Below are 112591 nucleotides of genomic sequence, written 5' to 3' on the forward strand. Positions count from 1 at the left end.
CCCGGGTCGGCGGCCGCGTCGTCGTCGAGGAACGCGATGATGTCGCCGGCCGCCGCGGTGACGCCGGTGTTGCGGGCGCCGGAGAGCCCGCGCGGCCCGACGTTGTCGAGGATGCGGAAGCCGGTCAGTTCGGCTCGGGCGAGCCGGGCCAGCTCCGCGTTGTGGTCGACGACCAGGAGCACCTCCAGCGGAGCCGGAGTCTGCGCCGCCGCGGAAGCGAGCGCGGCGCGCAGCGCGGGCCAGCGTGCGGTGGTGTATGCGCAGACGACTACAGAGGCGGTCGGCTCGGCTGAGGGCATCAGGCAAGCTCCTGTGCGGCGAGGTCGCCGGTGCCGGGCAGTCCTGATCGCCTTCGCGTTCGGTAGCGGTGGTACTCCGAGAAGATCGTGCGCAGGACCCGGGCTCCGTCGGAAAAGGTGCGCAGGTTCGTCTCGCCGAAAACACGCCGGCGCTCGAAACTCGGCACCTCGGCCACCTTCAGGCCGGCGCCGACGACGCGGCAGCTCAGTACGGTCTCGATCTCGAATCCGTCGCCCCAGAGTCTTCTGCCGGCGTGGGCGTTCGCGGCAGGCAGCCCCAACTGCGGCACGATGTCGCGCCAGAAGGCGTTGTAGCCGTAGCAAAGGTCGCTGAAGGCGGTGTCGTAAAGCAGGTTGGCCAGCCGGTTCAGCGCGGAGTTGCCCAGCCGGCGCAGGATGGTGATGTCGTCGCTGCCGCCCGGCTCGCGGTAGCGGGTGCCTTTGGCGAAGTCGGCCCCGCGGACCAGCGTCTCCACGAAAGCGGGGATCTCGGCGGGATCGGCGGACCCGTCGGCGTCGAACATCACGACGACGTCGCCGGTGGCCGCCTCGAATCCGCACGCGAGCGCATTCCCCTTTCCGGTGCGGGTCTGGGTGACGACGACGGCGGAGGGCAGCAAACGCTTCGTGATCTCCACCGTGTCGTCGACTGAATGTCCGTCGACCAGAATGATCTCGGCGGCACCGGGAAGTTCCGGAAGGATCATTTCGAGATTCCGCGCTTCGTTGCGTGCGGGAATGACGATGCTGACCTTCGGATCCGCGCCTCGTCCCATTGGATGCTCCCTCTCCCCGGCGACCGCCGACCGCCCCCACGGTTTTTCCGCCGTCCATCAGCATGCAACCCGATATCTAGGTGTCGTACGCCGAATGGCCGCCGTTACGCGCGAATTGATCCGAACACCGCGGCAAGATTGTTTGCTGGGGTGCGGGTGCTACCTCGTCAATCAGTAACATTGCCTGGTGTGGAAGGCGAAACCAGTCGCACGGGTGCAACTGGGACGGAGTTCGCCGCCCGGCGGCGGGGCCAAGACCGAAAACGTGCTCGACTGAGCGCGGTAAGCGTCTGGAAAACCCGGATTTTGCCGGACGATTACACACGGATGTCCGTGAAGGGCCCCTTGAGGGACTCAGATTCCCTGAAGGGGCCCTTCATGGACGAGTCCGCCCGCCCTGCCAACTGCACGAAAAGAGACACTCTCAGCTGCGGGCGTTGACGCGAATCCCGTACGGAGGCAGCGGATCGGTTTGCCCCGGCGGAGTCTGGCCGGTCGCGGTGAGATTCACCGTGAGCACCTCGCGGGTCCCGATGATCTCCAGCACCGCGCCTGAGGCCGAATAGCTGAACGCGGTGTTCGCGTCCACATTGGCGGCGAGCCACTGCCACGGGACGGCGAGCGGCAGCAGCGCCGCATTGCGGCCCCCGGTCGGCGTGGTCCACAACGCCGCGCTGGGTACATCAGAGGACTCCTGCGGTTGCCATAGCAGCAGGCGGGACGCGCCGCCGCGCAGTGCCTGGGCCACCGCGTCGACGGCCAGCGCGGCCAGCTGAGGGCTGTCGGCGGGCCAAGCCGCGCCGGCGGGCTGCGTCGGGTAGAACTCCGACCACCAGACCGGCAGGCCGGTGCGGGCCCGGAGCCAGCTGGTGACCGTGTAGAACATTTCGGTCGCCCGGAACGGGTCGGTGGTCAGCCCGGCGTCCCGGGTTCCGCTCGATCCGTCGAGCGCGAGAAAGTCCGCGCCGTGCTTGTGCGCGTTCCAGTAGTCGATGACGTCGAGCGCGCGCTGGTCGACGACCCCCCACGGGCCGGACAGGTCGGAGGGAGCCGGGCTTCCCGCCGCGGACCAGGTGTCGAGGACCACGTACGGTCCGCCGATGCGCGCGTTCGGCCGCACCTTTTTCACCGCGTCGTAGACGGCGTTGTAGAGGTCGGTGTAGTCCTGGTAGTCCCAGCGGTTCGCGGTGTCGTCGTAGAGCCCTTTCAGCTCGCTCCAGACCTGGAAATCGCGGACCTGCGGGTACCTCGCGGCGGCAGCGGCCGCGAGCGCGGCGAAATCGCGGTAGTGCGCCCGGGTCGGCGCGGAGTCCAGCTTGGTCCAGTCGGTGGTGCCGGGGCTGCCGCCTTTCATCCAGTCCGGCGCGCCGGCCAGAGTCAGCACTGGCACGCCGTGCGTCGTGTCGATCAGCTGCATCCGCTGATCCAGCGAGGACCAGTCGAACACTCCCGGCGACGGCTCGGGATTGCCCACGCCCCAGCCCATCAGGTACTGGTTCTGCGCCATCGGACGGGCGCCGAGCGCCGCCGTCGCGTCGGCCGTCTGCTCGGGCGGGTAGTCGTCGAGGCTGCCTTGGGTGTGGGTCACGCCGACCACCGGTTCGGCCAGTTCGGCCCCGGCGATGCGGTCGCAGCCGGCCAGCGTCGCGCTGAGCAGCAGCGCGACGACGGTGATCAGGAACCGTTTCACCGCAAGAACCACGGGGTGGTCCACGGGGTGCCGGCGGCGAGCGCGGCGGAGAGCGACCGGCCGCGGAGGCCGCGCTCGTCGAGCCCGGTCAGGATGCGGGCGACCAGGTCGCCCCGGTCGAAACGCGGCCGCGGTCCGTCGTCCGCACCGTCCTCTGGCCCGGCGTGGCCGTCGTGCGCCAGCAGGACCGCACCGCGGTTGAGTCCGCGCGCCGCTTGGCCGGCCAGGGTTTCCACCGGCCGGTCCAGCCAGTCCCAGGCGCACGGTCCCCACACCACGGGAGTCAGGCCCTGCCGGCGAACCGCGCGCCACACTGCGGGGGTCTGCGCGCCGTAGGGCGGGCGGAACCAGCGGACCGGGATGCCGAGCAGGTCCTCCAGTTCGCGCTTCCCGGCGGCCAGCAGCGTCCGCACGGTCGCGGGCGCGAGCTTGGACAGCCGCCGGTGGTCCATTCCGTGCAGTCCGACTTCGTGGCCGGCCGCGAGCACCTCCCGCACCAGCGCGGGATGCCTGCGCACCCGGTCGACCAGTACGAAGAAGGTCGCGCTCGCCCGGCGCCCGGCGAGTGCCTCCAGCACCCGGTCGGTGCCGCCGGGCTCGGGTCCGTCGTCGAAGGTGAGCACGACCTCCGGCGCTCGCGTGCGCACGGCGGTGAGCGAGCCGATCGGGCGCGTCACCGGGCCGGCGAGGTTCAGGAGCGTGCGGCGCACCGCGACGCCCGCGCCGCCGGCTTCGGGCAAGCCGGCCGTTGCTTCACCCGCGCCAGGCATCGCTGATCGGCTCCCGGTCGGCGGCGTTGCCCAGCGCGGGCAGGCCGTACATGGCTTCCAGGGTGCGCAGGAGCCGGTAGTGGTCGACCGGCTCGGCGTAGCTGCCCGGGCGCACCATCGGCCCGGTCAGACTGAGCGGGATCCCGTTGGTGGCGGAGGCGTCTTCGGCCTCGTCGAAGGTGACGACGAGGAGGCTGTTGTGCGTCGCGGCCCACGCCGCGTACCCGGACAAGTGCGCGCGCAGCCAGGCGTCGGCGACCGCGGTGCCGCAGTTGTGCATGTTGTGGCACATGTTCGGGATCACGAAGGAAATCGTAGGCAGCTTGGCGAAATCGGGACCGAACTCGGAGAAAGGCCGGTTCACCGACGGCGGCACCGTGGTGAAGTCCGTCCACGGCGCGTGCCAGCGCACGTAGTCGCCGGCCTGGCAGCCGGAGTAACCCGCTTTCGGGAGATCTTCGGCGTAGGCGCCGAAGCTGTGCCCGGCGTCGAGGAGCTGCCGGGCCAGATTGGGCGCGGTGAAGGTGTGCGGGCAGGAATCGTCGGTGATGCCCTGGACGTTCCCGGAGAAGAGCGCGAGGTAGTTCGGCTGGCTCGGATGCGCGACGCCGGTGGCGTTCGTGAACCGGGCGCCCTCGGCGGCGAGCTGATTCAGGTAGCCGGCCTTGGGATTCCCGGCGACCTGGTCTGATCCGTGGTTCTCCAGCACCACCACGACGACATGGTCCGGGCGGGGCACAGCGCCGGAGGCCGGCGAAGGCGTGCCGGGAGCGGTGGAACTGCGGGGCGGCGAGGCGGCCGGCGGTGGTGCGGCTGTCGGTGGTGCGGCCGGCGGCGGGCTGGCGCAGGCGGCGGCTGACAGTGCGATCGCCAGGAATGCCGTTGCTGCCCGGGGAAAAAACTTCACGCGGGTCCTCCTTCCGCATTGGCCGTGCGGACCCATCGCCACAGCGCGGCCACCGCCGCGGTCGCCACGAGACATTGCACGACGACGAAACCTAAGCCGGTCAGCGCGAGATGCGTGACCGGGACCATCGCGACGACGCCGAGCACGCCGAGCGCGCTGCTTCCTTCCAACAATGCCACGAGCCGGCCCCGTCCGTGCGCGATGCCGGCCGCGACCACCAGCGTGACGACCAGCCTCGGGAGGCACCCGATCAGGACGAGACGCAGCAGCCAGGCCCCTTGCTCGGCATAGTCGCGGCCGAAGATCGACAGGAGCGGATGCGCGAGCAGCACGCCGAGCAGCAGCACCGGAACGAACGCCGCGGCGAGCCGTCGGCTGCCCAGCGCGAACAATTCGCGGGTGCGGTGCGGTTCGTGGGAGATCCGCACGATCACCGACTGGGCGAAGCTGATCGCGGCGTAGTCGACGGTGTTCCCGGCCATCCACACGAGGAAGAACACCGCGCCGGGCACCGGCCCGAACCGGCCGATCACCAGCAGCGGCACCAGATCGGTCAGCAGGCCGGCGGCGACCTTCGCCGGGTAGGTCGGCACCAGCAGGCGCACCACTTCCCGCCGGTCGGGCAGCACCGGTTCGGCGAGGTCGGGCGGGCGTTCGCGAGCCAGCAGGCGGTACACCAGCACGGATACCACCGCGACCCCGGCCAGCGCGGGCGCGACCCAGGACAGCAGGATTCCGGCCGCGCCGAACGCGGGCCCGGCAAGCGCCAGCACGCCGACCCGGGCGACGCCGATGCTGGCGTTCTCGTAGGGCATCCAGCGCGCGCGGCCGAGCGAGACGAGCACCGCGTCCTGGAACTGGAACATCGCCCAAGCGACCGCGGCGACCAGGAATGCGGCAGCGCTGAACCGGGGAAGGCTTTCGGTGATCTCGTCACCGGTCGGCAGCAGGAGCACGACGACGGCGGCGGCCAGGGAACCGAACAGCACCAGCAGGTAGCAGCGGGCGAGGAGCACAGTGCGCAGCCGGCCCGCTCGCGGCACCCACCGCAACAGCGCCGCGCCCAGCCCGAGATCGCCGAGTCCCGCGACCAGCAGGAACCCGGAGACGAACGCGGACGCCTGGCCGACCTGCTGCTGGGGAAGCATGCGGGCGGCGACGATCCACGCGGCGACGCCGACCGCCGAAGTCAGCACCGCACCGGCGACCAGGGAGACGCCGTCGCGGACCATCGTCTGCGCCGAAGTGCGCTGAGCGCGCCGGCCGGCCGCGGCGCCTTCGGAGGTCACGGCGGTGCCTCGCCGAACTCTCTGACCACAGCGATGACGTTGCGGCGCAACCAGATCGGGTTCGCGGCGTAGCGCGTCGATTTGGCCAGATTGGCGGCGACCAGGTGCAGCCAGCCGAGCAGCACGAGCGTGCGGACCGGGACCTGGTCTCCGTCGCGCACGCTCCGGTCGCAGAGCGCGGCCGGGTCCGGCGGGCCGGTCGTGAGCCAGTCGAGCACCACCGCGCCGAGCTCCCGCCGGGCAGCCGTGACTTCCGTGGACAACGCGAGGCTCAGCACGTCGATCGCGACCAGTCCGTGGTCGCTCGCCTGCCCCCAGTCGACGATGCCGCGGACCCGACCGTCTGGTCCGACCAGGACGTTGTCCGGGCCGTAGTCGCCGTGGACCCAGCCCGCGGGGAGGCGCCGCTCCCGCAGTCCGGCGGTCAGTTCGGCGCGGACCCGGTCGACCGCGGACCGCAGCCGGCCGGGTAGGGCGGCGCGCACCAGCCCGGCCGGGTCCGTGACGTGCCGGCGGAGCAACTGCTCGTCCACCTGGACGAGCTCGGCGGTGCGATCGTGGAGTCCGGCGAGAGTCTCGAGCGCGGTGCCGGCGAACTGCCGCGCCCGGCCCGGGGACCCGCCGACGAAGGGGCGAGCGTCGCAGCCGGGCATCAGGTTCTGCAGGCTGAAAGCCGCGCCGCAAGACACCCCGTAATCCAGCGGTTCCGGTACGAGGGCATTCCACCCGGACAAGCGCGGGTCTTCCTTCAGCCGCGACAGGATCTGTGCTTCGTGCCGGAGCTGGGCCTGCCCGCACTCGGTGTCGGCCGCTTTCAGCAGCGCCACGGAACGGCCGTCCGGGCCGACCGGCGCGACGGCCGAATCGGACCGGCCGCGCAGCCTGCCCTGGATCCGCCACGAGCGCGGACCGAGCGCGGCCGGCGAGACCCGCCGGAGCAGCGCCCGGGCGCGGACGTTGGCGAGCGGGCCGGAGACCGGCCGCGGCATTCGTCCGCTGCGGGCGATCCGCACCCCGGACGCGACCACGGTCTGCCCGGCGAGCAAAGCGAGGCCGACGCCGTTGATCCCGAAGACCGGCATGAAGACCAGTGCCAGCGTCAGCACGAGGACTGACAGCGTGGCCAGCAAGCCTGCGACGACGCCGACCCGCCGCTGCACTCGCGCCTCGCTGACCGCGGCCGCGACGACGACATTGGGCAGCGCGGAGAGGGCCATCAGGACGAGCGCCCAGCGGCCGGCGTCGGCGTAGCCGGCGCCCAGCAGACGCAGCGCCCACGGGCCCGCGACCACCAGCACAGCGACCACCGGAGTCAGCAACAGCAAGGATCTCCGCTCGATGCCCCGGCGCTCGGCGGTCGGTTGGCCGGCTTCGCCCGCCGTGTGCGCGACCATGGACTGGCCCATCGCCGCGGGCACCAGGTACAGCGCGTAGGCGATAGTCCACGCGATGGAGAACGCCGCAGTCGGGCGCGCGCCGAGCACGCCGAGCACGAGCACGGGAAGCAGTTGAGTGCAGGCGAGCCAGCAGGTCGCTCCGACGAAGTCTCCGCCGAGATACCCGGCGAGCACGCGGACCGAGATCCGCTCGCGGGGCAAATCGGCGCGCTGGTGCGCGGGAATCGCGCGAAGGAACAGATAAGCCGTCGTGGCGAGCACCGCCGCCGCGGTGGCCGCCATCCAGGAGACGGTGATTCCGCCCGCGGGCAACGCGGTCGCGAGTCCCGCCAGCAATCCCAGCTTCAGCACGGAGAACGCCAGGTTCTCCACCGGTACCACCCGCGCGCGGCCGACCGCGGTCAGCACACCGTCCTGCATGACGAAAACGGCCCAGACCGCGCAGGCCGCCGCGATGCCCGCGATCCTCGCCGGGCCGTTGAGCATTCCGCTCAGCTCGGGCGCCCACCACCGGATCCCGAGCGCGAACACCAGGCCGACGAGCCCGGCGAGCCCGCCGCCGACGAGGTAGGCGAGTGCCACCAGCCGGCCCGCCCGCGCACCGGCGACCGGCACGAACCGGATGAGCACGTTGAGCAGATTCAGCTGCGCCACCCCGGCCAGGAACATGACCGCGGCGATCAGCGCGGAGTTGCGGCCGAGCACCGCCTGGTCGTACCCGCGCGCCGCGACGATCCAGAACAGCAGGCCGATCGCGGACGTCAGCGCCGAACTGAGCACCAGCGCGTAGCCGTGGCCGTACAGCACTCGCCGCGCTCCCGGCGGGCGGGCGGTGTGTTCGGGCTGCCCTTCGATCGCGGTGGTCATCGGCGCAGTCCTGCCGCGCGGAGACACCTCGCGATCGCCATCGGCAGTCCGCGGGCGCCGCCGTTGGAGGCGTCGAGAATAGTCAGCAGAGTGCGGGTACGGCGGCTGCGCGCCGGTGGGCGGCAGGCATCGCACGCGCCCGGCCGATGGCCCACCAGCCGTTCGACCGCCTGGGACACCGCCAGTGCGTAACCGCGGCGGAGCACCGGAAATCCGGACGCGCGCACTGCCTGGTCAGCGTTCGCCGGGGCGTACCCAACTGTTGCCAGGCTCAACATCGGCAGGTCGCTCGCGGTGTCGCCGATAGCCAATGCCACCGGTGCGCCGAGCTTTTCCGCCACCAGCTGCAGCGCCGTGCCCTTGTCCACGCCGGCTGCGACGAAATCGGTCTGGCCGTTGCCTTCGATCACGCGCACCTGCGACGCGACGTCCGCCAGCGTTTGGTCCACCACGTCGCGGGGGAGCGCCCCGCCGCGACGGCGGCGAGCGCGGACAACGTGCTCGAAATCCTCGTCCACCACGACCTCCGCGCGGTTGGCGAGGGCTGTCCGGACGGCGTGCAGCGCGTGCTTTCCGGCGGTGGGCACGAGGTCGTGCACGGTGCCGTCCAAGAAGACGACCGAGCCGTATTCGGCGACTCCGCCCGCCAAGCCGTACGTGGTGCAGCGCTCGGCCACCTCGCCGGCACTGCGGCCGGTGACCAGCACTGTGCGGTATCCGTGCACGTGCAGCGCACGGAGCGCGACCACGGCGGTCGGCGTGGCCATCGCGAAGCCGAGCGCGTCGGACTCCAGCACTCCGTCCAGGTCGAGAGCGACGAGCCGGCCGTCCTGCGCGGGCGGGACCGCGGGGAGCAGCACCTCCGCGAGGTAGCGCTGCACCGCCCGGGCACCGGCCCGGGGCGCGGCCTGGCCTGCTCGTTCGCGGTCCCAGAGATGCACCAGTTCGTAGAGCAGGAACCGTTCCGGGTCGCAGGGGTGCTCGCGGCGCAGTGCGGCCGCGAACTCCGGGTCCGCGCTGCCCGGGTCGATGCCGGCGAGGTCGTAGACCGGGTCGTAGCAGGCGAGGTCGGTATTGGCGAAATCCCGCACGTCGGCGTCCGCTTTGGACAATCCGGCCGGACCGCGGAACCAGTGTGCCAAGCCGGTCGCGCCGTCGACTACGGAGGGACTGCGCACAGCGCACAGCCGGCGCACCGCGCGGTCGAGCAGGATCGGCCGCAACGCGACACCGGCCCGCCCGTAGTTGCGCTGCAGGACGCGGCTGGCCGCTTCCCAGACCGGCTGCCGTCCCGCGAGCTCCCGGGCACGGTCGGACACGGCTGGCATCGCAGCCGCCCGCGCGCGCACGTAGCCGGCCATTTCCCGCGCGTCGTCGGGCTGGGGGACCGTGATTCGCTGGTGCTCCGGCAGCCAGTCGCGGAACACGATCCCGTCCTGGACGCCGTAAATGCGGGGCAGCCGGCCGGGCAGCGCGCCCGCCACCGCGAGCGCGTGCCGGCCGAAGAACCCCAGTCCCGCTCCGGAGGCCGCGATCCGCCTCGTCTCGCCGTCCGGGAACTCGACGTCGAACACCGCGCGGGCGTGCTCGCGGCCCTGCGAAAGGCCGGCGCCGGCGACCCGGTCGACGGCCCGGACCGGGCGGCCGATCAAGGACGACAGCGACCGCACCACGGACTCGGTCTCAAGCCTGGCGTGCACGGCCCAGTCGCGGTAGGGCAGGGCGACGGTGTCGTACCGGGTCAATCTGCCCGGTGCGATGTCCCCGAACAGCGGAAGCAGCAAGGTGATCATTTCCGCGGGGACGCCTGCCCGGTGCACCGCATCCGCGACCTCGGCGATCGACTGCCCGGTTTCGGGCGGATCGTCGATCACCGCGACTCGGCCGCCGCGTTGTGCGACCCCTCTGAGCAGCGCGCGCAGCGACGGCCGCATCCGGTAGCCCGGCCGGACGGTGTCGGCGTGCACGTCGCGGTAGCCAGCGGCGCGCAACGCACCACTGGCCAGCGGTGCGAGGTAACTGCCCGAGGTACGGACTCCGAGAACGACGACCGGCCGCTCGCGGTCGGGATACCGCAGCCGAAACCCGGCGGCGAGAGCGACCAGATCGGCCGGTTCCTGATCGAAACTTCGGAAACAGGACGGCATTCGCAGCACCGCTGAGGTGAGATCCCGGTCGAGCGACCGCAACGATCCGCGGAGCCGGGTGGCGGCCGTGAGCCGTGTCTCGGCGGAGCCGACGGCATCCGCCGACACGACGTCGAGGGCTGCGGCGTCCCGCAACGCCGCCGCGGCCGTTCTCCACTGGAACGCGCGCCGCGCGCCCGGCCGCAAAGACGTCACAGTGTCGACCGCGGTGGCGGCCGTGCCCAGGACTTCGGGCACCCCGCCGGCGGCGTGCTCGCGGAAGTATCCGGCCGCGCGACGCAGCGCGAAGACATCCCGCTGCAGATGGTCCTCCACGATCTGCACCGCGGCGGCCGCGAGCAGGAAAGTGTCGAGCGCGTCCTCGGCGACCGCCTGCCCGGCGAGCAGCTGGCTGATTTCCGACAAATCGCAAAGAAGATCGGAAACGACGATACGGCCACCCTCTGAGATCAGTTTGTCGCCGTATGAATACCCCATTGAAGATCCGTTCCTCCCAGCCGCACCCGTTCGTATTAAGAGAACTCGCCGATGCTCTGCCCGCTGTTACACATGCGGCCGGGTGCGCAGTTTTTCGGCAGTGCTGTAACTCTCGTGCCGGGCCAGGCGAATTACCCGGTAAGCGACCGGCGGTGATCGCGCCGCGGGGGAGAGGAGCGAACGGACCGCATCATGCTTTGGTCCCACGCAACGAGCCTGCGAACGGCAACGGCCGGCGCACCCGCGACACCGCGGGTCGCGAAAATGATCAGCCCCGCCCCCCGGGCGGAATGGAAAGCTATCCTGCGCGCTGATCCGTACGCCTTCGAGAGTCAGTCGCCGGAGTGGGCGGACGCCATGTGCGATGCGCACGGGATGCGCGACGTCAGCAGAATGTACGAAACGGACTCCGGGCGAAAAATGGTGCTGCCGATGCTGCGCGGAGCGCATGGCGTGTTCCCGGCCGAGCAGTCCAACCCGTCGACCTGCGGGCTTGGCGGAGTGATCGCGCCAGGCGGGGCGCGCACCGACGACGTCGCCCTGGTGCTGGCGGATCTGGCGGCCCGCCGGGTCGTCGTCCAGTCGGTGTCCCCCGGGCCGCTCGGGGCGGACGCCTGGCAGGACGCCTGGCAGGACTCCTGGCCGCCGCACGCATTCGTCCGCCCGCACCGGGTCCATCTGCTCGACCTGCGGCCCGGCTGGGACGAGATCCTGGAACACCGGTTCACCAAGAACACCCGGCGCGGGATGCGCATCGCCACGCGCAGGGGCGTCACAGTGGAGGTCGGCCTCGGCGGCGAGCTGCTCCCGGAGTTCTACGCGCTCATGGAACGCGCGGTCCTGCGGTGGTCGCGGATGCAGCACGAGCCCGCGTGGCTGGCCCGGGCCCGGCTGCATCGGCGCGATCCCCGCGAAAAATTCGAAGCGATCGCCCACCGGCTCGGCGACCGCTTCCAAGTCTGGCTGGCGCGCTACGAAGGCCGCGTCGCGGCTGTTTCCCTCGTCGCGCGAGGTGCCAACGCACACGACTTCCGGGCGGCCATGGACGAGGAGCTCAAGCATTGCCGGGCCACGGACCTGTTGCAGGCGCTCGCGATCCAGAACGCTTGCCTGGCCGGGTGCCGGTACTACTACCTCGGCGAGTCGGGGACCGGCAGTCTCGGGCAGTTCAAGGAACGGTTCGGCGCCCGCCCGTACGTCTACCCCGAGTTCCGCTTCGAACGGTTGCCGGTGAGCCGTGCGGAAGAGGGCGCGAAGACGGTGGTGAAAAGGTTGATCGGTTTCCGGGACTGAGCCGCCGGAGCCGGTCCGCGAGGAGAGGACGACCGGCATGCACATCCTGACTGTCGCCTACGGACGGCCCCGCGACCCCGAGGAGTTCGACCGGCACTATGCCCGCATTCATCGCCCGCTGGCGGAAAAATTGCCCGGGCTGGAGGAGTTCGTCACCCGGCATTGCTCCGCGATCGACGGTTCGCAGCCGCCGTACTACCTGATCGCCGAGCTGTCGTTCCCGTCGAAAGCCAGCCTCGACACTGCGCTCTCCTTGCTGGAGGGGCAGGCGGCGGCCGCCGACCTGGAGAACTTCGCGGCCGGCGGGGTGACGATGTTCGCCCAGTACGACTGACCTCGGCCGCTGTGGTCAAGGCCGTCCCGGCTCGGTGCGGCGCTCGATGCCGGCCAGGATCCGGAGCATCGTCGGATGGCTGCGTAAGTCCTCGCGCAGCCGGTCGTGGTCGGCGGCGGGGAGCCAGTCTTGCCGGAGCCCGGTGCCGAACAGGCGCAGGTGGGCGACGCGTCGGACGGTGTCGCGGGAGCAGGTGCGGACCAGAATGTCGTGATCTGCCTTGGCTTCTTCCGGCCTGCGGTCGTCGGCGGCTTCGAGGGCGAGCATCTGGAGCCGCAGCGCGAACAGGAATGCCGGGGTTTCGCAGACCAGGGCGGCGAGCTGGTTGGCCATCCGGCGGGCGCGCGAGAAATCGCCTGTGCGACGGCCTTCGACCAGGGCTGCGCGCAGCTCCGCACCGTGCCGGTTGCCGAACACCTGCGGCAGCGGTACCGGATCGTCGGTCACGGCTCCTCCTGCGGCGAGAATCAGCTCCCTGCTCGGCCGTTGCCTCCGGGCACCCGGGCACGGCCTGTCCGGCAACGCGCGTCATCCACGAGCCGGACCCGGTGCGGGCGCTGTTACGACCGCAAGACCTTCCGCTCGACAGGCCGGGACTCGTTGCGGCGCAACCGGTGTCGTGCTTCTGGGCCAGCTTGCGAGGTCCGTCCGTCGTGCGAGGTTTCTGCATTGTCCTTCGCCGGACCCGACGATCACTGGCCGGCCGAGCTGTCCGGGAGCGGGCCGCGGCGTTCGCGGGAGCGCTGGCAATGCCGCTTTCTGCGGGTCAGTTCTTTCTGTGCACCAGGGAAGTGGAGGCTGCGGTGGCCTGGGATGTCCTGCTCGACTTTCTGCACGACCGGATCGAAGAAGACGAGGAGGCGGCGCGCGCCGCTTGTGATCCTCGCGGCGCCCGACGGGGCGAACACTGGCACTGGGTGCATGCGTGGCCGGACGATCCGCTCGCCGAAACGCCGGTGACCCTCGACGACGACGAGCGATTCGTCGGCGGGCACTTCGCGCATGCCGATCTGCGCTCGGTCGAGGCTTACCCCGCCGGTGTCCTCCCGGACGACTCGGCGCACGTCGTCCTGCAGGGCGCGGTGGAAGTCGAGGCCGGGGTCGCGCGGCACATCGTCCGGCACGATCCTTCCCGGGTCCTGTCCGAAGCGGATGCCAAGCGGCGGATCATCGCTGTGGTCGCGGAAGGACGGGATCTCGACGCGCGGGTGCTGCGGATTCTCGCGCTTCCCTACGCGCTCCACCCAGACTACCGGCCCGAGTGGCGGCCGTAGTGTTTGCTGCGAGAACCGTTGCGCCGCAACGAGTACCGCCCGTGCACGCCGGTATGCTGCGACCTTGCCTCGCGAGCTGGCATCTGCCTATTCTCGTTCGTCTTGTCGCCCTGGTCCCCGGCGAAACGACTCTGCTTCAGCCGTCTCTCCGCAGAACCTCCGCTGCTGCCTGCTGCCCCGGACGGGGGAAACGGACCGGGTGGTGCTCGATGGCCGGAAGAGCCGCGGGCGGCGTTGCGGCACGGGCAAGGAGGTGAATCGGATGGCGGTCGCGCGGCGTTCCGCCTTGCAGGAGCTGCGGGGCGCAATCGCCTGCTGGGAGCAGCTCTCCGACGTCCAGCGCAGCTTCTGGACCGGGGTGTACTCCCGGCAGATCGGGAAAATGGGGCAGCTGACCGGCCGCTTCCGGGGATGGGGACAGGGACTGCGGCTGGCGGGGCTGATCGCCGGCGCGGTGGTGGCCCCGCTCACCGGGTTCTCCGCGGAGGCCGGACCACGCATCGCCGCGGCCGTGTTCGCGGTGCTCGCGGTCTCTCTGGGCACCGCCGCCACCGTTGTCCGGGCCGACCAGCGCGTCGCGGTGAACCGGCTGTACAAGGCCCGGCTCCTCGCGGAAGGCTGGTCCTGGGCAACCGGAGGCGGCGACTACCCCGACGGCCCCGCCACGCCGGACAGCTTCGCGCTGTTCATCCGGCGGGTGGAGGACCTGCTGTTGCAGTACACCGCCCGCTATAACGATCTGGTCGACACCGGCGACGCCCCCGCGGGTCCGGCCGGTCCGGGGGAGCAGCGGTAGCGCCCCGGTCAGCCCGGAACGAACGGCGCGGACGCCCCGCGAGCGCTGATCCGGCTGACTGACGGCCGACGCCCGGCGGAAGCTTCCTGCCGCGCAGTCATGCCCCGTCGGCCTCGGGACGGCGTCCCCGAAGCACCACCAGCCGCCCGGCGAGACCGACCGCGAACACCGCAACACCGGCGACGATCGAGGGCCACGGCAGCGTCGTCACCAGGACGATGCATCCGGTCAGGCCGAGGACCTGCAGCCATCGCGGCCAGCGGCGTTCAGGTGGCTGCTGCGTGAGCGCCGAGAGGTTGGCGATGGCGTAGTAGACGAGCACACCGAAGGAGGAGAACCCGATGACTCCGCGGAGGTCGACGGTCAGCACAAGCAGGGAAACCACGACAGCCAGGGCGAATTCGGCGTGATGCGGAACCCGGAAGCGCGGGTGCACGGCGGAGAGCCAGGACGGCAGATCGCGGTTGCGGGCCATCGCGAGGCTGGTGCGCCCGATCCCGGCGATGAGCGCCAGCAGCGCGCCGAGGCTGGCGACCGCGCCGCCGATGCGCACCACCGGGGCGAGCGCGCCCGCCCCGGCGTCGGTGACGGCGGTAGTCAACGGTGCGGCGGACTCGGCGAGCCGCTCGGGGCCGGAGGCGAGCAGCGCGGCGGTGCCGATCACGAGATAGACGAGCACGGCGATGCCCAGCGCGAGCGGGATGGCACGGGGGATGGAGCGTTTCGGGTCGCGGACTTCCTCGCCCATAGTGGCGATGCGGGCGTAGCCGGCGAAGGCGAAGAACAGCAGGCCGGCAGCCTGGAGGATGCCGTAGAGCCCGCCTGAGGTCCACGCACTGCTGCCGCCGAGGCGGCCCGGGGATGCTTCGCCGCCGAGGGCGATGCCCAGCACCACGGCGGCGAGCGCGAGCAGGGTGACCGTGACCAGGATCCGGGTCAGCTGAGCGGTGCGGGTGACGCCGCGGCTGTTGAGGACGGCGAGCGCGAGCACTCCGGCGACGGCGACGAGGCGCTGCAGCCACCATGGCCCGGGGATCGCGTAGGTGGCGAAGGTCAGCGCCATCGCCGCGCAGGAGGCGGTCTTGCCGATCACGAATCCCCAGCCCGCGGCGAAGCCCCACCATTCGCCGAGCCGTTCGCGCCCGTAGGCGTAGGTGCCGCCGGACGTCGGGTACTGTGCGGCCAGTTGTGCGGACGCGGTGGCGTTGCAGTACGCGACGATCGCGGCGAGCACGAGCCCGATGAGCAAGCCGGTGCCGGCCGCTTTGGCGGCGGGACCGAACGCCGCGTACACGCCGGCTCCGATCATTGATCCGAGGCCGATGACGACGGCGTCTCCGGTTCCCAGCCGTCGGGCGAGCGCGGGCGTGTTCACAGCGGCGGATTCTCCTTGCCGGTCGGGCGGTCAGGTGCGGGGCTGGAACAGCTCGATCGGGTTGCCGGCCGGGTCGTCGAGCACGATCTGGCGGCCGCCGGGCCCGTCGATGACGTCGCTGCGGAACGCGACGCCTTCCGCGCGCAGGCGAGCGACCTCGGCGTCGATGTCTTCGACGATCAGGTGAATGCGGTTCCAGCCGCCGGGGACCGGACGGCTGCCGTCGGGCAGGGTCCGCCCGGCGGAGCTGGCCGGCCCGCTCAGCAGCAGCCGCAGGTTTCCCCGGGTGACGTCGGCGAACGCGGGCGAGTAATGCGTGCGCACGACGAACCCGAAGTGCCGGGTGTAGAAGGCGATGGCGGCGTCGACGTCGTCGACCAGGTACCGCACGCTCACCAGGTCCAGTTCGGCGGTCATGACAGGTTCTCCTCAGCATCGGTGGCGAGGGCGAAGGGCAGGAACCGGATCCGGGCGTCCAGTTCCTTGGCGGTGCGCCGGAACGCGGGCAAGGCGTCTCCGGTCACGTCGAGTTCGCGGGCCGGGTCGGGCAGGCTCCAGTGGATCGTGGCCGGCTTCCCGGGAAAGTCCGGACGTACTTCCCGGACTTTGTCGCACAGGCTGATGACCCAGTCGAACCGCTTGCGCCGCATCGAATCCAGGTGGGTCGGTTCGTGCACGAGGGTGATCCCGTACTCCGCAGCGGCGCGCACGGCGGCCGGGTGGAGCGGCTTGGGATGGCTGCCCGCGCTAACCACCTCGACCGAGCCCCTCGCGCGGTGCCGCAGCAGGGCCTCCGCCAACGGGGAGCGCCCGCTGTTTCCGGTGCACAGGAACAACACCCGGACCCGTCGAGCCGGTCGCGGTGCGCTGCGGTGCGGCATCCCAGGTCCGGGATGCAGCGCGGCACCGGCTTCCGCCCACGCTTCGGCGCAGCGGGCGAGGTCGAGGTGGTAATAGCTGTCCCGGCCGTCGAAACTGCTGCGCCGTGCGGTGACGACACCGGCCGCCCGCAGCTGCCGCAGGTGGTAGGAGACGAGATTCTGCGGCTGGCCGACCGCCGCCACCAGCTCCCGGACGCGCTGATCGCCGGCGGCCAGCTCGCGTGCCAGCCGCCACCGCAGCGGATCGGCCATCAGCCGGACGAAGAGCGGAGGTTCCTCGGACACCGCCCGAAGATACATCAAACTGGGTTGATGTATCCAGGGCTATTTCGGGAACGCCGACATGCGCGCCGGCCGGTACGGATCGGGCCGGCAAAGACCTTGGCCCAGGTGGATGCCCCGGCCTGTCCGTGAAGGGCCCCTTGAAGGAATCCAAGTCCCGCGAGGGGCCCTTCACGGACGGACTGCCAAACTGGCCCCGTGCTGCCCGGGCAGCACGACAGCACCAGGCGAGAGCTGTGCCCAGGCATCATTGCGATCAGAGCGGGAATCCGCTTATCCTCAATGGACCTACCGCCCCAGACCCAGGCGAATCGGCTGTCTGTTTGATTGCTTGGCGCGGAGGGATTGTGCACGAATAGCCGCATTGCGGATTCCAGTCTTGCTGCCCGAGCCGTGCACGGGCGACCGCTTGGTGCGCAGGGGCCGCCGGGAGACCGGCGCCGATGCTGCGTTCCTTGGGGCAACGCGGTTTTCCCGCGGCGGCAGCAAGGGCGGGGGCCGGCCGGTGTCGGGGCCGACCCGGCCCCCGCGCAGCATCCGGAGCGCGGATGCGCCCGCGGCGGGGCGACGACGTGTGGTCCGCGGTCGCCGCCGGTGAACTCGATCGGGCCGGGCCGGGAAGACATCCGGCCGTTATCGGACGGCCGCACGCCGATGAGGGCCGAAAGTCCTCCAGTTCCGGGGAACTCGGCATCTGACTCGCTCCGGGCGCACGGCCAGCATGGACGGCATGGTGACACTGGACCGTTTCCTGCGCCGGTTGCGCCCGGCCGGCACGCCCGGTGCCGCGGCGCCCGCCGGGGTACCGCTCGACCGGACGGCGAGGCTCGCCGCGGAACTCGGTCCGGTGCTGGCTCTGCTGGACGAGGTCGAGCAGGAGGCCTCTCGGATCCGGGTGGACGGGCGTGCGGCCGCCCGCGCTCGCCGGGTCGCGGGGGAGGCCGCTGCCCGGTCGGTGGTCGCGAAGGCGACCGCGGCGGAGGCGGCCGTTCGCGCGAACGCGGCGGCCGCAGAGCTGGCATCCGCGGACAACGAGGTCGAGGAAGAGCTCGCCGCTGCCCGGCAAGCCGCTGCCGAAATCCGCGGTCGCGCCGAGGAACGGATGCCCGATCTGGCGGACCGGGCGGTCGAGGGCCTGCTGGAGACGCTGGCGGGGCTGGGGCGATGAAAGCCGCTTGGACGGCCGGGGGCGTCCGTGCGACCGGGTTGGTCAATCGGCGGATCGGGCGCGCGGGCGCGGCCGAGATGGCAGCGAGCGGGTCGCTGGAGGCTGCTCTCGCCTACCTGGCGGAAACGCCGTACCGTCCCTTCGTCTCCGGCGGGCAGACTCTGGCGGAGGCGGAGCACGGGTTGTGCGCCGCGGTGTTGTGGCAGTTGCGCGTGCTCGCCGGCTGGCTCCCGCGCTCCGGCGCGGAAGTGCTGCGGATCCTCGCGGGCTGGTTCGAGATTTCGAATCTGCTCGATCGCTTTGCCGCGCTGCGCGGTGCGGGATCGCAGCGGCCGTACGCGCTCGGGGCTCTCGCCACGGCCTGGCCGAGGCTTGCCGCCGCGTCGTCGCGGGACGAGTTGCGGGCGGTGCTGGCTACGTCTGCGTGGGGCGACCCCGGCAATGCCGCCGACGCGGATCTCGCGGCCGCACTGCACTTGTCGTGGGCCGGCCGGGTCGCGGCCGGATCTTCCCTCGCCCGGCCCTGGGCGGCGGGCGGAGCGGCGTTGCTGGTCGCGCGCAGTCGTTTTCTGCTCGGCCGGTCCGTGCCCGGAGCGGCGGAGCGGACGGTCTCCGGGCTGCTCGGGCCCGCGCAGCAGCAAGCTGATTCATTCGTCGCGTTCGAGCGGAGCCTGCCTGGCGCGGCTCGCTGGGTCCTGCACGGCATCGAGGGCCCGGCGGAACTCTGGCGCGCGGAGGAACACTGGTGGAGCCGGGTGGAACCGGACGCGGCGGCCGCGCGGCGGCGGCCCGGGTTCGGACCCGAGCACGCAGTGGGCTGCGCGGCGTTGCTCGCGCTCGACGCCCGGCGCGGCCGTGCCGCCCTGGCGCTCGCCGCCCGCGGCCGCCCGCGGGAGGTCCTCGATGCCCTGGCTTGAATCCTTGCAGCCGGTTCGCATGCAGCGGGTCGCCGTCGTCGTCGCGGCTGCGCGGTTGACGGAAACCGTGCGCGAGGTCGGTGCCGCGGGGGTCGTCGATTTCGACGACCTTCTTTCGGCAAAACGGAGTGCGGGCAACAGCACCGGCGAGGAAGCGGACCGGATGGCCGGGGAGGCGGTGCACCGCGGCTCGGCGGCGGCGCTCGCGGGCTGGTGTCCCGACCGGCTCGTCCCCGCGCTGTCGGCGCGTCTGGCCGGACTGGGCGCGTCGGTCGTCCGGCTGCCGGTGCCGCTCGGCTTGGACCCGCCGACGCTGCTGCCGCAGCGTGGCAGCGCGTCGGCCTCGTTCCGGCCGCTGGTCTCCACGTACGGCACGGTGCCGTATCCGAACGTCGACCCGACGCTGCTCGCGGGACTCGCCTACGCGGTGATGTTCGGCATGATGTTCGGCGACGCCGGCCACGGACTGCTGCTCGCGCTGGGCGCGCTGGTGTTGCGGACCGGGCGGCCGCGCCTTCTCGCGCGCTGGCGTTCGATGTGGGTCTTCGTAGGCGCGGCTGGGCTGGCGAGCGCCGGTTTCGGCCTGCTGTACGGGGAATTCTTCGGACCGACCGGCCTGGTGCCGGTCTGGTGGCTCGCCCCGTTGCAGGAGCCGGTCACCTTGCTGGCAGCCGGTATCGGCGTCGGTGCCGTGCTGTTGGCGGCGGCGTATGCGGCGGCGATCGTCAACCGGTGGCGCGAAGGAGGTGCGCAGCTGGCGGTGTACGCGTCCTCCGGGATCGCCGGCGCCACGGTGTTCCTCGGCATCGGCGGGCTCGCCGGCGGTCTCTATTTGCGTGCGGCGGCGATCGCCTGGGCCGGCGCGGCGGTGATCGCGGTAGGCCTGCTGCTGGCCGGGGCCGGGTTCAAGGTCGCGGCGGGACCCGGGGCGGCGGGGTACGCCCAAGCCGCGATCCAGGTGGTCGACGTGCTGGTCCGGATCGCGACGAACCTCATTTCCTTCGCTCGCCTGGCGGCGTTCGGGCTGGTGCACGCCGCGCTGGGCGAGCTCGTCTGGAAGGGGACGACCGGGCTCGCCGGGCTCGGCGGGTTGCTCGCGACGGTCGGCGCGGCGGTGCTGTTCCTGGCGGGCAACGCGCTGTCGTTCGCGGTCGAGTCGGTCATCGCGGCCATTCAGGCGTTGCGGCTCACGTTCTACGAGCTGTTCTCCCGGATCTTCGAGACCCAGGGCCGCCCGTACCGGCCTTGGCAGCTTCCCGGCGCACCGCTCGTGGAACCGGCATCGCCGCTCCCCGCCGGACCCGCTCCGCGCGCCGCCGACATCCGCCGCCCGCGTCCCCGGACCGGCCGACACCGCACGGAGAAGTGATGACTTCCTGGATCGCCGGTCTGCCGGTGCTGTTCGTTCTCGTTCTGGGCGCGGTCGTGCTCGTGCGTCGCAAGGGGCGAGCGGTGTTGCGCTGGTTCCTCGCGCTGGACGCGCTGCTGTTCGTCGGCGCGCTGGTCGTGCTGTTCCTCGCCGTGGCCGCCCATCCCGCAGGTGCCGCGTCGCTCGCCGCGGCGCAGTCCGGATCGACCCCGGCGAACGGGGCCGCTCTGCTCGGCGCGGCGATTTCGGTCGCGGGGTCGTCGATCGGAGCCGCGATAGCGGTGGCCTACACCGGCGCGGCCGCGCTCGCCGCGATCAGCGAGCGTCCGGAACTGTTCGGCCGCGCGATGGTGATCGTCGGGCTGGCCGAAGGAATCGCGATCTACGGCTTGATCGTCGCCGTGCTGCTGCTGGGGAAGGCGTGAGGGAGATGGGCCGGGTCGTGGTTCTCGGCGCCGCCGCGGCACTGCGCGGCTGGCCGCTCGCCGGCGTGGCGACGGTGGAAGCGGCGGACGCGGATGCGGTGCGGCGGGAGTGGGACCGGCTCGGCAGCGACACTGTGCTGGCGGTGCTGACGCCCGAAGCCGCCCGGGCGCTCGGACCGGCTTTGTCCGCGCGGCCGGTTGTGGTGCTGCCCGAATGAGGGCGCTGGACCTGGCTGCGGCCAAGGCGGAGCTTCGCACGGTCGGCTCGGCGCTGCTGGTCGACGCGAAAGACGAAGCGGCCGAGTGGCTCGAAGCGGCTGGCCGCGATGCGGAGGCGGCGTTAACCGAAGCGCGGAAACAGGCGAATGAGATCCGCGAGGCTGCTGCCGCGGCGGGCCGCGCTGATGCGCGTCGACGGGAGCGGATCCGTCGAGGCGAGGCGAGGCGCGCGGCCCGGCGGATCCGGTTGTCGGCTCAGCAAGAGGTTTGCGAGGAATTCGGCACCCGGGTGCGGGCGGAGCTGGAACGGCGCTGGCGCACCGGTGAGCTGACCGGCCTGCTGGACGAATGTGCGCGGCGGCTGCTCGGCGAGGGCGCTGAAATCGGCGAGGCGCCCGGAGGCGGCATGACCGGCCGCGCGGGCGGAAAACACGTCGATCTGAGCCTCGACGCTCTTGCCGCGCGCGCGGTCGAACGAGTCGAAGGGAGCGTGCCGCACCTGTGGACACCGTGAAAGCCGGGCGCGTCACCCGCGTGGCCGGCCCGCTCGTCGAAGTCACCGGCATGGGGCCGGTCGCGATGAACGACCTGATCCGCGTCGGCGATGCCGGGATCCCGGCAGAGGTGATGGCGATCCACGCGGACCGGATCAGCCTGCAGGCCTACGAGTACACCGGAGGACTCGGTCCGGGCGCGCCGGCGGTGGCGTCCGGGCGGCCGCTTTCGGTCCGCCTGGGACCAGGGCTGCTCGGCCGGGTGCACGACGGGCTTTTGCGCTCGCTGTCCGACGCGCCCCCGTTTCTCACCGCCGGCGCGGCGGCGGCGCCCGAGACCAGGCGGTGGCGGTTCGCGCCGCGAGTCTGTGCCGGGGAAGAGGTCGCTGCCGGCAGTCTGCTGGGCGTCGTGGACAACGCCGGGCTGCTCGAACACCGTGTCCTGGTCCCGCCGGATGCCGGGGGCACGGTCGAGTCCGTGGCCGCGGGCGACTGCGGCGCCGACGATCCGGTCGCCGTCGTCAGCGGCACTCGCATCGGCCTGTTCACCGAATGGCCGGTGCGCCGACGCAGGCCCTACCGTGCTCGTCGGCCGGACGTCGAGCCGTTGCAGACCGGGCAGCGCGTTCTCGACCTGCTCTACCCGCTGGCCCGCGGCAGCACCGCCGGAGTGCCCGGCGGCTTCGGCACCGGCAAGACCATGCTCCTGCAGCAGCTGGCGAAGTGGTGCACCGCGGACGTGATCGTCTACACCGGATGCGGCGAGCGGGGCAATGAGCTCGCCGAAGTGGTCGCGGACCTGTTCGAGCTGACCGATCCGCGCACCGGCGGCCGCCTCGCCGACCGCACCGTGGTCATCGCCAACACGTCGAACATGCCGATGATGGCGAGGGAAGCGAGCGTGCACACGGCCGCGGCGGTGGCCGAGTACTACCGCGACATGGGCTACCACGCGGTCGTGATAGCCGACTCGACTTCGCGCTGGGCCGAGGCGTTGCGGGAGTTCGCGTCGCGGACCGGGGCGTTGCCCGCGGAGGAGGGCTACCCGGCGGACCTCGCTTCCGCGCTGGCGGCTTTCTACGAGCGGGCGGGGACGGTGGAGACTCTCGGCGGACAGACCGGGTCGGTGACCGTCGTCGGGGCGGTTTCCCCGCCCGGCGGCGATCTGACCGAGCCGGTCACTACCGCCACCGAACGGTTCGTGCGCTGCCGCTGGACGCTGGATCCCGATCTCGCCTACGCGCGGCATTACCCGGCCGTGTCGTGGTCGGGTTCGTTCTCCCGGGACGCCGCCGCGATCGGGCAGCGCTCCGCGGATCTGGGCTGGTCCGCTCGCCGCGCCCGGATCGCCGCGCTTCTCGCCGGTGCCGACCGGCTCACCGCGCTCGCCGACCTGGTCGGCGCGACCGCGCTGTCCGCGGCGGAACGGGTGGCGCTGCTGGCTGGGCGGCTCGTGCGGGAATCGGTGCTGCAGCAGAACGCGTTGTCCGCCGCCGATGCCGCCAGCTCGCCGGAGAAGACCGCCGCGCTGGTGGATGCGGTACTGGCGGTCGTCGACCGGTGTGCGGAACTGGTGGACGCGGGCGCACCCGCCGAAACGGTCGAGAAGTTCGACTTCTCGACCCTCGTCCGCCTGCGTAACGAAGCCGGGCCGGGCGAGATCGGCGTCATCGCTGAGCGCCGCGATCATCTCCTCGCCGAGCTGGGCCGGGTGGGATCGTGAACGGCTGGGTCGAATTCACCGGCGTCCGCGAGCTGAGCGGGCCGCTGGTCGTCGTCGGCGGCGTCAGCGGGATCGGCTGGGACGAGTTCGCGACCGTGCGGATGCCCGGCGGCGAACTCCGGCACGGCCTGGTGCTCGACGCCGACCGCGACCTCGCCGTGGTGGAAGTCCTGCAAGGGACGGCGGGGATGGACGCGGCGGCCACCCGGGTCGGGTTCAGCGGCGCGCCGTTGCGGGTCCCGGTCGGACCGGCCTGGCTCGGGCGGGTCTGCAACGGCCGAGGCGAACCGCTCGACGGGGGCCCGCCGGTCTTCGGGGACAAGCTGGCTCCGGTGGCCGGCGCGCCGATGAACCCGATGTGGCGGCAGCCGCCTGCCGAACCGGTGGTGACCGGCGTGTCGGCGATCGACGCGCTGGCGACCTTGGTGCGCGGGCAGAAACTCCCGGTGTTCGCCTTGCCCGGTTCGCCTCAGCTGGAACTGGCCACGCAGATCGCCGCGCAGTCCAGTGCCGGGGGTGAACCGTTTTCGGTCGTGTTCGCCGGGATGGGGCTGACCCACGCCGACGCCGCGTTCGTCACCGGCGCGCTGGACGAGCGCTCCGCGGCAGGGGAGCTGGTGCTGGTGCTCAACACCGCCGAGGATCCGGTCATCGAACGGATCCTGACCCCGCGGCTGGCCCTGACCGTCGCCGAAGACCTGGCCTTCGCCCGTGGCAGGCACGTGCTCGTCGTGCTGACCGACATGACCAGCTACGCCGAGGCGGTGCGGGAGGTTTCCGCGGCCCGGCGGGAAATCCCTGCCCGCCGGTTCTATCCCGGGTACCTCTACAGCGATCTGGCGACCCTGTACGAACGCTGCGGCCGGATGAAGGGCCGCGGCGGCTCGGTGACCGTGCTGCCGCTGCTGACCATGCCCGGCGGCGACATCACCCATCCCGTCCCGGACCTCACCGGGTACATCACCGAGGGGCAGCTGGTGTTCTCTGAGGAACTGCTCGGGCAAGGCAGCTACCCGCCGATCGACCCGCTGCAATCGTTGTCGCGGCTCATGCGCAACGGTGCGGGGGAGGGGCGTACCCGCGGCGACCACCTCGAAGTGGCCGCGCAGGTGCTGGCCTCGCTCGCCCACGCGCGTCAGGTACGCGAGCTGTCCGACCTCGTCGGCGTGAGCGTGCTGAGCGAAACCGATCGGGCCTATCTCGACTTCGCCACGGCGGTGCGCGCTGAACTGCTCGACCAGCGCCCGGACGAATCCCGCACGCTGGAGGACACCTTGGAACGAGCGTGGCGAGCGCTGCTCAAGCTGCCGCGCCGCGAACTCGTGATGCTGCCGGCCGCGCTGCTGAAGGGCCGATGAGCAGGCTGCGCGTGCCGCCGGGCCGGGCCGGCCGGCAGTGGCTGCGCCGCCGCCTCGGCATAGCCGAGCACGGCGCCGAGGTGCTGGACCGGAAGCTGCGGGTGCTGGGCGCCGAACGGACCCGCCTCGCCGCGCTCGCGGCGGAGACGGAGCGGACCTGGGCGGCGCGGACGGTCCAGGCCCGGGAGTGGCTGCAACGCGAGGAACTCTGTGGCGGACAACGGGAACTCCGGCGGGCGGAGCCGGCTGCCGCCGCTGAGGTCGAGTTCGGCTGGGCAACGATCATGGGTATCCGCTGTCCGACGGAGGCCACGACGCTCGCGCCGCCGATGTCGGACTCCGGGAGAGTCTTCGGCAGCGCCGCCGCCGTCCACACCGCGGAGGCGTTCGCGGAAGCGCTGGAGGCGGCCGCGCGCCACGCGGCCGCCAGCACCGCGCTGCGGCTCGTGGAGGAGGAGGCAGCCGTGACCAGAAACCGGATTCGCGCACTGCGGCGGCACTGGATCCCGCGCCTGCGCTCGGAACTGTCCAGAATCGAGCTGGAGCTGGAAGAGCGCGAACAGGCGGATGCGATCTGGCATCGCCGGGCCGCTTCCGCGGAGTGAGGGAGCCCGCTGGCGGGCACCGGAGATTCCACAGTGGACTTTCTGGTCCGGGAAAGGCCCCTTGCCGGAATCAGATTCCCGGAAGGGGCCCTTCACGGACAGTCGGCCGTGCGCCTAGCCCTGGCAGCCGAGCGTCTGCAGCGAGGACTGCAGGCGCTGCGTCAGGAAATCGGCCAAGTTGGCCCCCGCGCCGGGGGCCGGCGCCTGCGCGAAGAACTGCCGGTCGGCAGCGAGGCGGGTGGCACCGGTTTTGGCCAGGTTGGCGCAGTACGCCTCGGGCGTGTCGGTGCCGGTGTTCACCATCGGCTGGTCGACACCCGCCCGGTACAGGTTGGCCTTCGCGACGCTCTGCTGCCCGTCGATCTGGGTCATCGGGTCGCTGAGCGGCACGAGCGCCACCGGCACGCTCTGGTGCGCAGCCGCTTGGAGCTCGTCGAGCGCCAGCGACGTTCCCGGTGCGCCGCCGCGGGTGAGATCGGGCGCGGTGAACGGCTTGCAGCCGAGCGCCGGGTCGATGAAGTTGTCCAGCAACCCGTTGTCGCTGCCGTTGGTCAGCGGCGTTCCGCCGGCCAGGTGTCCGGCCTGCGCAGTGCGGCCGCTCGCGGTCGCGACGTAGGCGGTGGTGACATTGTCGCTCTGGTCTTGGTCGACCACACCGAAATCGCGCACGGTCGGGCAGGCCAGTCCGTCATTGCCGATGCCGAGCGCGGGCACGGAGAGCTGCCCTTTCACGATGGCGTTGTTCGCGGCGGTGAAGAACGACCGCGCGTTGCAGTAGCCGAACTGCCCGAAGGGCGAACCGTCGGTCCCGTTGACGCAGGCGCCGGTGTTGAGCGAATCGCCCTCGCCGCGCAGCCTCAGCGTGTCGCCGTTGAAGCCGAACCAGATGCCCACGACGGCTCCGGCTGGCAGGGCCGGTGCGACCGGTGCGACGGCCGGTTTGTCCCCGCGGTCGACGACGAGCGGCCGGTAGATCGACAGCGCGCCGGTCGCGGGATCGACGATCGTCGCTTCGACGAACGCGGACTGGTCGTTGTTCGCCTCGTGGCAGTCCCCGCCCGGTTCTGTTCCGCTGAGCACGTAGGGCGCCGCAAGGCCCTGCGCGGTAAGCGGGTTCGCCGGCACGGTCAGGGTGCAGTTGGGGTTGTTCGCGGGGGCGGCGGGCGGTTGTTCCGGTTTCCGTGTCTTGCGGCGCTGGGGCGGCGCAGCGGCAGTCGTGCCGGGTGCCGCTGACGGGCCGGCGGTCGGGTTCGCCGCTGACGGGCTGGTCGTTCCGGTCGCCGATCCGGCCGCGGGCGAACTGGTCGCCGTGGCGGAGATCACGACAGGCCTTGCGGATCGGGTGTTCGCGGCAGCCGAAACGGCAGTGCCGCGCGGTGCCGCGGACCCGGCGTCGTTCCCGAGCAGCGCCGTGGCCAGCGCGGTGGCGGCCAGCGCGGTGCCCAGCAGGTAACGTCGAGCGCCTTGTGGCGCGCGATGGCGCGCAGGTCGTTTGGACAAGATTTTTTCTCCTCATTGGGGCAGATCTCGACGGGCATTTTCCCGTCCCCCCAAACCGAACGAGGGCGGACGCTAGCACGGATCACGCACAGATAACAAATGTATAAACCAGTCCGTTGTTTGAGCTGGCGGTTATCGTGCGTATGTCGCGGATTGTCCGATCCCAGAACAAGATCATGCCCGCACGGTCGGTAGTTTGTGGTTCCAGCGGGGCACGTGTAGGTTGCTTTCCATTGTCATATCGAGATGCTTTCGTGATCTGTTAGGTAATCGTGTTGATTGTCGAGAAGGCGCTCGTGGGCGCCCTTGAATCCCCGCATGACGCCGGGGTGCATGCGGTTGCCGCGTTGTCGGCGCGAACCGCCTTCGTGTTCTTGTGCCTCGGCCTGGCCTGGGGCGTCTTCACGAGCACCGGGTGGCTGCACCGGCTCACCGGACGGCAGGCCACCCGGAGCAGTCACCTGGTGTTCGTCACGCTCGCTTTGGCCTTCACGTTGTTGCATGCCATGGCTTTCCTGCTGATGGAGAACGGTCCGCTCGGCGCGCTCGAGCTGGCCGTGCCACTGCTCGCCGGCGACCTCTCCGAGTCGCTCGGCGTCGTTTCGGCCGAACTGATGCTCGCGGTCGTCGCCGCCACGCTGATCCGCAGGCTGCTCAGCCACTACCGGTGGCTGTGGCTGCACCGGCTCGGATACCCGGCGGTCGCGTTCGGCGTGCTGCACTCGTTCGCGGGCGCGTTCGTCGACGGCCATCTGGCGGCGCTCTGGGTGTTCGGCCTGGCGCTGGCGGTGCCCACCGCGCTGGTGGCCGGCCTGCGGTTCCTGCCGGTCCGGGCGCTGGCCGGCGCCGGACTGGTGGAGGCGGACCAATGAGCGAGGGCACCCTCGTGGTGACCGTCGACAACCACCGCTGTCACCGGTACGGCACCTGCGAAGCCGAGGCGCCGGGAGTGTTCCGGCTCATCACGGACGGGCGGCTGGACTACCGGCGCCGGCCCCCGGCCGACAGCCGGGACGCCGCGCTCGCCGCCGCGCGTTGCTGCCCCATGCAGGCGATCCACGTGGAGGAACGATGAACCGCCGGCGCGAACGCATCGTCATCGCCGGTGCCGGGCTGGCCGGGCTGCGCACGGCCGAACGCTTGCGAGAACTGGGATTCTCCGGCGAGCTCGTCATCGCGGGCGCCGAACTTCACCAGCCCTACCACCGCCCGGCGCTGTCCAAGCAATTCCTGGCCGGCCAGCTCGGCCGCCGCGAGCTGACGCTGCACAGCCACGTCGATCTCGACGCCGACTGGCGTCTCGGCAGGTCCGTCCGGCGGCTCGACGCGCAGCGGCGGCTGGTGCAGATCGGCCGTGCCAAGCCGATCCGCTACGACGGCCTGGTAATCGCGACCGGCGTGCGGGCCCGCACGCCGCACGGGGTGCCCCGCCACCCGCGGGTGCGCGTGCTGCGCACCATCGACGACGCGGAGGCGATGCAACGGCTGCTGCTCGCCGACGATCTTCCCTGCGTCGTCATCGGCGGCGGCTTCACCGCGACCGAGCTCGCGTCGACGCTCGCCGAACAACGCCGGGACGTAGTCCTCGTGTCGCGGTCCGGCGCGCTGCTCGGCGGGCTGGGCCCGGAGATCGGCGACGGCGTGACCGAGTTGCACCGCCGGCACGGCGTCGACGTGCAGCTGGACACTCAGGTCAAGCACTGGGTCCCCGGCGAGCACGGGGTCGGGCTCTACCTGACCGGCGGGCGGTTCCTCTTCGCCGGCTTGGTCGTGCTGGCCGTCGGCGGCGAACCGGAGACGGACTGGCTGGCGGGGTCCGGCGCCGACATCGAGGACGGCGTGCTCTGCGGTCCGACCTGCCATGTCGCCGGCCTGCCGGATGTGGTCGCCGCGGGCGATGCCGCACGGTGGCCGGTCCGCCGCGGACAGTCGCCGCGACGAATCGAACACTGGCTCAACGCGGTGGAGATGGGTCGCGCCGCGGCCGGCAACCTGCTGTCCGGCCGCTCCGCGGCCACCCCGTTCGAGCCGCTGCCGAGGTTCTGGTCCGAACAGTACGGGCAACGTTTCCAGGCGGCAGGCGACGTCGGGCCCGGTTACCGCCGTACCTCGCTTGAAGGCGACCCGGCACGCGGACCGGGAGTGCTCGGCTACCTCGAACGCGGAGAGCTGGTCGGCGTCGTGAGCCGGGAACGCCCGCGCGCGATGGTCCGGTGGACGGCTGAACTGTCCGACCGGGCCACCGGCAGCCGGCACCGGCTGCGCGAGCCGCTCACGGCGTGAACGTCGCGGGCCCGGTGCTGGTGCCGCGACGGCTTTCCCGAACGTCGTCGCCGGCCCGATTCCGTCAGCCACAGCTTTCGTGCAGGGCGTGCGCGGCGTCGTGCACCACGGTCGCGAAACCGGTCAGGTCGGCGAAAAGAGCCGGGTCGGCGGTGAGGCCCAGACGGACGCGGCGGCGGTAGCGAGTGGTCGCCATAGACAAGCCGCCGCCGGGCGGCAGCGGTGCGAGCGGGTAGCAGGCCCGCACCGGCGCACCGTCGAGGGACAGCGGCGTGTCGGGAAACGGTATCGTGGTGACCATGGTGTCCAGCAGCAGTGGTGCTGCGGGCGCGAGCAGCGGCGTGGCCAGCCGATGCACGGGTGCCGGAAGGTGCTCGGCGAGCAGGGCGAGGGCACCGGCCCCACGGGAGGCGCCGGATGCCCGGTGGGCGCGCATCATCGATTGCACGGCGTGCGCGTGGTCGGCCGGATCGGCCAGGTGGGTGGGCAGTTCGCACAGATACCCGGAGAAGTGATTGCCGTCGTCGTCGGCGGCGGCACGGCGACGCGCGCGGACGCTGACCGGCACCAGCACCCGCGCCGTCCGATCCCGCTCACTGCCCCCGGATTCCTGGTGAAACCGCGTGCGCAAAGCGCCGGTCAGGATGGCCAGCACGACGTCGTTGAGGGTGCCGCCGACTCGTTTGCGGACGCGGCAGATGTCCTCGACATCGAGATCGACGAACGCGACCTCACGGCGTGGGCTGGCGGCCAGCGCTCCGCGGAGCGCCGCTCCCAGCTTGCCCGGGCGCACCGCGCCCACCGCCGCCGCCGCGACGGCGCCGACCTCCCCGGCCTGCCGCCACACCTGCTGCGGCAGCGCGGCAAGATCGCGTGGCACCCCGGCCGCCCGGGCAAATGCCTGAGTCAACGGCCGCACCCCGGCAGCACTTGCCGCGGTGGCGGTCTTCGCCGGCGCATCGGCGACGGGCTCGGGCGGCGGGTCGAACAATGCCCGCCCGATCGCGAGAGCCGCCACCGCATCGGCCAGAGCGTGGTGCAGCATCACCAGCACGGCGAATCCGCCGCCGGGCACCCCGGTGGCGATATGCACCCGCCACGGCGGGCGGGTCGGGTCGAGCGGGACCTCCAGCCTGGCTGCGGCCCAGGCGCGCATCGCCGCGTCGTCCGGCGTCCGCTGATGCGACAGACGTTCCCAGCGGATGTGGGCACCGGGAAGGAAATCCGGGGTGTCGCTCCAGCGCGCGCCCGGCTGCCACCACGGGCGGGGGAGGCCGCGCCGCAACCGGTCCACGCGACTCGCGCGTTCGGCCAGCAGCGCTGCGATCCGCGCGGGGCGAACCGGCTCTGGAGTATCGAACAGCAGCATCGCGGCGATGGTCATCGGGCGGCGCTGGTTGTGCAGCGCCAACATCGACGCGTCGAGCCCGGACAGCCGGGTCATGGTCACCGCCATCCCGAAGCCACGTCACCCCCGACCCGCGGTGGCAGCACTCCCACCCCCCGGCACCACCAGCACTCGACCTCGACGAGCGCAGTCCGGGCCCGATCAGCGGCGGCGGCCGGAGGCACCGCCGGCTCCCTGCCCGTGCCGCCACACGCGGGACACCACGCCAGCACGGACGGATCCAACGGCACCGCGTCACCGGCGATCGACTCCGCGCAGCTTGGCTCGGCGGCGTGCTGGACGTGGTCGGATCCGGGCTGCGGCATGCGATCTCCTTGTTGGTTCGGGAGGGTCATCCGGGCGGAAGCGGACGGGAACCGGCCGACTCCGCGCCGACCGGTGCCCACCCTGGCTGCCGCGGACAGGGCCGCGTTCCCCCGACGAAACGCGGCACCGCACGCGGCCCGTCTGGCATTCATTGATCTTCGATCGGCGCAAGGCGACGTTCCCGCACGGGCGCTCAACGCGCCACGACTGCTTCGACCGACCAGCTGTCGGGGGAATCGACCTTCTGCCGCTTTCAACCGATGAAACCCAAATCGCCGGGGTCCGGGGCGGCAGGCCGCACGAGAATAAGCAGAACGCCGCGGCTACCGCAACAGGACCGTTCGGGTGAGCGGCAATGCCCTGCGGATCCTGGGTTTTCGCCGTCGGGAAAACGATGACCGGCGGTGCGGGAATCCGGGAGGATGTGCACTCTCGCGCGGGGAAGAATGACCGGATGCGGCTTGCGGAGCGGAGACCCGGCTGCCTACTCGGAAGTCGGTACGGGACCTCCTCGCCGATGGGTATGCATTGCGGTGCAAGGTTTTCCGCCGCTGCGCCCGCTTGAAGCCCGCCGCTGCGCCCGCTTGAAGTCCGTCGCTGCGCCCGCTTGAAGTCCGTGAAGGGCCCCTTGAGGGAATCTGGTTCCCTCAAGGGGCCCTTCACGGCCTGAATCACCGCGTGCCGGGCTCAGCGGTGAGGGGAGAGAATCCGCGCGCCGCCGCCGCATCCCGCCTTGCGCCGCCGCATCCCGCATCCCGCGCCGCGCATCCCGCGCCGCGCGTTCCGCGTCCGGGCCACCGCCGCGCGATATCGGCCGTTGTTGCCGGCGACTGCCGATGCCCGCGCTGGTTCATCGGTCATGGTGGGAGACGGCGAGGAAGGTGAGCCAGCCGGCGGCGGTGGGCAGCAGCCAGCTGGCGCAGCGGTAGAGCAGGACTGCGATGGCGGCGGTGGGCGCGGCCAGTCCGCCCGCGGTGAGCGTGGCCAGCAGCGCGGTTTCGGCGGGCCCCGCCCCGTTCGGGGTGAGCTGGATCCCGATGCTCGCCTGGACAGCGAGGAAGCCGACAATGAGGGCGGGCCACGGAACGGATTCCGCCGCCGCGAGGCCGCAGCACGCGAGCGTCCACAGATCCAGCACCCAGCTGACGGCGGCGACCGCGGCGAACCAGGCCCACTCGCGTGACCGCGGCCGCAGACGGGCGATGCGGGCGAATATCCGGCCGGTTGCCTGCGAACCGGCGGCGGCCCAGCGCCGGAGCCGACCGATGGGCAGGTGCCGCGCGATCGCGACGGTTTGACGGGAAACCCAGGCCAGCGACGCGGGGCGGTCGATCAGCCATCCGGCCGCACCGGTCAGCAGCGTGATGGCGCACGCCAGCCCGGTGGCCGGCCACCAGCCGAGCAGTCCGTCGAATGCCAGCGCGAAGGGTGCTGCGGCCAGCAGGAGCGACGCGGAAAGGATCGCCGCGACGGTGGTCGCCCACAGCGAGAGCCCGGTGTCCACGCCTCGGCGGCGCAGCGCCGCGACGGTGTAGGCGACACCGGCGGTGGCACCGGCGGAGGGCACGGACTGGGCGATCGCGTTGCCGACGAAGTTCACCGCCTGCACTGTCGTGGACCGCAGCCGGTTGCCGCCCGAGACCAGCAGGAGACGTTGCAGCTCGCCGTATGCGGCCAGCGACGCCATGCCGCTGGCGACGCCCATGCCGAGCCAGCCCCACCGCAGCGAGGCCAGCCGCGCACCGAGGTCGTCCGTGGTCGCCAAGGTCGGCGTCAACTGCCAGACGGCGACCCCGAGCCCGGCGGCTGCCAGCACCCAGTCGGCCACCAGCCGCCAGCGCGACCGCCGCGCCGACTTCAGAGCCGTCCACAGCGCCATGGGGTCAGGCTCTCCGCCGCCTCGGCAGGTCGGCAAGGGCACTCGGGGCCCGCACGGAGATGTCGAAAGACCCTGGTGTGGCGCCGTCGAGGCGGGGAAGCGCTCGCTGGCCCTGCCTCGACCTGTCGCGTCGTGCTGGGTGTCGCGCGGCCTTCACGACGACATCGGGCAGCCGGATCCGCCTGTCCTTTCCGGCCGCGTCGTTCGTTTCCGAGGCCCGCTCTGCCCGGCAAGGCGCCATCGGACGCTCCGCTCAGGGCTGGTCGGTGCGGATGGTGACGTGCAGGTAGTGCGCGATCCCCAGCCGTCGCCAGACCCGGGCATGCGCGGCCGGCACCTGGGGCCAGGCGGTGGCCGCGTCGATGATCTGCGGTGCGGTCACCTCGTAGGTCTCACCGCGGGCCTGGACGGTGGCCCGGCCGGCGGCCAGGACGTTGCGCAGCCAATCGACCCCGGTTCCGTAGGGCAGCGGGATGACGAAACCGTTCCCGGCACGGTCCGCGACCACCGGAGTGGCGTACGCCTTTCCCGACCGGCGCCCGGTGTGCCGGATCACCGCCGCGTACCAGTGTCGGCTTCCGGCGACTCGCATCATGAGCGGGTTGACGATGTGCTTGACGAATGCCCGCAGCGGGTCCTTCGCGGGCCGCTCCGTTCCCGACGTGCGGTCTCGATCCATTGTGGACATACGGCCCTCCCGAAGTCGCCTCCGTGCTCGGGTCCAGATTCGCCGCACCGCACGCGGGGGTCAGGAGGACAAAGCCACGCCTGAGGAGGACCTTCGGTCAGCCCGCGGGGCGTGCCCGGCGGAGCAGCCAGCGGCGGACTTCGTCGGCACCCCAGACGACGACCGGGAAGGGGGCGGTGAACGCGAGCATTCCCGGGGTGAGCGCTGCGGTGCCGAGGACCGCGTGCAAGGGCGGGAAGTAGATGATGGCGGCGGCGAGGACGAGTTCGAACGCGATGCCCCAGAGCAGGAGCGGGTTGGAGAAGACGCCGATCGAACGCAGCGAGGCGTGTTCGGTGCGGGCGGCGAAGGCGGTGCCGATCTGGCCCGCGACCATGCCGAAGAAGGTCATCGTGGTGGCCTGCTGATAGGCATGGTGCAGGGGAGTGCCAGGGCCGACCGGGTCGCCGGGATGCCAGCCGGCGCCGAGCAGGACGTAGAAGAATCCGGCCATTTCCAGTGCGGCGCAGAGGACGCCGAGGAACAACCAGGCGCGCAGCAGCATGGGGCCGCGGATGACGGGTTCGCCGCGCGTGCGGGGCGGGCGGCGCATGAGGCCGGGTTCGGCGGGCTCGCGGCCGAGCGCCAGCGCGGGCAGGGTTTCCGTGCCGACGTCGAAGGCCAGCAGTTGCAGCACCGTCAACGGAAGCGGGATGGCCCCGCCGGAGAGTGCGAACACGACGAACGGCGCCACTTCGGGAGTGGCGTGCGCGAAGATGTAGAAGATGAATTTGCGGATGTTGTCGTAGACGCGCCGTCCGGCTTGGACGGCGGCGGAGATGGTGGCGAAGTTGTCGTCGGTGAGCACGACGGTGGACGCTTCCCGTGCGACGTCGGTGCCGGATCGGCCCATGGCGACGCCGATGTCGGCGCGGCGGAGAGCGGGGGCGTCGTTGACGCCGTCGCCGGTCATGGCGACGACGTGCCCGGTGGCGCGCAGCGCGTCGGCGATGCGCAGCTTGGCCTCGGGCGAGGAACGGGCGAAGATCAGCTCCGATCGCCCGGACAACAGGGTGTCGAGGTCGGCTTCGCTCATCCGGTCGAGTTCTTCGCCGGTGATCACGGTCGGATTCCCCTGGGTGATGCCGACTTGTTCGGCGATGGCCGCGGCGGTGAGGCCGTGGTCGCCGGTGATGACGATGATGCCGATGCCCGCGGCGTGGCAGTCGGCTACCGCGCCGGCGACTTCGGGACGGGGCGGGTCGACCATGGCGACCAGGCCGAGCAGGGTCAGGTCTCGCTCGGCCTGGTCCCGGTTCGCGGGCGGAGCGGCACCGGGTCGGAGTGGCCGTTCGGCGACGGCGAGGACGCGAAGTCCTTGGCGTGCTTGGGCATCGACGAGGCCGGCGAGTTCGCGACGGCGGTCCGCGGTGAGCGGTCCCGGCCGGCCTTCGGAGTCGAGTTCGCTCGTGCACAAGGGCAGCACCGTTTCCGGGGCGCCTTTGGTGTGCACCCAGATCCGGCCGTCGGCCGCCGCGTCGAGCGTGGACATTCGTTTGCGGCTCGGATCGAAGTGGAACTGCCGCTGCCGCCTGCGCTGCCGCTCCTCCGGGTCGAGCCGCACGCCCAGCAGGGCGCCCGCGTCGAGCATGGCGACCTCGGTGGGGTCGCCGATCGGATGGTCCGGGGTGTCGACGCGGGCGTTGCTGCAGGCGGCCATCGCGGCCGCGACCCGGGCCAGCGGCACGTCGGCGGGCGGGGGCTGCCCGGTGTCGAAGGGGTGGGCGCCGGTCGCGGTGCGGATCACGGTGACGCGCATCCGGTTCTCGGTGAGCGTGCCGGTCTTGTCGGTGCAGATGACGTCGGTGGAGCCGAGGGTTTCGACCGCGCTGAGCCGTTTGACGACCGCGCCGCGCCGGGCCAGTCCGCGCACCCCGATCGCCAGCGCGAGCGTGATGACCGGCAGCAGCCCCTCGGGGACGTTGCCCACCAGCAGCCCGACCGCGAAGACCACCGCGTTGAGCAACGACAGCCCGGCGCCGAGCGTCGCGACCGGGATGAACGCCACGCCCAGCAGCACCGAGATCAGCGCGATCAGCCAGGCCACCCGGCGCACCTGGTGCTCCAGCGGGCTTTCGTCGCGTTCCACTCGCTCGGACAGTGCGGCGATCCGGCCCAGCTCGGTGCGCATGCCGGTGGCGAACACCACCGCGCGGGCGTCGCCTTCGGTGCAGGTGGTGCCGCTGAACACCAGGTCCCGCGCTTGCAGCAGCGGCTCCTGGCCGTCGAGGAGATCCGCGGAACGGAAGGCCGGCAGCGCTTCTCCGGTCAGCGCGGACAGGTCCACCTCGAGGCCGCCGTCGAGAAGCCGGGCGTCGGCCGAGATCCGGTCGCCCTCCTCGATGACCAGCACATCTCCGGGCACCAGCTGGGCGGCTTCGATCTCGGTGACGTGCCCGTCGCGCAGCACCTTGGCCCGCATCGGCAGGTAGGCGGCCAGCGCTTCCACCGCCTTTTCGGCGTGTTGTTCCTGCGCGAACGCGAACGCCGCGTTCACGACGATCACCACCACGATCGCGATGGCCACCGGTTCGATGCCCACCAGCCACGCCAGCCCGGCCGCGGCCCACAGCAGCAGCGCCAGCGGATGGGTGAACTGCCGCGCCAGCTCCCGCGGCCACCGCCGGCCGCCTCGCCGGCGCAGTTCGTTCGGTCCACTGTGGACCAGACGCCGCTGGGCCTCCCGGGTGCTGAGCCCGGAGCGGGAACTGCGCAGATCCCGCAACAGGCGATCCACCTGTTCGGTCGGGTCCAACCGGACGTCCAGCTCCGCATCGGTCTCGGTCATCAGCACCCCACGAGTCGCCGCGTTCGGCCACAGTGTCGCCCGGCGGGACCGGAGCGGACGACGGCCGGTTGCCCTCACCTCGGTGACCAACGACCCCTCCGGCCAGCCTCGCCGCGCGGACGGCTGGCGCGGACACGGCGGGCTACCCGCGCGGCGCTGTCCGGTTCCGCTGCCAGCCGCGGATCCGGTCGATGAGGTCGGTCGGACGTTCCTCGACCAAGTCCAAGGCGCCGGCGTAGATGCTGCCGTCGCCGCCGTCGACGGTGATCGGATCTCCTTCGCGGAGTTCGAGGTCGCCGAAGCGCACCGTGCGGGCTTTGGCGTCGATAACGAGGTCGGCGCAGTTGACCAGGCAGACGAGGCCGAGCTGGCGGGCGACCACGGCCGCGTGCGAAGTTCGTGCGCCGCGGGCGGTGAGCAGGCCGCCGCACGCTGCCAGCGCCGCGATGTCGTCGGTGGATGCCTCGGGCCGCACGAGGACCGCCCGCGCACCGTGCCGCAGATGATCGGCGGCGGCGGTCGCGTCCAGTGCGATCGGGCCGGTGGCGACGCCGGTGCTGGCGGGCACGGCGCGCCCGAGCGTCCGCTGCCCCGGCCCCGGCACGAGCCGGTGGCGGGTGATGCGGTCCAGGTCGTAGCCGCGGAGCCGATCGACGGCGGTGTCGCGGTCGATGAGGCCCTCGTCGACCAGATCGCAGGCGATGCGCAGCGCCGCCCATGGGGTGCGTTTGGCGGCGCGGGTCTGCAGCAGCCAGAGGGTGCCCTCTTCGACGGTGAACTCGAAATCCTGGGCGTCGGCGAACACCGTTTCCAGGGTGCTGCCGACTTTGCTCAGCTGCCGGGCGAGAGCCGGGCTCAGATCGGTTTCCCCGCTGCCGTCGCCGATGCGGTTGCGGCCGGCGACGACATCCTCGCCTTGGGCGTCGAGGAGAAAATCGGCATACAAGCGGTGCTCGCCGGTGGCGGGATCGCGGGTGAAGGCTACGCCGGAGCCCGAGTCCAGTCCTCGGTTGCCGAACACCATGGCCTGCACGGTCACGGCGGTGCCGGGAAGGTCGGTCAGCCGCTCGATCCGCCGGTACGCGGCCGCCCGGTCGCTGTTCCACGATCGGAACACTCCCTCGATCGCACCGGTCAGCTGAGCCGCCGGATCTTGGGGAAACGGCCGGCCCACGACCGACCGGTAGGTTTCGAGCATCCGGCCGGTCAGTTCGCGCAGTCCGGCGACGTCGAGCTCGTTCACCGCGGGTACCCCGTGCCGCCGGGTCGCTTCGTCGGCCAGTTCGGCGAACGGCGCGGGCGAGCTGCCGTCGACGACCTCGGCGTAACACTGGATCAATCGCCGGAACGAGTCCCAGACGAATACCGGATCGCCGGTCGCCAGCAGCAGTCCCGGCAGCGTGCGCTCGCAGAGCCCGACGTCCAGAACGGTGTCGAGCATGCCGGGCATGGATACCGGCGCGCCCGAGCGCACTGACACCAGCAGAGGTCTGCGGTCGGCGCCGAACCGCCGGCCAGTGCGGAGTTCGAGATGACGAATTCCGCGCGCGATCAGCTCGCGGACCGGTGCGTCGAGCTGTCCGCCGCGTTCGTGGTAGTCCGCGCAGAGCGGGGTGCCGAGGACGAACGCGGGCGGGATGGGCAGCGCCGCGTCGGCCATGCGCATCAAGCCGGCGGCCTTCGCGCCGACGATCTCGGTGTCGGGCGAGGGGGAGCCGCTGGCGCTCAGGAGGAACAGGCTCATCGGCTGGCCACCAGACCGAGAATGTGGTCGCGCAGCCCCAGCGCCGAGCGCAGCAGCGCATCCGTGGCGTCCTCCACGGTCCGCGACACTCCGTCGGCGACGTAAAGGCTGCGGAACTCGGGAGCCTGGGTGACCAGTGCGGCACGGGCAGTGCGGTCGGCCGAGTCGGCGTCGTGTTCCAGAATGCCGACCCGCTCGATGGCGAGCAGGAAATCCTCCAGGTCCTCGGACTGGGCTCCGTCGACCACATGCCGGGCGAGCTCGACGACCTTGAGGTGCTCGCGAGCCGCCCGCACGGCCACCGCGGCGACCGGTTCGAGCAGCGGCGGTATCGCGCCGGTCGCGTCCGGTGCCAGGAGAGTCAGCTGGAACACCGCCTCCTCGAGGGAGTCGACAGCGTCGTCGGCGGTGACCGTCAGCCGGGCGACGGTGCCGCCGCCGTCGACCCGCCGGGCGTCCCGGCGCTGTGCGATCACGAACTCGTCGGCCCGGTGCTCCCAGCCGGCTGCCCGGACCGCCGCGCGCTGCAGGTAGTCCGCGCCGCCCGGCGCGCCGAGCCGCAGCAAGGCCCCGTGCAGCGCCTGCGCGCACTCGACGATCAGACTGGCGTGCTCGGCGCTGGTGTCCAGCAGTCTCTGGTGCGATGCCTGGACGTGTCGACGGACTTCGACGCGCAGCTCGTCGTGGATCAGCCGCGCGGACTTGCCGGCCAGCCGGCCGAGCGCCGCGGCGCGGAGCGCGAATTTCGTGACCGCTACGGTGGAATCCCGGCCGAGCACGTCGACCAGCGGTTCCCCGTAGCGGGCCCGCACGGTGACCGCGGCCTCGACCGCGTCGTAGATCAGCCGTTCGCCGCCGAGAGAAAGCCAGGCCAGGTGCCCGACATTCTCCTCGGCCGCCCAGCTCAGCACGGCGATCGCGGCATCGCGGCCCAGCAACGGCGTCAGCCGCTTGCGGGCCCGGTTCCAGTCCAGGACGAATACCAGCCGCGATCCGACCCGCCGCAGGTACGACGCGAGCCCGGCGGTGTCCGCCGCCACGAACCGGGCGACCGCCACGTGGTGCTCGCCGAGCACCGCGCCGCCGTGCCGGCGCTGAGCGTCGGACCAGTCGACGTCGTAGCCGGCCAGCATCGACTCGAAGAACCGCAGCCGCCGCGGGTGCACATCGGTGTAGGTCAGCGTGGCCGCCAGCCCCTCGACCGCCAGCAGGACCACATGGGCGTCCGTGGTGCCGAGATCGTTCTGGATCACCAGCCGGTCGCCGTCCCGGGTCGCCGTCGTGGCCAGGCCAGGGTGGTCGAACTTCATGGCCTCGGTCTCGTGGACGCCGGCCATGAACGCGGCCACCAGCTCGCGATCGCCCTCGCCGAGCCGGTAGCAGGCCGCGCCGTCGACCGATTCGGTGGCGAGCCGGCCCTGCAGCTGGTTCAGGGCACGGTGGGCGTCCATCACCAGCAAATGCGGCGAGTCGCCGTCGCGGCGATTGGTCGAAGCGATGGCATCCAGGTAATCGCCGTCCACCAGGTCACCGGTGATCTCGCGCGCGGCGGCCGACAGCGCGGCCAGGCGTGCCGCGTCCGGCGCGGCAACGCCGGCCGCTGTCAGCGGTGCCAGCATCTGCCCGATCGCGGTGTGCAGTTCCCGCTGAATCCGGGCCGCTCCGGCGATGAGATACCGGCCGTCGTCGGCCCGCTGGGCGGTGGCGACCACCTCGTCGTAGCCGGGGTCGCGGACTCCGGCAGCGAGTCGTTCGGCGCGCAACACAGCGACCGGCCCGGCCGGATGGTCGGCGCGGTTTCTGGCTGCCTGCACCAGACTCAGCAAGTATTTGGCCCGCTCGTTGGCCGCCAGCCCGCGAGTGACCAGGAACGGCAGCAGCAGAGTCGGTTCGCCGAGTTCCTCGACGATCTCGGTCTTGGCCGCAGGAACGGTCATCGTCGGGACCTCCGCCTATGACCGACGCGACCGATCAGCAGCGGGCCGCCGGTTCCCGATTTCTTCCCGGGTCGAGGATCGTCCAGTGCCAGGGCAGCCGGGCAGGGTCGTTGGACCCGGGCCGACGGGCCGTCGGTCGCTACCCGAGCGGAGGGACCATCGTCAGCTGCCGGGCGGGCCGTTCGACCGCAGAAGTCCGTCGCCAACGCCGGTAGCGTCTCGCAGATGCGGGAAGAGGAGCTGAAATTCTCGGCAAGCGACGATTTCGTCCTGCCAGGGCTGGCCTCGCTCGCGGCCGACGGCGGTGAGGTCTTGCGGGCGGGCACCCGCCGGTTGGCGGCGACCTACTACGACTCGGCCGATCTGCGGCTGGCCCGCTCTGGTGTGACGTTGCGCCGCCGCACCGGCGAGGACGGCCCGCCCTGGCACTTGAAGCTGCCGACCGGGACCGTGAACGTGCGAGAAGAGCTGGCCGCGGCCGGCCCGGAGGGCGAACCGCCACCGGAACTGGCTCGGCTCGTCACCGGGTGGCTGCGCACCGCCGCGCTCGCTCCGGTGGTGTCCCTGGAAACGATCCGCGACGCGTGGGAGGTCCGCGACCAGACCGGCCAGGCGCTGGTCGAACTGGTCGACGACAGTGTCACTGTTCGCCGCGACGGCGAGACTGTCGCGCGGTTCCGGGAGCTGGAGGTCGAACGCAAGGCACACGGGGACCTCGCCGCATCGGCAATGCGGGGGACCGCGACGCTGCTCGCCGAGGCTGGGGCGACCGGGGGCGAGTTCGTGCCCAAAGCGATCCGGGCACTGGGCGCCCAGGCGCTCGAACCGCCCGATCTCACCCCGCCCGGCCCGCTTCCGCATCGACCGGCCGGGGGCGAAGTCGTCACGGACGCGTTGCGCCGGACCGTGGCCCGCTTGATCGACCACGACGTGCGGGTGCGCCGCCTCGAGCCGGACGCCGTGCACCAGATGCGAGTGTGCTGCCGTCGGCTGCGCAGCGACTTGCGGATCTTCGCGCCCCTGGTCGACCCGGAATTCGCCGCACCGGTCATCGAGCACGTCCGCTGGCTGGGCGGCGTGCTCGGCGAACCCCGCGATGCCGAGGTGCTGCATGCCCGGCTGCACCACACGGCCGGCGCCGATCCGCTGGCGCCGCTCGACGAGCGGGCGATCGCCGTCTTGGACGGCGACTTGGCCGAGCGGGAGCGGTGCGCACTGCAAGCGCTCGCCGAGGCGATGGACGCCCGTCGTTACGCCGAGGTCCTCGACGCCCTCGTCGAGGCCGCCCTGCATCCGCGACTCACCGCTCAGGCGCGGCGTCCCGCCAGCCGCACCCTGCCACGCCGGGTCGCCAAAGCGTGGCGGAATCTCGAGACCGCTGCGAAGCTGAAGCCCCTCGACCCCGACGAGTCCTGGCACGCAGCCCGCATCCAGGCCAAACGCGCCCGCTACGCAGCCGAAGCCGTCGCACCCGCGATCGGCCGGGACGCTGCTCGGCTGGCCGACGCCATCGCCGAAATCCAGGACGTCCTCGGCGACCATCACGACGCGGTCATCGCCGCCCAGGAATGGGCCGAGCTCGCCAGGCGGCATCCCGACGACCCGGCGGTGATCCTCGCCTGCGGCCGGCTCGTCGAACGCGAACGCGCCGCCGCCCGCGCCGACCGGGCCCGGTTCGACCGCGCCTGGAAGCGGGCGGCCAGACCTCGGCTCACTCGGTGGCTCGCCGGGTCGAAGCGCTGACACCGGGTCGCCCCGGATCTCGCGGGAGCTCGAAGAGGCCGGCCGTGGTCGATCGTCAGGTCTGCCCTTGCACTGCGGTCAATCCGATCGAGCGCAGCCGCTTCTCGAAGAATGCCGCCGCGGTGATCGACCGGTATCTGTCCGGATCGGCGTTCCACCGGGCGTCCGGCCTCAAATCGACGTCGGCGCGCGGGTAGAGGAACAGCGGGCTGGAATAGCGGCTGTCGCCGGTCGGGCCGGCCGGAGCGTCGACCCGATGGACGGCGGAGCACAGGTATCCGCCGGTCAGATACTGCAGCATGTCGCCGACCTGCACGATCGTGTGGTCCGGTGGCGCGGTGCCCTCGATCCAGCCGCCGCCGCGGAGTTTGACGCGGAGTCCCTTTCCCGTCGACGGCGGGAGGACCGAAATGAGGTTGCCGTCGGTGTGCCGGCAGCCCCAGACGACCGTGCCGGCCTGCTGCGCGCTGATCGGCGGGTAGCACAGGGGCCGCAACGCGGTGCTCGCGTCGCGGGTCATTTCGGCGAAAAAGCCTTCTGGGTAGCCGAGTCTCGGTTCGAGCGCGCGCAGGACCGCTTGGCCGATGCGGTCGAGGGCGGTGAACAGCGAGAGCGCGGCCGTGCGGAACACCGGTGCCCCTTCGGGCCAGACGTTGCTGGCGTAGAACGCTGGGAAACGCGCTTTCAGCGTGGGGTCGGTCAACGATTCGGGGCCGACCAGCCAGCACGTGCGGTGGTCCGGCTGGGACGCGCCGTCCACCCCGGACCGCCGGCAGGCGGCCGCGGTTTCGACACCGAGCGGGGTATAGCCGCGCAGGTGATGGATCTCCGGCCGGCGGTAGCGGTCCAGTTCCTCCGGAGGCCGTTCGAACACCGAGCGGAACGCGGCATACGCGGCGGGCAGCATCCGGGCGACCTCCGGCGTTCGCACGAAGACGAAGCCGACTTCGCGGAGCCCGCGCTCCATCGTCTCGGCAAAAGCGCGCCGGCGAGGCTCGGATGCTGTCGCGTCGGCGAAGTCGGCCCGAAGGATTTCCCGCACCATGCCGGCAAAATACGACTGTCCGGGCGGCAGGGCAATGGGCTGTGTTTCACCGAGGCGAAGGGCCGCGGGGGCGGGGTTTTCGGCGCGGAGGCGCTCCGTCGAGATCAAGAGTGCGCCGGTTGCCACGACGCTGGTGCTTGGAGGATGCTCGGGTGCGTCCGGTGGCGCCGCCGGGGCGCTGCCCAGATCAGGCAGGGGGTGGGCCGTGTACGCGCGTTCCACGACGATCCAGGCGAATGTCTCTGCGATCGAGGACGGGGTCGGGCAGGTTCGCGATGTGGTGCTGCCGGAGTTGCAGGCCGCCGGCGGCTTCGTGGGTTTGTCGATGCTGGCCGACCGGGGTTCGGGCCGGTGCATAGCGACCAGCTCGTGGGAGTCCCTCGACGCGATGCGGGCCAGCGAATACACCGTCCGGCCGCTGCGGCATCAGGTTTCGCAGCTGCTCGGCGGCACCCCGCACGTAGAGGAGTGGGAGATCGCTTTCCTGCACCGCGACCACCGGTCGCGGCCGGGCGCTTGTGTCCGGGCCACGTGGTTGCAGACCGACGCGGCGCGGCTCGACCGCGCCATCGACGCCTACAAGATGGGTGCCTTGCCCGCGATCGAGAGCCTCGAAGGCTTCTGCAGCGCCAGCCTGCTGGTCGACCGAGGCAGCGGCCGTGCGGTGTCCTCGGTCGCCTACGACAACGTCGATGCGATGCGGCGCAGCGACGAGCGGGCGGCCCGGGTCCGGACGTCGGCGACCGAGGACACCGGTGCGCACGTCATGGAAGTGTGCGAATTCGAGCTGGTTCTGGCGCATCTGCGGGTACCTGAACTCGCCTGACCGGGTTTCTCCCCGGGAACGCGGCCCGGGCGGACGCGTTCCCGATCCGGTCCGGCGCGAAGGTCGGAGAATTGCGCGCCGTCGCGACGTGGAGTCGCCCGCAGTGTCCACAAAGGAGAAACCGGCCGGTCCGTCTAGAGCGGGTCTCGGCCGGCTGGGGTGCCGAGATCGCACACGGACGTCCGTGAAGGGCCCTTTCCGGGACTCAGATTCCCACAAGGGGCCCTTCACGGACGAGTCCGCCCGCCCGGAACAACCGGCTGGACCGGTGATTCCCGTGGCGCGTCGACGGCGGCCGCCATCGTGGGAACCCGGAAAAGCCCGGCGCACAACGGAATCGACCGCCTCGCAGGGAAAGCGAGGGCCCGGCCCGGCCGGATTTTGGCGGGCGAACGGACTGGCGCGGCTCAGTCCGGAGAGGATCCCCGGGAGATCCGGGCCGCGACGATCCCTCCTGCGACGAGCAGGACTGCCGCGGCGGCGACCCACGCCCATCCGGGCAGGTCGTTGCCGGTGTCGCTGGGCGCGGCTGCCGGTGCGGCGAGCGCCGGCTGAGCAACAGCGGAGGCGGGCGCGGCGACGGCGGCGCCGGGTTTGGTGAGCGTGAAGGCGTAGGAACCCGACACCGGATGTCCGTCGGCGGACACCACCCGGTAGTCCACTGTGTACTTTCCGGCCGGGCCGAGCGGCTTGACTGGCGCGGTCAGGGTCGGCCCCTCGGTCGTCGGGGCCGCGGACTCCCAGTGCGTCGCCCCGTCCGGTCCGCGCACCGTCAATTCGGTGAATCCGCTGTCCAGCGGCTCGTTGAAGGTGAGAACGATTTTCGCGGGTGCGGAGTCGACGGCGGAATCTTTCGCCGGAGTACTTGCTTCCAGGAAGCTGTGCGCTTCGGCCGGAAAGGTCGGCAGGACCGTCGCCAAGAGGAGGAAGAACGTCGTCGTGAGTGCGCGCGTGATGCGTTTCCGGCGGCGGTCCGAGGGGCAGACGCTGGGGAATTCCGGCATGAACCCTGCTTCCTGGAGGAATTGATGGTGGGCGGAGATGGTGTCGGAGCCCTGTTGTCGCCGGTGCGGCGATAGTGAAACGGCAGGGTTAAATAGTTCTCACCGTCCGCTGGGGCGATTGGTTCACTGCTTGGCGTTCGGTATTCGGAGATCAATTTTACGTTCCCGTCATGGTCGGGTCGTCTGCTGAAACGTGCGGTCTGGTGAGGTGCTCGCATTCGTCTAGATCCATTCCGAGTCGACGACTTCGGAATCGCGTTCCCGGTCGGAAGGAAATGCTTGTGGTGGCTTCAGCAGGGCTTCGACGGGACCAGGTGGTCGCGGCCTGTCTCGCGGGCGCCGTCGTCGTAGTGGTCGGATACGCCTCGGGCATCGGGCTTAAGACGACGGTTGCGACCGGCCCGGCGGCCTCGGATCAGGCTCCGGCGCAGGCGGTGCCCGCGCCGCAGCAGCCGCCGCCGAACGGCGAACTGCCTCCGATGGCTTCCGTGCCGCCGATGCCGCCGATGCCGGACGGCGGGCCGCCGCCGGGCGACCTGCCGGCCGCTCCGGTAGCCGACGCGCCGACGAGCGACGTGGCGGTGCCGACCATGGAAAACCCGCAGCCGTCCGGAGATCCGGTCCCGCCGGGAACGCCCCCGCAGACCCCGCCTTCCACGACGGCGCCGACCTGCCAGCCGGGAGCGGTCCAACCCGTCCTCGACACAGCCGGCGGGCTGCCGCTGGTCGGCGGGCTCACCGCCGGGGCCGGGGTGACCGGCCCCAACGGGCTCCTCGCGACGCTCATCGGTTTCTGCCCGACCGCACCAGGAACTCCGGCCCAGCTCCCGGGCGCAGTGCCGTTGCCGCCCGCCGCGACGGCGTCCGCGGCGATTCCCGCGAGCGGGGGCTGAGCCGATGGAACCCGGCTCGGCCAAGTTCTGGTATGTCCTCGCCCGATCCGCGGACTACGCCGGCCTCGCGGTGTTCGTCGGCGGGCTGTTCTTCCTTGCGCTGTTGTGGCCTTCCGGGGCGGACCGCCGCCGGGCGCGCCGCGTGCTGGTGACCGGCTGGGTGCTCGGATTCGCCGGGACGGTGGCCGGACTCGGGTTGCAGGGCGCGTGGGTGGCGCAGCGGTCGCCGGCGGACCTGTTCGATCCGGATCTGCTCGGCCAAGTCCTCGGCGGGCAGTTCGGCCGGATCTGGTTCGCCAAAGCGCTGCTGTGGGTGCTCGGCGGCGTCGTGCTCGCCGACGTGCTGCAACGCGGCCGGCGGGCCGCGGTGTCGACGGGATGGCGGGTCGGCGCGGGCGTGGTCGCGGCCGGGCTGCTGCGCACCACCGGGTTGACCGGGCACTCGGCGGAAAGCTCGCATCCGCTGGTGAGCCAGCTGGCGGATTTCGGGCACCTGGCGGGGATCTGCGCGTGGATCGGCGGGCTCGCGATGCTGCTGTTCGGCGTGCTGTCCCGGCGCGACCCCGACGAACTCGCCGACGTCGTTCCGCGCTATTCGAAACTCGCGCTCGCCTCGGTCCTGGTCGTGATCGTCGCGGGGGTTGCGCTGGCGGCCGAAACGCTGGGCGGCTTCGGGCGCGTGTTCACCTCCGGCTACGGCCGGATTCTGCTCACGAAACTCGCGGTGCTCGCGGTGGTCCTGCTGTTCGCGCAAGCGAGCAAGAGCTGGGTCGCGCGGCGTCTCGACTTCGCGGTGGTGCTGCGCGGCGACGCCGGCGCGGTCCGTCCGTTCGTCTATTCCGTCGCCGCCGAAGCCACGCTCGTCGTCGTGGTGCTTTTCGCGGCGAGCCTCCTCGTCACCGCCAGTCCCGGCCGGTGAACGTCTCCACCCTGGAAAGGAATCTCCTTGATGGACAACCCGGAACCCACCTCTGCCGCCGCCGGAACGCGGCCGGAAGCCCCGCCCGCGGCGGCTCGCCGGCGCCGGTGGCCGATCGCGGTCGCGGTCGTCGCACTGGCGTCGGCCCTGGTCAGTCTCACCGCCCTGCGCCCGGGACAGCCGGCCTCTCCGGTCGCCGCGCCGAACACGGCGCAGGTCGACCTCGCGGCGCTGGCGAAGCAGAGCCCGCTCGCCGTCCCGCTCTACCAGGGGCTGGCGCAGCAACAAGGCGGCGCCGCACCGGCGGCCGCGACCGCCTCGGCCAAACAGATCGAGATGCGCGGGTACAAGTTCTCCCCGGCCAGCCTGACCATCGCCGCCGGCGACACGGTGACCTGGACCAACCACGACACCGCGCCGCACAACGTCGTCGTGACCGACGGGCCGGAGAAGTTCTCGTCGCCGACCCTGCAGACCGGCGGGACGTTCTCGCACACCTTCACCAAGGCAGGCACCTACTCCTACTACTGTTCGATCCACCCCGACATGAAGGCGACCGTCACCGTCGACGGCGCGGCCCCGCCGCCGTCGTCGCCGAGCGCCCCGCCGTCGTCCGCGACGCCTACCGCGCCGTCCAGCCCGACGCACTCGATGCCGATGCCCACCGACGCCCCACCGGGCACGTGCGTGCCCAAGGCTGTGCTGCAGCCGATCCTCGATCACGTCAAGGCCGCGCACCTGGAAGAGTCCCCGGGGCAGCAGGCGACCGATCTGCTGAACCTGGACCAGTACATCAAGACGCACACTGTCTGGCTGGAAAGCGTGCTCAAGCCCGCGTTCGACGGGTCGGCGGACAAGGTCGTCACCGACACGCTCGCACCGATCATCGCGCACATCAAGGCCGCGCACCTCGAAGAGTCCCCGGGCCAGCAGGTCACCGATCTGCTGAACCTGGACCAGTACATCAAGACGCACACCGTCTGGCTCGAAAGCGTCCTGACGCCGCTGCTGAACCAGGCGTCCTGCTGACCGTGCCGACCGTTGGTCCGGGGCGGGCCGTCGCGCCCGCCCCGGACCGCCTCGACCCCCGGAGGACTTCGTGCCCACCGACACCCGGTTCCTGCCCGCCGCCGGCTCCCTCGACCCGGACCCCGGCGTCCACCGGATCCGGCCCGATCGCTGCGTGCTGGAGCTGACGCTGCGGCTGCTCGGGCTCCCCGTGCTGCGCGGACGGCTGACCGTGCGCCGTGCCACGTTCACCCGCGACCCGCAAGGCAGCGTGGTCACCGCCGAGATCGACGGCTCGTCCTTCCGGTCCGGCGTCCCGTTCGTGTCCGCGATGGTCACCCGGGAGCTGGGCACGGTGCTCTTCACCGGCGAGGAGATCGCCGAACGGCCCGGGGCCGAGTTCGCCGGGCGCCTGGACTTCGGCGATTCCGCCCGCGATCTGGTGCTCGGCGGCGAAGTCCGCGAGGCGGGGGAGGGGCAGGTCGTCCTCTGGCTGAGCGGAACATTGCCGCCGCCCCGCCGTCCTCTTCGGACAGTCAGTCGGCTCTTGCGGCAGCTCGCCCGCCGGCCGGTTCGCATCGAGTTCGCCGGGGAGTTCGTGCTGTGAAACGCTTCTTCGCGCTACTGGCCGCCGCCGTCCTGCTCGGCCTTTTCGCCGCACCGGCATCCCCAGCCGCTGCGGCTGCGCAGACCGTCATGATGCAGGACTACGCCTACTCGCCCGCGTCTTTGACCGTGCACGTCGGCGACAGCGTCACCTGGATCCAGCACGACACCGCCCCGCACGACGTCGTCACCACCAGCGCCCCGGTCGCTTTCCGCAGCCCGCAACTGTCCCAGGGGCAAAGCTGGAGCTACACCTTTCAGACCGCGGGCACCTACGCCTACTACTGCTCCGTCCATCCCGATATGCGAGCCCAGGTCATAGTTCAGCCAGCTGCCACCACTCAGCCGCCCGCTCCGCGAACCACCCCTTCCGTGTCCGCTTCCCGCACTCCCAGCAGGACCGCCGCGGCAGCGCCTCCGGTGAGTGCCGCGCCAACGGCCTCCTCGTCCGCGACCGCGGCCGCCGCGCCGAGCCAACCCGTCCCGGCGGCGGCCCCACCGGCCGCGACCGCGCCGGTCGCCCAGGCGACGACCAGCCTCGACCCGAAGCTGCTCGTCGCCGGACTCGTGACGGCGGTCGCGATCGGCTGCCTGCTCCTGCTGACGTCACGGAAAGCCTGACGACTGGCCAGGACGAAACCCGCCCCAGGTCGCGCACACCGTCAGATGCCCCTGCTGCCGCACGGCCCGCTGGCTCCCCACTGGGAGGTCAGCGAGCAGCCGCCTTCCGCTCGCGTTGCGGCTGGACGACGTACTTCGGGTCCCGAGCCGATGCGACCCCCGCCTGGTAGACCCCGAACCGCGTGCACAGTCCGGCTGCCAGATACCCGGCCCCGCTGGCGATCGCCGCGAACTTGCTGCGCCGGGCAGCGAGCGAGAGCCCGGCAGCCGCGACGGTGAGCCCACGAGCGGCCTTCAGCAGCTTGCCCGCCCGCCCCGTGCGGTACGGCTCGGACACCAGGCCGAGCTTGTGTTCCAGCCGATGCGCCGCGGTCAGTTCGGCCGCGGCGCCAGCCAGCGCGGCGCGCACCACCGGCGTGGTCTCCGACGACGGGGCGGCCAGCAACGCCACCCCGGCGCCGCTGGTCATCGCACTGCCGGCGAACAGCACCGGCAATTCCCGGCGGCCTTCATGCCATGACGGAGTGCTGGTATCAGCGATCAGGACCGCGGTGTAGGTGCACATCGCCGGGCCCAGCAGCCCGGCGGCGGCACCGGCGAGACGCCCCGCCGAAGGCAGCCAGCCGGTCACCGCGGAACCGGCGGAAACCGCTGCCAGCCCGGAGAACGGCGCGAGGATCCAGGACCCGACCGACAACGGCGACGTCGGCTTCAGTACTCGCAGCATGTGCAGGAACCGGGCCGGCCGGCCCAAGTCGTGGACCAGCGCCAGAACGCTCGCGGCCGCACCGCTGGCCGCGGCGAGCCGTCCGACGGCGGCGAGGCCCGGCCGTCCGGTGCGCTCCGCGAGCGCGGCGATCGAAGCCGACGAACCGGCCATCCCGCCGAGGAACAAGTACAGCGGCACGTCGGGCTGCTTCCACGCCGGTTCTTTCAGAATCGGCCGGCCGTAATAGGAATCGGACCGGGTGCTCATCGGCGACCGCCCAGAAACGATGCGGCGAGCGCCCCGGCGACGCCGACCGCCGCGGCTGCCGCGTGCTTCCACATCTGCGCCAGGTGTCTCGTCGGCACCACCGGGTCCGGCGGCAGGCCGTAGACCTCGGGCTCGTCCAGCAGCAGGAAGAACGCGCCGTCGCCGCCGACCCCGTCGTCCGGGTCGTTTCCGTAGAGCCGGGCCTGCGACACGCCCGCGTCCTGCAGCTGCCGCACCCGCCCGGCCGCCCGTTCGCGTAGCTCGTCCAGTTCGCCGAACTGGATGGAATCGGTCGGGCAAGCCTTGGCGCACGCCGGTTCGAGTCCCTCGCCCAGCCGGTCGTAGCAGAGGGTGCACTTGAACGCGCGACCGTCGCTTTCCCGTTTTTCGATCACGCCGTAGGGACAGGCGGGCACGCAGTAGCCGCAGCCGTTGCAGATGTCTTCCTGCACCACGACGGTGTCGAATTCGGTCCGGAACAGCGCGCCGGTCGGGCACACGTCCAGGCAGCCCGCGTGCGTGCAGTGCTTGCAGACGTCGCTGGACATCAGCCAGCGCATCCCGCTGTCCTCGTCCTGCTGCGGCGCACCGACGCCGGGCATCCCGAGGTCGGTCGCGGGCTGCTCCACGAACGCGACGTGCCGCCACGAATTCGCGCCGAGGTCGCCGGTGTTGTCGTAGGACATGCCGAGCAGGTCGAGGCCGGTGCCGGGGACGTCGTTCCACTCCTTGCACGCGACCTCGCACGCCTTGCACCCGATGCAGACCGACGTGTCGGTGAAAAAGCCCATCCGGGGCTGCGTGCCGTACTCAGCCATCCGCTCTCCTCCGGTAGTCCTCGACCAGCTCCAGCAGCGCCGGCCCGCGCGGACGGCGGCCCGGCACGATGTCGCAGGTGGCCGCCTTCGCCTCCTGGATGTGCACGTTCGGGTCCAGCACCACCGAAAGCAGGTCGTTGGCCGGGTCGCCGCGGGACAGGCCGCCCGGGCCCCAGTGGTAGGGCAGCCCGACCTGGTGGATCGTGCGCCCGCGCACCCGCAGCGGCGGAATCCGTTCGGTCACCAGCACTCGCGCCTCGATCGCCGTGCGCGCCGACACGATCGTCGCCCATCCGCCGTGCTCCAGACCCCGTTCCGCGGCGAGGTCGGGGGAGACCTCGCAGAAGAACTCGGGCTGCAGCTCGGCCAGATACGGCAGGGTCCGGCTCATCCCGCCCGCGGTGTGGTGCTCGGTGAGCCGGTAAGTGGTGAACACGTAGGGGAACACCGTGCTGCGGACCGGGTTGTACGGGTTCGCCGCGCTTTCCAGGGTCTGCCTGGCCGGATTGTCCTGTTGCCGGTAGAGCGCGTTGTCCACCGGGGACTCGAACGGTTCGTAGTGCGTCGGCAGCGGCCCGTCGGCGAGACCGGCGGGCACGTAAAGCCAGGCCCGGCCGTCGGTCTGCATGATGAACGGGTCGGCCCCGCCGAGCGCGTCCTGTGCCTGCGCGCCTTCCGGCGGCTGGTAGTCGGGCGGTTTGGTCGCCTCGAAGTCCGGTACGTCCGGGCCGGTCCACTTTTTCCGCTCCGCGTCCCAGTAGACGTACTTCTTGCGGTCGCTCCACGGTTTCCCGTCCGGATCCGCGGAAGCGCGGTTGTAGAGGATGCGCCGGTTCGCCGGCCACGCCCATCCCCATTCCGGGGCCACCCAGCTCTGTTCGGATCCGGGTTTGCGGTCCGCGGCGCGGTTGTGCCCGTCCGCGCGGACGCCGCAGTAGATCCAGCAACCGCACGAGGTCGAACCGTCCTCGGCGAGCTGGGTGTAGGACGAGAGCGGACCGTCCGGGCCGTGGCCGTTGATTTCCGCGAGCACCGAATCGGCCGACGGCTCGGCGACCGGCCCTTCGGTCGGATAGCTCCAGGTCAGCTCCTGCACCGGCAGATCGCGCGGATCGGTGCTGTCCTGCAGCTTTTCCCGGATCAGGCGGCCGAGGTGGTAGTAGAACCACAGTTCGCTGCGCGCCTCCCCGGGCGGGTCGACGGCCTTGTGGTGCCACTGCAGCAGCCGCTGGGTGTTGGTGAAACTGCCGTCCTTCTCGGTGTGCGCGGCGGCGGGCAGGAAGAACACCTCGGTGCCGATTTCGGCGCTGGCCAGCTCGCCGGTCTCGATCTCCGGGCCGTCCTTCCAGAACGTGGCGGTCTCGATCATCTGCAGGTCGCGCACCACGAGCCAGTCGAGGTTCGCGAGCCCGAGGCGCTGCAGTTTGCCGTTGGCGGAACCGACGGCAGGGTTCTCCCCGACCACGAAATAGCCCTTGCAGGTGCCTTCGAGCTGGTTCTTGACCGTCGAGTAAGTGCCGTGGTCACCGGTCAGCCGCGGCAGGTGGTCGAACCGGAAATCGTTGTGCGGCTGGGCGTGCTCTCCCCAGTACGCCTTGAGCAGGCTCACCGCGTAGGACCGCATGTTGCCCCAGAACCCGGTCGAGCCGGCGTCGGTCGCGACGTAGTCGTCGAGGCCGAAGTGCTGGTGTGCGTGCGGCATCGGGAGATAGCCGGGCAGCAGGTTGAACAGCGTCGGGATGTCGGTCGAGCCCTGGATGCTGGCGTGCCCGCGCAGCGCCATGATTCCGCCGCCGGGCCGGCCGATGTTGCCGAGCAGGGTCTGCAGGATCGACGCGGTGCGGATGTACTGGACGCCCACCGTGTGCTGGGTCCAGCCCACCGAGTACACCCACGCGGTGGTGCGCTCGCGGCCCGAGTTCGCGGTGATCGCGTCGGCGATCTCGCGGAACTTCGCCGCCGGGATGCCGCAGATGTCGGAGACCGCCTCCGGCGTGTAGCGGGCGAAGTGCCGCTTGAGCACCTGATAGACGCACCGCGGGTGCTGCAAGGTCGGGTCCTCGCGCGGTTTGCCCGGGATCGCCGCGCCGCCGCTGCCGTAGGACTCCGCGCGCGCCGAACTCTGATGTCCTTCGCCGCCGTGGTGGGTCTCCCCGCGCGGCCCCATCTCGCGATGGCCCGCCGCGGGCACCGCTTCGGTGCCTTCGTAGGCCCAGCTGGTCGCGTCGTACTGGCGGCGCTGGGGGTCGTAGCCGGAGAACAGCCCGTCGAGGTCCTCGGTGTCGCGGAAGTCCTCGCGCAGGATCGCGGCGGCGTTGGTGTAGGCCAGCACGTACTCGCGGAAGTCCAGCTCGTTGCTCAGCACATGGTTGACCAGGCCGCCGAGGAACGCGATGTCCGAACCGGCGCGCACGGTGGCGTGCGTATGCGCCATCGCGCTGGTGCGGGTGAACCGCGGGTCGACGTGGATGATCTTCGCGCCGCGCGCCTTGGCCTCCATCACCCACTGGAATCCCACCGGGTGGGCCTCGGCCATGTTCGAGCCCTGGATCACGATGCAGTCGGCGTTCGCCAGATCCTGCTGGAACGTCGTGGCCCCGCCACGACCGAAGGAGGTCCCCAGACCGGGAACCGTGGCGGAGTGTCAAATACGCGCCTGGTTCTCGATCTGGATCGCGCCCAGCGCGGTGTAGAGCTTCTTCATCAAGTAGTTCTCTTCGTTGTCCAGCGTCGCGCCGCCGAGGCTGGCGAACCCGAGCGTGCGCCGCAGCCGCACGCCGTTCTCGTCGGTCTCCTGCCAGGTTTCGGCACGGGTGCGCAGGACCCGCTCGGCGATCATGTCCATCGCCTGGTCGAGCGGAAGGTGCTCCCATTCGGTGCCGTACGGGCGGCGGTAGAGCACCTCGGTGACCCGAGACGGGCTGGTCACCAGCTGTTTGCTGGCCGAGCCCTTAGGGCAGAGCCGGCCCCGGGAGATGGGCGAATCGGGGTCGCCCTCGATCTGGGTGACGCGCCCGTCGCGCACGAACACCTGCTGCCCACAGCCGACCGCGCAGTAAGGGCACACCGACCGCACCACCCGGTCGGCGTCTTTCGTGCGCGCGTGCCACTGCTCGGAGCCGCGCGATTTCGCCGCGGCCCCGCGGGCCAGCCGATCCGGTCCGGCGGCTTGCCGGTACACCGGCCAGCTCTGGATCCACTGCCGGACACCCATGCTTGCCAAGGTAATCCTGTTCGCCAGCTCGCGCAGGCTCAGCGGGCGCGACGGGTTCCGTCTGCCAGGGGCACCGTCCGGCCGGCCGCGTCCAGCCGTTCCAGCAACGGCACCGCCACCCGGCGGGTCGACTGCAACGCCCGCTTCGCCGCCGACACCGTGAACGGCTGCTCGATCTGCCGCAGCACTTCCGCCGCGCGGCGCAGCGCGTCCGGGCCGAGCACCACCCCGGCCGCGATCTCGGTCAGCCGGCCGTGCCGCACTGCCGCCGCGAGTTCTCGTTTGCCCAGGCCGAGTTCGCTCAGCTCGGCGGCTTCCGGAGCGCGGAAGGGCTGCTCGGCGAACCGGCGGTCGAGCGCGTCCAGCGCGGCCTCGAGCCACGGGGCCAGCCCGCTGCCCGGCAGCCGTACGCGGCCGCCCTCCTGGTGCAGGCCGTCCAGCAACGGCGCGAGCAGTTCGGCGGCGGGAAGCCCGAGCCGCTGGCGCAACGCTTCGGCGGGCATCCCGGCGTCGACCGGGTGGGCCCGGCTCCACGCCGCGACGACCGACCGGGTTTCTTCCTTCAGCCGGGCGAACCGCTGCGGGTCAGCCAGCCAGGAACCGATCCGCAGCCCGGCGGGGGCGAGGCCGATCGCGCGGAATTCCGCGGCCGGGACGAATCCTCGGCGACGCAGGTGTTCGGCAGCGAGGTCCGGAACTGCCAGTTCCGCCGCCCGCGCCCGCGCGGCGCCGCGCCGGCCGAGCGGCGGCGGGCAGACGTCCAGCACGTCCACTCCAGCCGGAATGGCGTGCTCGCCGGGGTCGCGCAGCAGTCCCCGGTCGCCGATCCGCAGCGGCAGCGGGCGGCGCAGCGCGAGCCGGGCCGTATCGGTCCCGAGCGGACGGACGTGCGCTGGCACCGCGGCGGTGCCTACGTGGAGAACCAGTTCGCGGTGCAGGCTTTCCGACGCAGCGCCGCGCACCCGGACGTCGAGCGTCTCGGTCGTGCGCCACGCGTGCGGAGCGAGCAGAACGTCGCCGCGCCGGACCTCGTCTCGGGAGACTCCCCGCAGGTTCACCGCCACCCGAGCTGCGCCGTGCACCCGCGGGCGGTCTTCGCCGAGGGCTTGCAGGCCCCGGACACTCACTGTCTTGCCGTTCAAGACCAGTTCGTCGCCGACGGCGATGGTGCCCGCGGCGAGGGTCCCGGTCACGACGGTGCCCGCGCCCGCCACCGTGAACGCCCGGTCGAGCCACAGCCGCAGGTCGGCGCCCGGATCGGGCTGGGGCAGGCTGGCCATGAGCGCGGCCAGTGCGTCGCGCAAGCGGTCGATTCCTTCGCCAGTCGTGCTGCTCACCGCGACCGCGGGCAGTTCGCCCAGCGCCGTGGCGGACAGTTCGCGCGAGGCCGCCGCGGCCGCCGGGCCGGGATCGGCGCGATCGGCCTTCGTGACCGCGAGCAGACCCCGGCGGACGCCGAACGCGTCGAGCGCCGCCAGGTGCTCGGCCGACTGCGGCATCCAGCCCTCGTCCGCGGCCACGACGAAGAGCACCGCCGGCGCCGGGCCGGCTCCGGCGAGCATGTTCGGCACGAACCGTTCGTGCCCGGGGACGTCGACGAAGGCGACCGGCTCGCCGCCGATCGCGGTCCAGGCGAACCCGAGGTCGATGGTGAGCCCGCGCCGCCGCTCCTCGGCCCAGCGGTCCGGTTCCATTCCGGTCAGCCGCCGCACGAGGGCCGATTTGCCGTGGTCCACGTGCCCGGCGGTGGCGATCACCCGCATCGGCGCACCGCGGCGGCCAGGCGGACGTCTTCGGCCGGCGGCACCGTCCGCAAGTCCAGCAGGCATTTTCCGTGCACGAGCCGGCCGACCACCGGCGGCTTGCCCTGGCGCAACGCGGCGGCGTAGCGCTCCGGCAGCGCGACGGCCGCACTCGGCAGTTCCACTCCCGGAGCGCCGCCGCCGCCGACCGTCGCGACCGAGGGCACCACCTCGGCGGGCACCCCGGTCAGCTCCGCGCAGAGCGCTGCGGCGCGTTCGCGCAGACTGGCCGCGTCCGCCTCCAGCGCCTCCCGCACCGGGCTGCGCGGACCGCGCAAGGTCGCTTCCAGCGCGGCGAGGGTCAGTTTGTCGACCCGCAACGCCCGTGCCGCCGGATGCCGCCGCAATCGTGCGACGAGTTCCGCGTCGCCGAGCAGCAATCCGGCTTGCGGTCCGCCGAGCAGTTTGTCGCCGCTGGCGGTGACCAGGTCGGCGCCGGCGCGCAGGGCGGTCGCCGCGTCCGGTTCGCCGGGCAACCGGGGGTGCGGGGCAAGCAGGCCAGAGCCGATGTCCACGACCAGCGGCGCGCCGAGTCCGGCCAGTTCGGCCACCGTCGCCTCCGACGTGAACCCGCTGACCCGGTAGTTCGACGGATGCACCTTGAGCACGAATCCGGTCTCGGGACCGATCGCGGACTCGTAGTCCGAGACCCGGGTGCGGTTGGTCGTGCCGACCTCGCGCAGCCGCGCGCCGGTCGAGGCGAGCAGATCCGGGATCCGGAACCCGTCGCCGATTTCCACGAGTTCGCCGCGGCTCACCACGATCTCGCGGCCGGGCGCGAGCGTCAGCGCGCACAGCAGCAGCGCGGCCGCGTTGTTGTTCACTACATGCACCGCGCCCGCGTCGGGCGCGGCTTCGCGCAACGCTGCCAGCGCTCCTCGCCCGCGCCGCGCCCGGTTGCCGGCCGCGAGGTCGAACTCGACGTCCGTCGTCCCGGCCGCGGCTACGACCGCCTCCAGCGCGGCGGCCGAAAGCGGGGCGCGCCCCAGGTTCGTGTGGACGATCACGCCGGTGGCGTTGAGCACCGGCTGCAGCGAGGAAACTTGTCCGGGCAGGTGGGCCAGCACGTCCTCGACCACCGCTGCTGGCGTGATCTCGCCGTCTCGCGCCCGCTGCTGAGAAGCGGCGACGACGGCTTTCACCCGTCGCCGCCCGAGGTGTCGCGCCGCGTCCGCGATGCTCGGTTCGGCGAGCAGCACGTCGGTACGCGGAATCGCCCGGCGCGGATCGGTCACCGCCGGGCTCCCTGGCGGAGGCGGACGGGAATCGAACCCGCCAGCGGCAGCACCTGCCGCTCAACGGTTTTGAAGACCGCGCCGGCCACCAGGCCGGAGACGCCTCCTTGGGGCATGCCTGCCATCCTGCCAAGGTCGCGCCCAGCCCGCAGGGCGAGCACGATAGGCACGATGACGACGACAACCCGGCTGACGCACTATGCGCACGGCGGTGGCTGCGCGTGCAAGATCCCGCCCGGCGAACTGGAGGACATGGTCCGCGGACTCGCCGTCGCCCCGCCCGCGGGCGCGGCCGGCGAACTGCTGGTGGGCCTCGGCGCCGGCGACGACGCGGCGGCGGTACGCATTTCCGGCGGCACCGCGCTGATCGCGACCACTGACTTCTTCACCCCGGTGGTCGACGACCCGTACGACTGGGGCCGCATCGCCGCCGCCAACGCGCTCTCGGACGTGTACGCGATGGGCGGCACGCCGGTCGTCGCGGTCAACCTGCTGGGCTGGCCGCGCGAGGTGCTGCCGTTCGACCTCGCCCGGGAGGTGCTGCGCGGCGGACTCGACGTGTGCTCGGCTGCTGCTTGCCACCTCGCCGGCGGACACAGCGTCGACGACCCGGAGCCCAAGTACGGTCTCGCGGTGACCGGCGTCGCCGATCCGGATCGCCTGCTGCGCAACGATTCCGGCCGCCCCGGCGTTCCGCTCACCCTGACCAAGCCGCTCGGCATCGGCGTGCTCAACACCCGGCACAAGGCCACCGGGCAACGGTTCCCGCAGGCGATCGCCGCGATGACCGAACTGAACGACCGCGCGGCACGCGCCGCGGTGGCCGCGGGCGCGGTGTGCGCCACCGACGTGACCGGGTTCGGGCTGCTCGGCCACCTGCACAAACTCGCCCGGGCCAGCGGAGTGACCGCCCGGGTGGATCCCGCCGCGGTGCCGTACCTCGACGGCGCGCGCGACGCCCTGCGGGACGGCTATGTCAGCGGCGGCACGCGGCGCAACCTCGACTGGGTCCGCCCGCACGCGGACCTGTCCCGGGTCAGCGAGGAGGAGGCCCTGCTCCTCGCCGACGCGCAGACCTCGGGCGGGCTGCTGGTGGCCGGGGAAGTTCCGGGGCATCCGGTGATCGGCGAACTCGCGCCGCGATCGCAGTTCTCGGTGGTGCTCGGCTGATTCCTGATACCGCCGGCCGCGAGCGCGCTGCGGCGATGCCTTGCGTTCACGCGTCAGCACTCCGGTGTCAGCGTGGAAGACGCACGCGGGCCTGCGTCTCCTTCCGTTGGGACGCGCGCAGGCGGTCCAGGAGACGCTGGCCTTGCGAGATAACGACGACGCCCAGGAGCACCACCAAGCCACCGGTCAATTCGGTGAAGAGCGGCACTTCCCCCAGCCAGATCCAGGCGATGACGACGGCGACCGGCGGAACCAGGTACAGCAGCGAGGTGGACACTGCGACCGGGAGCCGTCCGACAGCGACCCCCCACAGCACGAAGCCGAGGGCCGAGGGGAGGAGCCCGAGGTAGATCGCCGCGAGCCAGCCGCCTGCCGTCGCGCCGGAAAGCTCGGACCAGCCGCTGGGCAGAAGCGGCAGGGTCATCGCCGTGCCGGCGACCATCGTGTAGGTCGCCACCTCCAGGCCGCTGTAGCGGCGGAGCAACGGTCGCTGCAACGGGTGGTAGATGCCCTGCACGACCATCGCGGCCACGGCGATCCACACCGCGGCGGGCACCGATACCCCTGCCCGGGAGAGGCAGACGATCGCGACCCCGGACAGCGCCACCGCGCTGCCGATCATCGTGGCCCGGGTGATCCGCTCCCGGAACAGCAACCGCGCCACCGCCACGGACACCAGCGGGGCAGCCGCCACGATCATGCTCGCGGTACCCGCGGGCACCTGCAGTTCGCTTTCGTTGAGCAGCAGCTGGTAGGCGGTCATGCCGAAGAAGCCGGCGACGATGATCCAGCCCAGGTCCGGTAGTCGCGGAAGCCGTACTCGGGTGAACACGGCGGCGACGAGCAAGCCGGCTGCGGCCACCGCCAGCCGCACGACCGACAGCCCGACCACCCCGAGGTCGGGAGCCGCGACCTGGATTGCCGGGAAGGCGCTGGCCCACAGCACCACGACGCCGAGCCCGGCGGCCACGCCACGATCCATCTTCATCGTCCCAGCCTGCGCCGAGCGACACTTCAGCACTAGTGAATTATTCTTAGTTATCACCTAAGCTGGACTGATGATAGATGTCCGGAAGCTCGGGATGCTCGCGGCGCTGGACCGGCTCGGCACGCTCGCCGCGGTCGCCGGGGAACTGCACCTGACCGCGCCCGGGATTTCCATGCAGCTCAGCGCTCTGGAACGGGAGCTCGGGATCACGCTCACCGAGCGCCAGGGCAGACGGCTGGCGCTCACTCCCGCGGGAAGGCTGCTGGCCGCTCACGGCCGAGACGTTCTCGACCGGCTCTCCCTTGCCGAGCTCGAAGTGGACGCCCTTCGCCGCGGTGCCACCGGCTCGTACCGACTTGTCGCTTTTCCCTCGGCCGCGCGGACATTCGTCGCCGATGCGTGGAGCCGGCTGCGAGTTGAAGACGCGGCCATAGAGCTGTCCCTGGCGACACCGGAGCCCGAGGACGCGTTGGCAGCGCTGGTAGCCGGACGCGCCGACCTGGCGGTAATCCACTCGTACTCGAACGTGCCGCGCACCCTGCCGGACGGCGTCGACGCCGATCCTCTTGCCGTCGAGCAAGTCTGGCTGGCGCTGCCGGAAGACGACCCGGCGGCCGCCGCGGAGGTCGACCTGGTCGCCTTCGACGCCCACTCCTGGCTCGCGCCGCCGGGGGACTTGACCTGTTTCGACATGGTGGAGCGGGCGTGCGGCCTGGCCGGCTTCCGTCCGCGCGTGGTCGCGGAGTCGGCGGACTTCGCCGCGCAGCTCGAGCTGGTCGCCGCGGGCGCGGGTGTCGCGCTGGTGCCCGACCTGGCCGTCGCCGCGGTCCCGCGCGGCGTCCGCCTCGCCCGAGTGCGCAGCCCGCTGAGCCGCCACCTGTTCGCCGCCTGCCGTACCGCCCGGCGTGGCGATCCGGGGCTCGACCGGCTGACCCGCCTGCTCCGAGAGTCCGCACGGGCCAGGGTCCGCGAGCACGCGCCGAGCTAGCACCGCGAGGCAGCCGGCACCCGGGCCAGGCGCCAGCCGATCCGGCCGCGGGCGTCCGGCCGGAGGTCAGGCGGCGCGATAGCGGTTCTTCCCGCTGGTGCGCGAGTCGTGGATGAACTCGCGCGGGTCGCTGGTGGCGGTCGCTCCGCGGTCGAGCCAGCGCAGAAAACCATTCCGGTCACGGCGTTCTAGTTCATCCAAATAGGACTGACGGGCGGTGATGATGGTGGCCGCGGCGGTACCGTCGGTCTGCCGGAGCTGCAGGTAGCTCATTTGCCAGGCGAGATACAGAGCGTCGAGCGGGAGGTCTTCGACCGGGACGCGGGAAATCGCGAGCCGTGGCACCAGGGCGGGGCGGCTGTTCCGCGCAGCCCTCTGTCGCACCGCTCGAACGCGCAGGAAAAGCGCGAGAAGCGCACTTCCGGCGCTCGCGGAGACGCGCCGGACCCGGCGTCCGTAGCGGGTCGACCGAGGTTTGGTCCGGCTCGCCCCTTCCGCGCCGAACGGCGGGCCCGGCAGCGCGGGGCCAAGCGCGAAGAGCAGGAGAACGCAGGAGCAGACCATCGCACGCTCGAGTCGAACCAGCACAACGCACCTCGGTTTGCCGTTGGCTTCGCTGACCGTTTCCTGAGCGGAGCAGGATACCGACAAAGCTCGCGCGCGAGTCAGGGACTGAAGACCTCCCCGGGAGGACGTTGGACCCTAACCGGACAGCGGCCAGCCGGTGGCGGGTCGAGCCAGCCGCGAAGTCAGGTGGTCGCGGGTTCACCGACCGGCGACAGCGCTCAGGCGGCGCCAGGCGGCTGGTCGGGGAAGGCGAGGATATTGGTGATGACTTCGCCGAATCGCTTCGGCTCGGCCATCAGCCACGTGTGCCCGCCGGGCACCGTGACCAGCCGCGGGTCGCCCAGGCTGGTGCGCAAGGAGCGCAGTGTGGCGGCCGGGATCACGTTGTCCTGTCTGCTCCATACGATCACGATGGGCAGCCGGCGGCGGTTCAGCTCCGCCAGTTCGTCGGTCAGGTCGGCCGTGCGCGCCAGATGGGCGACGTGCAGGATGGCTCCGGGCGCGCGCGCCAGGTTCGGGACGAGATCGCGCAGCACGACCGGCAGCACCCGGGTGATCTGCCGCCCCGGCATCAGGTCGGCCTGCAGATGCAGTCCCCAGTCCCAGAGCGGGCGCTCGGCGAGGGCTTTCACGACGCCGCGGCCGTCGGCCCAGGACGACCCGCCGATCGAGTTGACCAGCACCAGGCGCCGCACGAGCTCCGGGCTGTCGTGCGCGGTGCGGATCGCGACGCCGCCGCCGAACGAATACCCGATGAGCGTCACCGGGCTGGGCACCCCGATGCGAGCGATGAAGGACGCGACCCAGCGCGCGTAGCCGCGCAGGTCCCGTTCGGCGCGCGGAAGTTCCGCGGTGCCGCCGAATCCGGGTAGCGCGGGCGCGTGGACGGCGAGACCGCTGGCGGCGAGACTTTGCAGCGCTTTCGTGCAGGCCCGGTCGGCGATGCCCCAGCCGTGCAGGAACACGACGTGGTCACCGTGGCCGCCGGTGCCGTAATGAGCGGGCCGGCCTTCGATGGTCGTGGTGTGCCAGGTTATCCGCGTGCTGTCCCCGGTCATGATTCCCGCCTATGCCGGTCGGCTGCTACGAGACGCCTTGTTCGAGTTGCACATGGGTGACGAAGTGACGGTGGGAGCCAGCGGGCAGGGAGAAGGTTTCGGGCTCGCCGTCGGCGACGTCGAGAACGTAGTTCCCGTGCCCCCATTCCTCGTCGAGCCGGGCGTCGAGGTAGAAGGCGGCGCCGTCGATCTGACCGAGCAGGACGTCGTGAGGGTCGACGAGGAACTCGCCGGCGGGAAAGCACAACGGGACACTGCCGCCGCGGCCGCCGTCGGACTGGACGAACATCACCGGGCCGCGGGCGGCTCGCAACGCGGCGATCGCGTCGCGGGCCGCCGTCGTCGCGGTGACCCGCTCGGGGTGGTGCACGTTCATCGGGCTCTCCTTGCTCAGAACAGGCCGAGCGGCGCGGCAGGTTCGCCGTGCCTCGAGCGACGCTGGCGCGACCGCGCTCCGCTGAGCACCGGCCGAGCCGGCCCGGCGCCGCCTCCAAGGCAACGCGCAACGCTGATGGCCGTGCAGAGCCGAAGGTCTCTCGTTCGCGGGTCTCACGGCAGGTTGCGTCGTTCTGCCCGACTTGACGCGCGGCCGGCGCGGGTGAAGTCCGTGCAGGGCCTCTTGCGAGAATCCAAGTCCCGCAAGGGGCCCTTCGCCGACAGCGGGCGGCCCGGCTCCGTCAGGCGTTCGGGCTGGTGAGGTCCGGGAGGCCGAGTTCGAGGTTGGGGGCGCCGATCCCGCCGTCGACCCGCAGCAGCGATCCGGTCGTGTAGCCGGAGGCGGGCGAAGCCAGGAATACCACGGCGGCAGCGACTTCCTCCGGCTTGCCCAACCGGCGCAGCGGGGTCGCCGCTTCCATCTTGGTGCGGATCTTCTCGTCGTTCGCGACGATCTCCAGCGCCGAGGTCAGGGTCGATCCCACGGCGATGGCGTTGACCCGGATCAGCGGTGCGAGGTCGACCGCGGCGAGTTCAGTGTAGTGCGCCAGGGCCGCCTTCGCGGTGCCGTACGCGAGAAAACCGCGCCCGGCGAGCTTGCCCATGACCGACGAGATGTTCACCACCGAACCGCCGCCGCTCGCCAGCAGATGGGGAACCGCCGCTTGAGTCAGCGCGTGGGCGGTGGTCACGTTGAACCGGAACGCTTCGTCGAGAAACTCCGTCGTCGTGGTGAGGAACGTGTTCGGCAAGGTGCCGCCCACGTTGTTCACCACCACGTCGAGCCGTCCGAGCTGGTCGACGGCGGTCTGCGCGAGACCGGCCGCAGCAGTGGGATCGGAAAGATCAGCGGGCACCACGACCGCACGCCGGCCGAGCGCTTCCACCCGGCCGGCGACCTCGGTCAGCTGGCTTTCGGTGCGCGCGCTGAGCACCACGTCCGCGCCGGCTTCGGCGAGCGCGACCGCCGAGGCCGCTCCGATTCCGCGACCGGCGCCAGTCACCACGGCCACCGCTCCGGGCAACCGAAACAAGTCCATCGTCATGATGGCCAGCGTTAAGCGTTCATGCTTAAAAGTCAAGGAATCATTCGCTGGGCGCTAAGAGCTTGTCTCAGGCGGTGCACGCCGAACGGCCCGCTGGTTTGTCCGTCAAGGGCCCCCTCAGGGACTTGGATTCCCTCATGGGGACCTTCACGGACAGACCGGCAAACTGGCCGCCGACCGCCCAGGCATCACGACAGCACCAGGTGAGACATGCTCTAATCTGGACCGGTGACCGGTCCGGACGCCAGAGAGCGCATCATCGTCGCGGCGGAGCGATTGATCGCCGAGCGCGGAGTCGAGGTGCCGTTGCGCGACATCGCGATCGCGGCCGGTCAGCGCAACAACTCGGCCGTGCAGTACTACTTCGGCACTCGCGACGGCCTGATCAGCGCGGTTGCCGACTACCGCATCTCCGCACTCGAACAGCGCCGCCGGGAGATGCTCGCGGAATACGAGGCGACGGGTGCGCAACCGGACGTTCGGGCCCTGGTGTCCGCACTGGTGCAGCCGATGCTCGCGATTCCCTACGAACACGGCGCCACTCACTACGCCCGCTTCCTCGAGCAGGTTCGCGCCCACTCGTCGCTGTCCGCGGCGGAGAACCTCCGCCGAGCGGAGCGGGCGTCTGTCCGGATGATCGTCACCAGCCTCGACCGCGCGCTGGCCCCCATGCCGCCCGCGCTCCGGAAGCGTCGGCTGCGCGTTCTCCCGACCGTGCTGTTCGCTTTGCTCGCCGACCGCGAACGCGCCCGCCTTCCCGGTGAATCGGCGGCGGACTCGTCGGTCGGCGACGGGGAACTGGTCGACCTGATCGTCGGCCTGCTCACCGCTCCGGTCGGCGGCTGAGCGCGCCGCGGCAGGACATCGCGACGAGGGCGGCGGCCAGTCCGGCGCTGGCGCGTTCGTGTTCCGCGGTGGCGACGCGTTCGGTGAGACAGCGTCCTGCCGTCTCCTAGTCGCCGAGAATTTCTTCGGGCGACAGGGCGTTGGTAGCGAGCATCGTGGCGATGGTGGTCATTTGCTGCTGGTTGCGGCGGCAGTAGTGGCGCAGCTGTGCGAACGCCTCCTGCATCGGGATCTGCCCGGCGTGCGCGAGGACGCCCTTCGCCTGCTCGATGACGACCCGGGTGTTGAGTGCGTTCTGCAGCTGCTCGGACAATCGGTGGCACTCCCGGATCTCTCGCTCGTGCACGATTCCGATCGCGGTGATCTCGGTCAAGGCACGGGCCTCGTGCAGCTCGTCGGGTGGCAGCGTGGTGTTTTCGCGGCCGAGCAAGGTGAGCGCGCCGACCGCGTCTGCCCTTCTCTGCAAAGGAAGTGCGTATGCCGACTGGAATCCTTCGGCGAGTGCTTCGGCGGCGAACAGCGGCCATTTCGCGGAGGCGTATTTCAGGTTGTCCACGCGGATCGGTGCGCCTAAGCGGTGGGCATCGACCGAGGGGCCGTGCCCGCTGTGCTGCTGCAGCAGATCGAGGCGGTGCGCGCCCGGCTCGGACGCGACGACGGCGGTGAGCGCGCCGCGCCGGTCGGCCACCATCAGGCCGGCGGCCGAGGCGCTGAACAACGTCACACACGACTCGGCCAGGCGGTGCAGGCTGTTCACCAATTCGTAGTCGTCGGCCAGTGTGTCGGCCATGTCGATCAACGCGCGCAGCAGCGGGAGCGGCTCGCCCCGCGGAGCGGCGACGGTAGAAGGGCGGTAGGTCATGGCGGTCCTCGACCCTGCCCGCAGCGTGCGCCCGTCTGGCTCCGTCCGACGGCGTGGTCCGCAGCTGTGGTCCGGGGTCAACCTTTTGGTACCCGCCACGCCGCCGGGCAAACAATCGCGCGCTGCCAATGAATCACGAAGTCGCGCGCCGCGCGGGGAGGTGGTCGCTTCAGTTTCCCGAATCGGGTAAACGGTCTGCGCGGCTGGCATTCAGGAGCCGGCGACGATGCTGCCCATGGCACCGCGTTCGGCGTCGGCGAGCCGGTGCGTGATGACGGGGTAGGTGCCGGGCTGGGGGAGGGTCAGCTCCACGAAGCCGCCTTCTCCTGGTTGCAGGTCCAGTTCCTGGGCGGCGCCGTCGACGGCGTTCCCGGGCCGCAGTTGGTAGCCGCCTTCCTTGAAGACGGTGTCGAACTGGGCTCCGACGACGTGGAAAGCGCTGGGTTCGCTGGGGCCGGCGTCGAGTACCCACAGCCGGATGCGCGCTCCGGCGCGGACGTGGATCGGCGCGGAGCGGTACTGGTTGGCGTATCCGTTGAACACCACGAGATTCGGGTCCGCGGCGAGCAGCTGCGACATCGCCGGCACGCCGCCGCCCTGGCCGAGGTAGAACTCGGACTGCAGGAGCACCTCGGACGCCTCGGCGGGCGCCAGCGTGGGCGGGTCGATCACGACCGCGCCGTACATGCCCATCGCCAGATGCTGGATCATCGGTGCGGTCGCACAGTGGTAGAGCCAGATTCCGGCGTGCTCGGCGCGGAAGGAGTAGGTCAGTTCGCCTCCCGGCGGGATGGGCCGCATCGCGGCGTCGGGGCTGATCTGGCTGGCGTGGAAGTCGATGGAGTGCGGCATGTCGCTGCTGTTGATCACGCGTACGGTGAACAGGTCGCCGACGCGGCCGTGCAGCAACGGTCCGGGCACGGTGCCGTTATAGGTCCAGACCTGTTGGCGCACACCGGGTGCGACCTCGACGGTGGTCTGTTCGACGCGCAGGGTGAGGTTGTGTTCGGTGCCGCCGGGGGCCGGTCGCAGGGTCGGGTCGTAAGGCCGCCAGGTCGGTGGCGGGACCGCGTTCATGTCCATGCCGGCCATGGCCGGGCCGGGCTGTTGGGCGATGGCCGAGGCAGCGGGGGCCGTGGTGGCGCGGATGGCGAGGGTCATGCCGGCTTGGCGGTGGCCGGGCATGGTGCACCAAGCCTGTTCGTCCCGGGTGACGACGCCGAAGTCGACGGTTTCCTGCTGGCCCGGCGCCAACGTGCCGGTGCCGTGCCGGCCGTCCAGTTTCAGGTCGTGGCTCATCCGGCCGGCATTGCGCACGGTCAGCACCAGGTCCGTGCCCGGGGCCACGGTGATCGCCGCCGGGGTGACGGCGAACTCGGTCAAGCTCACTGCCACCGGCATGCTGGACGAGGCCGTCGGCACCGCGTCGTCGTGATGCTGTCCGGGCCAGGCTCCGGCACTCACCAAGGAGAGCACCGCCAGCACGGCCGCGACGCTGGTGACGGCCAGGAGTTCGTGGCCAGCCAGCCGCCGGGCCGGCTTGGCAGGCTCGGCGGTGTCGGCCGGGCCCGTCCGGCGCCGCGTCGCCAGGGCCGCGATCACGAGCGCCGGGAACGAGCCGAACCCGGCCAGCACCAACGCCCAGGCCAGCATTCGCAGAGCGCCGGAGGGCCGCGATCACGAGCGCCGGGAACGAGCCGAACCCGGCCAGCACCAACGCCCAGGCCAGCATTCGCAGAGCGCCGGCGGCGGGCAGGACGAGCAAGAGCACGCCAAGGTTGCCCAGGACGGCCCGGGGCAGCCAGGCGTACTCCAGGACCTCGGTCAATCGCCGATTGCCCGTCGGCCCGCCGCCCACGGTCACCGGGATGAGGAAGACGAGCGCGCCGGTCAGGATCTGGGCGACGGTGCCGATGCCGAGCACCGGGACCAGGAGACGGCCGAGCAGGTCGTCCGCGGCGGAACTGCCCATGGCGAGGCCGGCGATATCGATAGCCAGCGCGGTGAGCAGCCAGCCGTTGCCGGCCAGCAGTGCCACCGGCGCGGCTGTGCGTGGCGCCTTGGCCCGCATCTCGCGGATCGCGGGGACCAACGCGTAGGCGACACCCGCGCTATAGCCGACCATGCCTGCGACGGCCAGCCAATGTGCTGCGGGCCGCCATCCGGTGAGGACCGCACCGGTCACCGCAATCGCGAGACCGGTCACGGTGACCGCCAGGACCTGCCGGGCAGTCCGCGGCGCCGTGTCGGGCATGCGCGTGCGCAGCACGGCCGGCCACAGCATGAACAGCGTGCCGATGACCACCAGGCCCAGCCAGCCCAGCAGGTTCAGGTGCGCATGCGCCAGGCGCACCGCCTGCTGCCACTCTGCGGGGCGGATCGCGCCGTCGCCGAGCAGCCCGCCTAGCGTGCCGCCGATGATCAAGCAGAATCCGGCGGCGACGTAGTACCGGACGACGACCCGCAGCCGCCCGGAGAGGTTGGCGGCCCGCGTCATGGCGATCAGCGCGGCGGTGTGCGCGAGCACGGCGAGGACCACCAGCGCGGCTCCGGCGGTCACGAGCCAGAGCAGCCGAGTGGTCATCCCGGTCAGCACAGCGAGCGCGCCGGCGTTGAACGCGGCCAGGCGGGCGTTGGCCGGCCATTCGGGGCCGGGCCGGGCATGCAGGAGAGCTTGGGCGAAGTGCCGGCTGTAGACCAGTACGGCGTTGCTGGCCGCACCGAGCACCAGCAGATGCAGCGCCAGCCATTCCGGCATGGCCAGCACGCCGTGCGCGATCACCGCGCCGCCGGCGGCGATCAGGTAGCCGGCGACCAGACTCGCGGCCAGGGCGTGGCGACGCCGGCGCGGCGACGCGCCCTGGCGTTCGGTCAGCGGCAGCCGCCGGTACTGCGGCGGGTGCTCTGGTTCGTGGTCGATCACGGCCGTCCCGTTTTTACTACAAGATTCGTATAAACAAGAGGAGAGTACGGTGCGGCTGGCGGGTGCGGTAGGGCCGGAGGTCCTCCGCAGCCGGACTGCCGGAAGGGGAGGGTCGACTGTCATGCTCGCGGTGTCCTGGGACACGGTCCGGCTGTTCCTGCACGTGCTGGCCGCCACTGTCTGGGTCGGCGGGCAGCTGACCCTCGCCGCACTGGTCCCCGTGCTGCGCGGGCTCGGCGCCCAGGTGCCCGCGGCGGCCGCGCGGCGGTTCAACCAGGTCGCCTGGCCGGCGTTCGCGGTGCTGGTGGCGACCGGCGGGTGGAACATCCTGGCCGAGGCGGACAAAGACACCGGGAGTTACCGGACCACGCTGATCGTCAAGCTCGCGGTCGTCGCCCTCTCCGGGATTACCGCGTTTCTGCACAGCCGCGCCCGCAGTAGCGCCGGGCTGGCCGTGTTCGGCGCGCTCACCGGCGTGAGCGCGCTGGCGGCGTTGTTCGTCGGGGTGCTGCTGGCCGGCTGACGGCCGGAGCGGAGGCCGAGGCGGGACCCGTCCGGCGGTCAGCACGGGAATTGCCGGGAACTCAACGCGGGGTCGGCTCGGTCTGCTGAGCGTCTATCACGGACACCTAGGCCAGCTAAATGACCTATTGAGGTTCAAATGTCCGTTTACTTAAGTCCGTGAAGGGGTCCTTGAGGGAATCCGATTCCCTCAAGGACCCCTTCACGGACTTGGAGAACCGGCCGGTCGGGCGCCGGGATCGTCCGGTGCCGCCGAGTTCGGCACCGGATTCCGGCGATCGTCTCGCATGGACCGCCGCCTTGGTTGGGTGGACACTGGGGATGGGAGCCGGGTCACCGCGGGCAGTTTATACAATTCAGTTTGGATAAAATGGCGAGGGCAGGAGGTTGCCTGCGGGCGCGGGGAAGGAGAGTGCCGTGAATACGCACATCGCTTGTCGCAGAATTTATGACCAGCCAGCCCGGTCGGACGGGGTGCGGGTGCTGGTGGACCGCGTGTGGCCGCGAGGGATGCGCAAGGAGAACGCGCACCTGGACGAGTGGCTGCGCGAGGTGGCGCCGTCCACCGAGCTGCGCCATTGGTACGGGCATGACCCCGCGCGGTTCGCCGAGTTCCGCCGCCGCTACCTGGCCGAGCTCGGCGAGTCCCCGCGACGAGAGGCCGCCCGGCACCTTCGCCTGGTCGCCCGTCAACACGACCTGACGTTGCTGACCGCGACGCGGGATCTCGAGCACAGCCAGGCGGCCGTCCTCGTCGAGTGGCTGGCCCCGGACTCCGGTCGGACGGCCTGACGCGGCCGGCAGCGGAGCGACCGCATGGATCAGCGAACGTCGCGAGCAACCCGCCCCAGGCGGGCCGGATACGGGCGGGTCGTGCGCGGTCTCAACCCGGGCGTGTTCGCTTTCGTCATGGCCACCGGCATCGTGTCCACGGCCCTTGCCGAAGATGGCCTGCCGTCCGTGTCGGTCGCGCTGCTGCTGATCGGGCTGATCGGCTATCTGGGGCTGATCGCCGTGTCCGGGTGGCGCTTGCTGCGGTGGCCTCGGCGAATGCTGGCCGACGCGGTCAGTCCGCGAGGGTTCGCGTTCCTCACCTTCGTGGCCGCGTCGAACGTGCTGGCCGCCCGGCTGGCGGCTGCCGGATGGCATCGGCTGGCCGCCGTGCTGCTGGTCGCGGGTGTGGTGAGCTGGGTGGTGCTCGGCTACGGAGTGCCACTGGGGCTGATCGCCGACCCGCGCCGGCGTCCGAGCCTGGACCAGGTCAACGGCACCTGGTTCATCTGGGTCGTCGGCACCCAGTCCATCGCCGTGTCCGCCGCCACGCTGGCGTCGTTCGGGCCGGCCGCCCTCCTGGCGATCGTCGGGTCGGTGTGCTGGGCGATCGGGTTGGTGCTGTACCTGCTGCTGGCCGGTCTCGGGTTGGCCCGGTTGCTGGTGCGGCCGGTCGCGGCGGCGGATCTGGTCCCGCCGTACTGGGTTTTCATGGGTGCCGCGGCGATCACGACGCTGGCCGGCGCCCGGCTGCTCGACCTCCCCGATGGCCTCCTGTCCCGCGGGATTCTCGCGGATGTGTCGCTGGTGTCGTGGTCGTTCTGCAGCTGGCTGATCCCACTGCTGGTAGCCCTTGGCGGGTGGCGGCACCTGGTGCGGCGGGTGCCGCTGCGCTACGAGAGCGCACTGTGGAGCATCGTGTTCCCGGCAGGCATGTACGGCGTGGCCAGCGACCAGCTGGGGCACGCGACCGGCACGCACTGGCTGGTCGCGCTCGGCGCCGGCGAGGCATGGGCGGCGCTGGCGATGTGGGTCGTGGTGTTCGCGGCCATGCTGGTCGCGGGCTGGCGGTGGCTATTCGGCGGCCAGGCGGTCCGGGGCCGCGACGAGGCGAGACGCGCAGGCGGCGTCGAGCAGTCCGGTCTCGCCCAAGCCGGGGAAACCGGCGACAGGCGCCCGCGCCGGGATCCCGGCCTCGGTGCGCGCCAACCGGTCCGCGCCTTACCTCCGGCCGGCCGCTTCCGCCGAGGCGGCGAATTCGTCGTGCGCGTGCTCCAGTGCGTCCAGGGAAACGATCTCCCGCGGGAACAACAGGGCCAGCGTCCAGTCGGCGACCACCCGCAGCCGCCGGTTCCAGGTGGGCAGCGCCAGCAAGTGGTAGGTGCGGTGTGCCAGCCAGGCCGGGAAGCCGTGCAGCCGAAGCCGGTAGATCTGCGCGACGCCCTGGTACAGCCCGAGGCTGGCAACCGATCCGGCCGACGTGTGCCGGTACGGCGTCAGCGCGCGGCCGCGCAGCGCGGCGAGCACATTGTCGGCGGCCACTCGAGCTTGCCGGACAGCGTGCTGTGCGCTGGGCGGGCAGACTGCGCCCGGGCCGCCGGTCAGGTCGGGCACGGTCGCGCAGTCCCCGAGTGCCCACGCGTCTGGAGTGTCCTGGACGGACAGATATTCGGTGGCACGCACCCGGCCGCGCTCGTCGAGCGGCAGGTCGGTCTGTTTGAGCAGCGGATGCGGGGCCACTCCGGCGGTCCAGACCAGGGTGCCGGCGTCGAACTCCGAGCCGTCGTCCAGGATCACGTGACCGTCCACAACGGACGTCAGCCGGGTGTTCAGCCGGATGTCGATGGCGCGGCGGCGCAGCAGGTCGACGGTGTAGCGGCCCATCCGTTCGCCCACCTCGGGCAGGATCCGGCCGGTCGCCTCCACCAGCACCCAATGCAGCTGCGCGGGCTCGATCCCGGGGTAGTGGCGGCAGGCGTCGTGCGCCATGTCCTGCAGTTCGGCCAGCGCCTCGACACCGGCGTAGCCGCCCCCGACGAACACGAACGTCAACGCCCGCCGCCGTTCGGCGGCCGAGCGGGCCGAGACTGCGGAGTCGAGCTGGGCGAGCACGTGGTTGCGCAGGTGGATCGCCTCGCCGACGGTCTTGAAGCCGATCCCGTTTTCGGCCAGCCCAGGCACCGGCAGCACGCGGGTCACCGATCCCGGGGCCAGCATCAGCACGTCGTAGCCGACCGGTTCCGGCTCGCCGGCGTCGGAGGCCAGGAAGGCGGTGCGGCGGGAGTGGTCGATCGAGACCACGGCCCGGGTGAGCACCTCCACGCCGGGCAGGACCTGCCGCAGCGGCACGACCACGTGCCGGGGTTCCAGGCTGCCGGCCGCGGCTTCGGCCAGCAGCGGCTGATAGGTCGAGTAGGAGTGCGAGTCCACCACGGTGATCGCGGCTTCGGCGGGCCGGATCCGGTGCCGCAACCGCGCCGCCGCGTGCAGCCCGGCCTGCCCGGCGCCGACGATGAGGATCCGGCGTGGCTCTTGCGCGGGTGAGGTCATCTTCCCGCCTCTCCTAGTATTTACTACCTACCTAGTAAATACTAGGCTGGCCTCGTCGTGGTCGTACCGGGTCTTTGGTCATCGATCGGCGGCGAGTGTCAACCGCGGTGCTCGCGATCCTCGTCGACCTGCTGCTGCGCGGACTGCGCGTTTTCGGCGGCACCGGCCGGAGCCGCTGTCGCCGGCCTGGCCGAGCTCCCCGCCTTCAGCGCCCTGGCACTGCACCGCCTCTGGCGAGCGGCGAACCCCGGGAAGCCGGGTGGTCCTTCGGCCAGCTGGTGCAGGACCAACGGCCCCGGACAGCGGGGGCCAGCGAGGCTCAGGATGTGGTGGCCAGGCGGTCGCCGGGTCTGTCTGCGCGGACCAGTGGGGAGCATCGGATGAGCACGATGACGGGGCCGGGGGACGGTACGGCCGCACTGCCGCGTTCGACGGCGGACGCGTCGGCGGCGCCGAGTTCGCCGCTGGTCGAGCGGATCCGCCGCGAGGTGATCGGCGACGGCGAGGTGCTGGACGGCCCGTACGGGCGGCGGCGGATCACTTACGCCGACTACACCGCCTCCGGGCGGTCGCTCGGGTTCATCGAGGACTTCGTCCGGGCGGAGGTCTTGCCCCGGTACGCGAACACCCACACCGAGAGTTCCGGCACCGGGCTGCAGACCAGCCGGCTGCGGGAAGACGCCCGCCGGGTGATCCGGGACGCGGTCGGCGGCGACGAGGACGATCTGGTGATTTTCTGCGGGTCCGGGGCGACCGCGGCGGTGAACAAGCTGGTCGGCATTCTGGAACTGCGGGTGCCAGCCGGCTTGGACGCGCGCTACCGGCTGTCCGCGCAGATCCCGGATCGGGAACGGCCGGTGGTGTTCGTCGGCCCGTACGAGCACCATTCGAATGAACTGCCGTGGCGGGAGTCGATCGCGGACGTGGTGGTCATCGACGAGGACGCCGACGGCCACATCGATCTCGCCCAGCTGGCCGAGCGGCTGGTCCGCTACGCCGACCGGCCGCTGCGGATCGGCAGCTTCTCGGCCGCCTCGAACGTCACCGGGGTGCTGACCGACACCGAGCGGATCGCCGCGCTGCTGCACGAGCACGGGGCACTCTCGTTCTGGGACTACGCCGCCGCCGCGCCGTACGTGCCGATCCGGATGCGCCCGTCCGCGCCCGGCCGGGTCGACCACAAGGACGCGATCTTCCTGTCCCCGCACAAATTCGTCGGCGGCCCGCAGACTCCGGGCGTGCTGGTCGTACGGCGGGAGCTGGTGCGCAACGCGGTCCCGACCGTCCCGGGCGGGGGCACGGTGGCGTTCGTGGACCCGGTCGGACACCGCTACCTCGACGACCCGGTCGCCCGTGAAGAAGGCGGCACCCCGGCGATTATCGAGTCGATCCGGGCCGGGCTGGTGTTCGCGCTCAAACAGGCGGTGGGCACCGACCTGATCCAGCAACGGGAGGAACGGCTGTGGCGGTACGCGCTGCGCCGCTGGGAGGCCAATCCGGACATCGAAATCCTCGGCAGCCACAACGCCCGCCGGCTGTCCATCGTGTCCTTCCGGATCCGGGCGGGAGAACGGCGCCTGCACCACAACTACGTGGTCGCGGTCCTGAACGACCTGTTCGGGATCCAAGCCCGCGGCGGGTGTTCCTGCGCGGGACCCTACGGGCACCGGCTGCTGGCCATCGACCCGCGGCATTCGCGCGCCTACCGCCACGAGATCGGGCTCGGCTGCGAAGGCATCAAACCCGGCTGGATCCGGATCAACTTCAACTACTTCATTTCCGACGCCGTCCGCGACTACCTGGTCGACGCGGTCGACCTGCTGGCCCGGCAAGGCCACCGGCTGCTGACCGATTACCGGTTCGATCCGCGCACCGGCTTGTGGCGCCACCACGCCGGCCCCGGGCGCGCGCCGCTGCGGCTTGCCGATGTCCGTTACGACGGCGACGGCGTACTGCGCTGGCCGAACAACCCGACCACTCTCGGCGAAGACGCACTCGCGCAGCATCTCCGGGACGCGGAAGCGCTGCTGGCGGACCGGCCGGACCGGATCGACGACGGCCCCACCGGGTTGCCCGCCGATTTCGAGGCGCTGCGCTGGTTCCCCTTGCCACCCGGATGTCTGCCCGATCACGCGCCGGACGCGGGGGAGTGAGCGGTGGACACTGTCGCGTCGCCGCCGGCCGGCATGACGTCGGTATTGGCCGTAATAGCGCATCCTGACGACGAATCCTTCGGCCTCGGCGCGGTCATCGATGCCGTCGTCGCATCCGGCGGCCGGGTCGCGGTCTTGTGCTTCACCCGGGGCGGAGCGTCCACGCTCGGCGGTCGGCGACCGGACCTGGCCACCGTCCGAGCGGCCGAATTCGGTGCGGCGGCCGCAATTCTCGGCGTCACCGAGACCGAGCTGCTCGACTACCCCGACGGCGGCCTGTCCTCGGTCCCGTTGCCGGAGCTGGCCGGGCACGTGCTCCGGCTGGCCGCTCGCACCGCCGTCAGCCACCTGCTGGCCTTCGATACCGGCGGCGTCACCGGGCATCCCGACCACGCCGCAGCCACCGCGGCGGCCGCTGCCGCGGCGGCCCGGCTGGACCTGCCGGTGGTCGGCTGGACCCTGCCGGCGTCGATCGCCGACCGGCTCAACGCCGAACTCGGGACCGCGTTCACCGGCCACCCGCTGTCCGAAGTGGACTGGACGCTGCCGGTGGACCGGTCCGTCCAGCGCCGCGCGATCGCCGCGCATGCCAGCCAAGCCACGCACAACCCGGTGCTCGTGCGCCGGCTGGAAATGCTCGGCGCTCTCGAGCACCTGCGGCTGTTGGCCGGCCATGCCGACGGCGAACGCCGTTAAGGTCTCGCTCGGTCGGCCAGAGCCGGGCTGAGCTGGACCGGCCCGACGGGCCAGGCCTCGTATCAGGGGAGTCCGGCGTCATCCGCTGCTTCCCGGGCCGGGCCCGTGGTGCGAGCCGCTGGGCGTGCTGGTCGGGCAGCTGCTGCCGCATGCGGCGGTGGGCTGCGTGCTGGTCGGCTGGTCGGACGTGGCCGGGGCGGTGGTGGTGGTCGGGGCGCGGACCGAGGTGGTCGCGGGCGTGCTCGGCGCGGGGCGGTTCGTGGTGGTCGGCGGTGCGCTGTCGGTGGTTGCCGGTGCGGCGGCGCCAGCGGGCGCGGGCGGGAAGTCTCGCACGGGCTGGCCGGCGAGGTAGGCGTTCATGAAGTCCTGCCAGATGTAGCCCGGTTCTTCGCGGCCGTAGACGTCATATCCGTGGTTCGAGCCGATCCCGTTGTGGTAGTTGCCGTAGATCGGTGCGGGCTGCTGGGTGTTGCCGAACCAGACGGCCGTGACGATTTGCGGGGTATAGCCGACCATCCAGGCTTCGGAGTTGTGGCCGGTGTCGTTGAACTGGGCGGTCCCGGTCTTGGCCGCATCCGGGCGGCCGCCGCGCAGGCCGTCGCCGGAGGAGGAGGCGACGTCGGTCATGGAGGCAGTGACGGTGTTCGCGACCGCGGCGCTGGCGGCGGGGTCGGAGCCGAACGCCGGAGTGGCCGCGGTGTCGAAGCCGTACAGCTGGCTTCCGGTCCCGTCGGTCACCTTCGTGACGAAGTGCGCCGGGCGGTATTCGCCGTTGTCGGCGAAGGTGGCGTAGCCCTGTGCCTGGTCGATCGGCCGGACCGGGTATTGCCCGATCGAGATCCCCAGCTGGGTGGTGCCGGTTCCGGCTCCGGTGGCCGGGTCGTCCTGCTGCAGCGAGTCGAAAGTGGACCCGAGCGAGGACGTGATCTGTTTCGGGATGCCCGCGTCCCAGGCGGCCTGTCGGACGTTGTTCACGCCGACCTGCGCGCCCATCCGGTAGAACACGGTGTTGACCGATTTGGTCATCGCGTCCTTGACGGTGATTCTGCTGGCGCCTTCGCCGTCGGAGTTGTGAACCAGCTGCCCGTCGATCGTCTGGTTGTCACTGCCGTCGTAGACGGTGTCGAGGCCGATGCGGCCGGGATCGGTGCGTACCCCGGCGGCGAGAACGTAGGGCTTGAACGAGGAACCGGGCTGTTGCGGCGTCTTCGCCAGGTCGTAGGAGGTGGAACCGTCCCCGCCGTAGTACGCCACGATCCCGCCGGTGGCGGGATCGATCGACACGAGAGCGGCGCCCTCGTGCGGGTAGCTCCGGTCCGCGGCAGTGATCTTGGTGACCGCGTGTTCGGCCTCGGTCTGCGCCGCGGGCTGGATCGAGGTGTAGATCTTGGCCCGGGACCGGAAAAGCGACTGTTCCGAAAGGCCCTGCTTCGCCAGCTCGTCGAATACCGCGGAGACGATGTACTGGCGAGTCGGGGAAAGCGCGGAACCGGACCCGGCGCTCGTCGCGGCGATCGGCGCCGGGAAGACGGCCGACGCGTACTCCGCCTGGCTGACCCAGTGGTTCGCCAGCATTCGCCCCAGCACGTAGTGGTACCGCTGGCGTTCGTAGGCGGGGCTGTTCGCATAGGACGGCAGCTGGACCATCCCGGCCAGCAACGCGGCTTGTTCGTTCGTGAGCTTGCCGAGGTCCTCGCCGTAGAACGCCTTGGCCGCGGCCTTGATCCCGTACGCGCCGCGTCCGAAATAGACGGTGTTGAGGTAAGCGGTCAGGATGTCCTGTTTGGAGTAAGTATTGGTCATTTTGTAGGACTCGACCATTTCGGCCATTTTGCGGGCGAGTGTCGGCTGGTCGTTGCCGGTGGCCTCCTTGACGTACTCCTGCCCGATGGTGGACCCGCCGCCGGTGCCGCCGTTGAGCCGGTTCCAGACGGTGCGCACGATCGCCTTGAGGTCGAAGCCCGAGTTGGTCATGAAGGTCTCGTCCTCCGCGGCCATCTGCGCGTTCTTCATCGACTGCGGGATCTGGTCCCAGGTGGCCAGTTGCCGATTGCCCGCGGCCCCGGTCTTGGTGTACATCACCGACCCGTCCGCGTAATACAGCGTCACCGGCTGGTTGAGCGCGGCGGCGAGCGCGGTCGGATCGGGCACCTGGACGAATTGGTACGCGACGACGAAGGCGACGACCGGACCCAGCAGGCACAAGCCGGCCAGGACGTAGAGGCCGCGGCGGACGCGCCGCCAGACCTTCTTGCGCGCCGTTCGAGCCCGGGCTGGTTCGCCCGGCGGCTGCGTATCGTGCCCGCGGGGCTCGCTGGGCGCAACCGCGGGACGGACGGGCTCCCGGTGGGTCAGCAGTTCCGGCACCGGAAGCTGGCGCGGATCGAGCGGCCGCCGGGCGCCGGCCGGCCGGCGCGGCGGTGTCGGCCCGGCGCCGGGCATGCGGGGCCGATACGGCGGCTCGCCGGGCGGGTATGGGCGGCTCACGAATGGCGCCCCGGGTGAGCGTCGAGGTCGTGCCCTCCGCGCCGAGGTGATCGCAGTCCCTGCGCCAGGACTGCGGGGAAGAGACCTAATGGTGCGACAAGAGGGGGCATGAGCTCGATTCCTGACGGCCAACGCTTCTACATCAGTGTAGAAGTCGCAGGTGTGTAGTCCGCGTGACCGGAGAGCGGGCCGGCGTCTGGAGGTACCCTCGGGCTGCCCGCGGCTGGCGAGCCGAGCGGAAGCCGGTGAACGGGGCTTCCGGTGGTTGTCGCGGGGTGGAACTGAGGAGGTTCATGTCGGGCGGGGAACAGTCGCGGGCGCGGCGCGCGGCAGGCGCGTTGGAGTCGGAAGTGATGGCCGCGCTGTGGGCGGCGCCGACGCCTCTGTCCGGTGCGGCGGTCCATGAGGCGGTGGGGGCCGATCTGTCGTACAAGACGGTTCTGACCGTGCTGACCCGGTTGTACGAGAAGGGGCTGGCCGAGCGGACAGCGTCGGGGCGCGGCCATGTGTATTCGCCGCGGCGGGCGCACGCCGACCTCACGGCCCAGCGGATGAACGTCGCATTGCGCGAGGCCCGAGACCGGGGTGCGGCGCTGCAGAAGTTCGTCACCACCCTCGAACCCGAAGACGCGGCAGCGCTGCGCGAGATGCTCGCGGACGGGGATCGCCGACCGGGCGGTCGGCCGTGAGAGTCGACGTGTACCTGGCCTTGTTTCTCCCGGTGCTGGCGGCGCGAGGCGTGCCGATGGCCGGCCGGCGTCTGGCACCGCCCGCGGCGGTGCGCCTTCTGTGCGGGGTAGCCGTCGCGGTTGGCGCCGGGACGTTGTGGGGGCTGGTGATGGTCGCCGGTGCGGGATTGAGCCATCTCGGAGAAGTTCTGGAGCACTCGCCGCTCTCCGCGGCCCAGTTGCGCAGACTGGACCCGGTGCCGCGGATCGCCGGCACGGTCGCGGCAGTCCTGCTCGTGGTGATCGCGGTGCGGGTGGCACGTGTGGTGTACCAGCGCGCACGGCTGCGGAAGTTGATGCGCGGCGTCGTCGCCGGCGCGCGCGGCGAGCTGGTGGTGTTCGCGGACCCGAGCCCGCACGCCTACGCGGTGTCGCCTGGTCGCGGCCGCCCTGGCCGGATCGTGGTTTCCGACGGCATGCTGCAGGCGCTCGGACCCGACGAGCGCCGGGTGCTGCTGGCCCACGAACGCGCGCACCTCGTGCACCAGCACCACCGCTACCAAGCTGTCGCAGCCGTCGCGGCCGCGGTCAATCCGGTGCTGGTCTGCCTCCGCGGCCAAATCGCGTTTCAGCTCGAACGCTGGGCCGACGAGGACGCCGCTACCGCGGTAGCCAGCCGTGAGCTCGCGGCGAGGTCGCTGGCCCGGGCGGCGCTTGCCACCGTCGGTTCCGGTGCGGCGCTCGCGTTCAGCGACCGGGGAGTCCGCGGCCGCGTATCCGCGCTGCGACGCGCTCCCACCGTGACGCGGCCGCTGTCGCTCCTGCCCACGCTCGTGGTGCTTGGCGGCGGTCTCGCGGTGCTGGCCGACGCCACGATCGCGTTCCTGCGGGTCGCTGACGCCTTGCTCGGCTGACCGGGCGGCGTTAGGCGGAAGCGTGATTCTTACAAGATGTAGGATACCGGGTCTGCGCTCTCGCAGTCGCCGGAAGGAATGTTCGCTCTCGTGCCGTGGAATCTCGCTCTGTTCTGGGAAATCAACCACCTTGCCGCCCGCACCGGGTGGGCGCATCCGGTCATGGCTGCGTTCGCGTTGTGGGGCGGACCGGTTCTCCTCGTGCTGCTCTTGACGCTGGCGTGGTGGACGCGGCGGGGCCGGGCGGACGCCGCACGTGCCCTCGCAGCGGCTGTGCTGACCGGTGTCGCCGCCCTCGTATCGCTGGGCTTCAATCAGCTCTTCGCCGCGCTGCATACGGAAGTTCGCCCGTTCATCGCTCTGCGCGGGGTCACCGTCCTGCTCGGTCACTCGGCGGACAATTCTTTTCCCAGCGATCACGCCGCGCTGGGGGCGGCGCTGGCGGCGGGCATTCTCGTCTTCGCGCGTGGCTGGGGTGCGATCGCGTGCGCGGTCGCCGTCTTCCTCGCCTTCGCCCGGGTTTACGCCGGGATGCACTATCCGCTCGACGTTCTGGCCGGGTTGGCCATCGGCGCCGCGGCCGCGCTGCTCCTGGTCCCGACGCTTTCCGGGCCGCTGGGGCGTGCAGTGCAGCGGTGGACGCCCGATGCGGTGCGCCCTCTTGCCGGCATCGAGGGGCGCGGCCCCGGCGGCTCGGCCGGCTGACCGCCGAACTCAGCACTGGCCCGGGCGAGCGCCGTTCAGCAGCGCCGGAGTCAGGCCGGGCGGTGTGGCGCCGTCGGTCGGGACGCCGGTCGGCGCTGTCGCCAGCAAGTCGAGCGCTCGCCTGGCCTCGGGAGTCGGGATCACGGTGCTGAAATCGGTGCCCAAGGCGAGATCGATGGTGCTGCCGGCCCGGGAATCGCGCACGAGTTGCGCGCACGGCACGACCAGGCTGAGCGTTCTCGCGGCCGAAGTGCCCGCGGGGCCGAAGCGAATCTGGCCCAAGCACCGCAGGTCGCCCTCGGGATGCGCAGGGTCGTCAGCCGGCGGCGACGCCGGCGGAAATCCCAGCCGGGCCAGCTCGCCGGCGACAAGTGCGGCGCTCCCGCGCTGGCCGCTGCCGTTCAGCACGGTCACGCGACTTTCGGCGGCCGGCGCGGGAGCGACGTTGTCCAGCGCGTGGTAGGCCAGCGCCGTGGACGCGGGCGGTGCCGTGCCCGCAGCCGGGGGCGGGCACGCGGTCAGCGCGGTAGCATCGGACGCGCGTTGCAGCGTCGTGGTCCAGACCATTACCGAGGTGATCGCGAGGACGCTCAGCACGACGATTCCGGCGAGCGGCTTTCGCCGCCGGTAAGGCGTCGGGGTGCGGCGCGGTGCCAATGCCTGCATGGATGCCCTCCGATCGGCCGGTGCGGGGCGGGGGAGTCGAGCTACGCGGATTTGATCCTACAACGTGTAGGATATGTGCTGAGATCCTGCGCGCGTGGGTCGCCGCAGGCCGGCTCCGGGCGGGGACGCCCGGGCCATCAGCGGTCCACCGCGGATTGGGGTTGGCGAGATGGCAATCGGATCGCGAAAACGCGCGGGCGCGCGGCCGAGGTTCGGCCGGGTCGACCCTTATTGCTGGTTCGCCGTCCTCGGATTCGTGGCCATCGCCGGGATTGGAGTCGTCGCCCGCAGCGCGGTAATGGCGATCGTCTTTCTTGTCCTTGGCGCCGGACTGGTGGTCTTCGACGCGTGGGTGAACCGGCCTGAGCCAGTGGATCGGCGCGCCGGACCGCCGCCGACCGCGCCGCCCCGGGCGCGCGGGGCGGGCAACCCGGCACCGCGGGCACGACCCGCCTCGCCGACCCACTCCCCGCCGGTAAGGCCCGGACCGCCCCAGAGGTTCGCGGCGCCGCCCCCGCGCGGCAGGCCGCCTTACCGGCCTGACCGGATGCCGGGAGAGCGATGATCGGGGCTCGTGCACGCTGACCCGCGGTATCCGGTCGGCACTTGGCGCGCCTCGCCGACGGCGAGTCCGCTTCGGCGAGCGGCGGCAGCGGCTACCTGCTTCGCCTGGACGGTTGCCGCCGGTGCGTGCGGGCCGGCAATAGCCGGGTGCGATGCTGGCTGAGCTGATGCGGGCAGGGTGCGGGGTGTGAGCCGGAGATGCGCGGCACCGTCGGCATCGACGAGTTCCTGGAGACCAAGTACATCGCGGTGAACCGGTGACGCACCGGATCGCGAGCATCCCGGGCGACGGGATCGGAGTCGACGTCACGATCGAGGCGCGCCGAGTGCTGGACACCGCCGCGGCGAAGTACGGATTCTCCTTGGAGCGGACCAATTCGACTGGAGCTGCGAGCGGTACGCGAAGACCGGCGCGATGATGCCGGACCACGGCGTCGAGCAGCTGTCCGGTTTCGACGGCATCCTGCTCGGCGGTCGGCTTCTCTCGCATCGAGGTGCGCAGCGCGTACCCGCGGCCGGGCGGTTAACGCTGCGCCAGTTCGCACATTGGGGTCTTCGCACACCGCGCGGTCCGGCGCGTCGAGACCGCGGTTCGAGCGGTGCCGTTCCCGGCCTATCGCGCAGTGGTTGCACATCTCGTCCGAGCGTGGTTACCCTGAAGAAAAGCGATACCCCCCGGGGTATAGGAGAGGATGAGCATGGTTCAGGAAGTGGATGTGCGGCACCTGGCCGCGGCGCACCGTGGCGGCGCGCTGGTCGTGGATGTTCGCGAGCCCGGCGAGTACCTGAGCGGGCATGTGCCCGGCGCTCGGCTGCTGCCGCTGTCGACTCTGCCCGGCCGGGCTGCCGAGCTTCCCCGCGACGAGCCGGTCTACGTCATCTGCGCGAGCGGAAACCGGAGCCGCACGGCGGCTTCTTGGCTCGCCTCGGCGGGTTACGACGCTCGCTCGGTCAATGGCGGCACCAGCGCGTGGATCGCCTTGGGGCGGCCGGTCGTCGTTGGCCCGCGCGAGAACGCGGCGTGACGTAGTGGGGTTGATCGAAGTCTTTCGGTCGACACGAAGCGACGCGGCCTCTCCGTCCTATGACGGGGAGGCCGCGTTCGTTCCGGAACTTCGAACGTGGGCGCGCCGTGCCAGATGCACCTGCGGCGCGCTGGTCCGCTTGCTGGGGGCAAGGTCCGTGCGGTATTGGGAGCCTTCGGCTGGGCCGGTGCTCGCGCCGCGAGCGGGCCGGGCGGGCTGCCGAGGTCGAGTGGCCCGGCGTCGGGACGCGCTGCCACGAGAAACGCCCGCCGGGCCGGCCGGCGGGCGTTCTACCGTGGCACTCCACACGTGTTGGGCGAGAGTATCCGTTGTACCAGGCCAAAACCGAGCACCCCGAACGAGACTGCTGCCGCGCTCACGCTGGCGTTCGCCAGCAGGGCCATCGATACCGGCACCGCGATGACGGCGACCTGGCTGCATTGCGAGCAGCCTCGGTTCAGTCCGCCTTCCGGGGCCACGTAGGTCGAAACCAGCCATCCTGAGAGGGCTGCGGAAGCAAGCCAGACGAGATACCACCACCACGACAGGGGGTGGGAGAAACCGCCCAGGGCCAGCCCGTAGCCGGCCAGCGCCACGAGTCCGGCGACCAGGCCGACCGGTGTTCGGCGCAAACGCGTCATTGCTTCTCCGTTTCAGGTCGGCGTGGCCCGCGCGGGGGATGGGGGGACCGCGGGCCACGCCGGGTCTGTTAGCGCCCGCCGAACGGCCACTGCGCGCGCGGCTGCTGCGGTTCCGTCGCGCACGAGCAGCGCTGCGACGCCGGGACATCGCCGAGCACCTGCTCGACGTGCTGGCCGCAGCCGCTGTACGTGGGCTTCTTACAACGCGGGCACGTCACCCTCTGGCACATGCACACCTCCTGCGTGTCTCCTCGATGGTACCCCGGGGGGTATCTACACCGTAGCGGCAGGGGCGATGTTCCCGCAAACGAGTGGCCGAGTTCAGTGGCGCGGATCGCGTCCGTGGAGTCGGCCTTGGCGGGGGCGAGGAAAAGGGGGAGCGATATGAGCTGGGGCAAGTCCGTTCGCGAGGAGTTGCGCAAGCCCACGCGCGAGTTGCGGCAGGCGATCCCTTCGGGGTACGAGGGTTACCGGAACTTGCATGAGGCCGCGCTCGGTGCCGGCGCGTTGGATGGCAAGACGAAGGAGCTGATCGCACTCGCGATCGCGGTGAGCAAAGAGTGCGGCGGCTGCATCGCGGCGCACGCCCGCGGTGCGGTCGTCCAGGGGGCCGAACCGGCTGAGGCCGCGGAGGCGGTCGGCGTCGCGTTTCTGAGGAACGGCGAGCCGGGCACCCGCACAGCGATCAGCGAGAGGCGCCTGCCGAGGATTTCCTCGGCTTCACAGTCCGGCCACGTGTGCGAGCTGGCCCACCAGTGCCGTGATGAGCATGGCCAGCCCGCCGCCGATGACCACCCGGAGCGCCGGGTACAGCAGCTTGGTACCGGCGACGCGGGCGCCGAGCACGCCGGCGACAGCCAGGCCCACCAGGGCGACGGCGACGATCAGCCACAGCCGCCCGGCCGTGGTGGGGCCCAGCAGCCCGAGGAACGGGACCAGCCCGCCGACGAGGAAGCTGGCCGCGGACGCGAGCGCAGCCTGCAGCGGACGCGCCGCGGTGGCCTCGCTGTAGCCGAGCTCGTCGCGCAGGTGCGTCGTCAACGGGTCCTTCTCGTGCAGGGTGGCGGCGACCTGCTCGGCCAGCGGGCGGGGAAGGCCGCGCTCCTGGTAGATGCCGGTGAGCTCCTCGAGCTCCGCATCGGGGTCCTCGGCCAGCTCCCGTTCTTCCTTGGCCCGGTCGGCGCGTTCGACATCGACCTGGGAGCTGACCGAGACGTACTCGCCGGCCGCCATGGCCATCGAGCCGGCGGCCAGTCCGGCCAGCCCGGCGGTGACGACCCCGCCGGCCGGGGCGCCACTGGCGGCGATGCCGACCATCAAGCTCGCGGTGGAGACGAGGCCGTCGTTGGCGCCGAGCACCGCGGCCCGCAGCCAGCCGGCGTGTGCGGCTCGGTGCGTCTCGCGATGGGGGTTGACCATCTCGAAGAAGTTCATCTCCGGTTTCTCCTTGTTCGCGACCTGTGTGAACGGCCGTTCTCAGCGCAGGATCGGCCGTCCCCGGCAGCTCCGGGATCGTCCCGGTGCCCGCCGACGGCCACCTGCCGCCACCGCGATCACACCGTCTTCCGGCCGGCCGGGCCAGTGCGCGAGGACCTGCGGGCGCGGGACTTTCGTCCCGGGATCGCCCAGTCAGTACACAATGGATAGTCAGGTGCGGCACCGCCCTCCTCGACGAGCCTTCGCGGGAAGTGGCTGGCCCCTACCGGGTGGCACGGTCGGGCCAAAAGCCCCAGCGACGGAGGGAAGTGTGGCCCTAGCTCAGGGCGGCCGCCACCGGGTCCGATGGAAACGGACCTGACGGTGGGAGGCAATGGTGATCAACGCCGACGGCGCAGAAACGCAGGGTGCCGAAACCGGCCTGCGGAGGCTGCGGCGGTGGGCCGAACCGGGGATGGTGGCCGTCACGCTCGGCGCGCTCGCCGCCGGCGGGGTGGCGTGGCTGGCCGGCGCGACGATCGCTGCCGACATCTGCTGGGCGGTGGGCACCGTCGTCGCCGTAGTGCCGGCGCTGTGGTGGGTGATCGCGGCACTGCGCCAGCGACGGGCCGGTGTCGATCTCATCGCGGTGCTCGCGCTGGGCGGCACGCTGGCGGTGCAGGAGTACCTCGCGGGCGCGTTGATCGCGGTCATGCTCGCCACGGGACACGCGCTGGACTCCGCCGCCGAACGCCGCGCCTCGCGCGACCTTCGGGCCCTGCTCGCACACGCGCCCCGTTCGGCCCGACGGCAGGTCGGCGACACCGTCACGGTGATCCCTCTGGCCGAGGTAGCCGTCGATGACCTGCTCGTAGTCGCGCCCGGCGAAGTGGTGCCCACCGACGGGGTGCTCCAGGACCTCGTCGCCGTGCTGGACGAGTCGGTGCTGACCGGGGAGCCGCTGCAGGTGGAACGCGCCGCCGGCGAGACGGTCCGCAGCGGCGTGGTCAACGCGGGCTCCGCTTTCCGGCTGCGTGCCGCGGCCACGGCCGCCGACAGCACCTATGCCGGCATCGTGCGGCTGGCCCAGCAGACGAGCGCGGAGAACGCGCCGGTGGTCAGGCTGGCCGACCGGTACGCCGCATGGTTCCTGCCGCTGTCGCTGGCTGTGGCCGGATTGGCGTGGCTGGTCAGCGGTTCGGCGATCCGGGCGGTCGCAGTGCTGGTCGTGGCCACCCCGTGCCCGCTGCTGCTGGCCGCGCCGGTGGCGATCGTGTCCGGCCTGTCGCGTGCCTCCCGGCTCGGCGTGATCATCCGCGGCGGCGGAGCGCTGGAGCTGCTGGGGCGCGCCCGCACGCTGGTGATGGACAAGACCGGCACTCTGACCGCGGGCCAGCCTTCGGTCGTGGAAGTCGCCGCCGCGCCGGGTTGGCAGGCCGAGGAGGTGCTGCGGCTGGCCGCATCGGTGGACCAGGTGTCGCCGCACGTGCTGGCCGAGGCCATCACCAACCACGCCCGCGCCCAGGAGTCGTACCTCGCGCTGCCGCAGGACGTCGTCGAGGAGCCGGGCCGGGGCGTGACCGCCACGGTCGAGGGATTGCGGGTGGCGGTCGGCAAACTGACCGCGCCGCCGGAGGGGGCCGGCTGGGCGGGAGCCGTGCTCAGCCGGGCGCGGCTGGACGGGGCGGCGGTGGCCTGGCTGACCGTGGACGGCGAGGTGGCGGGGGCGATTCTGCTGCGCGACCCGCTGCGCCGGGACGCGCCGCGCACCTTGCGACGCTTGCGGGCAGCTGGTCTGCGCCGGCTGATCATGCTCACCGGCGACCGGGCGGAACCAGCCCGCGAGATCGGCACCGTGCTCGGCCTGGACGACGTGCATGCCGAGCAGTCCCCAGCGGACAAGGTCGCTTCGGTGCGCGACGAACGCGACCGGGACGTCACGGTCATGGTGGGCGACGGCGTCAACGACGCCCCCGCGCTCGCCGCCGCCGACGTGGGCGTGGCCATGGGCGCGCGCGGCGCCACCGCCTCCTCGGAGGCCGCGGACATCGTGCTGACCACCGACCACCTGGACCGGCTCGCGGACGCGATGGACATCGCGCGGCGGGCCCGGCGCATCGCCGTGCAGAGCGCTGGCGCCGGCATGGCGCTGTCGCTGCTCGCGATGGCGGCGGCCGCCTTCGGTTGGCTGCCCCCGGCGGTGGGAGCGCTGTTGCAGGAGGGGATCGACGTAGCGGTCATCCTCAACGCGTTGCGCGCCTTGCGCACCGCACCCGCCGGAGGGGTGTCGCTGGCCCCGGAAACCGAACGGATGTTGCAGCGCTTCGCAGCCGAACACGACGACCTGCGCGGCACGCTGCCGCGGCTGCGGGACGCGGCCAACCGGCTCGCGGCCGGTCCCACCCCCGAGACAGTGACCGAGCTGCGCGCGGTGCACACCTTCCTGACCGACGAGCTGCTGCCACACGAGCGGGCCGAGGAAACTCAGCTTTACCCGGCGCTGGCCGCTCCGCTGGGCAGCGCGGAGGCCACCGCGACCATGAGCCGCACCCACGCCGAGATCGAACGGCTGGCCCGTCGTCTCGGCGACCACCTCGACGCGGCCGGCACGACCGGCAATATCCGCCCCGATCAGGTCGAGGACGTGCTGTCCTGCCTGTACGGGCTGTTCACCGTGTTGAGCCTGCACTTCGTGCAGGAGGAGGAGAACTACTTCGTGCTCGCCGGCGACCCCGCCGAGCCGGGGCAGCGAAAGCACTGACGGCACGTCGTGCAAGGAGGAACGAGTCCGATGGCGTCCATCGTCAAGAAGATCAAGGAGTCCCTGCGCAGCCCCCAGGTACACGCGTTGACCGATCGGGCGAAGCAGGTCGCGAAGGATCCCAAGAACAAGGAACGCGTCCGGGACGTCGTCCGGCGGATCCGCAAGCGGTGACACCGAATGGCGCCCGGCTGAACCCGGCGGGCGGCGGGAATGGCGCGTGATCGGCCGGCCGCTGCGCGGGCGGCCGGCCGGGAACTCGTGCCGGAAGACGCGGCGGGAGAACCGGCGGTCGCCTCGGTGCTGGTGGTCGAGGACGACGACAGCATCGCCGATCCTCTCGGCGAAGGCCTGATCTATGCCGGATTCGAGGTCCGCCGCGCGCGCACCGGACGCGAGGCCCTGACCGAACCCGAGGCGGATCTGATCCTGCTGGATCTGGGACTGCCCGACATGGACGGCGGCGAGGTGTGCCGCCAGCTGCGGTCCCGGTCGAGGGCGCCGATCATCGTGGTGACCGCGCGCGGGGACGAACTGGACCGGGTGCTGCTGCTGGAGCTGGGTGCGGACGACTATGTCGTCAAGCCGTTCGGTTTTCGGGAGCTGGTCGCCCGGATCAGGGCGGTGCTGCGCCGCGCCCGCCCGGCCGCCCCGTCGCCCGCCCAGCCGATCGGGCCGCTGGTGATCGACCGGTCGGCCCGGCGGGTGCACCTGTCGGGCCGCGAACTGGAGCTGACCGCCAAGGAGTTCGACCTGCTGGCATACCTGGCCGAAGAGCCGGGCACGGTGCGCCGCCGGGAGCAGATCATCAGCAGCGTCTGGGACGAGCACTGGTGGGGGTCCACCAAGACACTGGACGTGCACATCGCGACGCTGCGCAAGAAGCTCGGCGACTCCCGGTGGATCACGACGCTGCGCGGCGTGGGCTACCGGTTGAACGAGCCGGTATGACCCGCCGGCTGCTGCTGTCGTATCTGACCATCACCGTTCTGGTTCTGGCCGTTCTGGTGCTGCCACTGGGGTTGACCTTCGCCAACCACGAGAGCGACGTGCTGCTGACCGGCATCGAGCGCGACGCGCACGCGGTCGCCTCGCTGGTGGAGGACAACCTCGAAGCGGGAACGGCACCGCGCATCGGCGCGCTGCTGGAGCAGTATCGCGGTACCGGCGGCCGGATCGTCGTGACGGACCCCAAGGGCGTTGGCGTCGCCGACTCCGACGCCGTCACCGGATCACCGGAGGACTTCTCCACCCGGCCGGAAATCGCCGCCGCCTTGTCCGGCAAGCGAGCCGAGGGCGTCCGCTGGTCCCAGACGTTGGGGCACAACCTGATGTACGTCGCCCTTCCGGTGACCTCCGCCGGGGTGGTGCACGGTGCGGTCCGGATCAGCTATCCCACCACCGAACTGGACGCTCGGGTCCGGCGGAACTGGCTGAACCTGGGCGCGCTGTCCGCGGTGGTGCTGGCGGCGGTCACGGTGATCGGGTTCGTGCTCGCCAGGGGAGTGACCCGGCCGGTGCGCAGCTTGCGCGCGGTGGCCGGGCAGCTCAGCCAGGGCCGGCTGCGGGCCCGCGCGGACCTCCGGGTGGGGGCGCCGGAGCTGCGGTCGCTGGCGGCCACCGTCAACACGATGGCCGACCGGTTGCAGCATCTGGTGGAGTCTCAGCGGCTCTTCGTCGCCGACGCCTCGCACCAGCTGCGCACCCCGTTGACCGCCTTGCGGCTGCGCCTGGAAAACCTCGACCCGCACCTCCCTCCCGGCGAACGACCGAAACTGGACGCGGCGATCCGGGAAACCGTCCGGCTGGGACGGCTGGTCGATTCGCTGCTGGCACTGGCAAGTGCCGACGCCGCGACGGAACCGATCGCGGCCGACGCCGCCGACGTGGCCGCCGGCCGGGTCGAGGTCTGGCGCCCGGTCGCCCTCGACCAGCACGTGCAGCTGGAATTGCGAGCTGAGGCGTGCCCGCCGGCACTGGTGGTGCCCGGTTCGCTGGAACAGATCCTGGACAATCTGCTGTCCAATGCCATCGCCGCCACCGCGCCGGGCACCGCCGTGACCGTCCACATCGGACCTGCCGGCTCGGATGCCGTCGAGGTGCGGGTCAGCGATCACGGGCCGGGGCTGAGCGAGGAGCAGCGCCGGCGCGCGTTCGAACCGTTCTGGCGAGCCCAGGGCGCCACCCCCGGCAGCGGGTTCGGCCTGGGACTGGCGATCGTGCGGCGCCTCGCCGACGCTTCTGGCGGCTCGGTCACGTTGGCCGGCGGTCCGGACGGGACGGGCTTGCAGGCCATCGTGCGTCTCCCGATTCGGCCGGGGACGCGCTCGCGCGAAGCTTTGCCTCCGGCTAACCCTGGACAGGCTGGCAGCTGTCCCGACGGCCCCTAGCTTGGCAATAGGGCCAGGCAGTTCCTCCCCCCCCTCAGCTGCCTGGCCCCCCAAAAAGGGCCAGGGAGGTCAGCATGAAACGCAGGACAGCGATCGTGGCCGCCGCCGGTATCAGTCTGGGGCTGGTCGCCGGCAGCTCGGCGCTCGCGTTCGGCACCGATCTGCTCGGCGCACGCGAAGGCAGCAGCCCCGGCACGCTCCCGCCAGTGGTCAACTCGCAGACCGCCGCGGGCACCTCGAACAAGCAGCCGACCGCAGCGCCTCGCCCCGCAACGGCCCCGGGCGACGAGGCCGACACCGGTAAGCACGAAGACCGCCACGAACCGGCCGGGCCTCTCTCCGGCCACGACGCAGACGACTGACGCGATGATCGCGCAGCCTCCCGCCGGGCGCGCCAAAGCCCGCAGCGACGTCGTGCCACCACGATCCCGGACCAGTGCCGACGCCACGCGCATCCTCGTGGCCGGGATAGCGGTCAGCGCCACCATCACGCTGATGGCGGGCATGGCCGCCACCATCCGCTCGGCACCGGCCAGCGCCCCGTCCGGCGTGACCGCGCCGCAGGCCGAGTTGGCACCGTCCGGGTTGCCGCTCGCCCCCGCGACCGGGCCGGCGGCCACCACCAGCCGTGCAAGCTGAAACCCGCTTCGCCGCCATGGGCAGCACCGCGCACCTGCTCGTCCACGGTCCCGCCGCGGACGAGCAGGTCGAGTCCGGCCGCGAGCGGATCAGCGAGCTGGAGCGCAGGTGGAGCCGGTTCCGGGAGGACAGCGAGATCGGCCGCCTCAACGCAGCCGCTGGCACGCCCGTCACGGTCTCCGCGGACACGCTCGTTCTGGTCGCGCGGGCAGTGACCGGGTGGCGGCGCACGGGCGGGTTGTTCGACCCGACCGTGCACGCCGCCATGCTCGCGAACGGTTACGACCGCGATTTCGCCCTTCTGCCGTCCCGGAACTCGCCATCGCATCGGCCGGTGCGGAACGACCTGCCGGCACCGGGATGCGCCGGCATCGCTGTCGATTTAACGTCCTCCCGCGTGCTGCTCCCGGCCGGCACCGCGATCGATCCGGGCGGGATCGGCAAGGGGCTGGCCGCAGACCTGGTCTCGGCTGAGCTGCGGCGCGACGGCGCCGCGGGCGCGCTGGTCAACATCGGCGGTGACCTGCGGGCGCGCGGCCAAGCCAGCGGGGACGAGGGCTGGGTGATCTCCGCGGCCGATCCCTTCTCCGAGGAGACCGAGCTGCTGCGGATCGCGCTCGGCGAAGGGGCGGTGGCGACCAGCACCACCCTGCACCGCCGCTGGACCTCGGCAGGGCAGCAGGTGCACCACGTCATCGACCCGCGATCGGGGCGGCCCGCGGTCACCGCGCTGGTTTCGGCCACCGTCGTGGCACGTTCCGCTTGGTGGGCAGAGGTTCTCACCAAGGCCGTCCTGCTCGCCGGCGCCACTTCTGCCGCGCCTTCTCCCGCGGAGGTCGCGGCGGTGAGCGCGGACGGGCGACGCCTCGTGACCGCGGGCCTGCGGCGGGCACTGCGATGAGCGGCGTCCAGTTTTGGTGGTTCACCGCGCGCGCTGGCGGCATCGTCGCCTGGACGTTGCTGACCGCCACCGTGGTGTGGGGGCTGCTGCTGCGGACTCGTCTCCTGCCCCGGACGCCGCCGCGACCGTTGCTGGAGCTACACCGGTTCCTCGCCGGCCTCGCGGTCGCCTTCACCGCGCTGCACCTCGTCGGTCTGCTGCTGGACGACTACGTACGGTTCGACGTCGTCGATCTGCTGGTGCCTTTCGCGGCCGGATGGCGTCCGGTCCCGGTCGCGTTCGGGGTGCTGTCGCTCTACCTGCTGATCGCGATCGTCGTGACCTCAGTGCTGATGCGCAGGTTGGGCAGAACGTGGTGGCATCGCGTGCATCTCGTCGCCTACCTCTTGTTCTGGTCGGCCACCGCACATCTGCTCACCGCGGGCACGGATGCCGGCAACTCCGGGCTGCGACTGGTCGTCGTGGCTGCGATCGCGGTGGTCCTGTTCCTCACTCTGCTGCGGGTGTTCTCCCCGAGCCCCGCACCGGGCCCGTCGGCCGCGGCGTTTCACCCGCTGCGCGTCGTGCACGTCCGGCGGGAGACGCCTACCGTGGTCTCGGTCCTGTTCGCGGTGCCGCATCGGCTGGCCAAGGCCTACCGATACCAGCCGGGGCAACACGTCACGGTACGAGCGGGGATCGACGGCTCCGTCGTCCGCCGGCCGTACTCGGTCTGCACCGATCACGACGAGGCAGGGTTGCGGATCGCGGTCAAGCACGTCCCAGGCGGGCGGATGTCGACCTGGGTGCACACCCGGCTCCGCCCGGGCACCGTGCTCGACGTGATGACCCCGACCGGCGTGTTCGCCACCCGGCCGGATCCCACCCGCGCCCGACACGTCCTCGCCGTCGCCGCCGGCAGCGGCATCACCCCCGTGATCAGCATCATCTCCGGCGTGCTGGCCGGCGAACCACGCAGCCGCTGCACCCTGGTCTACGGCAACCGCTCCGCCGCGGAGGCCCTATTCGCCGACCGGCTTGCCCGCCTCGAACGCCGATACCCCCACCGGCTACGGATCATCCACCTGCTCAGCCGAGAACATCCGGTCGCGCCGGCCCGCCACGGCCGCATCAGCGCGGACCGCCTCGCAACGGTGCTCGCCGCTCGCGAGCACGCTCCGGTCGACGACGTTTACCTGTGCGGCCCGGCGCCGATGACCACCGAGATCCGAGCGGCCCTGCTCGCCGGAGGACTCGACGCGGGCAGTGTCCACGTTGAACACTTCACCGGCAAGCCGGCGACCGCGGGCAGAGACGCCAGTGCGCCACCGCGGAACCAGGACATCACGATCGTCCACAAAGGAGAATCGCGCAGGGTGCTCGCTGGTTCCGGCGAAACCGTTCTCGACGCCGGACTGCGCGCGGGCCTGGACCTGCCGTACTCCTGTCGAGCAGGCGTGTGCGGCACCTGCCGTGCGGTCAATGCGGGCGAGGACAACGGAATCGGCTCGCAGCCGCAGCTCGTCCTGGCCTGTCAAACGCATCCCCGCCCTGGCGCGGTGATCGATTTCGACACCGCGATCAAGGAGCAACCAGCCGCCTCTTAGCGGGTTCCGGGCAGCCGAGAACCATCAGCAGGGCGCACCCGGGCGGCCTCCGCGGAGAGAACCCGCGCCTCGGCTCTCGGCGATCTACGGCTGGTGGCAAGCGCACGGGCGGAGTCCGTCCATCAGGAGATCCAGCAGGCGAGCCGCCATCGCTTGGTGCTCGGGTGAGCCGGCCACGGTGAAGATGCCGATCAGAGCGGCGGCGATGTCGTCGGCGGTGACGTCGGCGCGCAGCTGTGCGCTCGCGCGGCCGGCTTCGAGGATGTCGTCGATGGCCCCGAGCAGCTCGGTCCGGGTGCGGGCGTGGGCGATCTCGCCGGATTCGACCATCGCGAGCAGCGTGTCGAGCATCCCGTTCTTGGTCGCGATCCAGTCGCCGAACAGGTCCATCCAGCGGCGCAGCGCGGCGGGCGGGTCGAGGCGGGCGAGCAGCTCGCGGGCGCCGGCGGTGAGCCGGGAGACCTGATCCTGATAGACCGCGTCGACCAGTGCCTCGCGGGTGGGGAAGTGCCGGTAGAGCGTGGCGATGCCGACCCCGGCCGCATTCGCGATCGCGCGCATGGAGGGCTCGGTCTCGGCCGAAGCGAACAGGCGGGTCGCGACGGCCAGCAGCTGTTCGCGGTTGCGGGTCGCGTCCGCCCGCGGTCTGCGGATCTCTGCGGCAGCCAAAACGGATCACGCTCCACTTGTGCTAGATTGGACCAGGTAAACGGAGCATAGTCCGTTTAGGTTGCTTCGCGAGCTGCGGCAGGAGATCAGGTGAGCAGGAAAGAACCGAACGTCAGCACGTCGTCGGCCACCGGCCGGGCGGTCCAGTTCGAGTCGTTCGGCGGACCGGACGCGTTGCGCGTGCGCGAGGTACCGGCGCCGCGGGCAGGTTCCGGGCAGATCCGCGTGCGGGTCGCCGCCGCGGGCCTGAATCCGATGGACTGGTACATGACCTCTGATGCGGAGACCGCGGCGCGTTTCGGGCTGAGCCTGCCGTGCGGGTTCGGCACCGACTATGCCGGGACCGTGGACGAGGTCGGCGACGACGTGCGCGAGTTCGCGGTCGGGGACCGCGTCTTCGGCGGTGCGCTGTCCCGCGCGGTCGCTGATTACGTTGTGGTGGAAGCGAAGGGGACCATCGCGGAAGGCGGCGAGGCACACCGTACCCCGGACGGCGTCGACGACCGCACCGCCGCCGTTCTGGCTATCGCAGGGTGCACGGCGGCCGCGGCTCTGGCCGTGGTCGACCCGGGCCCGGGCGACACGGTGCTGATCGGCGGCGCGGGAGGCGGGGTCGGCGTGTTCGCCGTCCAGCTCGCGCGCCTCGCTGGCGCGCGGGTGATCGGGACGGGCTCGGCGACGTCGGCCGATGCGCTGCGCGCCCTGGGAGCCGAGCCGGTCGCGTATGGCGATGGCCTGGTCGACCGGGTCCGTGCGCTGGCTCCGGACGGCGTCACCGCGGCGATGGATCTGCACGGCACGGACACGGTGCAGGCAGCACGCGCGCTGGGTGTGCCGGACGAGCGCATCACCCTGATCGCCGCCCAGGTCGACGGGATCACTCCGGCGAACGGAGCGAACGCGGCCCCGGGCGCCATCGAGGAAATCGCTGGCCTGGTTGCGGCGGGGCGGCTCCGGGTGCCGGTGGCGGCCAGCTTCCCGGTCGAACAGATCCGCGCCGCGGTCGAGCTGCAGGCGGGGCGGCACGTGCACGGGAAGGTCGTCGTCGACCTCTAGAAAGGCCGGAACGCAAGGCGCGGGACGGGGGAAGGCTCCCGGCGGTCACCGACCGCCGGGAGCCCCCGATTCGCTTCGATCAGAGGTGTTCGCGCAGGAACGAGGCAGCCGCCTCGCGGATCTCCGCGCTTCGCGGAATCGCAGCCGAGGCCCAGTAGGCGGCATGGACGAGCCCGTCCATGCGCCGGTGCGTTGCCTCGACGCCCGCGGCGCGGAGTGCTCCGGCAAAGGACTCGCCCTCGTCCCGGAGCGTGTCGTACTCGGTGGTGACCACCAGGGTGGGAGGCAGTCCGGACAGGTCGTTGCGGTCGAGGGCGAGCCGCGGGTCCGCGGCGTCGTCCGGGCCGGACACGTACTGCGCACCGAACCACTGGAGCGCTTCGAGGTGGAGCAGATACCCCTCGGCGAACTCGCGGCGCGAGGCGGTCTCCGCCAGTGGAGCCACCAGCGGGTACACCAGCACCTGCGCGCGCACCTCGGGCCCCCCGTCGTCGCGCGCCCGGATCGCGGCGGAAGCGGCGAGGTTGCCGCCGGCGCTGTCGCCCATCACGCCGATCCTCGTCGGATCGCCGCGGTACGCCGAGATCTCTTTCGCTGTCCAGAGCAGGGCCTCGTAGACGTCGTCGTGTGCCGAGGGGAACTTGGCCTCGGGCGCGAGCCGGTACGTCGCGGAGACGACGATTGCTTCGGCGTCGAGTGCCAGCGCTCGGACGGGCTCGTCGACGACGTCGAGGTCACCGGCGACGAACCCGCCGCCGTGGACGTACAGCACGACCGGGAACGGCCCGTCGCCCGGCGGGACGTAGATCCGGGCCCGGTGCTCCCGGCCGGGTCCGTAGGACACGTCGCTGGTGCGGACGGAGCCGCGCTTGGGCAGCTGCAGGCCGGTGAAGGACGCGATCGCTTCGCGGGTGGCGTCGACGCCGAGCTTCTCGAAGGACTGGAAGCCCTGGGCGCCGAGTCCGTCGATCAGCGTCTTGACCGCGGGGTCGAGCGGCATGGTGGTGCTCCTCTCAGGCTTGCGCGAACTCGCGCTCGGCGGACGACAGGGCGAAACCCTCGTAACCGGCGGCGACCACTTCGTCGCACTTGGCCCGGTAGGCCGGGGCGCCGCCGAGGTAGACCAGGACGCGGCGGGGCTTGCCGGGGATGTTGTGGCCCATGTACCAGGACGTCGGCGAATCCGGCAGGAGCGTGGCCTGCGCGAGCTCGTTCGTGTGCGCCACCCACGCCTGCTCGGCCTCGGCGGTGGGTTCGATGACGTCCAGGCCGCTGGTGCGCAGGTGGTCGATCGCCGCGGCCGAGAAGTCGATGTGGTCCTCGATCGCCAACGGCATGTTGTAGAGCACCGAAGGGCTCTGCGGGCCGGTGATCATGAACAGGTTGGGGAACCCGGCGGCCATCAGGCCGAGGTAGGTCTGCGGGCCGTCGGCCCAGTGGTCGGCGAGGCGGCGCCCGCCGCGGCCGGTGATGTTCAGCGCCAGCAACGGTCCGGTGCAGGCGTCGAAGCCGGTGGCGAGGATCAGCGTGTCGAAGGCGTGCCGAGTGCCGTCAGTCAGGAGGACACCGTGGGCGGTGACGGCCGCGATCGGGTTGTCCTTCACATCGACCAGCTCGACGTTCGGCCGGTTGTATGCCTCGTAGTAGTCGGTTTCCAGTGGCGGCCGCTTGGTGCCGTAGGGGTAGCCCTCGGGTGCCAGCAGGTCGGCGACGCGCTGGTCGCGGACGCGTTCGTGGATGCGCTCGCGGATGTATCCGGCGAGGGTGTCGTTGGCGGCCCGGTCGAACAGGATGTCGCCGAAGGAATCGATGAACAGCCGGAACCCGCCGCGATTCCAGCGGTCGTCGAACACCGCTCGCCGCGCTTCGGGCGAGACCGCCAGAGCCGAGGGTTCCACGTCGGAGTAGGGCACGCCGAGGAAGTGGTTGCGCGACGCGGCGCGGATCGCGCCGTAGTCGGCCTTCTCGGCGCTCTCCTCGTCCGGCCGGGTCGGGTAGTTGCCGATCGGCGTCGCGTAGTTCGGCGTGCGCTGCAGCACGGTCAGATGCCCGGCGGTTTTGGCGATCTCGCTGATGGCCTGGATGCCCGACGAGCCCACCCCGATGATGCCGACGCGTTTCCCCTCGAACGACACCGGTTCGTGCGGCCAGTTCCCGGTCATCAGGATCTCGCCGGCGAAGTCTTCGACTCCGGGGAAATCGGGCTTTTTCGGGACCGACAGCGTGCCGGCGCCGGAGACGACGAAGCGGGCGCGGTGGCGTTCGCCGGTGTCGGTGGTGGCGGTCCACATCGCCGCGGCCTCGTCCCAGGTCAGACTGGTGACCCGGGTGCGGAACCGGATGCTCCGCCGCAGGTCGAACCGGTCGGCCACGTGCTCGAGGTAGGCCAGGATCTCCGGTTGCGCCGGGTAGCGTTCGGTCCAGTGCCAGTCCTGCTGCAGTTCGTCGTCGAACGAGTAGGAGTAGTGCACGCTCTCGATGTCCACCCGGGCGCCGGGGTAGCGGTTCCAATACCAGGTTCCGCCGACTCCGTCGCCGGCTTCGAAGGCGATGACCCGCAGGTTTCGCTCGGTGCGCAGGGTGTGGATCGCGTACAGGCCGGCGAAGCCGGCGCCGACGACGAGGACGTCGTGTGTGGTCGGTTCAGAGGGCACCACGGTCCAGCCTCCTTGATGGTCGGGTGTGCTCGCGGCTACAGCGTGTCCCCGGCGCGGGCCGGCCGGGCAGGGTGACCTCACCCCATTCGCCACCCCATCGACCAGGCCGCCTCCACCCGCGTGCTCTAACGTGGGCCGAACTGGTGACCGGGACCCGGAGGCGTCATGGACGACGAAGCCGAGCGCAGGCAGCGCCACCCCGCAGGGCCATTGACCAGTTTTGTCGGCCGCCGCCGGACCATGGCACTGCTCGAGTCCGAGGTGCGTGCCTGCCGGCTGGTGTCGGTTACCGGCCCGGGCGGGGTCGGCAAGACGCGCACCGCGCTCACCGCAGCCGAACGAGCGCGGTTCTCCGGCGGGACCCGTGTGGTGGAGCTGGCCAGCGTCACGCACCCGGCGCAGGTGGCGTCGGCGGTGGCGACCGCGCTGGGGGTGCCCGACCAGTCCAACCGGGACGCCACCGATCGCGTCATCGGCCATCTTGCCGGCGCGGACGCGTTGCTGGTGCTGGACAACTGCGAGCATGTCCTCGAAGCCGCGGCGACGCTGGTGCTGAGGTTGCTGGACGCCTTGCCGGGCTTGCGCGTCCTCGCCACCAGCCGGGAACCGCTCGGCATCCGCGGCGAGCGGGTGCACCTGCTCGCCCCGCTCGCCGTCCCCGAGGAAAGCGATGCGTCCGGCGCCGGTGCGCTCGACCACGTCCCAGCCGTCCAGCTGCTGCTCGACCGTGCTCAGGACGTCTTGCCCGGATTCACCGTCACCGCGGAGAACCGCGCGGCGGTCGTGGCGTTGTGCCGGCGCCTGGACGGATTGCCGCTGGCGATCGAACTGGCCGCGGTCCGGCTGCGTTCGCTGTCGGTATCCCAGATCGTCGCACGTCTCGACCGGCGCTTCTCCCTGCTGGCCGGACACGCTCCCGGCGCCGATCCGCGGCAGCGGTCGCTGCGCGCGCTGATCGACTGGAGTCACGACCTCTGCGGTCCGGACGAGCGGCTGCTGTGGCAGCGCATGAGCGTTTTCCCGGCCGCGGTCGACCTGGAAACCGCCGAGCGAGTGTGCGGATTCGGCGAGCTGGACGGCGAGCGGTTGTTCGACGCCTTGGACGGTCTCGTCGGCAAGTCCGTCGTGGTCGCCGACCGGCGCGGCGAGCAGGTGCGCTACCGCCAGTTCGTGACCTTGCGCGAGTACGGCGCCGAGCTTCTCGAGTCCGCCGGCGAGGCGGACCTGCTGCGCCGCCGTCATCGCGACCACTTCACCGCCCGTGCCGCCCTGTGCGTGCGGCGTTGGTGCGGTCCCGACCAGGCCAGTGACCTGAGCCGGCTCCGCGAGGACGACGCCCACCTGCTCGCCGCGCTGGCGTGGTCCGCCGAAACCCCCGGCGAAGCTCCAGCCGGCGCCCGGCTCGCCTGCCTGCTGCGCTATCACTGGATCGCCGGCGGCTTTCTCAGCAACGGCCGCCGCTGGCTGGAGCGGTTGCTGCCGCTGCTCGAGCCCGGCACCGCCGACCGCGGCGAAGCCCTCTGGGCCACCGCGTGGGTCGCGCTCATCCAGGGCGACCGCGCGGTCGCCGGGTCGTACCTCGACGAGTGCGCGGCCATCGCCGACTCCCTGAACGACCGGAATCTGCGGGGACACGTCCGGCTTTGGCGGGCACTGCTCAACCTCTTCGCCGGAGAGCTGGACGCGGCGGTCTCGCTGTATCAGGAAGCCATCGAGATCCACCAGGCGACTGGCGACACCGGCCTGGTCCTCACCGCGTCATTCCAGCTGGCGATGGCCCAGGCATACGCCGGAAGGCCCGAAGAAGCACTGGCGACCTGCTCGTCGGTCATAGCGCGGGCATCGGCGGTGGGGGAGCGGTGGAATCGCGCGTACGCCCATTGGGCGGCCGCGATCAGCCACCTGCACCTTGGTCAGGTGACCGAGGCGAGGACGGCGATCACCGCCGCGATGCGCATCGAGCAGGACTTCCGCGACGGCGTCTGTACCGCGTTGTGCACCGAGATCAGCGCGTGGGTGGCGGCGTCTTCCGGGCACGCCGCTGATGCGGCGGCCCTGGAGGGCGTCGCGGCGTCGGTCTGGAGCCGTCTCGGCACGTCGCTGCGGGCGTTCGGTCCGCATGCGACGGAAGACGGGCGCACCCATGCCCGCCGGGTGGACGAGCAGCTCGGTCCGGCGGCAGCGGCGATTCGTCAGGAGTATGCCCAGATCGCCTTGTCCGACGCGGTGCGAATCGGACTGGATCTGGTCATCCGGCAGAGCGGGAAAGCGGTACCGAGCCGGCCGGCCGCGGCCGGCGTCCGGACAGTGCCCGATTCCGTGCTGACGTCGAGGGAAACGGAGATCGCGGTGTTGATCGCGCGAGGGCACACCAACAAAGCGATCGCCGAGCAGCTGACGATCTCGCCCCGCACTGTCGACGGGCACGTCGAACGGATCCTGCGCAAGCTCGACTGTGCCTCGCGGTCCCAGATCGCTTCCTGGGTGACGGCTGCGGGCGTGAAGTCTCCGGCGCGGTAGGCCGAGCCGCCACGGCACGTCGGCGGCGTCGTTTGCCGGACCTGCCGCGCAGGCTTCGAAACCGCGGCCGTGCGCGTCGGATGCGGATCCGGCGGGGAACGGTGTGCCCGGGATGGCTCAGGACGCGTCGAGGAGCCCGGGCAGTGCTCGGGCGAGGTTGCGTTCGTGGATCTGCGAGGTGCCCTCGTAAATCCGCAGTGCGCGCACGTCCCGCCACATCCGCGGCACCGGGCCGTCTCCGGCGATTCCTTCTCCGCCAAGGATTTGCACGGCTCGATCGGCCACTTCGGACGCCATCTCGGTGCAGTAGAGCTTCGCGGCGGAGATCCGTTCGCGAGGCGGCGCGCCGCGGTCGAATTCGCGGGCGCAGTCAAGGACTAGGGCGCGTCCGGCTTCCAGTTCGGCGTAGCTGCGGCCCAGCATGGCCTGGATCGCGCCGAACTCGGCGATCGGCTGGCCGAACTGGGTGCGCCGCGCGGCGTGCCGGCTGGCTTCGGCCAGCAGCCGGGTGGCTTGTCCGACCGCGGTGGCCGCGACGTGGGTGCGTGCGTGGTTGATGCCGCGCAGGGCTTGCCGTAGTCCGTCGCCTTCCTCTCCGCCGAGAAGCGCTTCCGAGCCGACCCGCACGTCGTTCAGTTCGATTTCGGCGATGGGGCCTTCGGCGTGCCCGTTCATCGCGGCGGGCAGCCGGGTGCGCACTCCGGGAGCGGTCCGGTCCACGAAGAACGCCGAAAGCGCCGTCTGGTCGTCGCCGGTGCGGGCGAAGACCAGCAGGACGTCGGCCCACGCGCCGTTGGTGATGTACCGCTTGCGTCCATTGAGGACATATCCGTCGCCGGTCCGGCGGGCGGTGGTGCGCACCGCGGTGGCATCGGAGCCGGCGTCGTCCTCGGTGAGCGCGAACGCGGCCACGCACGAGCCGTTGGCCATCGCTTCGAGGTAGCGTCGCCGCTGCCGGTCGGTGCCGTGGGCGAGCAAGGCTTGCGACACCAGGCCGATGGTCGTCGAGAACCGGGACCGGTAGACGACCGACGCCCGGGTGAATTCGAAGGTGAGCCGGACTTGCTGCGCCACCGTCCAGCCGAGGCCGCCGTATTCGCGGGGCAACGTCATTCCGCACAGGCCCAGCTCGGCCATCCGGGCTACCAGCCGGTCCGGCACCGAACCGGCCCGGACCATGGCCACCTCGTTCGAGACGAGTTCTTCATTGGTGAATTCGCGGATCCGCTGGAGGTAGTCCGCGAAGGACAGCGCGCGGATTTCGGCCGAGATCAAGGCTTTGTCGCTTTCTCAGCGCAGGACGCTGTGCAGGTGCTCGCGGAGAAAGTCGGGTTCCGCGACTGGTTCGCCGAGGCCGTCGACGTAGAACGCGATGTCGTCGCCGTCGGCCTCGGCCCGCACGATGCGGGGTTCGCCGGAGGGAGGAGCGGCCGCGAGGACGTCCGCGACGCTGCTGTGGCGGGCAACAAGGCGCAGCGCGTCCGCCGTGGCGAGCATCATCGGCATGGTGCCGCGCATCCGGCCGTGTAGCGCCTCCGCCGGCGTCACCCAGCACGAGGTGTCGTTTTCTTCGCGGAAGTCGCGGCACTGTGCGTGCTCCGGCAGCGCTGCCACGAAGAATCGGGTGTCGTAGCGCCGAGGCGAGAACTCCGGGGTGATCCAGCGGCCGGCCGGTCGCAACAAGTCGCTGCGCAGCTTGAGACCCCTCGCCGCCAGCAGTTCGTCCAGGCTCAGCTCATGGCCGACCAGCCGAGTGCGATCGTGCTCCCACGCCGCGCCCTCGACAGCGGCGACCTGCTCGCCGTCGGCTCCGGCATACAACACCCCGGACTCTTCGAAGGTCTCCCGAATCGCGGCACCCACCAGCGCGGCGGCCAGTTCTCCGGTGGCGCCCAGCGGTGCCGCCCACTCCGCCGGCGACGGCCCCGACCAGCGTCCGGGCCCGACCGGGTCGCGAGCGTCGACCGAGCCGCCGGGAAAGACGAACATGCCGGGGCCGAAGGCCATTTTCCGGTGCCGGCGCATCATGAACGCCTCGGGACCGCGATCGCCGTCGCGCAGGATCAGCACCGTCGAGGCAGCGCGGGGGACCGCCGGCGCCGGCGACTCGGCCAGGTACCGGCGAGCCAGCTCTTTCCTGTCGTTCTCCACAAACCCGCTCCCTGCCGTTCGATTCCCGGTGATGGCGGCGGCGTCAGCCGGCGGCGGCCGCCGAGCGACGCGGCAAGTGCTCGAGGTCGAGGCCGATCGCACGGGCCCATACCTGGGTGAGCGTCTCGACGACGTCTTCGAGTTCGTAGCTGTCGTTCTCCGTCATGACGATGTTCATGTAGGCGAAGTTGTGCAGCATCGACACGATGGCCTCGGCGGTGATCTCGGCGTGCATGCCCGGATCGGCCAGTCCTTGGTCCTGCAGCCGCTGGATGCCGTGCAGAATGCGGTCGCGAAAGTCCTTGCGGATCTCCAGCCGGTGTTCGCGCATCTTGTCGTCGAGGGTGGCGACCTGCTCGACGATGCGGGTCCAGCGGCTGTTGGCGTGGATGTCGGCGAAGTACTGCCGCAGGGTGTAGGCGAAGCGGTCGGCCACGGTGCCCTCGACGTCCGCGGGCACGGTGGTGGTCTGCTGCCGGTTGGCGGAGGTGCGGTCGACGAGCGCGTAGAAGATGTCTTCCTTGCTCTTGAAGTAGATGTAGAAGGTGCCGTGCGCCGCGCTCGCCTCGGCGCAGATGTCGCTGACGTTGGTGTCGAGAAAACCGCGCGTTTCGAACACGGCGCGGGCGGCGGCCAGCAGCCGCTCGCGGGTAGCGCGGCCGCGTTTCGTGCCCGGCTCCGACCTGAGCGATTCGGACATCGGTTCGAGCGTGCGCGGCTCGGGCGCAGGACGCTGCGACGCGCCCGCCGCCTTGCCGGCGGCGGCGCGTTTCGCGGGCGCCTTCTTCTGCGTGGCCATCGTGAAGCGGTCCTTTCCTGTTTCCTGCGCGCGGGGCCCGAGGCACTGGACTGGCCCGGCCCCCACGATATCGGCGCCTCAGCGCCGCCTGCCGTGATTCTCCAGGCTGATCGCCAGGTGCCGGTTCTGCAGCTCGGGCGAGTCGCGGAACTCTTCAGAAGAGCAGGTCAGCGCGGGACGGCCGGAGTCGAGCACGTACACGCGCTGCGACACGCCCAGCGCGAAGTCGAGATTCTGCTCCGCCACGACGATGGACATGCCGGTTTCCTGCAGCCGGCGCACGCTCTGCTTCAGCTCGGCGACGATGATCGGGGCCAGCCCCTCGGCGGGCTCGTCGAGCAGGAGCACCTTGGGCCGGGCGACGAGGGCGCGAGCGATCGCCACCGCCTGCTGCTCGCCGCCGCTGAGCTGGACGCCCTTGCGCGGCAGGAACTTCTTGACCAGCGGGACGAGGTCCACCGCCTCGTCGACGGCCCGGCGGGCTTGCGCGGACCGGGCCCGGCTGGCGAGCAGGAGGTTGTCGCGCACGGTCAGCGTCGGATAGATCCGGCGGTCGTCCGGCACCCAGGCGACGCCGTGGCGAGCGATCTGGTCTGCCCGTTTCGCGGAGATTTCCTCGCCGAACAGCCGGATCGAACCGCGTCGTTTCACCACACTGCCTGCGATCGCGCGCAGCGTGGTGGACTTCCCGGCGCCGTTGCGGCCCAGCACCCCGACCGTTTCGCCGGGGGCCACGGTCAGGTTCAAGCCGAACACCGCGGTCGCCGAGCCGTAGGAGAGTGTGACGTCGTGCAGCGCCAGTGCGTCTTCGGTCATCAGGAAGCTCCGAGGTAGGTCGTGCGGGCGAGGTCGTGGGCGGCGACCTCGTCCGGAGCGCCGTCGAGCAGGATCCGGCCCTGGCCCATCAGCAGGATCCGGCCGGCCAGTGCGAAGACCACCGACATGTCGTGCGCGGTGAGGATCAGGCAGAGCTCCGGCCGGCGGGCGAGCACGCTTCGCAGCACGTCGACAGTGATGCCGCAGTCTTCGTCGGTCATGCCGGCGGTCGGTTCGTCCAGCAGCAGCACGCGCGGGTCTTGTGCCAGCGCCATCGCGAGTTCGAGCCGTTTCCGGTCTCCCTGGGGCAGGGTGCCAGCGGTCCGCCCCAGCAGCGCGTCGAGCCGGGTGACCTCGGCGAGCTCGAGAATCGGTGCGGGGACCTCGCGCGGGAGGAACGCGCGCCACGGCCGCCACCATTCGCCGCGCCCGGCCTGGAACGACAGCAGCAGGTTCTCCAGCACCGAAAACGACCCGAACTGGCGGGCCACCTGGAAGGTGCGCGCGATGCCGGCGCGGGCCCGCTTGTCGGCATCCCACTTCGTGATGTCGCCGCCGTCGAAGACGATCGACCCGGCGGTCGCTGCGTGCTCGCCGGCGAGCGTGCCGAAGAAGGTGGTCTTGCCCGCGCCGTTGGGGCCGATGAGCGCGGTGACCTGACCGGCGTCGAAGCTCGCGGTGGCGTCGACGAGCGCGGGGACGCCGGAATAGGACTTGCTCAGACCAGTCGTGCTCAGCAGGGTCATCACACTGTCCTTTCGCGACGGAGCCGGGTTCGCGCTGCCGCCGAGCCGCGTTGGACGAGTCCCATGATCCCGCCGCGCACGAGCACGACCACGATCAGCAGCAGAACCCCGACCCAGACCGTCGCGGTGGTCGAACCCTGGAACAGCCGGGTCGTGAGCACCGTGTAGACCAGAGCGCCCACGAACGGCCCCCACATGCTCGACGTGCCGCCGATGAACACCATGAAGATCACGCTGCCCGACATCACGGTGCCGAGGAGTGCGGGAGACGCACCGGTTTGCTGTTGCGCGTAGAGCGCGCCCGCGACGCCGCCGACGAACCCGGAGATCAGGAAAGCGGTCGTGCGCGCCGCGCGCACCGACGTGCCGAGTGCCGCGGCTTTCACCGGATCGTCGCGCACCGCGGTGAATGTCTTGCCGAGCTGCGAGCGGTGGATGCCGTAGAGCAGCAGCGCGCACACCGCGGTCACGCCGGCCGCGTACCACCAGAAGTTCTCCGGCAGGAAGAGGTTCATGCCGAACAGGGGCCGCGCGACGATGCCGAAGATGCCGTCGTCGCCGTGCAGCGTGCCTCGGAATGTGAAGATCAGCTGGTACAGCACCTGTCCGAGGACGAGCGTCAGCATCGCGAACTGGATGCCGCTGCTGTTGCCCGCCAGCACGGCGATGACGAGCGCCACCACCATGCCGGCCAGCGCGCCGATCAGCACGACCAGCAACGGATTCATCTCCTGGTCCTTGAGCAGGGCAGCGGCGTAGGCGCCGGTGCCGAAGAAAGCCGCCTGCCCGAAGGAGCCGAGCCCGACCCAGCCGAACAGCACGAGGGCGCTCAGCGCGAACAAGCCGAAGATCGCCGCTGTGCTGACCAGGGAGAGGTTCGAGCCGGTGAGGACCGACGGCACGCCGGCGAGCAGGACGCACGCGAGGACGGCGTGCGGCACCAGGCGATTGCGGACCGCCCGCCGCGGCCAGGGGTCCTTCTCGGGAGCGGGACGCCGGTGCGGCGGGGCGGCCGGCGCCACCAGGCGGCTTTCTCGCTGGATCATGCGGATACCTCCGGACGGGAGGCCCGGCGTCGCCGCCAGGCGAATGCCAAGCCCTGGGGACGGAGCATCAGGACGACGGCCATCCCGACGTAGAACGCGTAGCCCGACAGCGACGGCGCATAGACCGCGATGACGCTTTCGAGCAGACCCAGCAGCAGCGCAGCGCCGAACGCGCCGCCGATCGAACCGAGGCCGCCCACGATGACGACCGCGAAGCTCTCGAGCACGAACTGCTGGTCGAGTCCCGGCCCGATCGAATACTGCGGGGACGCGAGTCCGCCGGCGAGCCCGGCGAGCACGCCGCCGGCGGCGAAGACTCCGATGGCGACCCACCGCACGCGGATGCCGAGCGCTTCGGCCATGACCGGATCGCCGGAGACCGCGATCGCCTGCTTGCCGAACGGGGTCCGGTTGAGCAGCGCCCACAGGCCGAGCCCGAGCAGCAACCCGATCACGATCATGAAGATGTCGTTGCGGGCGAGCAGCACGCCGCCGAGGTTCCAGGTCCCGGACAGCACCGGGGTCTGGGGCTGCGTTTTCGCGGCGGACCCCCAGAGTTCGATGGCGCCGCCGGCGATGACGAGCGACAGCGCGTAGGACGCCAGCAGCGACAGCATGTGCTGGGACGGATCCAGCCAGCGGAAGACGATCTCCTCGCTGACGGCGGAGAGGACCGCGACGACGATGCCGGCGAGGAGAGCGGCGCCGAGGTAGGCCCAGAAACCCGGCACCTGCCCGCGCAGCGCGAGGGTGGTGACGTAAGCGCCGACCATGAAGAAGCCGCCGTGAGCGAAGTTGATGACGCGCATGACGCCGTAGATGAGGGTAAGTCCGCTGGCGGCCAGGAACAGCGGCATCGCCAGCGCCAGTCCGCTGATGATCGCATTCAGAAGGTCAACCATGGCAGTTCCGTTCTCGGGGCGCGGCGGACCGGCGCGTGTGTCGGCGGTCCGCCGCGCCTGCTCAGTTGGTGCTGAGAGTGGTCGAACCCTTGGCGGTGGAAGCGTCCTGGGGATGGACGACGATGACGTCGAGGAACTTCACGCCGTCCGGGGACGCCGGGTCGCCGACCACGTTGCCCAGCACCTGGTTGGTGTTCGCCTGGTGCGAGACCGGGTCGATCGTGAGGTCGCCCTGGGTCGAGGGGAAGGTCAGCCCCGCGAGCGCTTTCGAGACCGCGCTCGGTTCGGCCGACTTGGCCTTGGCGATCGCGGCGGCATAAGCCTGGACGGCGTTGAACGACTCGGCCGACCAAGCGCCGGGCATCCGGCCGTTGGCCTTCTGGAAATCCTTGACGAAGGCCCGGTTGGTCGCGTTGTCGTAGGCCGGCCACAAGTAGTCGTAGCTGGTCCACAGCTTCGGGAAGTTCCCCTTGAGCGGAGTCAGCACGTCCCACGGGTCGCCGGTCGTGTAGATCATCTTGTACTTGTCGAGGAACGAGAAGCCGGCAGCTTGCTGCAGGAACGAGGACGTGCCCGCGCCGTAAGTGCCGAGGAACAGCGCGCGCCCGGCCGGGTCGGAGGCGACGGCCGACGCCAGCTTCGACACGTAGGGGCGGAAGTCCTGCGAGTTCAGCGGGGCGAAAACGGTCGAACCGGCGGTGACTCCGGCGACGCGGGTGATCTTCGAGTCGAAGGTCGACTGTTGCTGGTGGCCGAAGGAGTAGTCGTAGCCGAAGTAGTCCCACACCTTCGCCTGCGGTGCGAGACCGGCGATGATCGCCGGCAGCTTCTGGTCGACCGGCTGCTCGGGCGACGAGCGCAGCCCGGTGCGGAACACGTTGTCGGTGCCCTTCTGCCCGGGTCCGCCGGTGATGGTCGGATCCACGCAGGTCGGCGCCAGGTAGACCCCGCCGGTGGCCTTGACGAGGCTCTTGACCGCGAGGCATTCGGTGCTGCTGAGCGCGCCGAAGGTCAGCAGGTGCCCGGCGCTCGCCAGGTCTCGGGCGGCCTGCGAGGTCTTCTGCGGATCGGAGCCGTCGTCCTTGATGTCGAGCTGGAGTTTCTTGCCGTCGACGCCGCCCGCCGCGTTGATCTGCGCGACAGCGACGTTGGCGCCGTTGACCATGTCCTTGCCCGCCTGGGCGAAGGTGCCGTTGAGCGGGGCGATCATGCCGAGCGTGACCGTGTCGCCCGCGGAGGCGCCAGAACTGCTGCACGCCGGCACCGCGCCGGCGATCAAGGCAGCCGCGGCGAGCGTCGGCAGGAGGGGAGTGCGTCGCATGGGGACCTTCCTGGATGTCCGTGCCGGGCGGCGGCCGCGGCGCGGCGGATGCTGCTCGGCGGTCGAAACGGGCCGCAGGGCGAGTGGCGGGACTGTGTGCGCGACTCACCGGTGGAGGGGGAAGCGGGGTGAGGTGGGTAACCCGCGCCGGCGCTGCAGGTAACAATGACGTTTGTGTCATGTTTCGTCAAGTGGTCTGGAAATCTTTGCCGCACAGGGGTTTTCCGAGTGTTCCGGCCCTGGGCAGCACCGGGCCGCGCGGCCTCGCGGGCGAGGTCGCGCGACCCGGCTGGGCGGCTTCCGGGTCAGCCGAGACCCGCCAGGCGCCGGAGCTGGAGGCTCGGGTGTTCCTCGATGCCAGGCCGGCGTCCGCGCGGGTGCCGTGCCCTGCGCGCGCTCAGGCCGAGAGCGCTGGTCATCTTGCGTCCCGGCCGGTTTCAGGTGCCAACGTCACTACGGCATCCGCCGCCCAGCACGCGTCCGCGCCGACGATCAGGGGATTGACCTCGATCGTCTGGTACTGCGAGAAGCCGGCGCTGGCAAACGCCTCGCACAGCGAGGAAATCGCCGCGGCGGCGGCCAGGTGGCCGGTCACCCCGGCTGCGGCGAGCAACGCCTCGGCATCGTCCTGGTGCAGCGGCAGCAGCCGCGTGGTCGAGCGATTCGCGATTTCGGTGGCGGAACCGCCTAGTCCGACCACTATGTAGCGGCCCAGCACAGGATCGGTGTTGAGGCCGACCAGCAGCTCGCGGCCGAACACCATCTCCTCGACCAGACAGCCCTCGATCCGGTCGGCCGCGACGCCCGACTCGGCGACGTTCTTCTCGATCCGATCGACGGCATCGGCGAGCGCGGCATGACTCGGCACGCCCAGCAACACGCCGCCGATCTTCATCTTGTGGCTGACCGGAGCGATCACTTTGACCGCGAACGGCGGACGGAGGCCGTCCGCTGCCGACAGCGTGTCGCGGGTGACTCGCACCCCGCCGACGACCGGGACTCCAGCGGCGGCGAGGATTTCGCGCGAGTCGGCCTCGCTGAGCACGCCGGTTTCCTCGTGTGCGGCACCCCCGGCTCGTTCTCCTGACTGAGCGGGAAACAGTTTCGCCAGTGCGGCAAAGGTCAGGTGCAGGTTGTCGAGGACGGCGACGTGCGGGTGCTCGCGCCGGTAGCGGCGAGTGAAGCCGGTGTCGGGCACTGGTGCCATCGAGGTGATGATCAGCGGCATCTCGTGCGCGGCGGACAGGCGCGCGAGATCGCCCCAATTCCAGGTGTGGATCGACTCGTGGGCGGTTTCGGCCGGGAACTGGACGCTCCACGGCATGAGCACGAGACCGGTGTTCGGGTCGGAGAACACGCAGGCGTTGACGCTTTCGTCGCCCTCGCGGCGCTTTACGCCGATGACGTCGAGCGGGTTGTCGATGAGGGACCCAGGGCCGGCGAGCGCCTTGATCCGCGCGATCGTCGAGTCGGCGAAGGACGTCAGCCGCACGCCGTATCGGTCGGCGAGATCGCTCGAGAGCGCGGCGGCGCCGCCGGAACCGCCCAGCACCGACACCGCGCGATCCCGGCCCTTCTTGACCCCGAGCAAAGACAAGGTCGCGAGGCGCATCATCTCGTCGACTCCGTCCGCGCGCAGCACGCCGTGCGTCCGGAGCAGTTCGGAGAACACCGCGTCGGTCCCGGCGATGCTGGCGGTGTGCGAGAGGACGGCTTTGCGGCCGCGCTCCGAGACGCCCGACTTGAGGACGATGATCTGTTTGCCGAGTCGGCGGGCGGTTTCGAACACGTCGGTGAGCTGCTTGACCTGTGCGGGCTGGATGCCCTCGACGTAGGCGCAGACGACGCGGGTGGTGTCGCGTTCGACGGCGATGCGCAGCGCCTCGGGAACGGCGTTGACCGCGCCGTTGCCGGTGGAGACGCAGAAATCGACGCCCAGTCCTTCCTGCGTCGCGGAGGCGACGAATGCGGACAGCAGTGCGCCGCTCTGCGAAACGATCGAGACCGGGCCGGGGTCCGCGTCGAGCCAGACCGGTTCGGCGACCGCGCAGATCCGCTCGCTGAAGTCGGCGAAACCGACGCAGTTCGGCCCCCACAGCCGGGTTTCCGTTCCTTGGACGATGTCGGCGAGTTCCTGTTGCAGCACAGCACCTTCGGCGTCGCCACGCTCGACGAAGCCGTCCGTGACGACCACGATGTCGCGGGTGCCGGCCAAGGTGAGCGTGCGCACGGCCTCGACCGCTGCCTCGCGGCGGATCGCGATGATCGCGGCGCGCGGCGTTCCGGGCAGCGCCGACACGTCGGGCACGGTAGCCAGACCATCGATCTCGGAATGGTTGGGCGTCACGGGGACGACCCGGAGCGCGGGATTGAGCGTGGTGAGGTTGTGGATCGCGCAGGTGGTCCAGAAGTTGCGGGGCGAGGCGCCGACGACGGCGACGAACTGACTGTCCATAGTGGTCTCCTCTGCAGTTCAGACGCGGGTGTCGGCAGCGGTGTTCCGATGGTCCGCGGCAGCGCCTCCCGGGAGCGAACCGCCGCCGTCGTACCACGCTTTCGCCTGCTTGAGGCCGAGGTCGGCGAGGGCGGCGGACATCGACTCGTTGCCCGCCGAGGTGTGGATCAGCGCGTCCCACGCGGCACAGGCTTCCAGGGTTTCGCGGAAACCCTGCCGGTTCATCACTTCATTGGCGGCGCGTTTCTTGATCTCGAGCATGTCCCGCGGGACTTTCGAGATCTCGTGCGCCAGTTCGCGTGCCTTGGCCAGCACCTCGTCCTCGGGCACGGCGTAATTGGCCAGGCCGCGTTCCGCCGCCTCGCGGCCGGTCAGGTGACTGCCCGCGGTGTAGGAGAGTTCCCGGGCCTTCTTCGAGCCGATCGAGTAGATCGAGACCGGGCCGAGCATTCCGCCCCCGATCGGCAGCACCGGCCAACCGATCTTGGTGTCTTCGCCGACCACGGCCAGATCGGCGCAGTTCGGGATGAGGGTGGCCCCGCCCATGCAGAATCCGTGCACCGCGGCGATGACCGGCTTCGGGAATTCGAACACCGCGGTGAAGGCCGCCACCTGCGGCCGCAGGCGCATCCAGTCTTCGTGCGCGACCCGGTTCCGGTGGCCGGACGAAGAGCCGTCGGCGGCGGGTTTCTTGCCGACGTCCCAGCCGACGCTGAACGCGCGGCCCTCGCCGCGCACGATCACGACCGACACGCCCTCGTCCGCGGCGAGCGCGTCGAGGGCCACGGAGTAGTCGGCGAAGAGTTCGTCGTTGAAGGCATTGAGTTTCTCGGGGCGGTTGAACACGATCTCGGCGACTGCGCCGCGGCGCTCGATCCGGACTGTGGACATGCGTTCTTCCTCTGCTGCGGTCAGGAGATGCGGTCGGCGGGAAGTTCAGAGCGGGGGAGTACGGCCGAAGATCGCCCGCGGCGTTTCCACGAGCATCGTGTCGATCTGGGCGTCGGTGACTCCGGCCGCGCGCAGGGCCGGCAGGACGTCCTCGCTGATGTGGCCGAAGCGCCAGTCCGGCAGGTGTTTCGCGCGGTAGTCGGCCGGAAAGTTGTCGCTGTGGCAAGAGGTGTCGTGGGAGAGCACGATGCGGTCGGCGTAGCCGCGCGCGGTCAAGTCGACGACGGTTTGGACGCGGCGCTCGAACGAGAGCCGGCTGTCCAGTCCGAACCGGTCCATGCCGAGGTAGGAACCGTTGTCGAGCAGTGCCTGCAAGTAGTCGAGATCTTCGGTGTCGCCGCTGTGGCCGATGACCACGCGGGTGAGGTCGACGCCTTCCTCGGCGAACAGTTTCTGCTGTTCGAGGCCGCGCTGCAGGTGCGGGTCGGTGTGCGTCGAGATCGGGGCGCCGGTCTCACGGTGCGCCCGCGCGACTGCCCGCAGCACCCGTTCGACGTCCGGGGTGATGCCGGGGACGTCGGTGGCGCACTTGAGGATCGCGGCGCGGATGCCGGTGCCGGCGATGCCTTCGGTGAGGTCGCGCACGAACATGTCGACCATCGGTTCCCCGGCGTCGATCAGCCGGCCGGGACCGCGCAGCCGGAGATACGTGGGCAGTTCGGCGAAGGTGTAGAAGCCGGTGGCGGCGATGACGGTCGTTTCGGTGCGCTCGGCGACCTCGCGGACGCGCGCGATGTCGCGACCGAGCCCGAGCACCGTGAGGTCGACGATCGTGTCGATGCCGTGCGCCTTGAGGTCGTCGAGTTTCGCGACGGCGTCGTCGATGCGCGCCTCGTGGTCCCAGCTGTCCGGGTAGTTGATTTCGTACTCGTGGTTGAGGACGAAAACGTGCTCGTGCATGAGCACGCGGCCCAATGCGGTGTGGTCCCGGGGACCGGCGACGGTGGGAACGCTGACCATGCGGCGGCTCCTTTGCGCGTCCCGGCCCGCGAAAGCGGGCCGGGAGTCCGGTGTCCGGGCGCCGCTCGCCGCACCCGGAAACCGGCCGCGGCAAGGCGGCGCGAGGTGCTGGGCGGCGGCGCCCTGCGGCGTTGACAATGACGCGCGTGTCATGTTTAGTCAAGTGCGGCCTCCTCCGGCGCCCCGCACCCGGCGCGCCCCCGTTCCGCCGGGGTCGATCGGCCCCTCCCTCGCGACCACTCACGGAGTTCTCATGACCGACCTTTCGAAGCCGCACTACGGCATTTTCAGCCTCTCGAACGTTCCGCCGTGGAATACCCACAACGAGGTCGTGCAGAAGGCGATCGAGCAGATCCAGGTAGCGGACAAGCTCGGCTTCGAAGAGGCGTGGGTCGCCGAGCACAACGGACGCCGCTACGGCATCGTCACCTCCGCGCAGCTGCTGCTCGCCGCGGCCGCCGCGTCGACCACGCGCATCCGGCTCGGATCCGGCGTCTCCCGGCTGCCGATGCACCACCCGCTGCGGCTGGCCGAGGAGTACGCCTACGTCGACCAGCTCAGCAACGGCCGGCTCAACTTCGGCATCGGCAAGGCATACGACCGCCTCGAATTCCAGGCCTACGGCATCCCGGAGTCCGAGCGGGACGAGCGCTACGAAGAGGTCTTCGAGATCGTCATGCAGGCCTGGCGCACCGGCAAGGTCAAGTACCAGGGAAAGCACTACCAGGTGCCCGGGCCCGGCGACGTCGCCGACGAGATCGAGCTGTTCCCCGAGGTGCACCAGAAGCCCACGCCGCCGGTGTTCGTGATGGTCTCGGCCAGCGAGGAGTCGCTGCGGATGGCCGCTCGCCGCGGGTTCGCCTTCGTGCTCGGCCAGCGGCCCACCCGCGACGACGTCTCCCGCCTGGTCGAGGTCTACCGCGAGGAGGGCCGGGCGGCCGGGCACTCGTTCGACTCGATCGACGAGAACATCGCCCGTTCCTCCCAGCTGAAGGCGATCCACGTTGCCGACGACCGCGAGCAGGCGATCGCGGAGTATCACGAGGGGTACATGTGGTACGTCGGCGTGCTGACCAACCGCGCGAAGGTGGGGCTCGGCATCGACCAGCTGACCTTCGAGGAATACCTGGAGCGCAAGGCGCTGATCCTCGGGTCAGCGGACGACGTCGCCCAGGAACTGGCCGATTTCCACCGCCACACCGGGCTCGGCGGGCTCGTCGCCTGGTTCGACGCCGGAAGCCAGCCGCAGGACCAGGTGCTGCGCTCGATGACCGCGTTCGCCGAGAAGGTCCGCCCGCAGCTCTGACCCGCGCCGTCGCCGCCGGGCTCCGGCACCGCCGAAAGGCGCGGCGCCGGAGCCCGGCCTGCCCGCGGCGCGACTCGACCCTCGCCTCCGTCGCCGCGCCTGGGCGCGGCGCGATGTCGTTGCCACGAAAGGACTGCCTCATGGACTTCGAAGTCCCCGAAGAGGCCCGGCACGCCGCCGAAGGACTGATCCAGTTCATCGACCGGTACGTCGTCCCACTGGAAGAAAAGCACGACGACCTGCTCGGCACCGAGCGGGCGCGCTACGACGAGACCGGGCGGCTGCGGCCCGAGGTGCTCGAGCTGCGCAGGCAGGTGCGCGTCGAGTCGGCGCGGGCCGGCTTCTACACGATGTTCGGCGATCCTGGACTCGGCGGGCATGGCCTGTCCGAGACTTCGCTGGTGCACGTCCAGGAAGAGTTGACGCGGCACTGTGGTCCGCATCGTCCGCTGATCCACGAGAACGTGATCCCGTCGGTGTTCACGAACGGGCTCAGCCCGTTGCTGCTGCACCTGCGGCCGGAGGTGCGAGGGAAGTACCTCGACGGCATCGCCTCCGGCGAGAAGACGTTCTGCTTCGGGCTCTCCGAACCGGACGCCGGCTCCGACGTGCAGCGCATCCGCACCAAGGCGGTCCGCGACGGGGACGCCTGGGTGGTCAACGGGACGAAGCAGTGGATTTCCAACGCGCCCTACGCCGACTACTGCGTGCTGTTCGCGGTCACCGATCCCGAGGCGAACCGGGCACGCCGCGGCGGCATCACCGCGTTCTTCGTCGACACGTCGTGGCCAGGCTTCGAGTGCAGCAGCGTGATCTCGATCCTGGGGCACAGCGGTTCGAACATCGGCATCGTCACCCTCGATGAGCTGCGAATCCCGGACGAC

The 112591-nt window shown here is 71.3% G+C and carries 100 protein-coding genes, 1 tRNA gene and 3 pseudogenes (2 of these 104 cut by a window edge); 49 read left to right on the forward strand and 55 right to left on the reverse strand.

The features are described from left to right. The 8 genes from AMYBE_RS43645 to AMYBE_RS0108860 form a co-directional block, all read right to left on the reverse strand. A protein-coding gene (locus AMYBE_RS43645) for a glycosyltransferase (protein WP_020659003.1) crosses the window boundary here: on the reverse strand, positions 1-299 show its 5' end (the start). Its footprint begins 1828 nt before the window's first position; the window shows 299 of its 2127 coding nt (coding positions 1-299); its start codon is at positions 297-299; its stop codon lies beyond the left edge, outside the window. Next, positions 299-1075 (reverse strand): glycosyltransferase family 2 protein, encoded by a 777-nt coding sequence (locus AMYBE_RS0108830; RefSeq protein ID WP_020659004.1) that lies wholly within the window; start codon positions 1073-1075, stop codon positions 299-301. The genes AMYBE_RS43645 and AMYBE_RS0108830 overlap by 1 nt, the downstream gene beginning before the upstream one ends. A 424-nt stretch (positions 1076-1499) precedes the next feature. Then, positions 1500-2765, reverse strand: a complete 1266-nt coding sequence (locus AMYBE_RS0108835) for a glycoside hydrolase family protein (protein WP_020659005.1) — start codon at positions 2763-2765, stop codon at positions 1500-1502. Then, a complete protein-coding gene (locus tag AMYBE_RS0108840; RefSeq protein WP_020659006.1) occupies positions 2762-3535 on the reverse strand; it encodes a polysaccharide deacetylase family protein in 774 nt (257 codons plus the stop codon). The genes AMYBE_RS0108835 and AMYBE_RS0108840 overlap by 4 nt, the downstream gene beginning before the upstream one ends. Continuing rightward, a complete protein-coding gene (locus tag AMYBE_RS0108845) occupies positions 3519-4274 on the reverse strand; it encodes an alkaline phosphatase family protein (protein WP_245573164.1) in 756 nt (251 codons plus the stop codon). The genes AMYBE_RS0108840 and AMYBE_RS0108845 overlap by 17 nt, the downstream gene beginning before the upstream one ends. A gap of 164 nt (positions 4275-4438) precedes the next feature. Continuing rightward, positions 4439-5731: a polysaccharide biosynthesis protein gene (locus AMYBE_RS0108850; protein WP_051124656.1), complete on the reverse strand. Its 1293-nt coding sequence runs from the start codon at positions 5729-5731 to the stop codon at positions 4439-4441. Next, a complete protein-coding gene (locus AMYBE_RS43285) occupies positions 5728-7995 on the reverse strand; it encodes a phosphotransferase (protein WP_051124658.1) in 2268 nt (755 codons plus the stop codon). The genes AMYBE_RS0108850 and AMYBE_RS43285 overlap by 4 nt, the downstream gene beginning before the upstream one ends. Further along, positions 7992-10547 carry an HAD hydrolase family protein gene (locus AMYBE_RS0108860; RefSeq protein WP_169515210.1) on the reverse strand — a complete coding sequence of 852 codons (2556 nt, stop codon included), beginning with the start codon at positions 10545-10547 and terminating at the stop codon, positions 7992-7994. The genes AMYBE_RS43285 and AMYBE_RS0108860 overlap by 4 nt, the downstream gene beginning before the upstream one ends. Positions 10548-11012: 465 nt before the next feature. Between AMYBE_RS0108860 and AMYBE_RS45640 the strand changes: the two genes are divergently transcribed. Together AMYBE_RS45640 and AMYBE_RS0108870 are read left to right on the forward strand one after the other, a co-directional pair. After that, positions 11013-11912 (forward strand): GNAT family N-acetyltransferase, encoded by a 900-nt coding sequence (locus AMYBE_RS45640; RefSeq protein WP_211226806.1) that lies wholly within the window; start codon positions 11013-11015, stop codon positions 11910-11912. Positions 11913-11949: 37 nt separating this feature from the next. After that, the gene (locus tag AMYBE_RS0108870; RefSeq protein WP_020659010.1) at positions 11950-12246 is read left to right on the forward strand and encodes an EthD family reductase; all 297 of its coding nucleotides are present in this window, start codon (positions 11950-11952) and stop codon (positions 12244-12246) included. A 15-nt stretch (positions 12247-12261) separates the two neighbouring features. On the opposite strand, the gene AMYBE_RS0108875 is transcribed toward AMYBE_RS0108870, so the two are convergent. After that, positions 12262-12693 (reverse strand): hypothetical protein, encoded by a 432-nt coding sequence (locus tag AMYBE_RS0108875; RefSeq protein ID WP_020659011.1) that lies wholly within the window; start codon positions 12691-12693, stop codon positions 12262-12264. Between the two features lie 356 nt (positions 12694-13049). On the opposite strand from AMYBE_RS0108875, the gene AMYBE_RS41180 reads away from it, so the two are divergent. Both AMYBE_RS41180 and AMYBE_RS0108885 read left to right on the forward strand, forming a co-directional pair. Continuing rightward, positions 13050-13520 (forward strand): DUF6221 family protein, encoded by a 471-nt coding sequence (locus AMYBE_RS41180; protein WP_020659012.1) that lies wholly within the window; start codon positions 13050-13052, stop codon positions 13518-13520. Between the two features lie 262 nt (positions 13521-13782). Continuing rightward, on the forward strand, positions 13783-14316 hold the full coding sequence (locus tag AMYBE_RS0108885) for a hypothetical protein (RefSeq protein ID WP_020659013.1): 534 nt from the start codon (positions 13783-13785) through the stop codon (positions 14314-14316). Positions 14317-14413: 97 nt separating this feature from the next. Here AMYBE_RS0108885 and AMYBE_RS0108890 read toward each other — a convergent pair whose 3' ends face one another. Genes AMYBE_RS0108890 through AMYBE_RS41185 form a run of 3 tightly spaced genes read right to left on the reverse strand, consistent with a single transcriptional unit; the run spans position 14414 to position 16872 of the window. Continuing rightward, entirely contained in the window at positions 14414-15691 is a 1278-nt protein-coding gene (locus AMYBE_RS0108890) for an APC family permease (protein WP_020659014.1), read from the reverse strand. A 30-nt stretch (positions 15692-15721) separates the two neighbouring features. Next, entirely contained in the window at positions 15722-16108 is a 387-nt protein-coding gene (locus AMYBE_RS0108895; RefSeq protein WP_020659015.1) for a VOC family protein, read from the reverse strand. After that, the gene (locus AMYBE_RS41185; RefSeq protein WP_020659016.1) at positions 16105-16872 is read right to left on the reverse strand and encodes an arsenate reductase/protein-tyrosine-phosphatase family protein; all 768 of its coding nucleotides are present in this window, start codon (positions 16870-16872) and stop codon (positions 16105-16107) included. The genes AMYBE_RS0108895 and AMYBE_RS41185 overlap by 4 nt, the downstream gene beginning before the upstream one ends. A 712-nt stretch (positions 16873-17584) precedes the next feature. On the opposite strand from AMYBE_RS41185, the gene AMYBE_RS41190 reads away from it, so the two are divergent. Genes AMYBE_RS41190 through AMYBE_RS41205 form a run of 9 tightly spaced genes read left to right on the forward strand, consistent with a single transcriptional unit; the run spans position 17585 to position 25132 of the window. Continuing rightward, on the forward strand, positions 17585-18022 hold the full coding sequence (locus AMYBE_RS41190; protein WP_020659017.1) for a hypothetical protein: 438 nt from the start codon (positions 17585-17587) through the stop codon (positions 18020-18022). Then, entirely contained in the window at positions 18019-18939 is a 921-nt protein-coding gene (locus AMYBE_RS0108910; protein WP_020659018.1) for a V-type ATPase subunit, read from the forward strand. The genes AMYBE_RS41190 and AMYBE_RS0108910 overlap by 4 nt, the downstream gene beginning before the upstream one ends. Beyond that, the gene (locus AMYBE_RS41195) at positions 18926-20308 is read left to right on the forward strand and encodes a V-type ATPase 116kDa subunit family protein (RefSeq protein WP_020659019.1); all 1383 of its coding nucleotides are present in this window, start codon (positions 18926-18928) and stop codon (positions 20306-20308) included. The genes AMYBE_RS0108910 and AMYBE_RS41195 overlap by 14 nt, the downstream gene beginning before the upstream one ends. Further along, a complete protein-coding gene (locus AMYBE_RS0108920) occupies positions 20308-20733 on the forward strand; it encodes an ATP synthase subunit C (protein ID WP_020659020.1) in 426 nt (141 codons plus the stop codon). Before AMYBE_RS41195 ends, AMYBE_RS0108920 begins: the two co-directional genes overlap by 1 nt. A 5-nt stretch (positions 20734-20738) precedes the next feature. Further along, entirely contained in the window at positions 20739-20951 is a 213-nt protein-coding gene (locus AMYBE_RS0108925) for a hypothetical protein (RefSeq protein ID WP_020659021.1), read from the forward strand. Then, the gene (locus AMYBE_RS0108930; protein WP_020659022.1) at positions 20948-21466 is read left to right on the forward strand and encodes a hypothetical protein; all 519 of its coding nucleotides are present in this window, start codon (positions 20948-20950) and stop codon (positions 21464-21466) included. The genes AMYBE_RS0108925 and AMYBE_RS0108930 overlap by 4 nt, the downstream gene beginning before the upstream one ends. Next, positions 21454-23169, forward strand: a complete 1716-nt coding sequence (locus tag AMYBE_RS41200; protein WP_020659023.1) for a V-type ATP synthase subunit A — start codon at positions 21454-21456, stop codon at positions 23167-23169. Before AMYBE_RS0108930 ends, AMYBE_RS41200 begins: the two co-directional genes overlap by 13 nt. Continuing rightward, a complete protein-coding gene (locus AMYBE_RS0108940; protein WP_020659024.1) occupies positions 23166-24527 on the forward strand; it encodes a V-type ATP synthase subunit B in 1362 nt (453 codons plus the stop codon). The genes AMYBE_RS41200 and AMYBE_RS0108940 overlap by 4 nt, the downstream gene beginning before the upstream one ends. Beyond that, positions 24524-25132 carry a V-type ATP synthase subunit D gene (locus tag AMYBE_RS41205; protein WP_020659025.1) on the forward strand — a complete coding sequence of 203 codons (609 nt, stop codon included), beginning with the start codon at positions 24524-24526 and terminating at the stop codon, positions 25130-25132. Before AMYBE_RS0108940 ends, AMYBE_RS41205 begins: the two co-directional genes overlap by 4 nt. Positions 25133-25246: 114 nt before the next feature. On the opposite strand, the gene AMYBE_RS0108950 is transcribed toward AMYBE_RS41205, so the two are convergent. After that, positions 25247-26632, reverse strand: coding sequence for a hypothetical protein (locus tag AMYBE_RS0108950; protein WP_154676150.1), 1386 nt, complete (start codon positions 26630-26632; stop codon positions 25247-25249). A gap of 296 nt (positions 26633-26928) precedes the next feature. On the opposite strand from AMYBE_RS0108950, the gene AMYBE_RS0108960 reads away from it, so the two are divergent. From AMYBE_RS0108960 to AMYBE_RS0108970, 3 genes are read left to right on the forward strand one after another with little or no spacing between them, the layout of a single operon-like run. After that, positions 26929-27504 carry a ferric reductase-like transmembrane domain-containing protein gene (locus tag AMYBE_RS0108960; RefSeq protein ID WP_027927499.1) on the forward strand — a complete coding sequence of 192 codons (576 nt, stop codon included), beginning with the start codon at positions 26929-26931 and terminating at the stop codon, positions 27502-27504. Beyond that, the gene (locus AMYBE_RS0108965) at positions 27501-27707 is read left to right on the forward strand and encodes a ferredoxin (RefSeq protein ID WP_020659029.1); all 207 of its coding nucleotides are present in this window, start codon (positions 27501-27503) and stop codon (positions 27705-27707) included. Before AMYBE_RS0108960 ends, AMYBE_RS0108965 begins: the two co-directional genes overlap by 4 nt. Next, complete coding sequence (locus AMYBE_RS0108970) at positions 27704-28915, forward strand: NAD(P)/FAD-dependent oxidoreductase (protein ID WP_020659030.1); 1212 nt, start codon at positions 27704-27706, stop codon at positions 28913-28915. The genes AMYBE_RS0108965 and AMYBE_RS0108970 overlap by 4 nt, the downstream gene beginning before the upstream one ends. Before the next feature lie 64 nt (positions 28916-28979). Here the strand turns inward: AMYBE_RS0108970 and AMYBE_RS41210 are convergent, their stop codons facing one another. The 6 genes from AMYBE_RS41210 to AMYBE_RS0109005 all read right to left on the reverse strand — a co-directional run bounded on the left by AMYBE_RS41210 (position 28980) and on the right by AMYBE_RS0109005 (position 39704). Beyond that, the gene (locus AMYBE_RS41210) at positions 28980-30371 is read right to left on the reverse strand and encodes a wax ester/triacylglycerol synthase domain-containing protein (RefSeq protein WP_020659031.1); all 1392 of its coding nucleotides are present in this window, start codon (positions 30369-30371) and stop codon (positions 28980-28982) included. A gap of 1108 nt (positions 30372-31479) precedes the next feature. Then, the gene (locus AMYBE_RS0108985; RefSeq protein ID WP_020659033.1) at positions 31480-32508 is read right to left on the reverse strand and encodes a lysylphosphatidylglycerol synthase transmembrane domain-containing protein; all 1029 of its coding nucleotides are present in this window, start codon (positions 32506-32508) and stop codon (positions 31480-31482) included. Positions 32509-32761: 253 nt separating this feature from the next. Continuing rightward, positions 32762-33196 carry a nitroreductase family deazaflavin-dependent oxidoreductase gene (locus AMYBE_RS0108990; RefSeq protein ID WP_245573165.1) on the reverse strand — a complete coding sequence of 145 codons (435 nt, stop codon included), beginning with the start codon at positions 33194-33196 and terminating at the stop codon, positions 32762-32764. A gap of 97 nt (positions 33197-33293) precedes the next feature. Beyond that, positions 33294-36023 (reverse strand): cation-translocating P-type ATPase, encoded by a 2730-nt coding sequence (locus AMYBE_RS0108995; RefSeq protein WP_034288175.1) that lies wholly within the window; start codon positions 36021-36023, stop codon positions 33294-33296. 142 nt (positions 36024-36165) lie between these two features. Then, on the reverse strand, positions 36166-37767 hold the full coding sequence (locus AMYBE_RS41215; protein WP_020659036.1) for a PEP/pyruvate-binding domain-containing protein: 1602 nt from the start codon (positions 37765-37767) through the stop codon (positions 36166-36168). After that, on the reverse strand, positions 37764-39704 hold the full coding sequence (locus tag AMYBE_RS0109005) for a hypothetical protein (RefSeq protein ID WP_020659037.1): 1941 nt from the start codon (positions 39702-39704) through the stop codon (positions 37764-37766). The genes AMYBE_RS41215 and AMYBE_RS0109005 overlap by 4 nt, the downstream gene beginning before the upstream one ends. Before the next feature lie 225 nt (positions 39705-39929). Between AMYBE_RS0109005 and AMYBE_RS0109010 the strand changes: the two genes are divergently transcribed. Then, a complete protein-coding gene (locus tag AMYBE_RS0109010) occupies positions 39930-41447 on the forward strand; it encodes a CYTH and CHAD domain-containing protein (protein ID WP_020659038.1) in 1518 nt (505 codons plus the stop codon). Positions 41448-41502: 55 nt separating this feature from the next. Here AMYBE_RS0109010 and AMYBE_RS0109015 read toward each other — a convergent pair whose 3' ends face one another. Then, entirely contained in the window at positions 41503-42492 is a 990-nt protein-coding gene (locus AMYBE_RS0109015; protein ID WP_020659039.1) for an isopenicillin N synthase family dioxygenase, read from the reverse strand. Positions 42493-42697: 205 nt separating this feature from the next. Here AMYBE_RS0109015 and AMYBE_RS0109020 point away from each other — a divergent pair, with 205 nt between their 5' ends. Then, positions 42698-43318, forward strand: a complete 621-nt coding sequence (locus AMYBE_RS0109020) for a hypothetical protein (protein ID WP_020659040.1) — start codon at positions 42698-42700, stop codon at positions 43316-43318. A 407-nt stretch (positions 43319-43725) separates the two neighbouring features. Here the strand turns inward: AMYBE_RS0109020 and AMYBE_RS0109025 are convergent, their stop codons facing one another. Then, on the reverse strand, positions 43726-44322 hold the full coding sequence (locus AMYBE_RS0109025; RefSeq protein WP_020659041.1) for a copper resistance CopC family protein: 597 nt from the start codon (positions 44320-44322) through the stop codon (positions 43726-43728). 275 nt (positions 44323-44597) lie between these two features. On the opposite strand from AMYBE_RS0109025, the gene AMYBE_RS41220 reads away from it, so the two are divergent. The 5 genes from AMYBE_RS41220 (at position 44598) to AMYBE_RS0109050 (ending at position 48369) form a co-directional block, all read left to right on the forward strand. After that, positions 44598-45215, forward strand: a complete 618-nt coding sequence (locus AMYBE_RS41220; RefSeq protein WP_034286871.1) for a hypothetical protein — start codon at positions 44598-44600, stop codon at positions 45213-45215. A gap of 4 nt (positions 45216-45219) precedes the next feature. Further along, entirely contained in the window at positions 45220-46134 is a 915-nt protein-coding gene (locus AMYBE_RS0109035) for a copper resistance D family protein (RefSeq protein ID WP_020659043.1), read from the forward strand. Between the two features lie 30 nt (positions 46135-46164). Then, positions 46165-47163: a cupredoxin domain-containing protein gene (locus AMYBE_RS0109040; protein ID WP_020659044.1), complete on the forward strand. Its 999-nt coding sequence runs from the start codon at positions 46165-46167 to the stop codon at positions 47161-47163. 70 nt (positions 47164-47233) lie between these two features. Continuing rightward, positions 47234-47749 carry a hypothetical protein gene (locus tag AMYBE_RS0109045; RefSeq protein WP_020659045.1) on the forward strand — a complete coding sequence of 172 codons (516 nt, stop codon included), beginning with the start codon at positions 47234-47236 and terminating at the stop codon, positions 47747-47749. After that, positions 47746-48369 carry a cupredoxin domain-containing protein gene (locus tag AMYBE_RS0109050; protein ID WP_020659046.1) on the forward strand — a complete coding sequence of 208 codons (624 nt, stop codon included), beginning with the start codon at positions 47746-47748 and terminating at the stop codon, positions 48367-48369. Before AMYBE_RS0109045 ends, AMYBE_RS0109050 begins: the two co-directional genes overlap by 4 nt. An 88-nt stretch (positions 48370-48457) precedes the next feature. Here the strand turns inward: AMYBE_RS0109050 and nrfD are convergent, their stop codons facing one another. The 6 genes from nrfD to AMYBE_RS0109085 all read right to left on the reverse strand — a co-directional run bounded on the left by nrfD (position 48458) and on the right by AMYBE_RS0109085 (position 56521). Beyond that, a complete protein-coding gene (nrfD, locus tag AMYBE_RS0109055) occupies positions 48458-49345 on the reverse strand; it encodes an NrfD/PsrC family molybdoenzyme membrane anchor subunit (protein ID WP_020659047.1) in 888 nt (295 codons plus the stop codon). Continuing rightward, positions 49342-50163, reverse strand: a complete 822-nt coding sequence (locus AMYBE_RS0109060) for a 4Fe-4S dicluster domain-containing protein (RefSeq protein WP_020659048.1) — start codon at positions 50161-50163, stop codon at positions 49342-49344. Before AMYBE_RS0109060 ends, nrfD begins: the two co-directional genes overlap by 4 nt. Next, positions 50156-53377, reverse strand: coding sequence for a formate dehydrogenase (gene fdh, locus AMYBE_RS0109065; protein ID WP_169515212.1), 3222 nt, complete (start codon positions 53375-53377; stop codon positions 50156-50158). The genes AMYBE_RS0109060 and fdh overlap by 8 nt, the downstream gene beginning before the upstream one ends. Before the next feature lie 38 nt (positions 53378-53415). Further along, positions 53416-55140, reverse strand: a complete 1725-nt coding sequence (selB, locus tag AMYBE_RS0109075; protein WP_020659051.1) for a selenocysteine-specific translation elongation factor — start codon at positions 55138-55140, stop codon at positions 53416-53418. Then, positions 55131-56414, reverse strand: a complete 1284-nt coding sequence (gene selA / locus AMYBE_RS0109080; RefSeq protein ID WP_027927502.1) for an L-seryl-tRNA(Sec) selenium transferase — start codon at positions 56412-56414, stop codon at positions 55131-55133. Before selA ends, selB begins: the two co-directional genes overlap by 10 nt. A gap of 12 nt (positions 56415-56426) precedes the next feature. After that, positions 56427-56521: transfer RNA gene (locus tag AMYBE_RS0109085), tRNA-Sec, on the reverse strand. 64 nt (positions 56522-56585) lie between these two features. Here AMYBE_RS0109085 and selD point away from each other — a divergent pair. Then, complete coding sequence (selD, locus tag AMYBE_RS0109090) at positions 56586-57584, forward strand: selenide, water dikinase SelD (protein ID WP_020659052.1); 999 nt, start codon at positions 56586-56588, stop codon at positions 57582-57584. Between the two features lie 67 nt (positions 57585-57651). Here selD and AMYBE_RS0109095 read toward each other — a convergent pair whose 3' ends face one another. Then, positions 57652-58572, reverse strand: coding sequence for a DMT family transporter (locus tag AMYBE_RS0109095; RefSeq protein ID WP_020659053.1), 921 nt, complete (start codon positions 58570-58572; stop codon positions 57652-57654). Between the two features lie 70 nt (positions 58573-58642). On the opposite strand from AMYBE_RS0109095, the gene AMYBE_RS0109100 reads away from it, so the two are divergent. Beyond that, positions 58643-59560 (forward strand): LysR family transcriptional regulator, encoded by a 918-nt coding sequence (locus AMYBE_RS0109100; protein ID WP_027927503.1) that lies wholly within the window; start codon positions 58643-58645, stop codon positions 59558-59560. A 66-nt stretch (positions 59561-59626) separates the two neighbouring features. Here the strand turns inward: AMYBE_RS0109100 and AMYBE_RS44705 are convergent, their stop codons facing one another. The 4 genes from AMYBE_RS44705 to AMYBE_RS0109120 form a co-directional block, all read right to left on the reverse strand. Then, a complete protein-coding gene (locus AMYBE_RS44705) occupies positions 59627-59833 on the reverse strand; it encodes a hypothetical protein (RefSeq protein WP_154676151.1) in 207 nt (68 codons plus the stop codon). A gap of 512 nt (positions 59834-60345) precedes the next feature. Beyond that, a complete protein-coding gene (locus AMYBE_RS0109110; protein WP_020659056.1) occupies positions 60346-61185 on the reverse strand; it encodes an alpha/beta fold hydrolase in 840 nt (279 codons plus the stop codon). Between the two features lie 25 nt (positions 61186-61210). Then, complete coding sequence (locus AMYBE_RS0109115) at positions 61211-61561, reverse strand: DUF779 domain-containing protein (RefSeq protein WP_020659057.1); 351 nt, start codon at positions 61559-61561, stop codon at positions 61211-61213. A gap of 301 nt (positions 61562-61862) precedes the next feature. Beyond that, on the reverse strand, positions 61863-62666 hold the full coding sequence (locus tag AMYBE_RS0109120; protein WP_020659058.1) for an SDR family oxidoreductase: 804 nt from the start codon (positions 62664-62666) through the stop codon (positions 61863-61865). 228 nt (positions 62667-62894) lie between these two features. Between AMYBE_RS0109120 and AMYBE_RS43295 the strand changes: the two genes are divergently transcribed. Next, positions 62895-63512 carry a TetR family transcriptional regulator gene (locus AMYBE_RS43295; RefSeq protein WP_020659059.1) on the forward strand — a complete coding sequence of 206 codons (618 nt, stop codon included), beginning with the start codon at positions 62895-62897 and terminating at the stop codon, positions 63510-63512. Between the two features lie 106 nt (positions 63513-63618). Here the strand turns inward: AMYBE_RS43295 and AMYBE_RS0109130 are convergent, their stop codons facing one another. The 3 genes from AMYBE_RS0109130 to AMYBE_RS45410 form a co-directional block, all read right to left on the reverse strand. Continuing rightward, positions 63619-64374, reverse strand: a complete 756-nt coding sequence (locus AMYBE_RS0109130) for a GAF and ANTAR domain-containing protein (protein WP_020659060.1) — start codon at positions 64372-64374, stop codon at positions 63619-63621. A gap of 210 nt (positions 64375-64584) precedes the next feature. Next, positions 64585-65328, reverse strand: coding sequence for a multicopper oxidase domain-containing protein (locus tag AMYBE_RS45405; RefSeq protein WP_169515214.1), 744 nt, complete (start codon positions 65326-65328; stop codon positions 64585-64587). After that, positions 65303-67297 (reverse strand): hypothetical protein, encoded by a 1995-nt coding sequence (locus AMYBE_RS45410; RefSeq protein WP_169515216.1) that lies wholly within the window; start codon positions 67295-67297, stop codon positions 65303-65305. The genes AMYBE_RS45405 and AMYBE_RS45410 overlap by 26 nt, the downstream gene beginning before the upstream one ends. A gap of 121 nt (positions 67298-67418) precedes the next feature. Here AMYBE_RS45410 and AMYBE_RS0109140 point away from each other — a divergent pair, with 121 nt between their 5' ends. The 3 genes and pseudogenes from AMYBE_RS0109140 to AMYBE_RS46855 all read left to right on the forward strand — a co-directional run. Further along, positions 67419-67820, forward strand: coding sequence for a hypothetical protein (locus tag AMYBE_RS0109140; protein ID WP_020659064.1), 402 nt, complete (start codon positions 67419-67421; stop codon positions 67818-67820). 416 nt (positions 67821-68236) lie between these two features. Then, on the forward strand, positions 68237-68611 hold the full coding sequence (locus AMYBE_RS0109145; RefSeq protein ID WP_027927506.1) for a DUF488 domain-containing protein: 375 nt from the start codon (positions 68237-68239) through the stop codon (positions 68609-68611). A gap of 117 nt (positions 68612-68728) precedes the next feature. Then, positions 68729-69586, forward strand: a pseudogene (locus tag AMYBE_RS46855) (tellurite resistance/C4-dicarboxylate transporter family protein); the annotation flags it as partial. 78 nt (positions 69587-69664) lie between these two features. On the opposite strand, the gene AMYBE_RS46615 reads toward AMYBE_RS46855, so the two are convergent. Both AMYBE_RS46615 and AMYBE_RS0109165 read right to left on the reverse strand, forming a co-directional pair. Further along, positions 69665-69799 carry a hypothetical protein gene (locus AMYBE_RS46615; protein ID WP_020659068.1) on the reverse strand — a complete coding sequence of 45 codons (135 nt, stop codon included), beginning with the start codon at positions 69797-69799 and terminating at the stop codon, positions 69665-69667. Positions 69800-69811: 12 nt separating this feature from the next. Then, entirely contained in the window at positions 69812-71140 is a 1329-nt protein-coding gene (locus AMYBE_RS0109165; RefSeq protein WP_020659069.1) for an NAD(P)/FAD-dependent oxidoreductase, read from the reverse strand. A gap of 380 nt (positions 71141-71520) precedes the next feature. Between AMYBE_RS0109165 and AMYBE_RS0109170 the strand changes: the two genes are divergently transcribed. After that, on the forward strand, positions 71521-73293 hold the full coding sequence (locus AMYBE_RS0109170; protein WP_020659070.1) for an aminotransferase class V-fold PLP-dependent enzyme: 1773 nt from the start codon (positions 71521-71523) through the stop codon (positions 73291-73293). Positions 73294-73296: 3 nt separating this feature from the next. Then, the gene (locus AMYBE_RS0109175; protein ID WP_020659071.1) at positions 73297-73989 is read left to right on the forward strand and encodes a PIG-L deacetylase family protein; all 693 of its coding nucleotides are present in this window, start codon (positions 73297-73299) and stop codon (positions 73987-73989) included. A gap of 78 nt (positions 73990-74067) precedes the next feature. Here AMYBE_RS0109175 and AMYBE_RS41250 read toward each other — a convergent pair whose 3' ends face one another. Continuing rightward, complete coding sequence (locus AMYBE_RS41250; RefSeq protein WP_020659072.1) at positions 74068-76431, reverse strand: transglycosylase domain-containing protein; 2364 nt, start codon at positions 76429-76431, stop codon at positions 74068-74070. Between the two features lie 338 nt (positions 76432-76769). On the opposite strand from AMYBE_RS41250, the gene AMYBE_RS0109185 reads away from it, so the two are divergent. From AMYBE_RS0109185 to AMYBE_RS41260, 3 genes are all read left to right on the forward strand, one after another. Then, a complete protein-coding gene (locus tag AMYBE_RS0109185) occupies positions 76770-77165 on the forward strand; it encodes a BlaI/MecI/CopY family transcriptional regulator (RefSeq protein WP_020659073.1) in 396 nt (131 codons plus the stop codon). Beyond that, on the forward strand, positions 77162-78058 hold the full coding sequence (locus tag AMYBE_RS41255) for a M48 family metalloprotease (protein ID WP_051124660.1): 897 nt from the start codon (positions 77162-77164) through the stop codon (positions 78056-78058). Before AMYBE_RS0109185 ends, AMYBE_RS41255 begins: the two co-directional genes overlap by 4 nt. 90 nt (positions 78059-78148) lie before the next feature. Next, a complete protein-coding gene (locus AMYBE_RS41260) occupies positions 78149-78763 on the forward strand; it encodes a phosphatase PAP2 family protein (protein WP_169515217.1) in 615 nt (204 codons plus the stop codon). Between the two features lie 9 nt (positions 78764-78772). On the opposite strand, the gene cei is transcribed toward AMYBE_RS41260, so the two are convergent. After that, positions 78773-79429 carry an envelope integrity protein Cei gene (gene cei / locus AMYBE_RS41265; RefSeq protein ID WP_020659076.1) on the reverse strand — a complete coding sequence of 219 codons (657 nt, stop codon included), beginning with the start codon at positions 79427-79429 and terminating at the stop codon, positions 78773-78775. 821 nt (positions 79430-80250) lie between these two features. Here cei and AMYBE_RS43860 point away from each other — a divergent pair. Together AMYBE_RS43860 and AMYBE_RS0109210 are read left to right on the forward strand one after the other, a co-directional pair. Continuing rightward, a pseudogene (locus tag AMYBE_RS43860) lies at positions 80251-80465 on the forward strand (isocitrate/isopropylmalate family dehydrogenase); the annotation flags it as partial. Positions 80466-80691: 226 nt separating this feature from the next. Beyond that, complete coding sequence (locus AMYBE_RS0109210) at positions 80692-81018, forward strand: rhodanese-like domain-containing protein (protein ID WP_020659077.1); 327 nt, start codon at positions 80692-80694, stop codon at positions 81016-81018. A 290-nt stretch (positions 81019-81308) separates the two neighbouring features. Here the strand turns inward: AMYBE_RS0109210 and AMYBE_RS0109215 are convergent, their stop codons facing one another. Further along, positions 81309-81659 (reverse strand): hypothetical protein, encoded by a 351-nt coding sequence (locus tag AMYBE_RS0109215; protein ID WP_020659078.1) that lies wholly within the window; start codon positions 81657-81659, stop codon positions 81309-81311. A gap of 384 nt (positions 81660-82043) precedes the next feature. Between AMYBE_RS0109215 and AMYBE_RS43865 the strand changes: the two are divergent. Next, positions 82044-82334: pseudogene (locus AMYBE_RS43865) on the forward strand (carboxymuconolactone decarboxylase family protein); the annotation flags it as partial. Positions 82335-82379: 45 nt separating this feature from the next. Here the strand turns inward: AMYBE_RS43865 and AMYBE_RS0109230 are convergent. Further along, on the reverse strand, positions 82380-83093 hold the full coding sequence (locus AMYBE_RS0109230) for a VIT1/CCC1 transporter family protein (RefSeq protein ID WP_020659081.1): 714 nt from the start codon (positions 83091-83093) through the stop codon (positions 82380-82382). 376 nt (positions 83094-83469) lie between these two features. On the opposite strand from AMYBE_RS0109230, the gene AMYBE_RS0109235 reads away from it, so the two are divergent. The 8 genes from AMYBE_RS0109235 to AMYBE_RS43300 all read left to right on the forward strand — a co-directional run bounded on the left by AMYBE_RS0109235 (position 83470) and on the right by AMYBE_RS43300 (position 91352). Beyond that, entirely contained in the window at positions 83470-85836 is a 2367-nt protein-coding gene (locus tag AMYBE_RS0109235) for a heavy metal translocating P-type ATPase (protein WP_020659082.1), read from the forward strand. 30 nt (positions 85837-85866) lie between these two features. Then, positions 85867-86010 (forward strand): hypothetical protein, encoded by a 144-nt coding sequence (locus AMYBE_RS44710; protein WP_020659083.1) that lies wholly within the window; start codon positions 85867-85869, stop codon positions 86008-86010. A 39-nt stretch (positions 86011-86049) separates the two neighbouring features. Then, the gene (locus AMYBE_RS0109245; protein ID WP_020659084.1) at positions 86050-86787 is read left to right on the forward strand and encodes a response regulator transcription factor; all 738 of its coding nucleotides are present in this window, start codon (positions 86050-86052) and stop codon (positions 86785-86787) included. After that, a complete protein-coding gene (locus tag AMYBE_RS41270; protein WP_020659085.1) occupies positions 86784-88226 on the forward strand; it encodes a sensor histidine kinase in 1443 nt (480 codons plus the stop codon). Before AMYBE_RS0109245 ends, AMYBE_RS41270 begins: the two co-directional genes overlap by 4 nt. A 74-nt stretch (positions 88227-88300) precedes the next feature. Continuing rightward, a complete protein-coding gene (locus AMYBE_RS0109255) occupies positions 88301-88588 on the forward strand; it encodes a hypothetical protein (protein WP_020659086.1) in 288 nt (95 codons plus the stop codon). 4 nt (positions 88589-88592) lie between these two features. Next, complete coding sequence (locus AMYBE_RS0109260) at positions 88593-88865, forward strand: hypothetical protein (RefSeq protein ID WP_020659087.1); 273 nt, start codon at positions 88593-88595, stop codon at positions 88863-88865. A gap of 16 nt (positions 88866-88881) precedes the next feature. Further along, complete coding sequence (locus tag AMYBE_RS41275) at positions 88882-89766, forward strand: FAD:protein FMN transferase (protein WP_020659088.1); 885 nt, start codon at positions 88882-88884, stop codon at positions 89764-89766. Beyond that, positions 89763-91352, forward strand: a complete 1590-nt coding sequence (locus AMYBE_RS43300; protein WP_020659089.1) for a 2Fe-2S iron-sulfur cluster-binding protein — start codon at positions 89763-89765, stop codon at positions 91350-91352. Before AMYBE_RS41275 ends, AMYBE_RS43300 begins: the two co-directional genes overlap by 4 nt. Positions 91353-91436: 84 nt before the next feature. Here AMYBE_RS43300 and AMYBE_RS0109275 read toward each other — a convergent pair whose 3' ends face one another. Then, positions 91437-92021, reverse strand: coding sequence for a TetR/AcrR family transcriptional regulator (locus tag AMYBE_RS0109275; RefSeq protein ID WP_020659090.1), 585 nt, complete (start codon positions 92019-92021; stop codon positions 91437-91439). Between the two features lie 90 nt (positions 92022-92111). Between AMYBE_RS0109275 and AMYBE_RS0109280 the strand changes: the two genes are divergently transcribed. Beyond that, positions 92112-93077, forward strand: a complete 966-nt coding sequence (locus tag AMYBE_RS0109280; RefSeq protein WP_020659091.1) for an NADP-dependent oxidoreductase — start codon at positions 92112-92114, stop codon at positions 93075-93077. Between the two features lie 79 nt (positions 93078-93156). Here AMYBE_RS0109280 and AMYBE_RS0109285 read toward each other — a convergent pair whose 3' ends face one another. Together AMYBE_RS0109285 and AMYBE_RS0109290 are read right to left on the reverse strand one after the other, a co-directional pair. Next, positions 93157-94077: an alpha/beta hydrolase gene (locus AMYBE_RS0109285; protein ID WP_020659092.1), complete on the reverse strand. Its 921-nt coding sequence runs from the start codon at positions 94075-94077 to the stop codon at positions 93157-93159. Positions 94078-94090: 13 nt separating this feature from the next. Next, positions 94091-95734 (reverse strand): flavin-containing monooxygenase, encoded by a 1644-nt coding sequence (locus AMYBE_RS0109290; protein ID WP_020659093.1) that lies wholly within the window; start codon positions 95732-95734, stop codon positions 94091-94093. Between the two features lie 165 nt (positions 95735-95899). Here AMYBE_RS0109290 and AMYBE_RS0109295 point away from each other — a divergent pair, with 165 nt between their 5' ends. Continuing rightward, a complete protein-coding gene (locus AMYBE_RS0109295) occupies positions 95900-98254 on the forward strand; it encodes a LuxR C-terminal-related transcriptional regulator (RefSeq protein WP_154676152.1) in 2355 nt (784 codons plus the stop codon). Positions 98255-98371: 117 nt separating this feature from the next. Here AMYBE_RS0109295 and AMYBE_RS0109300 read toward each other — a convergent pair whose 3' ends face one another. The 11 genes from AMYBE_RS0109300 to AMYBE_RS0109350 form a co-directional block, all read right to left on the reverse strand. Next, complete coding sequence (locus AMYBE_RS0109300) at positions 98372-99529, reverse strand: acyl-CoA dehydrogenase family protein (RefSeq protein WP_020659095.1); 1158 nt, start codon at positions 99527-99529, stop codon at positions 98372-98374. Positions 99530-99544: 15 nt separating this feature from the next. After that, complete coding sequence (locus AMYBE_RS41285) at positions 99545-100405, reverse strand: NUDIX hydrolase (RefSeq protein WP_051124662.1); 861 nt, start codon at positions 100403-100405, stop codon at positions 99545-99547. Between the two features lie 43 nt (positions 100406-100448). Next, a complete protein-coding gene (locus tag AMYBE_RS0109310; RefSeq protein WP_020659096.1) occupies positions 100449-101204 on the reverse strand; it encodes a TetR/AcrR family transcriptional regulator in 756 nt (251 codons plus the stop codon). 78 nt (positions 101205-101282) lie between these two features. Continuing rightward, positions 101283-102020 (reverse strand): ABC transporter ATP-binding protein, encoded by a 738-nt coding sequence (locus tag AMYBE_RS0109315; RefSeq protein ID WP_020659097.1) that lies wholly within the window; start codon positions 102018-102020, stop codon positions 101283-101285. Beyond that, positions 102020-102766 carry an ABC transporter ATP-binding protein gene (locus AMYBE_RS0109320; protein WP_020659098.1) on the reverse strand — a complete coding sequence of 249 codons (747 nt, stop codon included), beginning with the start codon at positions 102764-102766 and terminating at the stop codon, positions 102020-102022. Before AMYBE_RS0109320 ends, AMYBE_RS0109315 begins: the two co-directional genes overlap by 1 nt. Continuing rightward, entirely contained in the window at positions 102766-103812 is a 1047-nt protein-coding gene (locus AMYBE_RS0109325) for a branched-chain amino acid ABC transporter permease (protein ID WP_020659099.1), read from the reverse strand. Before AMYBE_RS0109325 ends, AMYBE_RS0109320 begins: the two co-directional genes overlap by 1 nt. Continuing rightward, positions 103809-104714, reverse strand: coding sequence for a branched-chain amino acid ABC transporter permease (locus tag AMYBE_RS0109330; RefSeq protein WP_020659100.1), 906 nt, complete (start codon positions 104712-104714; stop codon positions 103809-103811). The genes AMYBE_RS0109325 and AMYBE_RS0109330 overlap by 4 nt, the downstream gene beginning before the upstream one ends. Before the next feature lie 61 nt (positions 104715-104775). After that, the gene (locus tag AMYBE_RS0109335) at positions 104776-106035 is read right to left on the reverse strand and encodes an ABC transporter substrate-binding protein (RefSeq protein WP_020659101.1); all 1260 of its coding nucleotides are present in this window, start codon (positions 106033-106035) and stop codon (positions 104776-104778) included. A gap of 415 nt (positions 106036-106450) precedes the next feature. Further along, positions 106451-108490 carry an acetate--CoA ligase family protein gene (locus tag AMYBE_RS0109340; protein WP_020659102.1) on the reverse strand — a complete coding sequence of 680 codons (2040 nt, stop codon included), beginning with the start codon at positions 108488-108490 and terminating at the stop codon, positions 106451-106453. 18 nt (positions 108491-108508) lie between these two features. Beyond that, positions 108509-109381, reverse strand: a complete 873-nt coding sequence (locus AMYBE_RS41290) for an enoyl-CoA hydratase/isomerase family protein (protein WP_020659103.1) — start codon at positions 109379-109381, stop codon at positions 108509-108511. A 45-nt stretch (positions 109382-109426) separates the two neighbouring features. Continuing rightward, the gene (locus AMYBE_RS0109350) at positions 109427-110401 is read right to left on the reverse strand and encodes a phosphotriesterase family protein (RefSeq protein ID WP_020659104.1); all 975 of its coding nucleotides are present in this window, start codon (positions 110399-110401) and stop codon (positions 109427-109429) included. A 253-nt stretch (positions 110402-110654) separates the two neighbouring features. Here AMYBE_RS0109350 and AMYBE_RS0109355 point away from each other — a divergent pair, with 253 nt between their 5' ends. Both AMYBE_RS0109355 and AMYBE_RS0109360 read left to right on the forward strand, forming a co-directional pair. Further along, positions 110655-111707: an LLM class flavin-dependent oxidoreductase gene (locus AMYBE_RS0109355; protein ID WP_020659105.1), complete on the forward strand. Its 1053-nt coding sequence runs from the start codon at positions 110655-110657 to the stop codon at positions 111705-111707. Between the two features lie 140 nt (positions 111708-111847). Further along, positions 111848-112591, forward strand: partial view of an acyl-CoA dehydrogenase family protein gene (locus AMYBE_RS0109360; RefSeq protein ID WP_020659106.1) — the 5' portion only. The gene runs 489 nt beyond the window's last position; 744 of the gene's 1233 nt are visible here — the first part of the coding sequence; the start codon lies at positions 111848-111850; its stop codon lies off the right edge, out of view.

It is taken from the genome of Amycolatopsis benzoatilytica AK 16/65 (assembly GCF_000383915.1).
Taxonomy (GTDB): Bacteria; Actinomycetota; Actinomycetes; order Mycobacteriales; family Pseudonocardiaceae; genus Amycolatopsis; species Amycolatopsis benzoatilytica.

Excerpts from the sequence above, each read along its gene's own strand:
- selB (WP_020659051.1), bottom strand. The coding sequence starts at position 55,140 with ATGCGGGTGATCGCCACCGCCGGGCACGTGGACCACGGCAAATCGGCC.
- AMYBE_RS0109025 (WP_020659041.1), bottom strand. The coding sequence starts at position 44,322 with ATGCCGGAATTCCCCAGCGTCTGCCCCTCGGACCGCCGCCGGAAACGC.
- AMYBE_RS0109255 (WP_020659086.1), top strand. The coding sequence starts at position 88,301 with ATGAAACGCAGGACAGCGATCGTGGCCGCCGCCGGTATCAGTCTGGGG.
- AMYBE_RS0109060 (WP_020659048.1), bottom strand. The coding sequence starts at position 50,163 with ATGGCTGAGTACGGCACGCAGCCCCGGATGGGCTTTTTCACCGACACG.
- AMYBE_RS0109335 (WP_020659101.1), bottom strand. The coding sequence starts at position 106,035 with ATGCGACGCACTCCCCTCCTGCCGACGCTCGCCGCGGCTGCCTTGATC.
- AMYBE_RS0108990 (WP_245573165.1), bottom strand. The coding sequence starts at position 33,196 with ATGTCCACAATGGATCGAGACCGCACGTCGGGAACGGAGCGGCCCGCG.
- AMYBE_RS0109295 (WP_154676152.1), top strand. The coding sequence starts at position 95,900 with ATGGACGACGAAGCCGAGCGCAGGCAGCGCCACCCCGCAGGGCCATTG.
- AMYBE_RS0108910 (WP_020659018.1), top strand. The coding sequence starts at position 18,019 with ATGAAAGCCGCTTGGACGGCCGGGGGCGTCCGTGCGACCGGGTTGGTC.
- nrfD (WP_020659047.1), bottom strand. The coding sequence starts at position 49,345 with ATGAGCACCCGGTCCGATTCCTATTACGGCCGGCCGATTCTGAAAGAA.
- AMYBE_RS0109310 (WP_020659096.1), bottom strand. The coding sequence starts at position 101,204 with ATGGCCACGCAGAAGAAGGCGCCCGCGAAACGCGCCGCCGCCGGCAAG.
- AMYBE_RS0109235 (WP_020659082.1), top strand. The coding sequence starts at position 83,470 with ATGGTGATCAACGCCGACGGCGCAGAAACGCAGGGTGCCGAAACCGGC.
- AMYBE_RS0108920 (WP_020659020.1), top strand. The coding sequence starts at position 20,308 with ATGACTTCCTGGATCGCCGGTCTGCCGGTGCTGTTCGTTCTCGTTCTG.
- AMYBE_RS43300 (WP_020659089.1), top strand. The coding sequence starts at position 89,763 with ATGAGCGGCGTCCAGTTTTGGTGGTTCACCGCGCGCGCTGGCGGCATC.
- AMYBE_RS0109245 (WP_020659084.1), top strand. The coding sequence starts at position 86,050 with ATGGCGCGTGATCGGCCGGCCGCTGCGCGGGCGGCCGGCCGGGAACTC.
- AMYBE_RS0109005 (WP_020659037.1), bottom strand. The coding sequence starts at position 39,704 with ATGACCGTTCCTGCGGCCAAGACCGAGATCGTCGAGGAACTCGGCGAA.
- AMYBE_RS41195 (WP_020659019.1), top strand. The coding sequence starts at position 18,926 with ATGCCCTGGCTTGAATCCTTGCAGCCGGTTCGCATGCAGCGGGTCGCC.
- AMYBE_RS41190 (WP_020659017.1), top strand. The coding sequence starts at position 17,585 with ATGGTGACACTGGACCGTTTCCTGCGCCGGTTGCGCCCGGCCGGCACG.
- AMYBE_RS0109260 (WP_020659087.1), top strand. The coding sequence starts at position 88,593 with ATGATCGCGCAGCCTCCCGCCGGGCGCGCCAAAGCCCGCAGCGACGTC.
- AMYBE_RS0109210 (WP_020659077.1), top strand. The coding sequence starts at position 80,692 with ATGGTTCAGGAAGTGGATGTGCGGCACCTGGCCGCGGCGCACCGTGGC.
- AMYBE_RS0108965 (WP_020659029.1), top strand. The coding sequence starts at position 27,501 with ATGAGCGAGGGCACCCTCGTGGTGACCGTCGACAACCACCGCTGTCAC.
- AMYBE_RS0109230 (WP_020659081.1), bottom strand. The coding sequence starts at position 83,093 with ATGAACTTCTTCGAGATGGTCAACCCCCATCGCGAGACGCACCGAGCC.
- AMYBE_RS0108995 (WP_034288175.1), bottom strand. The coding sequence starts at position 36,023 with ATGACCGAGACCGATGCGGAGCTGGACGTCCGGTTGGACCCGACCGAA.
- AMYBE_RS0109170 (WP_020659070.1), top strand. The coding sequence starts at position 71,521 with ATGAGCACGATGACGGGGCCGGGGGACGGTACGGCCGCACTGCCGCGT.
- AMYBE_RS43285 (WP_051124658.1), bottom strand. The coding sequence starts at position 7,995 with ATGACCACCGCGATCGAAGGGCAGCCCGAACACACCGCCCGCCCGCCG.
- AMYBE_RS0109110 (WP_020659056.1), bottom strand. The coding sequence starts at position 61,185 with ATGACCGGGGACAGCACGCGGATAACCTGGCACACCACGACCATCGAA.
- AMYBE_RS0108970 (WP_020659030.1), top strand. The coding sequence starts at position 27,704 with ATGAACCGCCGGCGCGAACGCATCGTCATCGCCGGTGCCGGGCTGGCC.
- AMYBE_RS0109325 (WP_020659099.1), bottom strand. The coding sequence starts at position 103,812 with ATGATCCAGCGAGAAAGCCGCCTGGTGGCGCCGGCCGCCCCGCCGCAC.
- AMYBE_RS0109215 (WP_020659078.1), bottom strand. The coding sequence starts at position 81,659 with ATGACGCGTTTGCGCCGAACACCGGTCGGCCTGGTCGCCGGACTCGTG.
- AMYBE_RS0109140 (WP_020659064.1), top strand. The coding sequence starts at position 67,419 with ATGCTCGCGGTGTCCTGGGACACGGTCCGGCTGTTCCTGCACGTGCTG.
- AMYBE_RS0108840 (WP_020659006.1), bottom strand. The coding sequence starts at position 3,535 with ATGCCTGGCGCGGGTGAAGCAACGGCCGGCTTGCCCGAAGCCGGCGGC.
- AMYBE_RS41220 (WP_034286871.1), top strand. The coding sequence starts at position 44,598 with ATGCTTGTGGTGGCTTCAGCAGGGCTTCGACGGGACCAGGTGGTCGCG.
- AMYBE_RS41185 (WP_020659016.1), bottom strand. The coding sequence starts at position 16,872 with ATGTATCTTCGGGCGGTGTCCGAGGAACCTCCGCTCTTCGTCCGGCTG.
- AMYBE_RS0109285 (WP_020659092.1), bottom strand. The coding sequence starts at position 94,077 with ATGCCGCTCGACCCCGCGGTCAAGACGCTGATCGACGGACTCGGCGCC.
- AMYBE_RS0108885 (WP_020659013.1), top strand. The coding sequence starts at position 13,783 with ATGGCGGTCGCGCGGCGTTCCGCCTTGCAGGAGCTGCGGGGCGCAATC.
- AMYBE_RS0109015 (WP_020659039.1), bottom strand. The coding sequence starts at position 42,492 with ATGGTGCGGGAAATCCTTCGGGCCGACTTCGCCGACGCGACAGCATCC.
- AMYBE_RS41275 (WP_020659088.1), top strand. The coding sequence starts at position 88,882 with ATGGGCAGCACCGCGCACCTGCTCGTCCACGGTCCCGCCGCGGACGAG.
- AMYBE_RS0109330 (WP_020659100.1), bottom strand. The coding sequence starts at position 104,714 with ATGGTTGACCTTCTGAATGCGATCATCAGCGGACTGGCGCTGGCGATG.
- AMYBE_RS0109100 (WP_027927503.1), top strand. The coding sequence starts at position 58,643 with ATGATAGATGTCCGGAAGCTCGGGATGCTCGCGGCGCTGGACCGGCTC.
- AMYBE_RS41270 (WP_020659085.1), top strand. The coding sequence starts at position 86,784 with ATGACCCGCCGGCTGCTGCTGTCGTATCTGACCATCACCGTTCTGGTT.
- AMYBE_RS0109350 (WP_020659104.1), bottom strand. The coding sequence starts at position 110,401 with ATGGTCAGCGTTCCCACCGTCGCCGGTCCCCGGGACCACACCGCATTG.
- AMYBE_RS44710 (WP_020659083.1), top strand. The coding sequence starts at position 85,867 with ATGGCGTCCATCGTCAAGAAGATCAAGGAGTCCCTGCGCAGCCCCCAG.
- AMYBE_RS0108870 (WP_020659010.1), top strand. The coding sequence starts at position 11,950 with ATGCACATCCTGACTGTCGCCTACGGACGGCCCCGCGACCCCGAGGAG.
- AMYBE_RS0109035 (WP_020659043.1), top strand. The coding sequence starts at position 45,220 with ATGGAACCCGGCTCGGCCAAGTTCTGGTATGTCCTCGCCCGATCCGCG.
- AMYBE_RS0109040 (WP_020659044.1), top strand. The coding sequence starts at position 46,165 with ATGGACAACCCGGAACCCACCTCTGCCGCCGCCGGAACGCGGCCGGAA.
- AMYBE_RS0109185 (WP_020659073.1), top strand. The coding sequence starts at position 76,770 with ATGTCGGGCGGGGAACAGTCGCGGGCGCGGCGCGCGGCAGGCGCGTTG.
- cei (WP_020659076.1), bottom strand. The coding sequence starts at position 79,429 with ATGCAGGCATTGGCACCGCGCCGCACCCCGACGCCTTACCGGCGGCGA.
- AMYBE_RS41210 (WP_020659031.1), bottom strand. The coding sequence starts at position 30,371 with ATGGCGGTGACCATGACCCGGCTGTCCGGGCTCGACGCGTCGATGTTG.
- AMYBE_RS41215 (WP_020659036.1), bottom strand. The coding sequence starts at position 37,767 with ATGAGCCTGTTCCTCCTGAGCGCCAGCGGCTCCCCCTCGCCCGACACC.
- selD (WP_020659052.1), top strand. The coding sequence starts at position 56,586 with ATGACGACGACAACCCGGCTGACGCACTATGCGCACGGCGGTGGCTGC.
- AMYBE_RS41250 (WP_020659072.1), bottom strand. The coding sequence starts at position 76,431 with ATGCCCGGCGCCGGGCCGACACCGCCGCGCCGGCCGGCCGGCGCCCGG.
- AMYBE_RS0108830 (WP_020659004.1), bottom strand. The coding sequence starts at position 1,075 with ATGGGACGAGGCGCGGATCCGAAGGTCAGCATCGTCATTCCCGCACGC.
- AMYBE_RS0109120 (WP_020659058.1), bottom strand. The coding sequence starts at position 62,666 with ATGACGATGGACTTGTTTCGGTTGCCCGGAGCGGTGGCCGTGGTGACT.
- AMYBE_RS45640 (WP_211226806.1), top strand. The coding sequence starts at position 11,013 with ATGTACGAAACGGACTCCGGGCGAAAAATGGTGCTGCCGATGCTGCGC.
- AMYBE_RS0109095 (WP_020659053.1), bottom strand. The coding sequence starts at position 58,572 with ATGAAGATGGATCGTGGCGTGGCCGCCGGGCTCGGCGTCGTGGTGCTG.
- AMYBE_RS0109315 (WP_020659097.1), bottom strand. The coding sequence starts at position 102,020 with ATGACCGAAGACGCACTGGCGCTGCACGACGTCACACTCTCCTACGGC.
- AMYBE_RS0108925 (WP_020659021.1), top strand. The coding sequence starts at position 20,739 with ATGGGCCGGGTCGTGGTTCTCGGCGCCGCCGCGGCACTGCGCGGCTGG.
- AMYBE_RS0109355 (WP_020659105.1), top strand. The coding sequence starts at position 110,655 with ATGACCGACCTTTCGAAGCCGCACTACGGCATTTTCAGCCTCTCGAAC.
- AMYBE_RS41290 (WP_020659103.1), bottom strand. The coding sequence starts at position 109,381 with ATGTCCACAGTCCGGATCGAGCGCCGCGGCGCAGTCGCCGAGATCGTG.
- AMYBE_RS44705 (WP_154676151.1), bottom strand. The coding sequence starts at position 59,833 with ATGAGCTACCTGCAGCTCCGGCAGACCGACGGTACCGCCGCGGCCACC.
- AMYBE_RS0109320 (WP_020659098.1), bottom strand. The coding sequence starts at position 102,766 with ATGACCCTGCTGAGCACGACTGGTCTGAGCAAGTCCTATTCCGGCGTC.
- AMYBE_RS0109010 (WP_020659038.1), top strand. The coding sequence starts at position 39,930 with ATGCGGGAAGAGGAGCTGAAATTCTCGGCAAGCGACGATTTCGTCCTG.
- AMYBE_RS41205 (WP_020659025.1), top strand. The coding sequence starts at position 24,524 with ATGAGCAGGCTGCGCGTGCCGCCGGGCCGGGCCGGCCGGCAGTGGCTG.
- AMYBE_RS0108930 (WP_020659022.1), top strand. The coding sequence starts at position 20,948 with ATGAGGGCGCTGGACCTGGCTGCGGCCAAGGCGGAGCTTCGCACGGTC.
- AMYBE_RS0109165 (WP_020659069.1), bottom strand. The coding sequence starts at position 71,140 with ATGACCTCACCCGCGCAAGAGCCACGCCGGATCCTCATCGTCGGCGCC.
- AMYBE_RS0108985 (WP_020659033.1), bottom strand. The coding sequence starts at position 32,508 with ATGGCGCTGTGGACGGCTCTGAAGTCGGCGCGGCGGTCGCGCTGGCGG.
- AMYBE_RS0108895 (WP_020659015.1), bottom strand. The coding sequence starts at position 16,108 with ATGACCGCCGAACTGGACCTGGTGAGCGTGCGGTACCTGGTCGACGAC.
- AMYBE_RS0109115 (WP_020659057.1), bottom strand. The coding sequence starts at position 61,561 with ATGAACGTGCACCACCCCGAGCGGGTCACCGCGACGACGGCGGCCCGC.
- AMYBE_RS0109340 (WP_020659102.1), bottom strand. The coding sequence starts at position 108,490 with ATGGACAGTCAGTTCGTCGCCGTCGTCGGCGCCTCGCCCCGCAACTTC.
- AMYBE_RS0109130 (WP_020659060.1), bottom strand. The coding sequence starts at position 64,374 with ATGACCTACCGCCCTTCTACCGTCGCCGCTCCGCGGGGCGAGCCGCTC.